Below are 115343 nucleotides of genomic sequence, written 5' to 3' on the forward strand. Positions count from 1 at the left end.
TCTCCAGATTGCCCGGCCTCCTGAATGATCCCCAATCCGTCGCGCAACCACTGCACCGCCGCGCCAGCGACAAAGATGGACCCCTCCAGCGCATAGGTTGGTTTCCCGTCCAACTGATAGGCAATGGTTGTCAGCATCCGATTGTTCGAAACAACCGGTTCTGTGCCTGTGTTCAACAGGGCAAAACACCCGGTCCCATAGGTCGATTTCATCATCCCGGGGCGGAAACATGCCTGCCCGATAGTTGCCGCCTGCTGATCTCCTGCCACCCCCAGGATCGGAACTTCTCCTCCCAGAACCTTTGTGTCAGTTATCCCAAAATCGGCGGCGCAATCCTTGACCTCGGGCAACATCTGCATCGGGATATCCAGCAGATCGCAAATCTCTGCGCTCCACTCTCCGGCCCGGATATCATATAAAAGAGTACGCGCCGCGTTTGTCGCGTCGGTGACATGCGCCGTTCCTGCGGTCAATCGCCAGATCAAGAAACTGTCGATGGTTCCAAACAACAGCTCCCCCCGGGCAGCCCGGGCCCGGCTCTCCGGTATCGAATCCAAAATCCACTTGACCTTGGTCCCTGAAAAATAGGGGTCCAGCAACAGACCGGTCCTGTGCTTGACGTCGGGCTCATGCCCATCCTCGCGCAAAGCTTCGCAGATCGACGCAGTGCGCCGGTCCTGCCAGACGATCGCATTGTGGATTGGCGCACCCGTTACGCGATCCCAGACCACCGTGGTCTCACGTTGATTGGTGATCCCGATTCCAGCCAAATCCGTGGCCGTGATGCCCTGTGCTTCCATAACAGTGCGACAGACCTGGACAGTCGTTGACCAGATCTCTTCCGGATCATGTTCAACCCACCCGGACTGTGGGAAATGCTGGGCAAACTCTACCTGTGCAGAACTCACAGGCTTCATTTCAGCGTCAAACAGAATGGCGCGCGTTGACGTGGTGCCCTGGTCGATCGCCAGAATGTGGGTCATGATCAATCCTCGATAATCCGGTACCTCCCGGAACATTATGCAAGATCAAATCCACCCGCCAGCCAGAAACCACACCCGCACCTGCGGTTCCACCGCAGGTGCCCGGCCCAACGGGAGGAGATGTTCCCGCAGGGAGCGTCGACACCGGGCGGGAGCACTCGGTTCTGGTTCAGCGCTCGGACACTGGGACAGCAATATTGTCGATCAGTCGGATGCCATCCATCCAGGCCGCCGCCAGCAAACGCGCGGGGCGATCCGGATGCTGCAGCTTGTGCAAACTGTTCTGGCACCTCAGGTCCAGATATTCGATATCCTCGAAACCCGATGCCGACAGCGCGTCACGCGCCGCCGATTCCACCTCTGACACTGCCACACCCTCTGCCAGCTTGGTGGCCATGTCCTGCATCACCCGATACAGGGCTGCGGCCTTCTGCAATCCAGACACTGACAATCTGAGATTCCGCGAAGACATGGCCAGCCCGGTCTCTTCACGCACCGTTTCGCACCCTATGACCTCGATCGGAATATCCAGATCACGCGCCATCCGTCGCACCACCATCATCTGCTGATAGTCTTTTTTCCCAAAGAACGCTTTTTGCGCCCCTGTCTGCAGGAACAACTTGGCACAGACCGTCGCGACCCCATCAAAATGTCCCGGACGGAATTCGCCCTCCAGAACATCAGTCAATCCGTCGACCGACACAGTCGTCGCATATCCATCAGGATAAATCTGATCCGGATCCGGGACATAGATCACATCCACCGGGTATCCGGACAATTTCTGTGCGTCTTCATGTTCGGTGCGTGGATAATTGGCCAGATCCTCCGGGCTGTTGAACTGGCGCGGATTGACAAAGATCGTGACGATGACCCGGTCGCAGGCATCACAGGCGGCCTCGACCAGAGACAGGTGCCCCGCATGCAGCGCCCCCATCGTAGGCACGACACCAATTGTTTCGCCCGCACGGGCCCACTCAGCCTGGCGAACACGCAAGTCCGCAAGACGGCGCAAAATGGGAGCAGTCATTTCAAGTCACTCTTTGATAGCAGGGATCTGATCGGCAAACACATGCTCTGCCGCCGGAAACGTGCGGGCGCGCACTTCGGCTGCATAGTCCGCGACGGCGGATTGGGCCTGTTGCCCAAGATCGGCATAGCGTTTGACAAATTTCGGTTTGAACGCAGTGAACAAGCCCAGCATGTCGTCCACGACAAGGATCTGCCCATCGCATCCGGCGCTGGCACCAATGCCGATGGTCGGGATGGCGATGTCACCCGTGATGCGATCGGCCAATCCCTGCGGAACCTTTTCCAGCACCACAGAAAACGCACCAGCCTCCGTCACTGCGTGTGCATCAGCCAGAACCGCATCTGCCTGGGCATCTCGCCCCTGCACCTTGTAGCCGCCCAACGTGTTGATCGACTGAGGCGTCAGCCCAATATGGGCCATCACCGGAATCCCGCGTTTGACCAGAAACCGGATGGTGTCGGCCATGTCCACCCCACCTTCCAGCTTGACCGCTGCTGCGCCGGTTTCGGCCATCAGCCGCGCCGCGTTGCAAAACGCCTGTTCTGGGCTTTGCTCATAGCTGGCGAACGGCATATCGATAACCATCATCGCCTTGCTCAACCCACGTGCCACCGCACGACCGTGCAGGATCATCATTTCCATTGTCACCGACAGCGTCGATGGCAACCCGTGCAGAACCATCCCGACACTATCGCCCACAAGAACAAAGTCGCAATGATCGTCCATGACCTGTGCCATTGGCGTGGTATAGGCGGTCAGGCTGACGATTGGAGTTTTGCCCTTGAGGGCGCGAATATCGTCGGCATTGGGGGCCGATTTGCGGGCCGTTGCGCTCATGATCTTCCCGTTCGCGGTTCAGAATGCTGCGGTGTAGCAATTTACGTAACGCGATTCCAGTGCGCGATTTGTCCCTCCACGCTTGATTGAAATGCCTAAAGAGGGAACACTTGGCCCAAGTGCGTCAAAGCCAAGGGCGCGGACAACCAGACGGGGAGACACAAATATGTCATTCAAATCAATTGTTCTTACGGCCAGTTCGATTCTGGCGCTCACCACGGGGGTCGCTCTGGCCAAAGGCACCGTAACCGTTGGGCTGCAGCTCGAACCCCCGCATCTGGACCCGACATCTGCCGCGGCCGGTGCCATCGACTCGGTCCTGTATTCGAATGTTTTCGAAGGGCTGACCCGGTTCATGGGGGATGGGTCCGTTGTGCCCGGACTGGCAAAAAGCTGGGATATTTCCGATGATGGGACAGAGTATACCTTTCATCTGCAGGACGGCGTGACCTTTCATGACGGCACCGGCATGGACGCCGAGGACGTGAAATTCAGCCTTGATCGTGCCCGCGCCGAAGACAGCACCAATGCACAAAAAGCACTGTTTGCCGGGATCTCGGATGTTTCCGTAGTTGACCCGATGACCGTCAAGGTAACGCTGAGCGAACCCAATGGCAGCTTTCTGTTTAACATGGCCTGGGGTGATGCGGTGATTGTTGCCCCGGAAAGCATTGGCGACATCAAGACAACCCCAATCGGGACCGGTGCCTTCAAATTCTCCGGTTGGGTTCAGGGCGACAAGATTGAGCTGGTGAAAAATGCTGACTATTGGGGCACACCTGCGCATCTGGACAGCGCCACGTTCAAATTCATCTCGGACCCCACCGCCGCCTTTGCGGCGATGATGGCCGAAGACATCGACGCATTCAGCGGATATCCCGCGCCGGAAAACCTGCCTCAGTTTGATGCCGACCCGCGATTCCAGGTGTTGATCGGATCAACCGAAGGCGAAACCATCCTGTCGACCAACAACAAGCAACCTCCGTTTGACAACGTCAAAGTGCGCCAGGCTGTCGCCCATGCCATTGATCGGCAGGCCATCGTGGATGGTGCCATGTTTGGATATGGCACCCCGATTGGAACCCATTTTGCCCCCCACAACCCGGCCTATGTGGATCTGACCGGCCAATCCGCCCACGACCCGGACATGGCCCGTTCGTTGTTGGCCGAAGCCGGATTCCCGGATGGATTTGAGACCACATTGCACCTGCCACCGCCATCCTACGCACGCCGTGGCGGAGAGATCATCGCGGCCCAGTTGGCCGAGGTCGGGATCAAGGCTGAGATCACCAATGTGGAATGGGCGCAGTGGTTGGAAACGGTCTTTCGCGGCAAAAACTTTGGCCTGACCATCGTCAGCCATACCGAGCCGATGGACATCGGCATCTATGCGCGCCCCGAATACTATTTCCAGTATGACAACGCAGCCTTCCAGCAGCTGATGACCGACCTGAACGGCACCACCGATCCGGCCAAGCGAACAGAGATGCTCCAGCAGGCCCAAAAAATCATCGCTGATGATTATGTGAACGGTTACCTGTTCCAGCTGGCTGCATTGGGCGTGGCCAAGGCTGATCTCCAAGGGTTGTGGGTCAATGCCCCGACCCAAGCAACGGATCTGACGGGGGTCAGCTGGGCCAAGTAATCCCCCCCAATTCACCGAAAAGCCGCCCTGAGGGGCGGCTTTTTTTTGCTCCTAAGAGGTTAGCTTCGAAATGCATAGGCCGCCTGTTCAGCGGGTAAAGGATCGCGTCTGGCGATGATATCTGCTGCCTTGGCTGCGATCATTTGCGTTGGCGCATTCAGATTTCCCGAAGTGATCCGCGGCATCACCGAAGCGTCCACCACCCGCAACCCTTCGACTCCGTGGACCTTCAGATCGGGGCCAACAACAGCATCTTCGCCCACGCCCATCCGGCACGTGCCGCTGGGATGAAAATCTGTCTCGCTCGCTTGACGTACCCAGGCCCGGATTTGATCTAGGCTGTGCACCTCTGGTCCTGGTGTGATTTCCGCCCCTCGCAGCCCCTCAAATGCCGGTTGCGAGATCAATTCCCGGGTGCGCAGAACACCCTGCACCATTTCATCCAGGTCCGCAGGTTCGGAGAAGAAGTTAAAGTTCAGCCGCGGTGCTTGCGCAGGATCTGCCGACCGCAATGTCACTGCCCCGCGGCTGCGCGGGCGCAATTGATCCACATGGATGGCAAACCCCTGCATCAGCGTGATTTTTGGCCCGTCATATTCAAAGGCCACTGGTGCAAAATGATATTGAAGATCGGCATAGGCCACCGTGTCATCCGACCGGATCAGCCCGCCTGCCTCCCAGATGTTCGACGCCGCCGCCCCATCCCGCATGAAAACCCAACGCAGCCCGGCGGCGGCCTTGCGCAGTGGGTGGTCAACGACATGCAACGGGAACCGCAACGGACAGGCATATTGCAGAATGATACAGGCATGATCCTGCAGGTTTTGGCCCACACCGGGGCTGTCCACTGCGACCGGGATGCCATGGTCTGTCAGATGACCCGCCGGCCCAATACCCGAAAGCATCAACAATTGTGGCGAATTCAACGCCCCGCCGGACAAGATCACATCCCGCCCTGCCTGCCCCCTCAGCCGCTTGCCGCGGTGGATGTATTCAACGCCTGTCGCTCGACCGTTTTCGATCACCACTCGTTGCACCACAGCCCCAGTGACCAACGTGACATTGCCTCGCTTCAACGCCGGGCGCAGATGTGCAATCGCGGCACTGCACCTGCGGCCATGTCGCCGTGTCGCATCCAATCGGGTGGTGCCCTCGGGTTGATATCCGTTCGGATCATCGGTTTGTCCCTGCCCGGCCTGCGGACCTGCCGCCACGAATGCATCAAACAGCGGATTGTCATAGCCGGCCTGACTAACCCCCAGCGGCCCCGCGTCTCCGCGCCACACGCTGCCGCCTCGGTCCGAACATTCTCCGGCCCGAAAGTAAGGCAGGCAGCGGTCAAATGCCCAATCCGCCATGCCCGGACGGCTGGCCCAGCCATCGTAATCCAGCGGGTGCCCGCGCATATAGACCATCGAATTGATGGACGACGACCCACCCAAAACCTTGCCACGCGGAATGAATACCTGACGACTGTCCAGTTCGGGTTCGGGTTCGCTGTCATAGTTCCAGTTTAGCCCCGGCTTGTGCCACACCGAATAGACCCCAGCAGGCACATGGATCATCAGATCATAATCCATTGGCCCGGCCTCGAGAACCAGGATCCTTTGCGATGTATCCGCTCCCAGTCGGTTGGCCAGAACACAGCCCGCAGAACCGGCACCTACAATGATATAGTCGAATTCCTCATGCATCGGTGCCCTCGCTTGCCCCTGTTGCATACCGGTGGACAGGGGCCTGTCGGGGATGTTTCGACCAAAGTGAAATAATAGCAAACAAATTCAATCGTCAGATGCGAAAATGCCCTTGCGTTCCAGTGCGTCAATTTTCTGGACCCGCCCGGAACACCCGCCTAACGTGGCGGCAATGGTACGGTATACTCTCAAACGTCTTTTATCGCTGCTGATCAGCCTCGCCATTGCCTCGTTGGTGATCTTTGCAGTGGTCGAGGTTGCGCCGGGCGATCCTGCGTCATTTATGTTGGGCATCAATGCACAGCCCGACACGGTCGCTGCCCTGCGGGCTGAACTGGGGCTCGATATGTCTCGGACCGAACGGTATCTTGTCTGGGTCAGCGGGCTGATCCAAGGTGATTTCGGGACATCCTATACCTATCGCACGCCGGTGGCCGAAATGATCGGCGAACGCCTGTGGGTGTCGCTGCCGTTGGCCCTATATGCATTGATGCTTTCGACATTGATTGCGTTTCCGGCCGGGATCTATGCCGCCGCACGCCGGGGCACAGCAGGTGATGTCGCCATGATGGGTGCCACACAGTTGGGGGTCGCCATCCCCAATTTTTGGTTCGCCATGATCCTGGTGCTGATTTTTGCCATCAACCTGCGGTGGTTCGGGGCAGGCGGGTTTGCCGGATGGGACGACGGGATCTGGGTCGGGTTGCATTCTCTGACCCTGCCCGCAATTGCGCTGGCCTTGCCGCAGGCGTCCATTCTGGCCCGGGTCATGCGGTCGGCTCTGCTGGACATTCTGGGCGAGGATTTCATGCGCACTGCGCGGGCCAAGGGGCTCACCCGTCGTCAGGCACTGTGGCGGCACGGGGTACGCAATGCGTTGATCCCGGTGCTGACCATCATCGGGTTGCAGTTTTCATTCCTGATGGCAGGATCGATCATCATTGAACAGGTGTTTTACCTGCCAGGGCTCGGGCGGCTTGTGTTCCAGGCAATTTCGTCACGTGATCTGATTGTGGTCGAAAGCGTCGTCATGCTGTTGGTGTTCGCTGTCATCGTCGTGAATTTTGCTGTGGACCTGGCCTATGCCGCCGTGGACCCCCGCCTGAGGAGCCGGACATGAGCCGAAACCTGGTCCTGGGTGCGATCCTGTCATCCCTGGTGGTACTGGCCGCTGTGTTGTCCTTTGTCTGGACCCCTTTTGAACACACAGCAATGAACATCCCGGCCAAGCTGCAAATTCCAAATGGCACCCATTGGTTTGGCACCGACCACTTTGGCCGCGACATCTTTTCGATGATCATGGTGGGCGCGCGCACGTCGATTGCCGTGGCGTTGGTGGCCGTCGGGATCGGAATGAGCATCGGCATCCCGCTGGGCCTGACCGCAGCTGCGCGCAGGGGATCCTGGCTGGACGAACTGATCATGCGTGCCAATGATCTGGTGTTTGCCTTTCCTTCGTTGGTCATCGCGATCCTGATCACCGCCGTCTTTGGCGCAGGGGCGATCAATGCGATCATCGCGATCGGTATCTTCAACATCCCTGTCTTTGCCCGCATTACGCGCGGTGCAGCGCTGTCTCTGTGGGAACGCGAATTCATCCTTGCCGCCCGTGTCGCAGGCAAGGGGGCTGCTCGTATATCAGCCGAACATATCCTGCCCAATGTGGCCAACCTGCTGATTGTGCAGGGTACCATTCAGTTTTCCCTGGGCATCCTGGCCGAAGCTGGCCTGTCCTATGTTGGCCTCGGCGCGCAACCTCCGACCCCCAGCTGGGGCCGAATGCTGGCAGATGCTCAGACAATGGTCAGCTTTGCACCGCATCTGGCATTGGTGCCGGGGTTGGCAATTATCGTCACGGTTCTGGGGCTTAACCTGATGGGTGATGGGCTGCGCGATTGGTTGGACCCCAAATTGCGGGTGGCGCGCACATGACCCTGCTTTCCGTCGAAAATCTATCGCTTTCGATTGGCGGGCTGCCGATCTTGCGGGATGTTTCTCTGTCCATCGGCCCCGGAGAAATCGTTGCCGTCACTGGCGAAAGCGGATCGGGAAAATCCATGACCGCGTTGGCCACAATGCGATTGCTACCCGAACGCAGCATGACCAATGGCGCAATCCGGCTTGGGGATACGTCCATCCTCGACCAAAGCGAAGCGCAGATGTGCACCCTGCGGGGACAATCCATCGGAATGGTGTTTCAGGAACCCATGACCGCCTTGAACCCGGTAAAGACAATCGGTGATCAGGTGATGGAAACCATCCTGATTCACAAGGCGATGACACCCGTCAAAGCACAAGAGCACGCCCGCGACGTGCTGACCCGCGTTGGCTTGCCCGCCGACCGCTTCCCACTGACACGTTATCCGCACGAACTGTCGGGCGGACAGCGCCAAAGGGTGGTGATCGCCATGGCCATCGCTTTGCGCCCCAAGCTGTTGATCGCAGATGAACCGACGACCGCGCTTGATGTCACCACACAGGCCCAGATTCTCGATCTGTTGAAAGATCTGGTTACCGAATTCGACATGGGGCTGTTGATGATCACCCACGATCTGGCTGTGGTGGCAGACATGGCCGACCGGATCGTGGTCATGCGCCACGGAGAAGTGGTTGAAACCGGACCAACGCGCCAGCTTTTGACCAACATGCAACACCCTTATACGCGGATGCTGTTTGATGCCTCCCGGCATCAGGTTGCGCTTCCCCCGGTTCCACCTCCTGTCCCGCTGCTCGACGTTCAACACGTAATTCGCGACTATCGCCTGCCCCGCACACAGCTGTTTACAGGACCAGGGCATTACCGCGCCGTCGATGAGGTTTCATTCACGTTGAACCGCGGAGAACGGCTGGGGCTTGTCGGGGAATCCGGTTGCGGAAAATCGACTCTGACCCGAGCACTTTTGGGGTTGGAAGACGTACAGGGCGGCCGGATCTTGCTGGACGGAGAACCGGTTTTCACCGGTCACAAACCCAATCTGGCCGTTCGCCGAAAAATGCAAGTGGTGTTCCAGGACCCCTTTGGCAGCTTCAACCCGCGTCATCGTGTTGACCGGCTGATCACAGAGCCCTTTCACCTGCTGAATTCCGCGCCCGCCGGATCCGAGCGTAGCGATCGGATCGCCGAAATGCTGCGCGCTGTTGGCCTGGAGCCTGATGACGCCAACAAGTATATTCATCAATTCTCGGGCGGTCAGCGACAGCGCATCGCAATTGCGCGGGCCTTGATCATCCGCCCTGAGCTGATCCTGTTTGACGAGGCGGTCAGCGCGCTGGATGTCTCGGTTCGTGCCCAGATACTCGACCTGCTTGCAGAGCTCTGCGAGGCCTACAACCTCACCTATTTGTTTATCAGCCATGACCTGAGCGTCGTGCGCACCGTCACCGACCGGGTTCTGGTAATGAAATCTGGCAAGATCGTTGAACAGGGCGAGACCGAAGCCGTTTTTACCGCCGCCCAGCATCCCTACACCCAATCCCTTATTGCCGCGGCTCCGGTGCTTCCGGACCCTGAAACACTGCGCAGGAGCTTAGACAATGTCTAATCCCATCTGGTTCGACCCCTCTCTTTGCTTGGTCAATGGTAAATGGTGCCCCGGCACCTCTGGCCAGACTCTGCCGCTGATCAACCCCTCTGACGGCGTCGAGCTCTGCCAGATAGCCCGGGGCACCGCCGCGGATGTGGATGCGGCAGTCACCGCCGCCAAGGCTGCATTGCAGGGCGATTGGGGACGGATGACTGCGCTGGACCGTGGCCGCATCCTGACCCGATTGGGACAGTTGGTTCTGGATCGGGTCGATGAACTGGCCATGCTCGAAGCTATGGATGTTGGCAAACCACTAACCCAGGCACGCGCCGATGCAATCGCGTTGGCGCGATACTGTGAGTTCTATGGCGGAGCAGCGGACAAGATTATGGGGGAAACCATCCCCTATCTCGATGGCTATACCGTTTATACCCTGCGCGAACCGCACGGGGTGACCGGCCACATTGTACCTTGGAACTATCCGATGCAGATCATCGGTCGGTCCGTCGGCGCTGCTTTGGCCATGGGCAACGCCGCCGTTCTGAAACCGGCCGAAGAGGCATGCCTCACTGCGCTGGCGTTTGCTCATCTGGCTGTTGAGGCCGGATTGCCGGCCGGTGCCTTGAACGTGGTCCCCGGTTTGGGGGGCGAAGCAGGCGCAGCCTTGACCGCGCATCCCGGTGTGCACCACATCTCGTTTACTGGCTCGGTGGCCACCGGTGCCTTGGTCCAGCAGGCTGCAGGTCGCAATGTCGTTCCTGTCACGCTGGAATTGGGCGGCAAGTCGCCGCAACTGGTATTTGACGATGCAGATCTGGATGCCGCCCTTCCATTTCTGGTAAATGCGGGTATTCAGAATGCCGGTCAGACCTGTTCCGCCTCTTCCCGCATTCTGGTTCATCGCAGCGTCTATGAGGAAGTCAAATCTCGCATGGCGCAGGCATATGGTGACCTCACCGTCGGTCCCGCCGCGGATGACCAGCGTTTAGGGCCATTGATTTCGGAACGTCAGAAACAAATCGTCACTGGGTTCTTGGACCAGGGCGCTGATCTACCCATCGCAGCGCAGGGCCATATCATCGACACGGCCCCGCAAACTGGTGCTTATGTCCGGCCCACTTTGTTTGCCGATGTGCCTGCGGATCACACATTGGCCCGCGACGAGATCTTTGGCCCGGTGCAGGTCCTGATCCCCTTTGACACCGAAGAAGAGGCGATTGCCATTGCCAACAGCACCGATTTCGGGCTGGTGGCCAGCATCTGGACCCGGGATGGTGGCCGGCAAATGCGTCTGGCCAAACAACTGCGGTCCGGCCAGGTATTCATCAACAATTATGGTGCAGGTGGCGGGGTCGAACTGCCCTTTGGTGGCGTTGGAAAATCCGGCCATGGACGCGAAAAGGGCTTTGAGGCCCTGTACGGCTTTTCGCAGCTAAAAACCGTGGCTGCCTATCATGGGTAACCCATGACAAACCCGGATCGCACCGGTACAGCCATCCTGTTGTCGCTGTTGGCTTTGGTGCTGTTCGACCTGATGGGTTTGATCATCAAACACCTGTCGGTGAGCTATTCGGCCGCCGAGCTGTCAGCCTGGCGCAACCTGTTTGGGCTGGTGCCCGCCTTTGTCGCGCTCTGGTCCGCCCGCGCCTGGCGGCAAGGTGTACGCAACTGGCATATCGCCCAATGGCCTTTGGCCTGTGCGCGCGGCTTTATCGTCACCTTTGCCCAGTTTCTGTTCTATTTGTCGCTGGGACATATGGCTTTTGCCACGGCGTCGACCATCACTTATGCAAACGCCCTGTTCATGACCGCCCTTGCGGTGCCTCTTTTGGGGGAAAAGGTCGGCTGGGTCCGGTGGTCCGCCGTCTTGCTGGGGTTCGCCGGCGTCATGCTGGTCATGGGACCGGGGCGTGAAACATTTGCGCCGATTGCCCTGGCCCCGCTTGGAGCGGCATTTCTTTATGCGCTTGCCGGCGTGACGGCCCGCCGGATCGACGCCAGCCATTCGACGGCCTTGGTCAATCTCTACTCGGCCGGTGTCGCCCTGGTAACGGCCACCGCGCTGGCCCTGGTCATGGGCGGGTTCTCAGCCATCAACAGCTGGGAAGACTTCGGCTGGATCATGACTATGGGAGGATTGGGGGGCACTGCCGTGCTTTGTCTTGTTGCCTCCTACCGGATGACGGAACAAAGCAACCTCGCCCCATTCAGCTATTTCGGTATTCCCATCGCCTTTGTCATGGGGTGGATCACCTTTGATGAGGCTCCGTTCCAGGATCTCTTTCCTGGTGCCCTCCTTATCGCGGCAGGAGGGTTGATGGTGATCTGGCGTGAACGCCGCCTCAACCGGCACTCTGCCTAAAAACTGGCGTATAATCCGTCACCGCATCAGCGCGGGCTTCAGCCCGCGCTGCCCGGCCCAACTGGACAAGATGGATCTCTGATCCAGCGCGTCCGGGCGGGAGCGCCCCGTCACACAGTTTCCCTGTGGTCATACGACGACTTTGATCGCATCCTGTGCTCCCACGCCAAACACCCGCTTGTAGCGACGCACTTCTTCTGGTGGGCCCATCGCCTTTTCCGGATTATCTGACAGCTTGACCGTCGGATGACCGTTTGCCGAAACCGCTTTGCACACCAAAGAAAAGGGAGCCAATGCCTCTTGGGGCACCAGCCCGCGAAAATCATTGGTCAGCAGGGTTCCCCAGCCAAACGACACATTGACCTGCCCGGAAAACCGAGCATGCAGCTCGGCGATTTGGGCCACATCCAATCCATCAGAAAAAATCACCCGCTTGTCGCGCGGGTCCTCGCCGCGGTCTCGCCACCAATTGATTGCAATTTCGGCACCCTTGGCCGGCTCTCCACTGTCTATCCGAATGCCGGTCCACCCAGCCAACCAATCCGGCGCGTTGTCCAAAAACCCTCTGGTTCCATAGGTATCCGGCAGAATAATTCGCAGGTTGCCTTCGTGCTCGTCATGCCAGTCGCGCAAGACGTCATAGGGAGCCTGTGCCAGGTCGGCATCGTTCCTGGCCAAAGCTGAGTAAACCATTGGCAATTCATGGGCATTTGTCCCGATGGCCTCTACTTCACGTCGCATTGCGATCAGACAATTTGAGGTTCCGGTGAATTTGCCTCCGATCCCCTCCATCATCGCCTGCACACACCAGTCCTGCCACAAGAAGGAATGACGACGACGGGTCCCGAAATCAGCAATAGAGAGACCGTCAATCTCGCGCAATTTTTCAATCTTTTCCCAGACCTTGGTCATGGCTCGTGCGTAAAGCACCTGAAGTTCGAACCGCCCCATGTCATTCAGGACGGCACGCCCGCGCAACTCCATCAACACCGCCAACGCCGGAATTTCCCACAACATGACTTCGGGCCAACTGCCTTCGAATGTCAGTTCGTATTGGTCGCCTCGCCGCTCCAGATGATAGTGCGGCAGCCGCAGATTTTCGAACCATTCCATAAAATCTGGGCGAAACATCTGACGTTTGCCATAGAATGTGTTGCCGCGCAGCCAGGTGCTCTCGCCCCGGCTCAGGCTCAGTGAGCGGATATGATCCAGTTGCTCGCGCAGTTCGCCCTCATCTATCAGATGGGCCAACGGAATATGCGTGGATCGGTTGATCAGGGAAAACGTCACCTGGGTGTCGGACTTATTGCGAAATACCGACTGGCACATCAGCAGCTTATAAAAGTCAGTGTCGATCAACGACCTGACAATCGGATCAATCTTCCATTTGTGATTGTAAACACGCGTTGCGATATCCACCCTGGACCTCTCGGGTTGTGCCAGATCTGAGTAATCACACAAGGGTTCGCAACGGGGGAAGTCAACCCTGCATCCGATGGTTTTCCCGCGGCTGCAATTTCTCCAGAACGGCCAATAATTCTGCCCGAGACAGCGGTTTGGTCAAAAAACCATCCATTCCCGCGGCAAGACAAGCATCTCGATCACTCTCGAATGCGTTCGCGGTCAGGGCGACTATTCTGGGTTGTACGGGGCATTTGGCTCGAATTTCACGCGTAGCATCCAGACCATTCATCACCGGCATGGACATATCCATAAAGATCAAATCCGGCTCCTGTTCCAATGCACGTTCAACCGCTTCGCGCCCGTCATGTGCAAACGACACCTCAACGGGCATGGATTTCAGAAATTTGGCGATGACCAGCCGGTTGACCTTGTTGTCTTCGGCGACCAGAACACGCAACGTGTCCCTAGAAACGTGTTCTGGCTCACCTGATTTGGGATCAATCAACAACATCGGTGCCGCGTTTCTTTCCTGGATCGGAACCTCTGATGGAACGGGATCCAGATGCAGGAAGACAGTGAACAGGGTGCCCTGACCCACTTCTGAGCGCACCAAGATTTCACCGTCCATCGCATTGGCGAGCATTCGGGCTATGGTGAGACCCAATCCTGTGCCTCCGAAACGTCGGGTCGTCGAAGCTTCGGCCTGAGAAAAACGTTCGAAAATCTTGTCCAGCTTGGCCTCGGGAATGCCGATCCCAGTGTCTTCCACCTCAAACCGCAACACTGGATTCTTGCAATTGCGTTCACAGGTGACACGGACAGTCACCTGCCCGGTTTCGGTAAATTTGATGGCATTTCCCACCAGATTGAACAGAATTTGCTGGATGCGGCGGTCATCACCCAACAACCACCGGGGAACAGTCCCATCAATGTCGACGCTCAACCCCACTGACTTTTCTTGTGCCTGCCCTCTCAACAGGCGGATCGTATCGGAAAAACAGGCGTGAACTTCAAAAACGACCGGGCTCAACTCCATACGCCGGGCGTCCAACTTGGACAGATCCAGAATATCATTGATTAAACCCAGCAATGTTCTGGCAGAGGTCTGGATGGTTTGAACAAACAGGTTTTGCTCGTCGTTCAAGGTCGTTTGGGATAGCAGGTCAGACATCCCGAGAACCCCATTCATCGGGGTCCTGATTTCATGGCTCATGGTTGCAAGAAAATCAGATTTTGCGCGCGTCGCGTCCTCGGCCGCTTCGCGGGCGGCCTCCAGCTCCATGGCATGTTGGCGCATTGCTGAAATGTCGCGTTCGATCGCGACAACCATTTCAATTTCCCCATCCGCCCCTATGACCGGGACTTGATTGGTTTCTATCCAGAATTGATGCCCCTGCTTGTGCTGATTGAGGATTTCCCCCCTGAATGTCTCCCCTGCCAGGATCGTCGTCGCGAGGTGCGCGACCACGTCAAGGTCCGTGTCCGGTGCATTCAAAAGCGCACCCGGTGCCGTCCCGACGGCTTCATTGAACGAATACCCCGTGATTTCTGAAAAGGCGTTGTTCACCCAATCTATTAACCCATCCGAGTTAATTATGATCACACTGTCATTGGCATGTTGCGCTACCAAAGCAAGCTTTCGCGCTTCGATCTGCTTTTCTTTCAACTCCCTGTTGGTGCGTTCCAACTTCTGTCGTTGCTGCATCAACTCCAGCGTTGTTGCCTGACTACTCAAAAAATTCGCGTTGACCGCTCTTGTGAACAAATAAACCGTATAGGCCAGAATGAGAGCACCCAGAAAATTGGCAAAAGTCTTGGTCAGATCCTGATCCACCACCAGAAATTCCGCTCCGAATTGGACCAGGATAGCGGCACCATAAATCCCCATTCGAACAATCGCGGCGCCGGAATGAAACGGTAATGCAACCCCACCGTTGACGGCAACTCCGGTCAGCATGGCAATCGCCAAAAGCGGCTCCGAATGCGCACCAAAGCTGTCCCAGGCCAGCGATATGGCCGCCACAATGGTGACGGCCTGAACCCCTGCGCTGAGCATGGTAAACAATTTGAGCCGTGGTAGATCGCCCCCTCGATCCAGCATGCGCAATGCAGAACGCAGGCACAAGTGATCCAGGATATCTCCGGCAATTACCAAAACGGCCGCCATGACCGCCACAGGAAAGGAAATAACAGCCCAAAAGATGCAGGCACCAATCAACGTCGTTATCTGCCGATAACGAAATTTTTGCGTGCGGGAGACAGCATAGCTTCGAAACAAGGCGGCCGACCCAAAAGGCCGGGTGTCAGGACCCGATCCGTTTGCTTGCCCTGCCTGCGCTGTCTGCATTATGAAACCTTTGGGCGAACCTTACCCCCAAAAGTCGTAGGCCCATCCAGTTAACAAAAAGCAACCAGCTGACTCAAATCAGCGTCACCTCGGCCGCGCGCATCGTTTGCAACGCCGCCTCCAGTGACCCGTTCAGATCGATTCCCCGGCATCCCGCCAAATCCACGGACACATCATACCCCAATCGCTTTGCATCCATGGCCGAGAAAAACACACAGAAATCTGTTGCCAGCCCAACCAGTGTCAGACTGTGAATTGCCCGGTCGCGCAGATACCCGTCCAGACCTGTCGCCGTTGTTCGATCATTTTCGAACAGGGCGGAATAGCTATCGATTTCGGGTCGAAACCCTTTGCGAAGAATCAGATCCGCATTGGTGTTCAGGTCCGTGTGAAAGGCTGCACCGCGGGTCCCCTGGATGCAGTGATCCGGCCACAGAACCTGTTCCCCATAGGGCATTGGCATGGTTTCAAACGGAGATGTTCCGGGATGTTGCGAAGCAAATGACGAATGTCCTGCGTGATGCCAATCTTGTGTCAGGATCACGGTCTGCCAGCGGGCAATCATGTCATTTATGACAGGAACCACGGCATCGCCATCCGGCACGGCCAGTGCACCACCCGGGCAAAAATCGTTTTGGACATCGATCACGATCAGCGCGCTTGTCATGGTCTCTCCCAATGTGACCCTTTCTGTGTTTAATCGCTGAGACCAGGCTTGGAAACCGCCTGCAGGCACATTTGGACAGATCCGAGGCCCCTTGAAAATCAGGGGCAGGCGGTCTAATGCCGCGTTATGTTCACCATTGCTGCCCTGTATCACTTTACCCGGTTTGCGGAGCCTGCCGCATTGAAACCAAATCTGTTGGACCTGTGCAACCATCACGGTGTCACGGGATCATTGCTGTTGGCGCATGAAGGGATCAATGGAACCATCGCCGGGACCCGGGCCGGAATCGATGCTGTTCTGGCACACATCCGGTCATTGCCCGGCTGTGCCGGTCTGGAATGGAAAGAGGCAACATCGGACCATCCCCCCTTTGGCAAGATGAAGGTGCGGTTGAAAAAGGAAATCGTCACCATGGGGCAGCCGGATGTCGATCCGCGCGCCACTGTCGGCCATTACGTCACGCCAGAGAATTGGAATGACCTCATCGCTTCGGACGACGTGGTCGTGATTGATACCCGCAACGACTACGAAATAGCTATTGGGACGTTTCAGGGTGCAGTCGATCCCGAAACCAAGAGTTTTGGAGAATTTCCCACCTGGTGGGAGAACAACAAGGACCGGTTTCACAACAAGCGCGTCGCAATGTTTTGCACGGGTGGAATTCGCTGCGAGAAATCGACCAACTTCCTACTGGGACAAGGTGTCGAAGATGTCTACCACCTGAAAGGTGGCATTCTGCGTTACCTCGAAGAGGTCCCTGCCGAGAACAGCACATGGGAAGGGGAGTGTTTTGTGTTCGACAACCGGGTGTCTGTTGGCCATGGGCTGAAAGAAGGTCCGCACGTCCTGTGTCATGGATGCCGTCGCCCGCTGTTGCCACAGGACACCGAGCGCCCCGAATTCGAACAGGGGGTGAGCTGTCATCAATGCATCGAAGAAACCTCGGACCAGGACAAGAATCGGTTCCGCGAACGCCAGAAACAGATGACCCTGGCACGCGAGCGTGGAGAAGGAAAGATGGGTAGCATACCGCTCTGACCGGTCCACACTCGAAACAAAGAAAATTCCAATTTTCTTGGACAAATTCTTGGCAAGAATTTTGCCCATGAGTCGCGGCTGGACCCAGTTTTGGACGTTTTCGACCTGTGGCAGGCGAAACAGTTTCCTAATCTGATCGGACACATACTCTCGCCCGAGGCCGCTTTCATGACGGAAATTCCCTTTCTAGATGCCCGCGCATTGTCCCATCGCTTGCACCAGCGGACGATCACAGCGACTGACGCTCTTCGAGCGCATCAGCGCCAGGTCAACACACGGGAACGCGAGGTTAACGCCTTTGTCACGCTCGATTGGGACGCGGGTTTTGCCCAGGCAGCAGAGCTGGATCGACAGGCGGATGCGGGTGCCCCTTTGGGGGTGCTGCATGGTATACCTATCGCCATCAAGGACGTCTTTGAAACAAAGGGGCTTCGCACAACCTGGGGATCGCACAGTTTTGCGACCTACACCCCCGACTTTGACGCCCTGCATGTTGCCCGCCTACGCGCCGCAGGTGCGGTTATCATCGGCAAAACAAATACCCCGGAGTTTGCCTTTTCCGGGCAAACGTCCAACCTGGTTTCCGGGACCACCCGCAACCCGTTGAACCCGACACGCACTGTGGCAGGCAGCTCAGGCGGGGCAGCGGCGGCGTTGGCGGCGCATATGGTTCCGCTGGCAGATGGCTCTGATCTGGGCGGCAGTCTGCGCACACCCGCTGCCTGGTGCGGTGTGGTCGGTTACAGGCCAACCTCAGGCCTTGTTCCGCACGATCCCAACCCGGTCCCCTTCGACGGGCTGTCCGTCCCTGGCCCAATGGCGCGCAATGTTGCCGATCTGACGCTGATGCTGTCGGTCATGGCTGGCAATGACGCCCGTCAGCCATTGGGGTTCTGGCAGGACGTCCCGCAGGTGTCGGCGCTCGACATGCCTTTCCCCGCTGGGCGGTTGGCCTTTTGTGCCGCCCCGTTCGGCACATCCCCGCACGCATCAATACTTTCTGCGCTCGCCCCGGTTCCAGCCCTATGCGAGTCGCTGGGCTGGCAGGTCGCAGATGCCGCGCCCGATCTGGCCCCGTTGCACGATTTTGCCCATTTGACCCGCGGGCTATCCGCCTTGGGGGTCCGCGCAGCATTGGACCCCGACATGTCGCTGTCCGGGGAAAGTTTTCGCACAGCCTGCGCGTCGGGCGACGGATTGAGCCTGGCGGATTTTGTCGCATATCAGTCCGTGAGGGCCAGAATCTGGACCGAAACTGTTGCATTCTTTGACCGTTACGACTTTGCTCTGTGGCCAACGGCAACAGGACTGCCCTTTTCCGCTGATCTTGGGGATCGTGAAATTACCGAAGATTGGCGCACCGTCACGCTGACTCCGGTGTTGGAGCTGCCGTCGATTTCGATCCCATTCGGGAAATCTTCGGACGGGATGCCTGTTGGGTTGCACATCACCGGCCCCAAGGGGTCTGATGCACGGCTGTTGCGCTTTGCCCATCAGATCGAACAGGCAATCAAATGAAACCACTGCGACGAAACGGAACAGGCGATTCCCTTGTCTGCGTGCTGGAAATACCCAAATCGAATGGAAAATCTGAAGAAATTCGACCATGAAATCATCTGGAACCGGGTCAAAAAACACGATGCCTTCGGCCGCCTTTGACCACCCATCAGATTGAAACAGTTCAAGAAAATCACAGGACACTGGACCAGACGTCACCCTGTTCCCGCTAACACAGAAGATTTGACCAGAGGATCAAATCAAACCGTTGAAAGAAAACGCTCTTTCCACTGGCCCTAAGGCACCAATTCCTCTATTCAATCGCCCACCTTCAAGTTTGCGGGGATCCAGCCGTTGCTCGACCTGACAAATATCCGTGCCACCCTTGCGGATCATTACGACCTCACCCCTTCGCCCGAGCTCGCCGCGTCGATGAGCGAGACTTATGACCGGATGAATCGGGTTGTTCCGCCATCCGACTGGGCGATCTATGCGCCCTATGTCAAAGCGATCAACAGCCTCAAAGCCGAGCGCAACGCAGTGATTTTGGGTCATAACTATATGACGCCCGAAATTTTTCACGGCGTGTCAGATTTCGTCGGTGACAGCCTGCAACTGGCGATCAAGGCCACCGAAGTCGACGCCGATGTGATCGTGCAATGTGGTGTGCATTTCATGGCCGAAACGTCGAAGATCCTGAGCCCTGAAAAAACCGTGCTGATGCCGGATATGGAAGCCGGATGCTCGCTGGCCGAATCCATCACCGCCGAGGGCGTCGATGAGATGCGCCGCCGTTATCCCGGTGCGCCTGTCGTGTCCTATGTCAACACCACGGCCGAGGTCAAAGCCGCCTCTGACATCTGCTGCACCTCTTCGAACGCTGCCCAGATCGTGGCCGCGCAGGAGAGCCACACGGTCATCATGACGCCCGACCAATACCTGGCCCAAAACGTGGCCAAGGATGTTCCACAAAAGAACGTCGTCTGGTGGGAAGGCTCGTGCATCGTACATGAACAATACAGCCCTCAGGATCTGCGCGATTTCCGCGAATGGAACCCCGGCACCCGCCTGATCGCCCACCCTGAATGCCCCCCTGATGTGGTGGCCGAGGCGGATTTCTCGGGTTCGACAAGTGGCATTCTGAAATATGTCACCGAAGAAAAGCCGGAAAAGGCCCTGTTGATCACCGAATGCTCAATGGCGTCGAATATCGCGGATTCTCTGCCCGAGGTCGAATTTGTCGGCCCGTGCAACATGTGCCCTTACATGAAAAAGATCACTCTGGAAAAAGTCCTGTGGGTGCTGCACACCATGGACAACCAAGTCGAAGTCGACCCGACTGTAGCCGCCAAAGCCCGCCTGTCCGTACAACGCATGATCGACCTCAGCCGCCAGCTGGGCATCTGAGGATATCCGAATGCGAGAGATCACCACCGGACGTGTCGTGATCGTCGGCGCCGGGCTGGGTGCATTATATGCAGCGCTGATGCTAGCACCGCATCCGGTGGTTCTGATCTCACCTGACCCACTTGGTGAAGGTGCCAGCTCGGCCTGGGCGCAAGGCGGTGTGGCCGCCGCCATGGATCAGGCAGACAGCCCCGAAGCCCATGCCGCAGACACCCAACGTGCAGGTGCCGGTACGGTGGATCTGGACGTGGCTCATATGGTCACCCAAGCCGCCCGCGAACACATTCTGCAACTGACGACATTGGGCACACCCTTTGACCGTACCAAAAACGGTGGCTACGTGCTCTCGCGCGAAGCAGCGCACAGCTTTGCCCGTGTTGTGCGGGTCAAGGGCGATCAGGCCGGTGCCGAAATCATGGCCGCGCTGATCGCCGAGGTGCGAGCTACGCCGTCGGTTCAGGTGCTCGAAGGGGCAATGGCCGTCCGGTTGTCACAAACGGCTGGCACAGTGGACGGCGTTGTGCTGCAATCTTCGGCCCCCGAAGGATCAGCTCCGTTGATGCTGCGCGGTTCATCCTATCTGTTGGCCGGGGGCGGCTCGGGCGGATTATATGCGCTGACCACCAACCCGCCGCGTATCCGCGGACAGGTGATTGGCATGGCTGCCCGCGCCGGGGCCGACATTGCCGATGCCGAATTTGTGCAGTTCCATCCCACCGCCATCGACGTTGGCGAAGACCCCGCCCCGTTGGCCACCGAAGCGCTGCGCGGCGAAGGGGCCGTTTTGGTGAATGCCCTGGGAGAGCGGTTCATGTTGACCCAACACCCTGATGCCGAACTGGCCCCACGGGATGTGGTGGCCCGGGCGATTTTTGCCCAAACCCAGGCAGGACATCGGCCATCGCTGGATACGCGGGCAGCTTTGGGAGCTGCACTTCTGGAAAACTTTCCGTCTGTCGCCGAAGCCTGTCGTCGAGGCGGGGTGGACCCGGTGGCGGACACGATCCCCGTCGCCGCTGCTGCGCATTATCATATGGGCGGGATTGCAACGGACCAAAACGGGCATTCCGGGTTGAAAAACCTATGGGTATGTGGCGAAGCGTCCTCGACCGGGCTGCATGGAGCAAATCGACTGGCCTCGAATGGTTTGTTGGAGGCGCTGGTCTATGCCCGGATCTGCGCGTTTGACATTGTACAAAACCTGCCACCAGAAAAGTGCAACCCGATTGATTTGCAGTTCCCACCCGGTGGCGACCCGGTTTCCCCCGAGGCCGTAACCGCCCTGCGTCAAACAATGACGACCCATGTTGGTGTTCTACGCGACGCCGCCGGCCTGAAGACCGCGCTGTTCAGGATCGCGCAGCTGGAGGCCGAAAACGACCATTGCGAGAGCTTTCTCAATATGTGCGCAACGGCGACAATGATTGCTGCCTGTGCCTTGCAACGCGAAGAAAGCCGCGGTGCCCATGCCCGCACCGATTTTCCCGATGCCGCGACCGGTCCCGGCCAACGATCGCGCCTGACCCTGTCTGAGGCGCTGCAATTGCGCGCCCAAATCGTGAGTGAATTCAAATGAGCCCCCGGATAAGCAATGCCTCTCTTCCCGATCTGATCCTGGAACCCTTGGTGCGCAACGCGCTGATGGAAGATCTGGGCAGCTATGGGGATATCACCACGCGATCTGTCGTTCCCGGCGACGTGACTTATGTCGCTCGATTGAACGCCCGCGCCGATGCGGTGGTGTCCGGCATGCAGATTGCGCGGATCGCATTTGGTCTGGTTGATCCGACGCTGGACGTAAAGACCCTGATCGGTGACGGGGAAACGGCGCACAAGGGCGAGACCCTGATGACCATCTCAGGATCGGCGGCGTCGATCCTGATGGGAGAGCGGGTTGCCTTGAACTTTGCCGGTCGACTGACCGGAATTGCGACCAAGACTGCCGCCTTTGTAACCGCTGCGGCGGGTACAAAAACCCGCATCACATGCACGCGCAAGACCACGCCCGGGTTGCGGCTTGTCGAGAAACAGGCCGTTCTGCATGGCGGTGGTTTCAACCACCGTTATTCCCTTTCGGATGCGATCCTGATCAAGGACAACCACATTGCTGCCGCTGGCGGCGTGCAGGCGGTGCTGGAAGCCGTCAAAGCCAATGCGTCGCATATGATGAAAGTCGAGATCGAGGTGGATCGGCTGGATCAGTTGGAAGACGTTTTGACCGTGGGCGGGGCGGACGTGGTTTTGCTGGACAACATGAACAATGATACCCTGGCGCGCGCTGTGGATATGGTACAAGGCCGGATCATCACCGAAGCCTCGGGCAATGTGACGCTGGAGCGGATCGCGTCGATTGCAGCGACTGGCGTCGACTATATTTCCTCTGGCGCGTTGACCCATTCGGCACAGACCGTGGACCTAGGTCTGGACTTTTAAGTCGGCGCAGACCGGCTGGTGGTGCTCCCGCCCGTTTTTCGCGCATCTGCGATGCAATCAAAACCGTTGGGCCTGGCAGTGCCTCCAAAAGAGGCGCTGGGTTACCGCTACCGCCTCCCAAAAAATAACTGCCGCCCCGATGGAATCAGGACGGCAGCATTTACGAGGTAAAGCTCATTCAACCCAGATGGGCTGTGTTCGCTGTGTTTCAGATGTCAAATTTGACACCCTGCGCCAAGGGTAATTCTGCTGAATAATTCACCGTATTTGTCTGGCGACGCATATACGATTTCCAAGCATCCGAACCGCTTTCACGTCCGCCTCCGGTTTCCTTCTCGCCGCCAAAGGCACCACCGATTTCTGCACCAGACGGGCCAATGTTGACATTGGCGATACCACAGTCCGAACCAGCCGGAGACAGGAACTCTTCGGCTTCGCGCATGTTCAGGGTGAACACACAGGAGCTGAGACCCTGCGGCACGTCATTTTGCAGATCCAGCGCGTGCGCGAAGTCGTCATACCCCAACACATAAAGGATCGGGGCAAAGGTCTCGGCTTTGACCGTCGCGCTTTGACCCGGCATTTCAACGATCGCCGGTTCCATGTAGACACCATTGGCTGGCACGCCTTTGGTAACGCGATTGCCACCATGAACGGTGCCGCCTTCGACACGGGCCGCGTCCAGCGCCGCCGTCATGGCCGCGCCGGCCTCTGCATCAACCAAGGGACCGACCAGGGTACCCTCTTCCAACGGGTTTCCAACGGGCAGGCCAGCATAGGCCTTTTTCAAGCGTGCAACCAGGTCCTCACGGATGGAATTATGCACGATCAGACGGCGCAGGGTGGTGCAGCGCTGACCGGCGGTGCCGACAGCCGAGAACACGATGGCCCGCACGGCCATTTCCAGATCTGCCGAGGGGCCGACGATCATCGCATTGTTGCCGCCCAATTCCAGAATACATTTGCCAAATCGTTCCGCCACAACCGGTGCCACTGCACGGCCCATCCGGGTCGAACCGGTTGCCGAAATGATCGGGACATCTTCGCTCGCAACCAGCGACTTGCCCAGGTCCGCCCCACCGATCAGAGTTTGCAACAACCCATCCGGCGCATCCCCGAACCGCACCAGAGCACGATCAAAGATCTTTTGGCAGGCCAGGGCGGTCAGGGGTGATTTCTCGGAGGGTTTCCAGATCACCGGATCGCCACAGACCAGCGCCAGCGCCGCATTCCACGACCAGACCGCAACCGGGAAGTTAAAGGCCGAAATCACACCAACCGGACCGGCCGGTTGCCAGGTTTCCATCATCCGATGGCCGGGACGTTCGCTGGCGATGGTCAGGCCATACAGCTGGCGCGACAGACCGACGGCAAAGTCACAGATGTCGATCATCTCCTGCACTTCGCCCAGGCCTTCGGACGTGATCTTGCCGGCCTCCCAGCTAACCAGGGCTCCCAGGTCATCTTTGGCGGCGCGCAACTCTTCGCCCAGCAGGCGGATCAGCTCTCCGCGGCGCGGTGCCGGGACGATGCGCCATGCCTTGAACGCGGCCTTGGAGCGCGCCAGAATTGCATCCATGTCGGACGCAGGCGTTTCGTGGAGATCCGCCAATGCGCGCCCGTCGATGGGCGAATGCACGGTCAGCGTGCCGCCTGTAAGTTCGGCCTCGGTCAGGCCCAGATTTGCAAAAAGGGTGTGTGGTGTTATGACTGTATCTTTCATGTCTCAGGCCGCCTTGTTCAGTTGGGTGATGTCGCCAGCGCGGTACAGCTGGCCAAATTCGGTTTCCAGGAAGGTCGAGAGCTGCACCTGTTCCTGGCGCACAAATCCGGACGCGGGCAGTCCGCCGGTTCGCATCAGGTCAACAACGCCCAAAACTCCGGCTGCCGTGGTCACCTGAATGGCACTCCAGACCTGTCCATTGATGGTTCGGGCAAAGGATTTATTGATCAGGCTTTTTTCGCGCAGCTGGCCGTCGATCTGCCCGCGCGCCGTGCAATAGACCAAAACCACATCCTGATCGGTACGGGGCAGCGCGGTTTCAAAGATCTCTTTCAGCAGATCGCGACGCCGTTCCAGCCCCAGATCAGTGAGCAACAATTTCAGTATGTCGCGATGACCCGGATAGCGGATCGACCGATAGGATACCGCGCGCGCCTTGCCATCCAGGGTTTCAGGCAACGTGCCCAAACCGCCCGAAGTGTTGAAGCATTCGTATTCCACGCCGTCGTGACCGAGGATCTCATAGTCTTCGAGCGGGGCGGTCTTGACCAGCTTGCCGTTCACAATGGCATCGCAGGAATTGCAGTATTCGTTGATCAACCCATCAGTCGACCAGGTCAGATTGTATTTCAGCGCATTGGTCGGATAGAGCGGCAGCGCCCCCACCCGCATGTGCAGGGTGTCCAGCGTATCGAATTCCGCAGCCAGCGCCGCTCCGGCGATACCGACAAATCCAGGTGCCAGACCACATTGCGGCATGAATGCTGTTTCGCTGTCGGCGGCCAGTTCGCGTACCGCATTGGTCGCTGCGACATCTTCGGTCAGGTCAAAGTAATGCGCACCAGCACGCTTGGCAGCCGCAGCAATCGCGGGGGTCAAAAAGAATGGCGCTGCAGAAACAACCGCGTCAAATCCCTTTAGCCCTTCGGCCAGCCCTGCCTCATCCTTGGCGTCGATCTGTTTTGTGGCGATCCCCAATTTGTTGATCGCGCCCAGCGCGGCCAGATCATGGTCCGCCACAGTGACAGAGTAGTTGGACGACGTTTTCAGCAGCGTCGCGATCATCTGACCGATCTTGCCCGCGCCGACTACACAAATGTTCCAATGCATCGCACATCTCCTTTTATTGCAAAAAGGGTGGCGGATGAGATGTTCAGTTTGTAGCGACCAGATTGACGAAACGAGTCCTCATTTCGTCAATTCGACGAAATTTCCGTCAATTCGTCAGATGCGGTCAATCCGTCGGCCAAAAATCACGTTGGTATTGGTGCGAACCACGCCAGGAATCGCCGCGATTTCATCGACCAGAATATCCAGGTCTTCGATCCGCGGGGCTTCGGCACAGATAATCAGGTCAAACTCACCGTTGATAGACAGGCATTGTCGCACCTCGGGATAGGTTTCCAACCGCTTGATGATCCGCCGGGTTTCTTTTTGCTGGACCTCGGCCATAACCACCACCTGCACCTTGTGGCCTTCGGGATGTTCCTGCAGCACCACGGAATACCCAGCGATGACGCCACGGTCCTCCATGCGGCTGATACGTTCATGCACAGTGGTGCGCGCAACGCCCAGCTTGGTGGCGATCTTGGTGGTGGATTCGCGGGCATTGCGTTGCAACTCCGCGATTATTTTTCGGTCGAGCAAGTCCATCATGTCTCTTTGCATAACGTGGTCAGCCAATCGCGCAAGGCCTGCAATGCCGGATAATCCCGACCGGCCCGGGGCCAAACCAGATAATAGCTACCGACGCTGACCCTGGCGGCTCCGGGCATGGCAATCAATCGCCCGTCTTGCAGATCCTTGCCCACCAGATAGTCCGGCATCAACGCCACCCCCAAACCCGATTGCGCCGCCTGCGCCATGGTTGCGAATTGGTCCAGAACCATGGCCGGAGCCCCTGTCGCCACCAGCCCCTGCGCGGAAAACCATTGATCCCAGGCCCAAGGGCGCGACGCCAGTTGCAGCCGCGGCAGATGCGACAGCGACTCCATGTCCGCCACCTCCAAATCCGGCGACATGACCGCCACAACCTGTTCGTCCCACAGTTTCAACGCTTCGGTATCGGGCCAGTCATCCTGTCCAAAGTGAATCGCACCGTGGAAGGTCTCTTGCGTGAAATCAAAGGGGTCGGTTCGGGTCCCCAGGTTCAAGGTAATCCCGGGATGGGTCTGCAAAAATTCGGGCAGACGCGGTGCCAGCCAATGGGCACCAAAAGCGGGCAGTATGGCCAGATTCAGTGCCCCACCCAAGGGATTCGCCTGTAGCGCTATCGTCGCGGCAGCGATTTGATTGACTGCCGCACGCACCTGTTCGGCATAGGCTGCTCCCTGAGGTGTGAGCATCATGCGCTTGCGATCGCGCTGAAACAACGGCACTTGCACCGCATCCTCCAGCTTTTGCACCTGACGGCTGACAGCCCCCTGGGTCAGATCCATTTCGCGCGCAGCACCTGTGACCGACCCCAAACGCGCCACGGTTTCAAATGCGGACAACCAGGACATTGGTGGGGTAAAACGGCGGGCACGGGGCATTTGTCATTCCATTTTGTAATGCATCCATTCCAGAACTTCGATTTCCTTGCCTGTCAAGTAAAGATACGCTGACTCAAACCGTCAGAAAGTATTGCGAAACAGCATGACAAACATCGCCAACTTCCGCCGATCACGCCGGGCCAGCGCCCTGAACCTTAGCGAAATTGCACATGTCTCTGATGCCGCCGAGGCGCTGAGGGCAGCAGGAAAACCGGTTTTGACTTTTGGAACTGGTGAGCCGGATTTCCCAACACCCGTTCACGTGATCGAAGCAGCCCATCAGGCGGCATTGCGTGGGGACACCACGTATACCTCGACCCAAGGCACTCCCGCATTGCGTCAGGCGGTGGCCGATCAGGCAGGGTTTGAAACTGACCCGGCAGAGGTCCTCATTTCGACCGGTGCCAAACAGGTTCTGTCCAACGCGCTCCTCGCCACCGTGGATCCCGGCGATGAGGTGATCGTACCTGCTCCCTATTGGACCAGCTACTCGGACATCATCGACTTTTGTGAGGCAACTTTGGTGTCGGTCCCCTGCCCGGCGTCATCCGGGTTTCTCCTGACACCCGAAGCGCTAGAAATGGCGATCACCGACAAAACTCGGTGGCTGATGTTGAATTCACCGGGAAACCCATCCGGTGTCATGTATTCGGCCGATCAGCTTAGAGCATTGGCCGACGTGCTACGTCGCTATCCGCATGTATGGATTTTGGCGGATGAGATCTACCAGCACATTGCTTATGTGCCCTTCACCAGTTTTCGCAACGCCGCCCCCGATCTGGCCGACCGGACGCTGATCGTCAATGGTGTATCCAAAGCTTACGCCATGACCGGTTGGCGCATCGGCTGGGGCATCGGCCCGGTGCCGCTGATCAAGGCAATGACAGCCATCCAGGGGCAATCGACATCAGGCGCGTGTTCGGTCGCACAGGCGGCCAGCGTCGCGGCTCTGACCGGCCCACAGGACCATTTGGAAACCCGCAGCACCGAATTCCGTGCCCGTCGCGATTTGGTTGTTCAGGGATTGAATGCGATCGACGGGTTGATCTGTCCGGAACCATCCGGGGCTTTTTATGTCTTCCCGTCCTGTAGCGGCGTTTTTGGCCAAGTCACGCCGCAGGGGAAAACCATCGAAACCGACGCGGATTACTGCAGCTATCTTCTGGACGAAGCCTTGGTGGCCTTGGTTCCCGGACGGGCCTTTGGATTGCCTGGGTACTTCCGCCTGTCCTATGCCTACTCCAAAGCGGAGCTGCGCGAAGGTCTGCGCCGGATCGCTGCAGCAACAGCCGAACTCAAGTAAGGAAACCAGACATGGATCGTGCCGACATTGTCGATCAGGCCTTTCGTGACAAACTCACCACGGGTCATCTCCCCTCTGGTGCTGCACCGTCCGGCCCCCTGTCCGACACGGACGCCGTGGCGATTTTCCGGGCCCAGTGCCTGAGCCGAAATCTCGACCGCCGATCACGCAAAATGCAGGCCGCCGGTCAGGGTTATTACACCATCGGGTCCTCGGGGCATGAAGGTATGGCGGCAGTGGCCTCGGCATTGCGGCCCAGTGACATGGCATTTCTGCATTACCGCGATGGAGCCTTTCAGACCATGCGGTCTGCGCAGGTACCTGGCACCACCCCCGCCTGGGATATGTTGCTCAGCTTTTCGACCTCGACCGAGGATCCGATTTCCGGTGGGCGCCACAAGGTGCTTGGCTCCAGATCCCTGAACATACCGCCACAGACCTCGACCATCGCCAGCCACCTGCCCAAGGCCGTCGGGGCGGCCTATTCCGTAGGGCTCGCCAAACGCCAAACTCCGGAACATCGGGTGCTGGAGGATGACAGTATTGTCATGTGTTCCTTTGGCGATGCCTCTTCGAACCACTCGACCGCACAGGGCGCAATCAACACGGCCTGCTGGACGTCATATCAATCGGTGCCGCTGCCTCTGCTCTTTGTCTGCGAAGACAACGGCATCGGCATTTCCACCCGCACCCCGCGCGGATGGGTGGCGGCCAATTATGAAAACAAACCCGGGCTTAAATATTTCCATGCCGATGGATTGGATCTGTATGACACGTATCGCGTGGCAAAGGAGGCCGCAGACTATGTGCGCACACGGCGCAAACCGGCCTTTCTGCACCTGACATTGGTGCGGCTTTACGGTCATGCCGGGTCGGATTTGCAGCAGGCCTATCTGTCCAAGGAGCTGTTCGAAGGCTGGGAAGCAGACGATCCATTGCTGCATTCAGCCCGGCTGTTGATCGAACAGGGGGTGCTGAATGCCGAACAGATTCTGGCAATCTATCAAGAGGCCGAGGATCAATGCACCCGTGTGGCCACAGAAGCGGTCAAACGGCCCCGCCTGAAAACCGCATCTGATGTCATGGCTTCGATCATCCCCCCCATGCGGGACTGCATACCGTCGAACGGCCCATCCGAAGATGCCCGCGCTGTGGCCTTTGGATCTGATTACAAACAGCTGGCCAATCCGCAGCCAATGAACAAGCTGCTGAACTGGGCATTGACCGATCTGATGCTGGAGCATCGTGAGATCGTCATGATGGGCGAAGATGTGGGCCGCAAGGGCGGCGTTTACGGTGTCACCCAAAAGCTGGTTGACCGCTTTGGTCCTGACCGGATGATCGACACGCTGCTGGACGAGCAGTCAATTCTGGGTTTGGCCATCGGCATGGCGCACAACGGGTTCATCCCAATGCCGGAAATCCAATTTCTGGCCTATCTGCATAACGCCGAAGACCAACTGCGCGGTGAGGCGGCAACCCTGTCGTTTTTCTCCAATGGTCAGTTCACCAACCCGATGGTGATGCGCATTGCGGGCCTTGGCTATCAAAAGGGGTTTGGCGGGCATTTCCACAATGACAATTCTCTCGCGGTGCTGCGCGATATTCCAGGCGTGGTAATCGCCTGCCCTTCGCGCGGTGACGACGCCGCGATGATGATGCGCGAATGTGTACGTCTGGCGCGGGAAGAGCAGCGCGTTGTGGTGATGGTGGAGCCCATCGCGCTGTACCCGATGCGCGACCTGATGGGCGAAAAGGACGGCGGATGGCTGTCCACATACCCTGAGCCGGATCGCCGGATCGGGTTGGGTGAAGTCGGGGTAGAAGGTGACGGACCACTGGCAATCCTGACCTATGGGAATGGGCGCTATCTGAGCACACAGGCCGCTGCCGACTTGCGGGCGCAAGGGATCGAAACCCGGATCATTGATCTCCGCTGGTTGGCACCATTGCCTTTGGAGGGGGTTCTGGCCGCTCTGGGTGGTGCTGAAAAGGTGCTGGTGGTTGATGAATGCAGAACCACAGGCAGCCAGTCCGAGGCTCTGATGGCCATGCTGCACGAGCAGACCGATTTGCCCCACGCCCGTATCGCTGCACAAGACAGCTTTATTGCCACGGGTCCCGCCTATGCCGCCACCATGCCCTCGCGCGCCTCGATCACCGAAGCCGCCCGCACCCTGTGGAACGCATCATGAAACAGACCGCTGTCGTCGTAGCCCCAGGACGGGGCACCTATAACCGAACAGAATTGGGGTACTTTGGCCGCCACCACATGGATCAGGCGGCGATGCTGAGCGACTTTGACGCCTATCGCAGCCAGATGGGGCAGAAAACCCTATCCGATCTGGATGGCGCGGCGCGGTTCTCTGGTCCGACGCACACACGGGGCGACAATGCATCAGCGTTGATCTATGCATGTGCGCTGGCAGACTTTCGGGCGATCAACCGCGACCGATTCGACATTTTGGGTGTCACCGGAAATTCCATGGGGTGGTATATCACGCTGGCCTGTGCCGGGGCGCTGGATCCGATGGGCGGTCTTGAGGTGATCAACACAATGGGCACCCTGATGCAGGAACAAATGATCGGCGGGCAGTTGATCTATCCCTTTGTTGACGAAGAGTGGCGTCCCATCCCCGGAGCGCGCGACGCCATCCTGGCCAAAATGGACGACATCAATACCCGTGCCGCGCATAGCCTGGCTATTTCAATCGACCTGGGCGGTATGCTGGTGCTGGCCGGAGACGAAGCCGGATTGCAGGCGTTCGAGACTGAAATGGAGCCCGTTCAAGACCGCTTTCCCATGCGCCTGCCCAATCACGCCGGATTTCACACAAATCTGCAAAAGCCGGTTTCGGCTCTGGGTCAGGCCCGACTGGGGCGGGCTCTCCTGCGACAACCGGATCTGGCACTGATCGACGGGCGCGGCGGCCTATGGCAGCGCGGGGCCAGTGACCTGGCTGAGCTGTACGATTACACATTGGGCCATCAGGTTGTGGAACCCTATGACTTTACCGCCGCGATCCGGACGGCAGCCCGCGAACTGATGCCTGACGTGTTCATTGTTCTGGGACCGGGCACGACCCTGGGCGGGGCAGTAGCGCAAAGCCTGCTGTTATCCGGTTGGCGTGGCATGTCTGGCAAGGCCGAGTTTCAGTCAGAACAGGACAAGACACCGCGATTGATCGCAATGGGACGCGAAGACCAGCGCGCCCAGGCGATTTGATCGTCAACCTTTCAAATCTGTGATTGCAGGCTGGGCGCGTGCTTCGTCTGCAATCCAAGATAGAAACCTGGAAATCTTGTCATTGCCTTCGGTCCCGGACCGATAAGACACCCAATAGCTGAGACGGGATTTGGCAATCTCGGGAAACGGTCGGACCAGTCGACCGTCAGCCAGCGCATCATTCACCAAAGGTGTCCGCCCCATTCCGACCCCCATTCCATCTATCGCAGCCTGAACGCCCATGTTGGACTGACCAAACCGGCGGGTACGTTCCGGGGGAAAGAGATGCATACCACATTCCCGTGCCCAGAACGTCCAGTTGGGGCTGTCAGCGCCATAGCGGTCCACGTCATCATAGAGGATCGTGTGATGGGCCAGATCGGCCACCTGACGAATGGGCCGGGGTCCATTTGCAAGACTGGGCGCACACACCGGGAACAGGGTTTCCTCCATCAGCTTGTGACCGTGAAACCCGGGTGTCTCGCCCAATTCATAACGGATCGCTATGTCGGCGGCACCGGTGGAAAATCCGGAATGCCCGGCGTCGGTCGCAATTGAAATGGTGAGATCCGGATGGGCCAGATCAAAGCGAACCAATCTGGGGAACAACCAGATATAGGCAAACCCGGGCGGGCAATTTATGACAATCGTATTCTTGTTGCGCACCTTACTGCGCAGATCCCCGCAGACATCGGAAATACGCCCCAATCCATCCGAAATCGCCAAAGCCAGCCGTACTCCATCCTCGGTTGGGCGTGATTTACGCGCACCGCGGATCAACAGGTCCTGCCCCAACCACCCCTCAAGACTGCGTACATGTTGGCTAACGGCGCTTTGGCTGACGCCCAATTCGTCGGCTGCGGCGCTGAACCCGGAACAGCGGACAACTGCCTCAAAGGCCCGTAGAGAGGTAAAGGGAAGATTGAGTATCATATAAGCCAAGCTAATGTATTGCATTACAGGTTTCAAATGGTTCCGTGCACCGAAACAGGTGAAACTGACCTACCATTACAGGAGCCGGAATGTCTGATATCACCCCTGAACACGGTGCTCGAAACCTGCTGCAGAACTGTGCGCAGGCGCGCGCCGGCGAACGTCTGTTGATCGCTTATGAGCCACCGGAATATGGCTATTTTGACGCGGATTCGGTCCAAGTCGTAACCAGCGCTGCACGGGATTTGGATCTGGCCGTGGAAGCCGTGGACGTGGGGTTCAATCCTGACAATCCGCATCTATCAGATGCACTGCTGCAGGCCTTTGAACGCGCAGACATCATTCTATTTCTCGCACGGCTGGGCGATCAGCTGCGCTTCTCGGAAATGCCCCAGGGAAAAAAGGTCATCGTCAGCTTTGCCGTGACCAAGGAACTGTTTGGCTCCGGGTTTTCCAATGGACATCATGACGCGTTCATGGCGCTGAAATCTCTGGTCAACCAAACCCTTGCGACATCGCAACATGTTGAATTGTCCTGCCCTGCCGGGACGCAAGTCAGCGGACGCCCCGAGATGAATCTTGCGCCTTCGGGTGATACTTCGATCCTGCGGTTTCCAATGTCCGTGTTTACTCCGGTGCCTGCCCATAGTTTCACAGGTCGCATTGCGATGCCCGGTTTTTTGACCGGCACTGGGTCAAAATACTATGAACCCTATACCGTTGAATTCGACGGTCCGCTTCTTGCTGTGATGCACGAGGGGCGATTGACCGGGTTCGACGGGTTGCCGACGGATGTCGCCAAAGCGGAAGCGCATTATGATTTTGTTGCAAAGATGTTTGGCATCGACCGCAACTTTGTTCACTCTTGGCACGCCGGCATTCATCCCGGATGCGGTTACCCGTGGGACGCGCGGGAGAATTACGAGCGCTGGGGCGGCGCTGCATTCGGAAACCCCCGGATTCTCCATTTTCACACTTGCGGGGCCTATGCACCGGGAGAAATCAGCTGGAATGTGATTGATCCAACGATCAAAGTTGACCGTGTAACACTGTGGGAAAATGGCCATTTTCACGCTGAACGTCTGCCCGGCGGCGCTGAGATTCTGGCACGATTTCCCTGCGCCGCAGCGTTGTTTGCCACACCGGACACGGACATTGGATTGCGGCGGACGGCATAACAGCCCTTGGGGGGCGTATCTGCCTGTGAACGCCGCATCTGATTCAGGGGTACCGTGACGTCGCCCTTGCTCGCATAAACTGCTCGGCTCACCTTGGTTGTATCTGCTGTCACAGGAGACTGCCATGCACCCGACCATAACCCAGATGAAATCCGCAGTCGCGTCCGGAAACCCTGATCAGCTCAAGGCGATCTTGGCACCGGACGTGCGTTTCCTGCCGCCAACCTATTACAAAACCTGGACCGGACGCGATCCTGTGGCAGCGGTTCTGGGGCACGTTGTTCAGGTATTTTCCGACTTTCGATACCGCCGTGTCATGGGCGAGGGTTTGGATTGGGCGTTGGAATTTCAGTGCAAGATCGGCGATCTGGATGCAGTTGGCGTCGATTTGATTACCCTGAACCAAGACGGGTTGATCCAGGACTTCGAAGTGGTCATGAGACCGTACAAATCGGTCGGTGCTCTGCGGGATGCGATGAATGCAAGGGTCATGACGGACGCCCGTTTTCTGAAATTCAAGGACGCGCTGTCCTAAGGTGTTTGCAACCGACCAGATCATTCGGTTGGGCCTGCTGCCCCTGCTGATTGCACAGGGTTTGTATGTCCGCTCGCAGGCGACCGTTTTGCCAGAACCCAAGGGGCCTCGGTCAGGTCGGACCGGAACCGGCCCCGAGTTGACCCTGCTGATCCTAGGGGACAGTTCGGCCGCTGGCGTGGGAACAGATCACCAAAGCACCGCCCTTTGCGGACATCTGGTCGCCAGATTGGCCTCGACCCATTCTGTGCACTGGCGGCTCGAAGCGACAACAGGGCATACGACTCAGGACGCTGTCGCACGCATGCAGGCCCTGCCCGACCTACAGTTCGATATCGCGGTTGCAGCGCTGGGGGTCAACGATGTCACCCGTGGCACCTCCGCGCGCAGGTTTGCCCATTGTCAGGATCGGTTGATTGCCCTGCTGCGGAGCAAGTTTCGCGCACGGCTAATTCTGCTCTCGGGCGTGCCTCCGATGCAGCATTTCCCGGCCTTGCCACAGCCGTTGGCCTGGGTTCTGGGACAGCAGTCCAAACGCCTCGATCAGGCACTGTCGCATACCGTCCAGAATCACGGCGCATATGTGCGACATTTGCCGTTTGACCTGCCCCCTGATCCGGATCTGGCGGCAACAGATGGCTATCATCCGAATGCGACAGCTTATGGGCTATGGGCCGCGCGCCTGCATCGGGAAATCACCGACAGCGCGGCCTTTCCCGGTTCGCGCTGTGATCACCCTGTATGAACAGCGCCCTGTCGCATCTGTTTCACCATGGGAATCGAATAAACCACCAGGGCCAGCCAGATCAGCGGAAAGGCAATGCGACGGGCAGGGTCGATCTCTTCGCCAAAGACAAAAACAGCAATCGCAAAGATCATGGTTGGCGCTATGTATTGCAGGATGCCGATGGTCGTCAGACGCAGTAATTTGGCTCCATTGGCATAAACGATCAACGGCACTGCCGTAACCACCCCACATCCTAACAGCATTGCGGTGTCAAACCCACCTACACCAAAATGCCCGGTACCCGTCGCCATCAGATACCCGACATACCCAAGTCCCGGGATCAGCAGAATCAACGCCTCAAGCAGGAAACCCTGGTTCGGCCCAATGGGCAGGGATTTCTTGAAAAACGCATAAAACCCCCAGCTGAACATCAATGCCAACGCCACCCACGGGAGGGATCCGGCCTGCACAGCCAGAATAAGAACGGCAAGCGCCGCAATAGAGATCGCCAAAAGCTGGTATCGGCTCAATCGTTCGCGCAACAGAACAGAACCCAAAAAGACACTAAACAGCGGATTTATGTAATACCCCAAGGCCGCATCCAAAGTCTGTCCCGTCGAAATCGCCCAAACATAGATTCCCCAATTGATCGAAATCAGCGCCGCAGTCAGACAGGCCATTGCCATGGTTCTGGGTGATTTCAGCGCCGCCTTGAGATCACGCGTCCGGCGCAGGATCAGCAACAAAAGCCCGGCAACGGGCACAGACCAGATCACCCGGTGCGCAACGACTTCGGCTGGAGGGAGATGGTCCAACAGCTTGAGATACAGTGGCAGGAACCCCCACATCACATAGGCCGATACAGCAAAAGCCAAACCCTGTGGTGTATCGCGGTTTTCTAATGGGGTCATGGGGGCACTCCTTGTGCCGCTCTTATGGCAGGTTTCACAGCGCGGGGAACTTCGTTTTCTGTGATCTGTCAAATTTCAAATCGTGATGGATCGGAGGGCTGACACGGACACAGGAAAAGGCCCCGGAGACATCTCTCCGGGGCCTCGATTTACCTGTTTCCGAAATGGTCAGACTTTGGCGCGTTCGGATTTTGGATCGTACATCGGCTTCAACGACGCTTCGGCTTTGACCTTGACGCCGCAGACGTCGATCTCATAGCTCGATGCCAAAACATCGGCTGCCTTTTCGCCTTCGCTGGGGACATAGCCCAGACCGATGGCGGCACCCAGCGTGTGACCATAGTTGCCCGAGCTGAGGTACCCCACATATTCACCATCCCGCAGTATCGGTTCATTGTGGAACAACAGTGGTTCGGCATCGGTCAATTTGAATTGGACCAGACGGCTCTTTGGGCCGGATGCCTTGCGATCGATCACAGCCTGTTTTCCGATAAAATCACAGGCCTTGTCGACCTTGACCGCAAAGCCCAGACCTGCATCAACCACGTGATCCTCACAGGTGATGTCGTGGCCAAAGTGGCGGAACCCCTTTTCGATCCGGCAGCTGTCCATCATGTGCATGCCGCACAGTTTCAGCCCCATATCCTGACCGGCCGCGTGCAGCGTTTCAAAGGCGTGGCCAGCCATGTCCGAAGACATATACAGCTCCCAGCCCAATTCGCCAACATAGGTCACCCGGTGCGCGCGCGCCAACCCCATACCCAGCTCGATCTCTTGCGCGGTGCCAAATGGGTTGGTCGCGTTCGAGAAGTCAGCAGGTGACACTTTTTCCAACAACGCGCGGGCATTGGGTCCCATCACGGCCAGACAGCCTTCGCCAGCGGTCACATCGGTGATCACCACGCGGAAGTCGCCCTGATTGCGCATCATCCAGGTCTGATCCGCCAGACGTGTTGCCGCAGGTGTTACCACCAGATAGGCGGTTTCACTCAGGCGGGTGACGGTCACGTCTGCCTCGATCCCACCGCGGTTGTTCAGGAACTGTGTATAGACGATCTTGCCAATTGGAACTGAATAATCACCACCACCAATGTAATTCAAAAAGGCTTCGGCATCGGGGCCTTCGACTCGCAGTTTGCCGAACGACGACATGTCGTACATGCCGACGTTTTCACGCACCGCGCGGTGTTCGGCGGCCGAGTTTTCGAACCAATTCTGACGCTTCCAGCTGTAGTGGTATTCGCGCTCCTGCCCTTCGTTGGCAAACCAGTTGGCACGTTCCCAACCGGCGATTTCACCCATCACCGCACCGTTTTCCATCAGGTGGTGATGGAACGGGGTGCGGCGCACGCCGCGTGCGGTTGCTTTTTGGCGATAGGGGAAATGGTCGGCGTAAAGCAGGCCCAAGGTCTCTTTGGACCGTTCAAACAGATACTGTTTGTTGCCCTGAAACGGCTGCATGCGGGACACATCCACATCGCCCAGATCAAACGGTTTTTCACCGCTGTCCATCCATTCGGCCAGCGCCATGCCGGCCCCGCCCGCGGACTGGATCCCGATCGAATTGAACCCTGCCGCAACCCAGACATTGTCCATCTCGGGTGCGAGGCCCAGGTGATAGGCATCATCTGGAGTAAAGGATTCAGGTCCGTTAAAGAAAGTGTGAATCCCCGCCTCGGCCAGCATCGGCATCCGGTTACAGGCATTTTCCAGAATCGGTTCAAAGTGATCGAAATCTTCGGGCAGCTGATCAAATTCGAACGTGTCCGGAATGCCGTTCATCGCCCAGGGTTTGGCGTTGGGTTCAAACGCACCCAACAGCATTTTACCCGCATCTTCTTTGTAATACGCACATTCATCCGGCACCCGCAAAACCGGCAATTGTGTCAGCCCTTCGATGGCTTCGGTCACGATATAAAAATGCTCACAGGCGTGAAGCGGTACGTTGGTGCCCGCCATGCGGCCGACCTCGTGGCCCCACATACCGGCGCAGTTCACCACCATATCACATTCAATGTGACCGCTCGCGCTGCCGTCATCGGCAACCCAGTCTACTCCGGTCACAGAACGACCGGATTTCACGATATCAGTGACTTTGACGCGTTCCTTGACGATACCGCCGCGCTGACGGGCCCCTTTGGCCAGGGCCAGCGCGATGTTGGCTGGATCGCCCTGCCCGTCCAGCGGCAGGTACACCGCGCCCTTGACGTCTTCGAGGTTCAGATGCGGATACATTTCACCCACACGTTCGTTCGAAATCTCTTCGACTTCGACGCCAAAGGCACGCGCCATCGCGGCCTGGCGATAAATCTCTTCCTTGCGCTCTTCGGTAAGGGCAACGGTGATTGAGCCACAGCGTTTGAACCCGGTGGCAACGCCTGTTTCTTCCTCGAGCGAGCCATAGAGCTCTTGGCTGTATTTCGCCAGTTTGGTCATGTTGGCGGTGGCGCGCAGCTGGGCAATCAGGCCCGCGGCATGCCAAGTGGTGCCGGAGGTCAGCTGCTTGCGCTCCAGCAAAACAACGTCCTTCCAGCCTTTCTTGGTCAGGTGATACGCCACCGAACAACCAATAACACCACCACCGATGATGACCACGCGGGCCTTGTTGGGAAGATCAACCATGTCGCTACTCCGAAACAACGAATTTCGGGCAATCTGGCACAAACAGGCGACAGGAAATGCATCAAAAACGCCAGCCTTTCGGTGCTATTCTCCACTTGCTCCGGCACGGCGACTTTTTCGTACGGTAAAGGGCGTGACGCCAAAAAAGCTTTTGTAGAGGCCCGAGAAGCCGCTGGGAAAACCGCAAGCCAGACCAATTTCACGAACGCTGAGCGTGGTGTTCAACAACAGATTATTGGCCTTACTTAGACGCATTTCCCGGTAGAACGTATTTGGCGTCGCCCTTAGAAACGTTTTGAATTTCCGTTCCAGGGATCGGGTGGAAATCCCCAACATATCCACAATCTCATTGATCGGCACCGGCTCTTCCATGTTGTCCTGCATAATGCGGATGCAGTGATCCAGATCGCTGTCCCCGGTGATCGTAGGTTTGACACCGGAAAACGGTTGCAGCGATCCGAAATCGCGGATGTTTTCATGCAACATGACATTGGCCGCCGTCATTTGCGTGGCCGATGACGTCAACCGCCCAATCAACGCCAGAACCACATCGATCGTCGCCCCCATACCCGCGCAGGTAATAATGGGTCCGGTTTCGGATGCCAGCGCATGTCCTGCATCGAACATGCCCAACCGTTCCCTAAGAAATATCGAATTCTCCCAATGGGTCGTATGGCCTTCGGCTTCGGGCCCCAGATCACGGATGTACCGACTGGCGGCTTCGGCCAATAAATAGACCTTGGCCCCGCGATATGTATAGGCGCTGATCGTCTGCGTCAGCGAGAGGGCCGGAGTATCAGGGTTCGAGTTGCCAATCACAAAGGCAAAATCGGCCTCGGGTTTCTGGATGAATGGTTCGGTCTCGACCAGCGGGCCACTGTACGATGCAACCCGCCCCCCCTTGGCAGATCGAAAGGTCCATTTGAACGGCGCACGGGCCATGGTTCGGTTGGCGATACGCAGCAAATCGGTGATGGCCGCGACTTCGATAAGGACAAAACCGTCCGACACCACGATGTCAAAATGCCAGACCTTGTGGTCTGCATCGTCTTTTTGCTGTCCTTGATGCATACCCATTGGTGTTTTCCTCAGACGATCTGATGCCCGTCGGCCTGCAATCGCATTGCCAAGTCTGCAATATGGGCGGGACCCACTTCACAGCAGCCGCCAATGATCGTTGCCCCTTGTGAGACCCAGCTCATTGCAATATCGGAATACGCGTCGGGTGTCAGATCCACCCGTGCCTCCAATGCATCAACGGTTGGCGCATCCCCCAGAAAGGCCTCCGAGATCCGGGTAAATCCATTGGCATAGGCACCAAAGGGTTTTCCAAAGCCCTTGATCGTGTCCAACGCCGCGCCGATGGCCTCGGGGCGCGAACAATTCACCAGAATGGCAGCCGGTTGATAGGTTTCGATGATCTCACGCAACGCTCCGACTGGTTCACCCGAACGCAAACAGGTCCCATCATCATCCTTGACCGTTACTGCCAACCACACTGGTTTGATGGTTCCATATGTTCCCAACAGCGCCCCTTGGGCCTGCGCCACAGAACATGCAGTTTCAATCAGGAACAGATCCACCCGGTCCTGCATCAACGCGACCAACTCAGCATATTGCAGCGCCGCCTCGGCCGGTGGTGGACAGATGTCTGGCCGATATGAGGCCCCAAGCGGCCCGAGGGAGGCCGCGATCTGACCTCCTGCGGCCTGATCTCGTGCGGCTTCTGCCTCGGTCAGCGCCGTGTTGATCAGGTCTTCGAATTTGTCCTCGAGATTTCCATGCGGCAGTCGATCCCGATGGACGGCGTATGTATTGGTTGTCGCAACCGTCGCACCGGATGCAAAGTAGTCCCCGTGTACCGCACGCACCAATTCCGGGCGCTCCAGCATAACAGATGTAGACCATAAAGGCGTCGGGCGATTCCCCGCCCGTTTGACCAATTCCTGGCCTATGGAACCGTCGAGCAACGTAATATCTGTCATGCCGATCTCCTGCATTCGGTGGCTGTCTGGGTCTGTTGGCAGGCCCAGAGGGATCACACGGACTCCACCAGTTTGGCAACCGTCTGCCCCGACCCAAACGAGCGGCGCAGACGCATTTTCCTCCAGTCAGTGTATCTGCCCCACGCAGTTCAGGAAAGCAGGCACCTGGAGTACACTCCAATACTCCAGGTTTCCTTTCCGGTTCCGCATGGCTCAGCGACCAGCTGATCAGGCGCGTAGACGCTCGTTTGCGGGATCCCAGAGCGGTTCGTCCTTTTGAACCACCGCGCGACACTTTTCGCCATAGATCTCGACCTCCAGCTCGGTGCCCGGCACCGCCAGTTCGGCGCGCACCATGCCCAGCGCGATCGACGACCCGACGCGATAGCCCCAGCCGCCGCTGGTGGTTTCACCAACGATCTCGTCTCCGCTCCAGATACAGGACATATAGGGCGCATCAGCGCCGCCAGCTTCAACCGTCAGAGTGACAAAGGACTTCTTAACTCCCTGCTGCTTTTCGCTCTGGATTGCGGCTTTGCCCGGGAAATCCTGGGGTTTGTCGAGTTTGACAAAACGCTCCAATCCGCCTTCGAGCAGCGAGTAGTCGGTCGACAGATCGCCCTTCCACGCACGGTAGCCTTTTTCCAGACGCAGAGAGTTCAGGGCATACATACCAAATGGCTTGGCACCGCCAGCCAGAACAGCATCATAAATCGCTGCCTGATCTGCATTGGCGCAATGCACCTCCCACCCCAGTTCACCCGCAAAGGACACCCGCGCCAAAAACGCAGGTTTACCCGCAACTGTCGCCTTTTGATGTGTCAGCCATCCCAGCGTCAGATCCGCATCCGAAATCGACGCGATCAAGTCACGCGATTTCGGGCCGGTCACGATCATGGTGCCAAATTCGGTGGTGTGATCGGTCAACGACACCCCGGCAGGCAGAGCGTTTCTCAGAATCTCGAAATCATGCCATTGTGCGCCACCGGCGGTGATCATGGTGAAATGATCTTCGCCGTGACGAATACAGGACATCTCTGTCAGGATCCGGCCCCGGTCATCCGAGAAATAAACCAGATTCATCCGACCCACTTTGGGCAGACCACCCGTGACCATACCCCGCAGGAATTCTGCAGCACCCTCTCCTTCGAGGTTGAAACGTGAGAACCCTGGCAGGTCGAGCACGCCAACAGTGTCACGCACCGCTTCGCATTCTTCCTTGATGCGCTGCTCCCATGGGCCGGAGCGACCCCAGGTGTGGGTCGCTTCCAGCGACGTGTCATCGCCGTCCTGAGCAAACCAGTTGGCTCGTTCCCAACCGTTATAGGCCCCCATGACACCGCCCAGTTCCTTGACCTTGGCATGGACCGGCGACAGTTTCTTGTCGCGCGCTGCGGGCCATTCGTGGTGCGGGAAATGCATGGCGTATTCGTTGCCATAAACTTCCAGACCCTTCTGATCACAATAATCCTGATCGGTGTAATCGGTGTAACGGCGCGGGTCGATCGCCCACATATCCCATTCGGTGGACCCATCGACGATCCATTCGGCCATGACCTTGCCAGCGCCGCCGCCCTGGGCGATGCCAAAGGTGAACACACAGGCCTCGAATGCGTTCTTGACGCCAGGCATCGGGCCAACCAACGGCAGACCATCCGGCGCATAGGGGATCGGACCGTTGATGACGCTGCTGACACCTGACGTCTGCATCAGCGGCACCCGCTCCATCGCATCAGTCACGATGTCTTCGATCCGGTCCAGATCGTCCTGCCACAGCTGAAAGCTGAAGTCTTCGGGCATCTGGTCGTCCTCGGTCATCCAGTGACCTTTACAGTTCGGCTCGTAGGGGCCGAGGTTATAGCCGTTCTTTTCCTGACGCAGGTAATAGGAGATATCCACGTCGCGGATCAGCGGCAGCTTGCCGCCGTGTTCCTTGGACCAGGCTTCAACCTCGGGGATCTGTTCGGTAAGCAAATACTGGTGCGACATGACCATCATCGGCACGGTACGACCACCATAAGGCAGGAACCATTCACCGACGCGCTGGGCATAATACCCGGCGGCATTGACCACATAGTCACATTCGATATCACCCTTGTCGGTGTGCACGATCCAGGTGTCGTCTTCCTTTTGGGTCACACCGGTTGCCGGGCAGAACCGCACGATTTTTTGCCCCATATCGCGCGCACCCTTGGCCAGCGCCTGGGTCACCTGTGCCGGATCAATGTCGCCGTCCGACGGATCCCACAGAACCCCTTCCAGATCGTGGGTTTCCAGGAACGGGTATTTTTCCTTGGCCTGTTCCGGCGTCCACATCTCCATCTCGATGCCCTGATAGCGGCCCATGGCACAGGCGCGCTCGAACTCCTGCAACCGTTCTTTGGAATGGCCCAGACGGATTGACCCGGTCTGGTGGTAGTTCATCGGGTAATCAACTTCCTCACCCAGGCGCGAATACAGCTCGGTCGAATACCGCTGCATGTTCATGATCGCCCAGGACGTCGAAAACGTTGGTACGTTCCCGGCCGCGTGCCATGTGGACCCAGCAGTCAGTTCGTTTTTTTCCAGCAGGACACAATCGGTCCAACCTTTCTTGCCCAGATGATAGAGCGTTGACGCGCCGATGACGCCGCCACCGATGATGACCACACGGGCCTTTGTTGGAAAATCAGACATGTTTGCTCCCTAAGTCTTCAGTCCTTTTGCGGCACGCCGTCCGCAAGTTCGTAATAGTCGCCCTTGTCGGCGACAAAGATGTGCTTGGTCAGGGTCAGGCCGGTGGGGCCGTCAATTGATCCAAGCGAAAAGCTGATGGTGTCTTCGTCATTGGCCTTCCAGAACAGGAAAGAGCCGCAGCGCGGGCAGACACCGCGTTTGGCCGACTCACTAGAGGCAAACCAGCTGACCGGGCCGGTGATGGTCAGGTCCTTCTCAGGCACATAGGCCGAGGACCAGATCCCACCGGATTGTTTTCGGCATTGGCCGCAATGGCACATCGAAGCACCTTGCGGCTCTGCCGCGGTTTCAAAAGCGATATCGCCACACAGGCAGGATCCCTTGATCATCGCGTTACCTCCAATTGAGGCGTGGAGCTGGCCCCCAACAACACACCATAGATAATGAAACACACGGCCATGGTCCGTCGGACCCAGACATTGAACACGGCACGCAGCGCTGCTTTGCTCAAAACCGCACCCAACAGCGTGAACCCCGTGTAGCTCAGCGCTGTGATGATCAGCGCGGTGGGCATTATCACTGACATCTGGCTCCAAATCGGCACATCCGGCTGCACGAACTGCGAAAAGGCCGCCAGATAGCCTGCAACGCTTTTGGGGTTGATGGTCGCGATGGCCAGCGCATGCGCGTAGACATGGCGGGCTGGCCGTCCTTCGGGCTTGACCGGCGTCCTTGCATTGATCCAACCGCGCACACCCAGAAAAATCAGGAACCCGGCCCCGATCATCTTTGCAATGAAAAATGCCGTTGGAGAGGCCGCGATCAGGGCGGTGACGCCCAGCGCTGACAGGATCAGAAATGCGGTCGCCTGTGTCAGGATTGCCGCCACGCCCAGCAACGCCTTTGCAAACGGCAGGCTCATGCCATTAGAAATGCAATTCACCGCATTCGGCCCCGGCGTGGTCACAAACACCACCCAGAACACCGCGAATATGGTCCAGGCCTCCCAGCTCATCGCTTAATACACCGGCGGCGCGATGACCCAGATCACCACTGCCGGGTCGTCATGCGGGTTCGCCCATTGATAGGGTTCATGCTTGATCCGAAAACTATCGCCGGGACCGACCGAAAAACTGTTGCCTCCAATCATCAGATCCAACTGACCAGAAATCACATAGCCAACTTCCTGTGTCGGGCGGTCCGCCGGTTCCTGCATCCGCGATTTCGGCGCGAATGTGGAATGCACCATCTCAAAGTCATCGGTCAGATCGGGGGACAACAGCTCTTCAATCAACCCTTCTTCACCCGAGCCCATGGGCCGACGCGCCCCGGCCCGCACGATATACCCCTGCTCACTGGCCGGAGCAGCTGCATGCGCAAACAGCATCGACATAGGCACACCCAGACATCCCGCAATCTTGCGCAGGTCGGAAATTGACGGGTCGGACAGATCCCGTTCAACCTGACTGAACCAACCGACGGATCGCTCCAGACGTCCAGCGATCTCGGCCAATGTCATGCCGCGCGCCTTGCGCAGCGCCCGAATATCTGCGCCAAGCGATGCACTGCGGGGAGTCTGATCATTCAAAGCATCTGCCTCGTGAAAATTTCATTCCGTTTTTCACGATGCGCCATTATCGTGAAAAAACCAAGGACTTTTTCACGATACAATGAAATCTGCCGCCACCACCCCCTCGACAGCGGTCTATGTGCTTCTTTCTGGTCAAAAATACCTTGGGGGTGAGCCCGGATCTGTCCGGGCGAGGGGGCAACGCCCCCTGTTCGTTACTGTCGCTCAGGCAACGTTGGCAAAGGTCTGTTTCAGAATCACAGCCAAGGCATCCGCATCTGATTTGGCAAAAGCGCCCGGCTGGTCACTGTCGATGTCCAGAACCCCCAACAGCCGCCCCGCTCCGTTCCAAACTGGCAATACCAATTCCGACCGGGTAGAGCTGGCACAGGCGATATGGCCGGGAAAAGCGTCGACATCCGCAACCAACTGCACTGTGCCTGTGCGCGCAGCGGCCCCGCAGACCCCACGCGCAAAGGGGATTTTCAGGCATCCATGCCCACCCTGATAGGGGCCGATCTTCAGCATGTCGGGTTCAGTGACGCGGTAAAACCCGGTCCAATCGAACCGATCATCGCTGTGATGCAACTCGCATACCACAGTCGCCATCAGCGCAACCTCGTCGGTCTCCCCCTCGCACAAGGACGCGATGATTTTGGTCAAGGAGGTGTAATCTACGGTCATGACTGTTCCCTTGAGGCAGAAATAAGGGGCCGTCTGCCCCCTTGATGATCCTCCGGGGGCAATTCACCCCCGAAGATACTGGTTGCAAGAGGAAGGTCGGATCAGACCCGTTCGATTGCGATCGCTGTGCCTTCACCGCCACCGATACAAATCGCGGCAACACCACGTTTCAGGCCACGTTTTTCCAGCGCATTCAGCAAGGTTACCATGATCCGCGCACCCGAAGCCCCAATTGGATGGCCCAACGCGCAAGCACCACCATTTACGTTGACCTTGTCGCGCGAGATGCCCATTTCATGCATGAAGGCCATTGGGACAACTGCAAAGGCTTCGTTAACTTCCCACAGATCCACATCTTCGACGGACCACCCCAGACGATCCAGCAGCTTTTTCGCCGCCGGGACCGGGGCCGTCGTGAACCAACCCGGTGCCTGAGCGTGGCTTGCGTGCCCCAGAACCCGCGCGCGGACTGTCAGCCCCTGCGCCTCGGCTGCGTCGGCCGATGCCAACACCAGGGCCGCAGCACCATCGGAAATCGAAGACGCATTGGCCGCTGTCACGGTACCGTCCTTACGAAAGGCGGGTTTCAGGGTTGGAATCTTGTCGGGCCGGGCGCTTTGCGGTTGCTCGTCAGTGTCGGTTGTCACATCACCCTTGCGGGTCTTGACGGTAACCGCCGCAATCTCACCTTCAAAAGCGCCGGTTTTCTGGGCGTCCAGCGCGTTGGACAAGGATTTCAGCGCATACTCATCCTGGGCTTCGCGTGTAAACTGGTAATGTTCCGCGCAATCTTCCGCAAAGGTGCCCATCAGGCGGCCTTTGTCATAGGCATCTTCGAGCCCGTCCAGAAACATGTGATCAACCACTTGCCCGTGACCGATCCGTGCACCATTGCGCATCTTGGGCAGGATATAGGGTGCGTTGGTCATGCTTTCCATGCCCCCCGCGATCATCGTATCGGCGTGACCCAAAGCAATCTGGTCAAAGGCCATCATCGCCGCCTTCATCCCTGAACCACACATCTTGTTCAGTGTCGTGGCCGGAACGTCCTCGCCCAGGCCACCGGCAAAACCGGCCTGGCGTGCGGGCGCCTGTCCCAACCCTGCGGGCAACACACAGCCCATCAGAACTTCGTCCACGGTTTCGGTCTTTGCGTTCTCCAGCGCGGCCTTGATTGCGGTGCCGCCCAAATCGGCAGCGGTCACACCATCATACATGCCCTGAAATCCACCCATGGGCGTCCGGGCTGCACCTGCGATGACGACTTCTTTCATTCTCTTCCCTCCAAAGCTTGGCCATTGAATACCGAATGGTAAGAATTGCCGTCTACCCTCATGTCGAAGTTAATATCGCACGGGGAAAGAAAAATGAGCCTTACCAGTACCGTAACGGACAGTGCACGTATTGTCACAGTCAACGCAAATCGCATTGATGCGGCGATTGCCATCCAATTCAAGGAAGATATGCGCTCCGAAACCGAAGGCGGGCCAGATCGGGTCATCCTGGATTTGTCATCGGTGAACTTTATTGATTCCAGCGGTTTGGGCGCGATCGTCGCCGCAATGAAGCAGATGGGCCAGGGGCGAAACCTGGATTTGGCCGGCCTGACCCCCACTGTCGACAAGGTTTTTCGCCTGACTCGAATGGACACGGTGTTTAACCTGTTTCCGTCTCTGGACGACGCCAAGGCGGCCAACACCGAATAACCCCCGAATCCGACATCAGCCGAGCTATGAGTGCAGTAAATATGGCGGAAACTTTCAAACACTCTTTTCGGGCGACCGAATTGGACGCCCGAGACGGAATGGAATTCATCGTTGCCAGGTTACGGCAAACAGGTGCAACCGAGGATTGGACTGGCACTGTTCAGATCGCCTTGGCCGAAGCGGTGAATAACATCGTTGAACATGCGTATGTTGATATGCCTCGGGGCAATATCGAGATCGCATGTGAAATGAAGGAGACCGGGTTAACAATGCGAATAACAGATTCCGGGAGCGCATTTGGCACGGACGAACTGCCACCTGGCAACCCTGTCGATCTTAATGTCGGGTTTGGCGATCTTCCTGAAGGTGGGTTTGGGTGGTTCTTGCTCCGCACGTTGACCCAGTCGATCAGCTATGACCGCAAAGGCGACAACAATATCCTGACACTTGCATTTGATGCCGAAGCGAGCTGATTGGCTCCCCGCAACAATTGCCTCCTTCAGATACGTCTAATCCTGCCCCAAAAGTAACCGGTTCGCCTTTGGCATACCTTGCCCGGGCGGAGTGCCTGTGTTGGGTTAGAATGTATCCTGATGTGCAACGTGACACAAAACTGCCCCAATCCGAGCAAACTGAGGCCCGAAAGCAAGGACATATATGTCTTGTAGCTGCACAAAGCTTCCCTCGGTGCTGCGGTTCATAGCCCCCACCCAGTTCGTGGCACCGAGGATTTCTCCCAACATTCAAACATTTCCATTTTGACATCGCATGATGGTCAAAGTCTCCTGGATATCATCAGGACTCGGCTGTTATGTGAGGAAGCTCCGACAGTCAGCCCAAAACACTGCGGACAGCGGACACACGGCAGTCAAGATTCACACTGGTTGTTGTTGGGACTCGGGCGTTGCAGTCTTTGACAGATGCGCACACGGGCTTGTGTGCCGACACTTCAGGCCCCGGGTCAGACCGTCAGCCGTCTCCAGCCACACCACAGAAGGTCATAAAACTGCTGTTCACCAGATCGCTTGAACGGGCAGGGACACGCAATGCACACCACTAGCCACATGCCCGTGTCGGCCTCGCCTTGGCGACATTCAGTTCAAGTGAAAATGAAGCGGATAGGTTCCGTCCGAAAACGGCCCAAACATGTCAGGGATATCCGGGTGATCCACAGGCTCTCCCGAATAGTCTGCCACCAGATTCTGCTCGGAAACATAAGCCACATAATAGCTTTGGTCATTTTCGGCCAATAGATGATAGAACGGCTGTTCCTTGATTGGACGGCTGTCTTCGGGAATCGCCTGATACCATTCTTCGGTGTTGGAAAATTCCGGATCCACATCGAAAACCACACCACGGAACGGGTGTTTCTTGTGGCGAACCACTTGTCCCAGATGATATTTTGCGCGCGTTCTCAGCATTGTCTTGCAGCCCCTATTCTTCATTAGTACCCGGTAACCATAAGTTTTGTCCAACACTTGCGCGGTTTTTTGAGGAAACAGACTGTGAACCTTGTCTTAACAGTACTTGAAATTGTCGCCCCAGTTTTCCTGTTGGCTGGTATCGGCTTTACTTGGGTAAAGCTGGGATTTGAATACAGATTGCAATTTGTCACCCGTCTGGCGATGACATTGGCGGTTCCTTGCCTGATCTTCGTCGCTTTGATGCAAACCGAAATTGATCGCGCTGCATTGGGGCGGTTCGCATTGGCCGGGCTCGCCGGATACGGCGCCTTGACCGTGGTGTTCATCGTGATCGTCAGAATACTGCGCCTGGAACGGCGAACGTTTCTGTCGCCGCTGATTTTTAGCAACACCGGGAACCTTGGCCTGCCTTTGTGTCTGTTTGCCTTTGGGACCGAAGGGCTGGGATATGCCATCGTCATGCTGGCGCTGTCAGTTGTCTATTCATTTACCTATGGGATCTATCTGGTCGCTGGGCGTGGTTCTGCGCTCAAGATTGTCAAGGAACCGATGGTTTGGGCGACTCTGGCCGGAGCTGTTTTCCTGTGGCAAGGGTGGGAGACACCCAAATTTCTGACCAATACGATGGATCTGATTGGCCAGATGGCGATTCCACTCATGCTTCTCACTTTGGGTGTCGCGGTCGCGCGGCTAACGCCGAGCAAGATCATTCAGGCGTTTTGGCTCTCGGCGATGAAAATTGTCGTTTGCGCCCTAATTGGCTGGGGCGTTGGGTGGATGTTTGATTTAGGACCGACCGCTATGGGGGTTCTGGTACTGGAACTGGCCACACCGGTCGCCGTTACATCCTATCTTCTGGCCGAGAAATATGGAGCGGATGCCGAATCTGTTGCGGGAATGGTCGTGGTATCGACCCTGATGTCTGTGACCTCGTTGCCAGTATTGTTGGGGCTGCTATTGTAACCACCCGCAAATGTGATTTCATCACCCTGCCAAATAGGTTAACATTGCCAAAAAAGGCAGAGGCAGATGAGCAGAATTATTACCGCCATGTTAGCGGTGTTGCTATTGGCGTCTTGTGGCGGTGGGTACAAGTCGCCTCCGCGCAACCTGGACAACGCGTGCAGCATCCTGGCTCAGCGTCCGGAATTTCGCAAGGCGTTCAAGTCGACGCAGCGCAAATGGGGTGTTCCGGTCCATGTACAAATGTCGATCATCTACCACGAAAGCCGCTTTCGTGCCGACGCCCGCACTCCCTTCCGCTATGTGTTGGGAGTGATTCCGATGGGGCGGCAAAGCAGCGCCTATGGGTATTCCCAAGCCATCGATGGCACATGGAAACAGTACAAGAATGAAACGGGACGCCGCAGCGCAAAACGGGACCGGATCAAGGATGCCGCCGATTTCATTGGCTGGTACGCCACCGAAAGCTACAATCGAAACGGCATTCGGTTAACAGATGCGCGCAACCAATATCTGGCCTACCACGAAGGTCACACAGGATACGCCCGAGGATCCTACAAATCAAAAAGCTGGCTGTTGCGGATCTCGTCAAATGTCGAAGCCCGCTCGCGTATGTATCAAAGTCAGCTGGCCAACTGTCGCAAACTGCGGCTCTGATCCATAACAGCTGCACCGGCGAGGGAGAACACCCTCGCCACGCTCAGCGATTTCTTGTACCCGCCCCCGGGGTAAACAAACTCGAACTTAGGCTGACACCGGTGGCCAGGTCCCCCAGGATGACAGTTGTCTGCCCCCCTGCCCCATCATGAATGACCCACTTGCGCAGCTCGACAGGGTTATCGGTGAACATCATTTCGATGCTTCCGTATTCAGGGTTCTTAGGGTCCTGCGCCCGCACCACTGTCACTGTGCCGTCAAATCCATGCCCGACCACCATATTGGCGCGCCCCAGATCAACATGGCGGTCCAGGATCACTGACAAAGGTGTCCGCCTAAGCGGATATGTTTCCGGTGGCTGGTTGGATTTGGGGTCGTGTATCACCACAGCCCCACCCCCGGCGATCACCGTGCCACCATTGGGTGGGTTATATTCAAACCGAGCACGGCCCGGACGATGCAGATATAGCTGCCCGGTTGCCAGGGACCCGTCGTCGCTGATCTGGGTGAACTTGGCTTTGGCCGTGGATAAATCGTTCAGATAGGCCGAAACCTGGTTCAGCGACAATCGTTCTGCCGCCCAGGCAGCAGGCGCTGCGGCGGACAACATCAGGGCAAGTGCAAATTGTTTCATACCTGCCTACATAAGCCCTGATGCGCTGTTGTGAAGATGTCGATCACTGTTGTTCCGGCACCAGAATTTCCCGTTTCCCGACGTGATTTGCTGGAGAAACAAGACCTTCGTCTTCCATCTGCTCGACCAGCCTCGCGGCTTTGTTATACCCAATGGCAAGTTTCCGCTGGATGTAGGAGGTCGAACATTTGCGATCCTTGATGACGATCTGCACAGCGGTGTCGTACAGAGCATCTTCGCCATCGGTATTGCCACCAGTCGACAGGCCCAGAACCGCGTCGATATTGTCGGCTTTGTCTTCGTCTGGTCCTTCGAGAACATTGCTCATGTACTCTGGTGGGCCAAAGGCTTTGAGATGATTGACGATCTCCTCGACCTCTTCGTCCGACACGAACGGGCCGTGACAGCGGGTGATCTTGGCCCCACCAGCCATATAAAGCATGTCGCCCATGCCCAATAGCTGTTCGGCACCCATTTCACCCAGAATGGTACGGCTGTCGATCTTGGACGTGACCTGGAACGAGATCCGGGTCGGGAAGTTCGCCTTGATCGTGCCGGTAATCACATCCACTGAGGGACGCTGTGTCGCCATGATCAGATGGATGCCTGATGCCCGCGCCATCTGTGCCAGACGCTGGATACAGGCTTCGATTTCTTTGCCGGCAACCATCATCAGGTCGGCCATCTCATCGACGATCACGACAATAAAGGGCATCGCCTCGGGTGCAAACTCTTCGGTTTCGAACACTGGTTCGCCGGTTTCGTCATCAAATCCGGTCTGGACAGTTCGGCTGAACATTTCCCCCTTGCTCAACGCCTCGCGAACGCGCCCATTGTAGCCTTCGATATTGCGCACACCCATCTTGGACATCTTGCGATACCGGTCTTCCATCTCGCCGACGGTCCACTTTAGCGCAACAACCGCCTTTTTGGGGTCAGTCACAACCGGAGACAGCAGATGCGGGATGCCGTCATAGACGGACAATTCCAGCATTTTGGGGTCGATCATGATCAAACGGCACTGTTCCGGCGTCAGCTTGTACAGCAACGACAAGATCATGGTGTTGATCGCCACCGACTTGCCGGACCCCGTGGTCCCCGCGATCAGCAGGTGGGGCATCTTGGCCAGATTGGCGACAACGGAATCACCGCCAATATCCTTGCCCAGCGCCAACGGTAGGCTCATGTTGCTATCGCCAAAGTCACGGGATGCCAGGATTTCGCGCAGCACAACCTTTTCGCGGTTCTCATTGGGCAATTCGATCCCAATGACCGAGCGACCCGGAACCGTCGACACACGTGCCGACAATGCCGACATCGATCGCGCAATGTCATCGGCCAAACCGATAACACGAGACGCCTTGAGACCCGGCGCGGGTTCCAGTTCGTACATGGTCACAACTGGACCTGGCCGGACACTGACGATCTCGCCCTTGACGCCGTAATCGTCCAAAACATGTTCCAGCATCCGTGCATTTTCTTCCAACGCTTCATCGCTCAGGTGATGGCGCTGAATGCTGGTCGGGCTGGTCAACAGGCTAAGCGGTGGCAGTTCAAATTCGACATCCTTGTCTTCGAACGCCAATTTGGGCTCGGCTTCGGCCTTGGCCCGGCGCGACGGAGCCGGCTGTTTGCGCGTCGGCTGTTCCACAACGGCCTTGCGCGGTGTAGCGACGGGAATACGCGGTTGAACAGGAGTGGGCTGCTCCAGTGGCAAAGGGTCAACAGCGACCGGGGCTGCGTCAAAACTGTCGACTGCATAAGCTCCCTGATCCATGGTCTCCGGTTCAAAGCTGGCATGGGTTTCTGCTATGACAGGCGTCTCGACCGGTTGCTGTTGTGGCTGAGGTTGCGACCCGGCCGCAAACATCGGCGGCTCAGGCGGCAAATGTGCCTGTTGCACCGTGACCGGAGGTTCGGGTGGCAGGTCAGCCTGACGGGGAGCAGGGTTCAGCAACAATGGATCCGGACCACGTCCGCGGCCCTTGGTCAAGGGGCGGTTCGGATCCGGCTCCGGAGGTAGGTGCTCTTGTTGGCGCGATCGTACAACGCTGGCAATCTTGGCCCGAATCCGGTCGTCTCCGGGCAACATCTCGACATCCGCCACAGCCATAGGTTCAACCAGCTCGGGTTCCGGCATGACTTCGGGGGCCGGATCGGCCCTGCGGATCAAACCGGGCATCCGCTTGAGAAATCCGCCGCGTTCTGCTGGCATCGGTTCTTCTTGCAGGTCAGGCACCTGCGCAGGCTCTTCGAACAGGATCGGATCGGGCTCTGCAAATCCAGTATCCTCGGTCATGGCCTGTTTTCGTGTGACGACACGCTCCGCCCGTTTGGCCCGGTAACTTTGGGCGGCTTGCACGCCCGTTACGGCCCCACGCCCCACCAGGGTCAACAGGCTGCCATAGGCCATGATCACGCCAACAATCAGGAACCGCGCCACCCGTTTCAGTTCGGGACGGGTAAATCCCAACACGTAAGTACCCAGCGCAATCATGCCCAGCGCCATAACCAACGACATCAGTTTGACCGCGAAATGCGACCCAATCGGCAACAGGGTCAACAATGCCCCCATGACCGTATCGCCGAACAACCCACCCAGACCAAAGCTGTGTGTCGCACGCCAGCTGTCACCAGGTAGCAGAGTGGCCGCGTAGATCGAACAAACGACCACAACGATGGGTGCAAAAATCAGGCGCGCAACCGCACGCTCTTCGCCCCAATGTAGAGCAAACCGCGCTCCCCAGACAATCAGGATCAATGCAATTGCCCAACTGCCCCAGCCGACGATCATGAACATCGGCGCGGCAATTGCTGCACCAATTGACCCCATCCAGTTCTGCACTGGCGCATCGGTCGAAACGATCCAGTTGGGATCTTCCGGTGTGTAGGATCCAACCATCGCAGCCGTTGCCAGCCCCAACAGGATCAAACAGATCCCGACCAGTTCCTTGCCGCGTCTTTCGATCGCGGCCTGCATGTTGCTGTCCAACAACGGATCTCGGCTGCGTGTCTGAAATGCCATGCCTACCCTCGGTTTTTATCTTGTTGCGTGGCTTGCCCGGTGGGTTACTCCCGACCAGGGGCCACGTTCGTTATGCGTTATCCGTACAAACAGTCGCGCAAGGTGATCAGCGCTTTGCCTGTGTCTTCTTTCGGGGCAACCAAAGCGACCCGAACATATGTTTCTCCCGGATTTTGCCCGGCGTCGCCCTGGGCCAGATAGGCCCCCGGCAACACCCGCACTCCGGTTTCCCGCCACAGTTTCAACGCAGCCTCTTCGCCGTTATCCACGGGCAGCCACAGGAAAAAGCCAGCCTCTGGGCTCATATATCCCTGTACGCTACCCAGCACGTCATCAGCGATGGTGTATTTTTCCTGATAGAGGCGACGATTTTCAACAACGTGTTCTTCATCCGCCCACACACGGGCGGCGGCGGCCTGTAATGGCCCCGGCAGCGGCGCGCCGGAATAGGACCGTAGCTGTTTGGCATGTTTGATCGTTTCGGGGCCACCCGCAATGAACCCCGATCGCAGCCCGGCCAAATTCGAACGTTTGGACAAGGAGTTGAACAGAATGATCCGCTCGACGTCTGCGCCAATTTCCTGTGCGACGCTCAGCACACCAATGGGGGCGGAATCGCGATAGATCTCGGAATAGCATTCATCCGCAAAGATGCGGAAATCATATTGCTCGGCCAGTTGGATCAGTTCGACCCAGTACTCTCGCGTGGCAACTGCGCCCTGTGGATTCGCCGGAGAACAAATATAGGCGATGGTCGTGCGGTTCAGCACCTCGGCGGGGAGGCTGGCGTAATCCGGCAAGTGTCCAGTGGCGGCCGTGGCGGACACAAAAACCGGTTCAGCCCCAACGGACAAAGCCGCCACCATGTAAACCTGGTAAAATGGATTCGGCGTCAGGATGACCGGCTGTTGCCCGTTTTTTGTTTCCGGGCACAGCGCCATGGCCGCATTATACAACCCTTCGCGGGTGCCATTCAGCGCCATGATCTGGGTGTCGGGGTCCATAGACACGCCATAACGGCGATTGATCCAACCGGAGATCGCACCGCGCAACGCATCTGTACCTTCGTTTTGAGGATACGACCGGAACAGGCCTGCATGCGCAACGATTTCGTCCGTCACCCAGGACGGAAAATCGTGTTTCGGCTCGCCAATCGTCATATGAACCACGTCCCCGCCAGGGGCATGGTGATCCAAAAGCGCGCGCAAACGCGGGAATGCATAAGCCGGTAGGTTCGAAAACCGCTCGGGGAAATCCATCGTGTTACTGCCTCAAGGTCGGGGTCGTTTGTCGCCCCGTTTGCAGCCAGATTACAGATCCCCCCGGTGTGCGTCCAGTAGCGAGATCGCCCCGGATGCGAAATGTGGCTTTCAGGCCAATGCCTTCTCGACAGCGACGCCCACACGCAACAGCGCTTCTTCGGTGTCGGGCGGGCACAGGATCTGCAATCCGCAGCTCGGCGTCCCTGTCGGCAGGCTCAGCCCGCAGACACCCATCAGGTTGCCAATACGTGTATTGCGCAGGGCCAAAAGGTTCTCAGTCACGTAATACGCGTCATCCGTCAGCAACCGTTCCACATTGGGCGGCAGGATCGGTGCTGTTGGAAGTAGAACACCGTCAAACCCGGCCACCGCCCGGTCCCAGGCTCCCCGACAACGTTCCAGTCTGGCCCAGGCGGCGACATAGTCGGCCGCTGTGAACTGGGCACCAGAGCGAAAGCGCTCCAGAATACGATCAAACATCAGATGAGGGGCCGCTTCGACCGCGTCCTTCCACAGGCCATAGGCCTCAGAGGTGAACAGAATTGGCGACAATTCCATTGCCTCTGCCAATTCTGGCACCTCAAGCGGCACAATCTCGGCTCCGGCGTCCTGCAACCGCTGTAGCGCAGCGTCATGCGCCTGTTGCGGGATGTCTCGTACATCGTCTAGCGCCACGGTCTGAAGGCTGGCAAACCGCTTGCCCTGCAGGGATGCCCCGCGCAGATCAGGGCCCTCATGCCCCTCAAGCGCCCCTAGCATCAGCGCTGCATCTTCGACCGAGCGGGCCAGCGGCCCGACAGTGTCGAATTTCAAACACAGCGGCACAACCCCTTCGAGGCTGATCCGCCCGGCAGTGGTCTTTAGGCCCACCAGATCATTCCAGGCCGACGGGATCCGCACCGATCCACCGGTGTCAGATCCGATTCCACAGGCCGCGAGGTTAAAGGCAACCGAGGCCCCTGCCCCTGATGATGATCCTCCCGGAGCAGCTTCGGAATCATTGATACAGGGCGGTGTCTGTTTCACCGGGTTCAGGCCCAGCCCGGAAAAGGCCAATTCGCTCATATGTGTTTTACCCAGACAAACCAGGCCCATCTGGGTTGCCGTCCGCAACACCAGGGCGTCGTGATCAGGCACCCGCCCCTTCAACAGGTCCGAGCCAGATTCAGTGGCCACGCCGGCACTGTCGAACAGGTCTTTCCAACTGATCGGCACCCCGTCCAGCGGCGACAGACGCAGGCCCAGCTTGGCGCGTTCCGACGCGGCGCGGGCCTCGGCCATGGCGCGGTCATGGGTAACAACCGTATAGATCCGGTCCCGCATAGGGTGGGCATCGATGGCATCCAGATAGGTTCGGGTCAGATCAACCGGGTCAATCTCGCCCGCAGCAATCCCACGCCCCAAATCAGCTGCTGTCATGTTCAACCAGTGATCCATTTGTGAACGCTCCCCTATGTTTGGTTTTCGTGACGGTAGCGACCCCAAGGCCCATGGACAATCCCGAAGACACGCGCATATTGCAGGGCATGAAAAACACATCCGACATCCTGATCGTCGGCGGTGGGCTGAACGGCCCGGCGTTGGCCCTGGCCATGGCCCAGACCGGGCATTCTGTGACTGTGATTGATGCGCTCCCCCCCGGCGCGTCGCAAGCCGAGGATTTCGACGGGCGTGGCTATGCGCTGGCGCTGGCCTCACAACGTTTGTTGGCTCAAATCGGCGTGTGGGAGAACGTAGCGGATCACGCCCAACCAATGCTGGAAATCAAGGTTACGGATGGCACCGTGGGTCAGGGGCCATCCCCGTTTTTCATGCATTTTGACCATGCCGAAATCGAAGAGGGCCCGATGGGCTACATGGTCGAGGACCGTTTTTTACGCCGCGCCTTTGGGGCGGCAATGGAGGCCGAGCCACGCATCACTGTAATGCCCGATACTCGGGTGGTGGCTCAGGACGTGGATCCGACCGGTGTCACTGTCACGCTTGCCAATGGAGGCACCCTGCGCGGACGTGTTCTGATTGGGTCCGACGGACGCAAGAGCGGCACCGCCGAACGCGCAGGGATCAAACGGACCGGATGGGAGTACGGACAGACCGCATTGGTTTGCGCCATTGACCACGAGAAACCGCATGGAGGCGTGGCCCATCAGTTCTTTATGCCACCGGGGCCGCTGGCAATTCTGCCCCTACCGGGCAATCGGTGCTCGATCGTGTGGAGCGAACGGACCGAAACTGCCCACGCCATCCATGCGTTGGATGACGCCGGATACCTGGACGCCCTACGCCCTCGGTTTGGGGATTTTCTGGGGGAAATCTCTTTGGCGGGCAAACGATTTACGTATCCGCTGAATTTGACCATCGCCAACAGCTTTATCGGTGATCGGATGGCGCTGGTCGGAGATGCAGCCCATGGGATGCACCCGATCGCCGGGCAGGGCCTGAACGCGGGCCTGCGCGACGTGGCCGCATTGGCCGAAGTCCTGACCGAAGCAACCCGACGGGGTGAAGACTTTGGGTCGTCTCTGGTCTTGGGGCGGTATCAACAGTGGCGCCGGTTTGACACTGCCGCATTGGCAGCGGCAACCGATGCCTTTAATCGGCTATTTTCCAATGATAACCCGTTGCTGAGGCTGGGCCGTGATATTGGCATGGGAATTGTCGGATCACTCCCGGGACTGCGCCGCGGATTCGTGCGTGAAGCCGCGGGGCTGACCGGCGACATGCCGCGCCTGTTGCAGGGCAAACCGATCTAAGGTGGCGCAGCTCAATCCAGGGTACGTGCCTCGTCCACCAACATGATCGGAATGCCGTTGCGGATCGGAAAGGCCAGGTTTGCGGACTTGGAAATCAGCTCCTGCCGATCTGCATCATAAGTCAGCGTGGTCTGCGTCTGCGGGCACACCAACGCCTCCAACATCCGGCGGTCAAACACAATCGTCTGTTCTGTCATTGCAGAATTTCCTCATTTGATCCGCCGCGTAGGGCGAATTCAATCAATGTCACAAGGGTTTCGCGCCGCGTTGCGAGGCAGGGGGCCTCGAGCAGGGCCTGTTTGTCTTCGGGTTCAAAATCCAGCAGCATGGACAACGAATTGATCAACAGTTCATCATCCGCATCCTTGAGCGTATCCCAATCCACGTCCAACTGACGCGCGTTGAAGTATCGGTTCAGCAGGCTCATGAACCCATTTCGACGGAACCTGTCATCATGCTCGGCTCGCCCAAGATCCCGGTCGAAACCGGACCAACCGACCTGGCACCGTCGATAAGGAGCAAAACCGTTGGTTTCCTGTTGGATGCGGAAGCGTGAAATCCCTGTCAGCGTGATCAGGTAACGCCCGTCTTCGGTTTCGGAAAACTGAGTCACCCGCCCGGCGCACCCGATTGAATGCAAGGCGTCTTCGGATGAGGGAGACGGGCAGGGTTGAATCATGCCGATCAGACGATGCGACGTCTTGAACGCATCTTCGAGCATTTGCAGATATCGCGGTTCAAATATATGCAGTGGCAGGCGTGCGCGGGGCAGCAAAAGCGCCCCGGGCAGAGGGAACACGGCCAGCGTGTCCGGCAGGTCAGCAGCTTTGATCATTGAGATGATTGTAGCTCTGAGAAACGTTTAAGCAAATATCAAAGAACTGAGCTTGCGTCGGCCGTTCAAAACCACCGGGTCATTTGGCTTGAGCGCGTCGAAAATGGTGAACAATTGCGCCTTGGCCGCGCCGTCGTTCCATTCACGATCCCGACGAAACAATTCCAACAATTCAGTGACGGCCTCTTCGGTTTCACCAGCGGCAAACAGCGCTTGCGCCAAATCAAACCGGGCCTGATGATCATCAGGATTGGCATCGACTGCGCTGCGCAATTCGGCCACGGGACCCGCATTTTCAGCCTGACGTGCCAATTCGATCTGGGCTCTGACCGCTTCGATTTCAGGCGCGTCGGAAATTTCTGCAGGAGCACCGTTCAAAATGGCTTCGGCCTGATCCAGATCTTCGAGCGCAACATGAGCCCGTGCCAGACCGCCAAAGGCGGCGGCATTGTTCGCATCCTCGCCCAGAATGGCAGCAAAAGTCTGCGCCGCATCTGCCACAGCCCCTTCGGTCAGCATCTGCTCGGCGGCTTCCAATGCGTCACCCAGACCACCATCAGCTTCGCCGCCCCCCTGTTCGACGACGCGGGCAACAAAAGCGTCAATCTCGCTGGGCGCGACAGCGCCCTGAAAGCCATCAATCGGCTGCCCCTGATAGAATGCGTAGACCGTCGGAATGGACTGAACCCGCATCTGTCCGGCAATGCCCTGATTTTCATCGACGTTGACCTTGGCCATGGTGACCGCGCCCTTGGCCTTGGTCACGGCAGCCTCCAGTGCGGGGCCCAATGTCTTGCAAGGGCCACACCAGGGGGCCCAGAAATCGACGATCACTGGCGCATTCATCGACGCTTCGACCACATCCTGCATGAAGGTGGCTTCACTTACATCCTTGATCAGGTCATCGGCCGGGGCCGCGCCCGCACCGCTCAGAATATCCATCATAGCCATTTTCTCCGCTTGGGATTTGGCCCCTATATGAAAGCTATCAACCGGAAAACCAAGGGGGCATTGCGAATTAGAGGCCGGGAAATCCCGCCTACCTGACCCAGGCTTCCAGTTCGGACACCGGCCATGCGCACACGTCTAGAGATCAAAGGTGGCAAAAACCGGCGCATGGTCGCTGGGTTTTTCCCACCCCCGCGCCGCGCGCAAGACACGACTGGAATGCCCCGCGTTGGAAATGTCGCTCGTGGCCCAGACGTGGTCCAATCGACGCCCCTTGTCGGCGGCATCCCAATCCTTGGCCCGATAGGACCACCAGCTGTACAACTCACCTTCGGGAATATCCTGACGGGTGACGTCGACCCAACCGCCAGCGTCCTGAGTTTCAGCCAGATGCTCGACTTCGATCGGAGTGTGCGACACGACTTTGAGCAGCTTTTTGTGGGACCACACGTCATCCTCGCGAGGAGCAATGTTCAGATCCCCCACCAGAATGGATTTTTCCGGTTTTTCCGAACGGAACCAATCGCGCATTTCAGTGAGATAATCGAGCTTTTGACCAAATTTTTCATTCACTTCGCGTTCCGGCACATCACCGCCTGCCGGAACATAGAAATTGTGGATTGTTGTTCCGTTTTCCAATTGCGCAGCAACATGACGTGCATGGCCCAGGCTGGCAAAGTCCTTGTCTCCGACATCCCGGATCGGCAGCTTGGACAGGATCGCCACGCCATTATAACCTTTCTGCCCCCGCACGACCATGTGAGTATACCCCAGATCCGCGAACCCTTGGGTTGGCACCTTGTCTGCGGGGCTTTTGATTTCTTGCAGACACAAGACATCGGGTGCCTCTTCTTGCAGCAATTTCAGGACGATAGGTTCGCGCAGACGAACCGAATTGATATTCCAGGTTGCCAGGGAAAAGGACATGATAACGCTCGCGCAGGGATGAATGACTGGCGCAGGTTATCGGGGGGAGACAGCAGATACCAGAACCGTTTTCCGGCAGCCCCAGGAAAAAAAGACCGGGCACCAGGCCCGGCCAAGTCCAACAGGGAGGTGCATATCATAACCCGGATATGCGCGGGATAGGGTCAGATTAAAGATGCCACTCAGGAACCTCTTTGATCTGTATCAACAGATTTACATCACGCGACCAGACGATACCCGCCTGATTCCGTCACCAAAAGGCGCGCATTCGACGGATCTGGTTCTATCTTCTGGCGCAGGCGATAAATATGGGTTTCTAACGTATGTGTCGTTACCCCGGCATTATACCCCCAAACCTCGTGCAGCAGAACGTCACGGGCAACCACCCCATCGTTCGACCGATAGAGAAATTTGAGAATATTTGTCTCTTTCTCGGTCAACCGAATCTTGCGGTCATCTTCGGTGATCAACAGTTTCATTGCCGGTTTGAACGTATAGGGACCCAGGGCAAATACCGCGTCTTCGGATTGTTCGTGCTGGCGCAACTGCGCACGGATACGGGCCAACAAAACCGGAAACTTGAATGGTTTTGAAACGTAATCATTGGCACCAGCATCCAGACCCAAAATGGTGTCAGCATCGGTGTCGTGTCCCGTAAGCATCAGAATCGGAGACTTCACACCCTGCTTGCGCATCAGGCGGCACAACTCCCGCCCATCGGTATCGGGCAGCCCAACATCCAGGATGATCAGATCGTACAGGGCCTCCTTGGCCCGCTCCATCGCGCCCTGACCGTTTTCGGCTTCGAACACGTCGAACTCCTCGGTCATGACCAACTGCTCGCTCAGCGCCTCGCGCAGGTCTTCGTCATCGTCGACAAGCAGTATTTTCTTGAGTTGAGCCATTGGGGTTCCTCCTGTCCGTTGTCATTCAGATGAGCGTACTTTCATCAAACGACAAGATTTGCTGCAAGGGTCTCACGGCGACGTGTCCTGAATGCGGGAAATGTTTCACATTCCTTCGGAATTGGCTTAGCAATGCGCTGTTCTCATGCAGCAAAACCATGGAAAGACCGATTGATGACATTCCTGCCAACAACTGTCGAGATGCTGGCCCGTGCCCGAGTCGATCTGCGCATGGGAGTGCCGGTGATCCTGACCGATGGCGCGGATGCGGCGCTGGCCATGGCTGTCGAAACGCTGAGACCTGACCGCTGGAACGACTTCAAGGTTCAAGGCGCAATAACATTGGCGCTTACCTCGCGGCGCGCCGAGACACTCAAGGCGCGCGCCTATGATGGAGATGTTGCCAGAATACAGGTGCCTGCATCCGCTGATCTGGTTTGGCTTCAGGCCCTGGCGGACCCGGCCGATGATCTGAACACGCCGATGAAAGGGCCGTTTACATCTGATCGTGGCGGATCAACCAAACTGCATCGCCTGGCGATTGCACTCAGCAAGTCGGCCCGGCTGCTTCCTGCCGCTGTTCTAGTTTCCGTGGAAAGGCCGGCAGAGATGGCCCAGACATTTGGCCTGACCGTTCTGCCACACGCAGCGACCGAGCCTTTGCTGCAGGATACAAGCCCTCTGCATGCCGTCGCGGCAGCGCGTCTGCCCATGGATGCCTCCGAGGCCGGGCGTTTGCATGTGTTCCGTCCCGAAGATGGCAATGAAGAACATTACGCGATCGAAATCGGGCGCCCAGCACGGGACAAGCCTGTTTTGGCTCGGTTGCATTCTGCCTGTTTTACCGGGGATGTTCTGGGATCTCTCAAATGCGACTGTGGCCCCCAGTTGCGCGGCGCACTCGCGCAAATGGGAAGCGAAGGTGCCGGTGTTCTGCTGTATCTCAATCAGGAAGGTCGGGGGATCGGGCTCGCCAACAAGATGCGCGCCTATAGCCTGCAAGATCAGGGGTTTGATACGGTCCAGGCCAATCACCGCTTGGGATTTGAAGACGATGAACGCGACTTTAGGTTGGGGTCCTCAATATTGCGTCAGATGGGATTCGGTCAGGTACGATTGTTGACAAATAACCCCAACAAAATTGCGATGATGGAAAAAACCGGCGTCCAAGTGACCGAACGCGTTCCGCTGCAAGTTGGGGAAAACGCCTATAACCAGCACTATCTGGCCACCAAAGCGGCCAAGTCCGGGCATTTCTTGTGACGCCCCTCGACTTGGTATTGAGCCCTCGCGGGATTCGATATGCCGGACGGTATTTCCCATGTTCGATCGGAAGAAACGGTCTGACGGCCGACAAACGCGAAGGAGATGGGGCCACTCCTGTAGGGGTGCTCCGGATTACGGCCCTGTACTATCGCCCGGATCGCATTGCGAAGCCAGCCGCTTGGGCGCGCCCCATCAGCCCCCGAGATTTGTGGTCAGACGATGTGACCTGCCCCAACTACAACCACCACGTTCACGTTCCACACGCCTCGAGCCACGAGAGCCTGCGACGCTCTGACCCGCTTTACGACCTGATCCTGACAACAGATTGGAACTGGCCAAAGGCAATTCCCGGAAAAGGGTCGGCCATTTTCATTCACCAATGGCGTCGCCCTGGCTTCCCTACAGAAGGCTGCATCGCATTTTCCAGATCAGATCTGCATTGGATCGCACCCAGGATACCGCCCGGCACACGGGTTTTCATTCCAATGCTGCAATGACCACTGCGGTGCCAAGACTTTTACTAAAAGTCTTGGCAAAAGTTTTAAAAACTTTTGCCGGTCAAGATCCACGCTCACCGAATATGGCGGATCCAACACGGATATGAGTTGCACCCAATGAAATTGCCTTTTCAAAGTCGCCACTCATTCCCATGGACAACCCATCCAGACCATTCCGCGTGGCGATCTTGGCCAAAAGCGCAAAATGCAATGACGATTCCTCGTCCACAGGCGGTATGCACATCAAGCCCTTAACCGGCAAGTCCAATGCCCGACATTCGGCAACAAACCCATCTGCCTCATTAGGCAGTACCCCTGCCTTCTGTTCCTCTTCGCCTGTATTGACTTGAATGAACAAGTCAGGACAGGCACCAATTTCCTGTGCCAGACGGGCCAGTGTTTTTGCCAGCTTGGGCCGGTCAACCGAATGGATCGCATTAAACAACTGCATGGCTTGGCGTGCTTTGTTGGTCTGAAGCGGGCCAATCAAATGCAAATCCAGCCCCTGAAAGCGTGCAGAAAAATCTGGCCATTTCCCAGCGGCTTCCTGCACCTTGTTTTCGCCAAAGATACGGTGCCCTTGCTCCAAAACTTGTGCAACCCGCTCATTGGGTTGGACTTTTGAGACAGCAATCAACGTGACAGCACCAACAGGGCGTCCAGAATCCTGTTCAGCCGATGCAACGCGGGATTTGATTTCTTCCAGTGACATCCAGTTCCTCATATCTTTTGGCGAAACAACACGGTTTTTCGACAAAAGAAAAGGGCGAGCTCATATGAGCCCGCCCCAAAATTCACGCTATGCGTTCTTCAACTTAGAAGCTGAAGTACACACCCGCCTGAACGGTGGTGTTGTCCCACGAAGATTCGCGGATACCGGCTTCGAAGGAAGCGCCGCCCCCGAGATCGTACGAGTAGTGGATACCGTAACCGGTACCTTCGCGGTTGTTCGAACCGGCGATTGCGTCACGGTTGTCGTTACGACCAGCAACAACGTCAGCAGCCGAAACTGCGTCTTCGTCGGTCACGTAAACCAGGATGTTCGAAGCAGAACCGATGTCCATGTTGCCGTACAGGCCCCACTTGTCGATGCCGTCGTTGTCTGCGTAGGCCAGACGAACGCCGAACTGACCCAAGTCACCCGAGATGCTGACGAAGGTTTTGTCTTCGAATGCCAGGTCGGAGTCCTGAACAGCGATAGCACCGGTCCAGTCGCCAAAGGTGTATGCCATGTTGGCGGCAACACGCGATGCGCTTGTGGGCAGACCGTTGTCTTCGGAGTACGAGATGTGGCCGCTGAATGCGCCAGCTGCGTACAGAACTTCAACACCGTTGGCGCCAACGCCAGCCGAGCTGTATGCGTCCCAGTTGAACGATTCGCCGTTCACGTTGGTAACGATCGATTCAAAGCCGGCACCGTCGATACCAACACCTGCGGTGCGGGTTTCGAGATACAGACCGGTTGCGTTTTCAACCGCACCGATGATGTTGCCAACCTGCAGGGTGAAACCTTCGTAGGTTGCGAAGAAGCGAGCACCGTTGAATGCTGCGCCGCCGGGAGCGTTGTCACGGCTTTCAGCCTGTGCACGGAAACGAGCACCCAGGGTCACACCGCTGTCGGTTTCGGTCGACATGTCGAACTGCAGACGCAGACGGCTGGTGATGTTGGTTTCCGAACGGCCGTTCAGAGCGCCGGAAGCAATGTTACCAACACGGTCGTTGTTTTCGTTGTAGTCCAGACCAAAACGGCCGTAACCAGAAATGCGGACATCTGCGGCGGCCATACCCGCGGTGGCGATCAGCGCGGTAGTCGCGAAGAGAATCTTTTTCATTTCGTTTCCCTCGGTTTTCTATTCATACGCCCAAACCGGGGAATCCGGTGTGGGTATGGAAAGGGGTTTCGCTCTTTCGCCCCCTTCTTGGCAAGACTTGCGGATGATCCAAGCGCAAAGGACCGACAGATGGTGCAGCTTTGCCACAGTCTTTTGACCTGCCATCCGAATTCCGGTCTCTGGCTGGCATTCCATCCCGGAAGCAACCGGGAAACGAGGTGCCTACATACTCTTTAGAATACACTATCCTCTTGCCCGACCACGCCTGCTTGGATAGGACTTTCACAACAGAAAGGTACCGGTATTCCTGATGAAACTGCAAAAGACCCTGAATATAGCATTGGTTGGCGTTCTTTGTTTGGCCGTAGTTGGCTGCGGGCCTCGCGGCGGGAGAAATGCCAGTCCACAGGCATCAACGGCTTCGGCAACGACATCAGGTGAACCGCTGATTGCGAACAATCGGGAATCGGCACCGACGAATTATGAAGCCTCTTCGATCTGGGATGTCTTTGGTCCCAACAAGTCTGACCAATCCACCCAGGTCAATCGGTACCTGTGGTCCGCATCCCTGGATGTCCTGAGCTTTCTGCCCGTTCAATCCGTCGATCCGTTTACAGGTGTTATCGTGACCGGGTACGGCGTGCCGCCGGGTGGCGGTCGTTCTTATCGCGCAACGGTGCACGTAAAAGACCCCGCACTCGAAGCCCGGTCGCTGAATGTGTCGCTACACACCAAGGGCGGTCCGGCAAGCGCCGCGACCACGCGTGCTGTCGAAGACGCAATCCTATCACGCGCCCGGCAATTGCGGATTGCTGACCGCAACCTCTAGAATCCGCTCGCAAGACCGATTATCACATCGCCGGGCAATCTTGCCCGGCGTTTTCATTGACAAGGACCCGTGTACGATGTCGCGTTACTCTGCCGCAGAAATTGAAGCAAAATGGCAAGAGGCCTGGGACAAGGCCGGGATCTTCCAGGCCACCCGAACAGGTGACAAGCCAAAGTACTATGTGCTGGAGATGTTTCCGTATCCTTCGGGGCGTATCCACATGGGCCATGTGCGCAACTACACCATGGGTGATGTGATCGCCCGGCACAAATTGGCAACCGGGCACAACGTGCTGCATCCAATGGGATGGGATGCCTTTGGAATGCCTGCGGAAAACGCTGCAATGGCAATCGGTGGCCACCCCAAGGAATGGACCTACGGCAACATCGCCGACATGCGCGACCAGATGAAACCGCTGGGCCTTTCGATCGACTGGAGCCGTGAATTCGCCACATGTGATCCGGAATACTATGGTCAGCAACAGGCCCTGTTCCTGGACATGCTCCAAGCCGGGCTGGTGTATCGTAAGAATGCTGTTGTGAACTGGGATCCGGTTGATATGACGGTTCTGGCCAACGAACAGGTCGAAAACGGCCGCGGCTGGCGGTCGGGTGCGCTGGTCGAACGGCGCGAGCTGACGCAGTGGTTTTTCAAGATCTCGGATTTTTCCGAAGAATTGCTATCGGCCCTGGACGGGCTGGACAACTGGCCGGCCAAAGTACGGCTGATGCAAGAGAACTGGATCGGCAAGTCACGTGGTCTGCAGTTCAGCTTTGAGCGCACAGATGATGGCGACCCGATCACCGTCTACACCACCCGGCCCGACACATTGAATGGCGCGTCCTTTGTTGGCATTTCGCCTGACCACCCGATTTCCAAGGAGCTGGAACAGGATAATCCTGAACTGGCTGCATTTCTTGCAGAATGCCGCAAGGGCGGCACCACCGAAGAAGCAATCGAAACCGCCGAGAAGCTGGGCTATGACACCGGCATCCGTGTCAAACACCCGCTGAACCCGGAGTGGGAACTGCCAGTCTGGATCGCGAACTTCATCCTGATGGATTATGGGACCGGTGCGATTTTTGCCTGCCCCGCGCACGACCAGCGCGACCTGGATTTCTGCCGCAAGTATGATCTGCCGGTGATCGACACATTCTTTGCGCTGGACGATAACACGCCGGTTGCCAAGGACGCGTTCGTCCCCGCCAAATCTGAAAAAGTCCGCTGGGTCGATCACTTTGCCGGATTGGACGAGGCCACCGGCGAAGAGGCCATCAACACCACCGTCGATTTTGCCGAACAGCAAGGCTGGGGCGAGGGAGTCACCAAATATCGCCTGCGCGATTGGGGCCTGTCCCGTCAACGCTATTGGGGTTGCCCAATTCCCGTCGTGCACTGTGACGATTGCGGAGTGGTGCCAGAGAAAAAGGAAAACCTGCCGGTTCGCCTGCCCGATGACGTAACGTTCGACAAACCCGGCAACCCGCTGGACCGTCACCCAACCTGGCGCGACTGTGTCTGCCCATCCTGTGGCAAGCCCGCCCAGCGCGAAACCGACACGATGGACACATTTGTTGATTCATCGTGGTATTTCGCCCGCTTCACAGCCCCGCGTGCCGAAACACCGACCGATCTGGCCGAGGCCGAATACTGGATGAATGTCGATCAATACATCGGCGGCATCGAACACGCGATTCTGCACCTGCTCTATTCTCGCTTCTTTGCACGCGCCATGCAGATCACCGGTCACCTGCCTGAAAAAGCCATCGAACCATTCGATGCGCTGTTCACCCAAGGGATGGTCACGCATGAAATCTATCAGACCCCCGGCCCGAATGGCCGCCCGGTTTACCACCTGCCCGAGGATGTGACCGACGGCAAACTGGCAGACGGAACCGAGGTGGAAATCATCCCCTCCGCCAAAATGTCAAAGTCCAAAAAGAACGTGGTCGACCCGGTGTCTATCATCTCGGCCTTTGGTGCGGATACCGCCCGCTGGTTCGTGCTGTCCGATTCGCCGCCCGAGCGGGATGTGGAATGGACCGCTTCGGGGGCAGAGGCCACCCACAAGCATCTCAGCCGCGTCTGGAAACTGTGCGACAAGATCGCCGCAATGGACCCGACTTCAAAGGGGCAAGGCGACGATGACCTGCTGCGCGAAACCCACAAAGCGATTCACGATGTGACTGTGGGGCTCGAATCCTTTGGGTTCAATGCCTCTATCGCGCGGCTCTATGCCTTTACCAACACCCTGGCCAAATCCAAGGCTGGTCACGCCGCGCAGCGGCAGGCCATCATGACCCTGGCCCAGCTGATGTCGCCAATGACTCCGCATTTGTCCGAAGACATCTGGGCCCATCAGGGCGGCGAAGGTCTGATCGCGACAGCGCCCTGGCCGGTTGCGGACGACGCGATGTTGATCGATGACACAGTCACCCTGCCAATCCAGATCAACGGCAAGCGCCGCGCGGAAATCAACGTTCCCGCAGACATGGACAAGGCAGAGGTTGAAAAAATCGCGCTTGCGCACGAAGCTGTGCAGAAGGTGTTGAATGGCGGCACCCCCAAAAAGGTAATCGTCGTTCCGGGCCGCATCGTGAACGTGGTCGCCTGATCTGAAACAGCGCCCGCCTGCCAATTGGCGGGCGCTGATCATCGCCGCCATTGCGGCGCAAAGCGTGTAAAGGGAACGATCATGAACATGGCACGCTTGAACATGACCGGCGTTCTTGCGGCATTGATGCTGTTGACCGCCGCCTGTGGCTTTACCCCGGTGCACGCCCCCGGCGGCGCGGGGCAGGCACTGTATGACAATGTTCTGGTGCAGGCCCCGAACACCAAGGACAGCTATTTCCTTGTGCGCCATCTGGAGGAGCGGATCGGCCGGGGGTCAGGTGGTGAATACCGTCTGGACCTGACATTGGAAACCGAAGAAGAAGGCCAGGCCCTGACTCTGAGCAACGTTATCACACGCTATTCGATTGTCGGGGTAGCAACGTATGCTCTGGTCCGGGTTGCCGATGATGTTGTCGTGACCAAAGGCACTGTTGAAAACTTCACCGGCTACTCTGCCACCGGGTCGACCGTTGATACATTCGCGGGCGAACGAGATGCGCGGGAACGGCTGATGGTGATTCTGGCAGACCAGATCAGCTCCCGGCTTTACGCCACTCAGGGACTTGGCGCGTGAAGCTCTCGCCGCGCGAGGCGGACGGCTACTTTGCCCGCCCCGACCCGGACAAGACCGGTCTGCTGATCTATGGCGGTGACACAATGCGTGTTGCCTTGAAACGTCAACAGGTTCTGGCCGCTCTTCTGGGGGCCAATGCCGACGAAGAAATGCGCCTGACGCGGATGCCGGCAAACGACCTGCGTTCGGATCCCGCGCAGTTGATTGACGCGATCAAGGCCGTGGGCTTTTTCCCCGGTCCCCGTGCCGTGTTTGTCGAAGACGCGACCGAAACCGCAGCCAAGTCGATATTGGCTGCGCTGGAAGACTGGGCTCAGGGCGACGCACAGATCATCGTGACCGCCGGGCAATTAAAGGCCACATCGAAACTGCGCAAGGCGTTTGAAGGGCATCGCAATGCCTTTGCCGTCGGAATCTATGACGACCCGCCGTCGCGGTCCGAAATTGAACGGATCCTGGGCGAGGCCGGGATCCGCAATGTCCCCAATGATGCCATGTCGATGTTGACCGATATTGCGAATGACATCGGCCCCGGCGATTTCACCCGAATGATCGAAAAGCTGGCACTGTACAAATTTCAGGACGACAACCCGCTGACGCTGGATGACATCGACGCTGTAGCCCCCCAATCTACCGAAGCTGCCCTGGATGATGTTCTGAACGTGGTGGCCGAGGCCCGCAGCGGCGAAATCGGCCCACTGATCCGGCGGCTGCAATCCCAAGGAACAGCTGCCGTGACCCTGTGTATCGGGGCCACCCGGCATTTCCGCACGCTTTACACCTGTGCATCGGATCCAGGGGGGCCAGCCCAGGGTATCGGCAGAATGCGTCCGCCGCTGTATGGAAAACGCCGCGACCGGGTGTTGCGCCAGGCCCAGGCCTGGGGTCCGCACAAATTGGAAACGGCATTGACCATCCTGACCGATACCGACCTGCAATTGCGGTCAGCGGGGCAAACGGCCCCGGCTATGGCCTTGATCGAACGGGCATTGATTCGGCTGGCCATGCTGGCCCGCTCGCGCTGAATTCATTTCCTTCCGTCCCGTTCATCTTGACGCCCTGCGCCTGGCAGGCAAGCTGACCCAAACAGACAGGAGACCACAGATGTATACCGTATATGGCAAACCCACGACCCGCACGTTCCGGGTCTTGTGGGCGCTCGAGGAAATGGGTGAACCCTATGACTTGGTTCAAATGGCCCCTCAGAGCCCGGAAATCACCGCCCTGAACCCTTCGGGCAAGGTCCCCGCTTTCAAAGATGGCGAAACGGTCATCACCGATTCCACTGCGATCATCACCTATCTGGCAGACAAACACGGCAAGCTGACCCATCCGGCCGGCACCCTTGAACGTGCCAAACAGGATGCGCTGACCCATATGGTTCTGGACGAAATCGACGCCGTATTGTGGACCGCCGCCCGGCACAGCTTTGTCCTGCCACAGGAGAAGCGCTGTCCCGAAGTGAAATCCAGTCTGAAATGGGAGTTCGAAACCAATCTTGCACGCCTGTCCGCGCAGTTCGACGGCCCATTCCTGCAAGGCGACACGATGACCATCGCAGATATCATCCTGACCCATTGTCTGAACTGGGCCTTTAGCGCCAAATTCCCGGTTGGCGACGAAAAAATCCAAGCCTATGCCAAGCAGATGCGCAGCCGTGACGCATTCCGCAATGTTGCAGCGTTGATGAAATAATAGTTGGCGGTAGGGGCGATTATCGCGAAATCCACTCTGCCGCCGCCCGCCCGGACCAGCGCCCGGTCGCGAAACATGCGGTCAGCAAATAGCCCCCGGTCGGGGCTTCCCAATCCAACATCTCCCCCGCGCAAAACACTCCTGGGAGTTCTCGCAGCATCAACCCATCATCTAGAGCTGCCTGTTTGACGCCGCCCGCAGTTGAAATCGCTTCATCCATCGGACGCAGTCCCTGATGGCAAATCGACAGGGATTTGACGGTTGCAACCCATTGGGATCGGGGTAAGTCCGCGCCTTTGGTCATTTCAAAGAACAGCGCAACTTTGGCAGGCGGCAACCGCAGTCCATTCCTGAGCCAATGCGCCAGCCGCAACTTGGCCGGTTTTTTCGACAATCGGCTCTCCAGCACTTCGACGCTGAGGTCTGGCAACAAGTCGACCATCAGGTCCGCACCCTGACGCAAGGTCGGGGTCAACGAATACAGCCCCCCACCCTCTAATCCATGTCGCGATAGCGTGACTTCGCCCCGCGATGTCAGATCACCCGCTGTCCAACGCATGGATTTCAGCGCCCCACCGAAATGGGGTGTCATATGGGGGCTCCAATTCACACAAAGCGCGGCATTTGCAGGCGCAAAAGGCGCGAGACCAACTCCGCGATCGGCGAGGATCTGTGCCCAGCTTCCATCCGAACCCAACCGGGACCAGCTCGCTCCGCCCAAGGCCAGAACCGTTGCAGTGGCGCTGACCTGTTGTGCTCCGTCAGGTGTGTCAAAACACAGCGCGTCGCCATCCCATCCGGTCCACTGCCAGCGGGTGCGCACATCGACGTTGAGGTTGGTCAATTGTGCCATCCAAGCCCGCACCAAAGGCGAGGCTTTCATCACCTTGGGGAACACCCGCCCTGTCGAGCCGACAAAAGTATCTTGCCCCAGTGCCTGGGCCCAATCCTGTATCGCCTGGGCATCAAACGCAGAGATCACCGGCGACAACCAGCTGGACGCTTCGCGATAAGCGGTCAGAAATTGGCTCAGCGGCTCGTCTTTGGTCAGGTTCAATCCCGACTTCCCGGCCATCAGCAGCTTGCGCGCGACTGACGGCTTGGCTTCGGCGACCAACACCCGATGCCCCGCAGCCGCAATTTCTCCTGCGGCCATCAATCCTGCGGGTCCGGCCCCGATAACCACAGCGTCAAAATGCGCCTGCATGACCTGTCCCCTTGCCCAAATGTCAGAATGCCGCATCATGTGCTGGCCATGACAGAATCCGACCCGATATGCCCGCTATGCCACCGACCAATCCCGCCCGGCGTTTCGCAAAGTGTGCACCATCTGATCCAAAAACTGAAAGGAGGCAAGGGGGGACAAACTGTGTTGTTGCATGATATATGCCACCGCGAGATCCACGCCACGGTCACAGAAACCGAACTGGCACGGCAGTATGCAACGGTTACTGCTCTGCAGGCGCACCCCCGAATGGCCAAATTCATCGCATGGGTTCACAAACGCCCTCCCGACTTCCAATCGCGGGTTCCGGGAAAGCGGCGCGAACGCACCTCCTTCACCCGGCAATCTCCAACCCTTCAAATGCCGACGTCGGTGTAAAGTTGACGCCGGCCACATGCTGGAATTCCAACAAGGTGTAAGGCCGTTTCCACAACCATTCGCGGTTCGCAACCGCCGTCACGTCGGGCACAGGTGGCGTTTCATGGGCATAGGCCAAGAAATGCAGATCAAAGCCATGGTCAGCAACATTTTGAACCGACAGCACTTGCATGTCGGAATATGCGTCACGTTCGGCGGCCATATCGCCGGTGCGCAGGGTGATCTGGCCGATGCGAGCTTGCCCGCCCAACGGCAGCGACGCATTCCCGGCGTCCGGGGGGCGGTTTCCATCAAAATCCCATTGCAGCAGCTCGATCACGAATCCTGCGGGATCGCTCAGATGCGCCATGTAGCCGATATCGAGAAACTGCCGAGGCTGTGACACCTGAACGCCTGCGGCCCGCAACTGTGCATGTGCCATCGCCAGATTCGGTAGGGTAACACCGATTTTCCAGTACCTCTGATCTTGGCTGTGCGAATAGGATGACCCGCCGGGCAAGAAAATCAGATCGGCATCTGCGCCCGGATACCCCAGCCGCCATCCTTGCGTGTCCGCTGTCGCAGTCATTCCCATAACGTCTGTATAAAAGGCAATCAACGGACCCATGTCCGCGACCCTCAGGCGCACACCTGACAACCGTTTCACTGACACATGTCCATGATTCCGCGGGCTATCTCGGGCTTGGCCGCCACACTGTCGGCCACCAGATCGTGGGCGGTTTGCATCAGATCTTCGGGCGGAACGATCCGGTCGATCAGGCCAAAGTCATAGGCCTGCTGTGCGGTGATCTTTTGCCCGCTCATCAGGATCAGCTTGGTCCGGGCCGGGCCGATCAGCGCCGCCATGCGTTTGGGGTCCGAAGGTTGCGGCAGGAACCCCAGTTTCATCACCGGATAAAACACTTTGGCGTTGGGCACCGCGATACGCAGATCACAGGCCAACACCATTCCGTTAGCCCCACCTGCCAATGTCCCGTTCAGCGCCGCAATCTTGAGACAGGGCAACGCGGCGATAGCCGAAGACAAACGTTCCCATACCCCGGATAGTGCCAGACCATTGCGCGCCTCTTCCAGATCGGCACCGGCGCTGAACACTTTTCCCGTACCGGTCAGAATCAGCGCCCGCGCATCACCGGCGCTTTCGGCGATGTCCGCCAAATCGCGCAGCATCTCTTCGGTCAGGGAATTGGCCTTGTCAGGACGGTTGATGGTGACGGTCCACAGCCCGTCCACCTTGGTCAATTCGATCATATCAGCCCAACCTGTTTTCGAATGCCTTCATCCCGCAAGGAAATTTCCTGCCCCAAATAGGAATCAGCGTCAGAGCCGCACATCCACAGCAATGCACGCGCAGGCCAATCGGCAGGAATGTGATCTTCCCAGGCCAATTGGCTGATTGGGTTGATGCCACTGGCTTTGATCTCTTTCTGCATCTGTGTCGCGACAGTGCCCGGTGACAGTCCGATAGCACGAATGCCGTTGGCGCGCTCTTCCTTGTCCAGGCACTGTGTCAGCATCGCTGCGCCCGCCTTGGAGGCGCAATAATGGCTCCAGGCCTCGACCGGACCGTGGGCTGCGCCGGAGCTGATGGTCAGAACAGATCCGCCACGCGCCCGCATCAACGGCACTGCGGCACGCATCCCATAGAAGACGCCTTTGAGGTTGATATCGATCACCTGCCCCCAGTCATCGGGATCTGCAGCAGCCAGATGGGAAATCGGTTCGATCGCACCAGCGTTGTTGATCAACACATCAATGCCGCCAAACCGATCCACACAGGCCTGAACTGCTGCGGCCACTGCCGTATAGTCACTAATGTCACAGGACAGCGCCATCGCGGCGTCGCCAATTTCAGCGGCCAGCGCATCAATCTGGTCCGCGCTGCGGGCCAACAAGGCGACATTGGCACCTGCATCGGCGAAAACCCGCCCGGCTTCGGCCCCAATTCCACGGCTGGCGCCGGTGATCAGGACAGTTTTCCCACCCATGTTCATCACATCTATCTCCCCTTGCGGTTTCACCGACCGTGGTAAAGCGCAAGGGGGAACAGGTCCACCCCTGCCCCCTTGACGCCCGGGCCGCAAGCGCAGACCATATCGCACAAATTCACCACGAAAGGTTCTCATATGTCTGTTTCATTCGCACGCGGGCTGAGTGCGGCATCCATTTTTGCTATTTCAACCTCCACCGGTTGGGCCGATGTCAGCCCTCAGGATGTCTGGTCCGACTGGAAATCCTATTTGACCGGAATGGGCTATGATATTTCTGCCCAAGAGTCACAATCAGGTGGCGTTCTGACGGTCAGCGACCTGTCGCTGGGAATGCAAGTCCCGGACGCAGAGGGCGTCGTCACGATGACCATGCCCCAGCTTGTGTTCACTGATAATGGCGACGGCTCTGTGAATGTCACGCTGCCCGCGGAATTCCCAATGCTCATGTCCATGCGCCCGGACGGCGAAGAATCTGTCGATATCGAGCTGAACTATGCCCATGCCGACGCGGTCATGACCGTATCTGGCGATCCAGACGACATGACCAGCGACTATTCTGCATCCACTGCATCCATTGCGCTGAAATCGCTGAATGTCGATGGTGAAGCGGTCCCCGCCTCGGTCGGGAATTTTGCCATGACCATGAATAACGTGGCCAGCAGCACCCAGACCATCGTAGCCGAGGGGCGCAGTTACGCCCAAAATATGAGCGCGGACAGCCTGACCTACCAACTCGGGTTCAAAGACCCGGACTCTGATGATCAGGCTAGCTTTAACGGCACGTTGAACCAAATAGGGTTTCAAGGAACCGCTGCAGTCCCGGCCGATGCCAATCCAAATGATGTGCGCGCCATGCTGGACGCGGGATTTTCCTTTGATGGCACATTTAGCTACGGACAGGCCACAACTTCGATGAGCGGTGCCGGCGATGGTGAAACCTTTGGGTTTGAAGGTCAGACACAAGACGGTGCCGTCGGCGTCGCCATGAGCGCGACTCACCTGTCGTATGACGTGCAACAAAAAGCCACCAGCATGTCGATCAGCAGCGGAGAGCTCCCGTTTCCCATCATGCTGTCCATGTCCGGGTTCGGGTTCAACATGTCCATGCCGATTGCAAAATCGGACGCTGAACAGGATTTTGCCTTTGGTATCAGCCTGACCGAATTCACAGTGCCTGACATGCTGTGGGGGATGGTCGATCCGGCCGCCATCATGCCGCGGGACCCTGCGACGATTGTGGTCGATCTTTCGGGCAAGGCAAAGATGCTGTTTGATTTGATGGATCCGGAGTCCGCTGCGGAAATGGGCGACCAGCCTCCGGGCGAATTGAACGCGTTGACCGTCAACGATTTGCAGGTTGCCGCTGCTGGCGCCAAAATCGCCGGCACCGGGGACTTCACCTTTGACAACACTGATCTGCAAAGCTTTGATGGAATGCCCGCCCCCAGCGGCGTGGCCAACCTGTCCATCAGCGGTGCGAATGGCCTGATCGATCGTTTGATCCAAATGGGTTTCCTAGCGGAAGAAGACGCGATGGGGGCCCGGATGATGATGGGTATGCTGGCCGTACCGGGGGAGACGCCGGATACGCTGACATCAAAAATCGAAATCAACGATCAGGGTCACATCATTGCAAATGGTCAACGGATCAAATGATCCCAACCTGATGCCAATTCCAAGGGGCTGCGCCAGACGCGGCCCTTTTTGTACGTGCAGGCCTTGCAGCTTGGCGCTGCTCTGGCTAGCTCTGTCTCAGACCTGACACGAAAGAGCCTCATGACCCAATCCTTGCAAGATCTGAGCCACGCCCTGATGGAAGCTGCCCTGAAAGCCGGGGCTGACGCGGCAGACACGCTGGCCGTTCAGGGAAATTCGGTTTCGATCGAAGTCCGCGAAGGAACACTGGAACATGCAGAACGCTCTGAGGGCACGGATCTGGGATTGCGGGTCCTCGTAGGTCAACGCCAGGCCATTGTGTCCGCCTCCGACAGCCGACCGGAAACACTGGCCGCGATGGCCGAACGTGCCGTGGCAATGGCCCGCGAAGCGCCCCAGGATCCGCATATCGGCCTGGCAGAGCCCGACGATTTGGCCCAAGGGTGGGATATCGCCGCCTATGAGTTGGAAGACAGTAGCCCGGAACCCGATCCCGATGCCCTGATGGCGGACGCGCTGGGGGCCGAAGCCGTGGCCAAAGCCGTGCCCGGTGTGACACAGGTTCAATCGGCGGCCGCCGGGTATGGCATGCATGGCGTGCATCTGGCAGCCAGCAACGGATTTTCGGGTGGCTACCGGCGGACCAGCAGATCGCTCTCTTGCGTCGCAATTGCCGGCACCGGGGCGGACATGGAACGGGACTATGACGGCGATTCCCGGATCTTTCAAACGGACCTGCGCAGCGCCCAGGAAATCGGTCAAACCGCCGGCGAACGCGCGGTGGCCAGCCTGAATGCACGCAAGCCACAGACAGGCTGCTATCCCGTCCTGTTTGACGAAAGGATTTCTTCGTCCCTGATCGGACATCTCCTGTCAGCCATCAATGGTGTATCCATCGCTCGCGGATCGTCATGGTTGCTGGATGCCAACGGCAAACAGGTACTACCCGACCGGCTGTCGATCATCGAAGATCCGCACCGGGTACGCATCCCTGGCTCACGACCGTTTGACGCAGAAGGGCTGGCGACCAAACGACGGGCCATTGTTGAAAACGGCATTCTGACGGGGTGGACCATGGATTTGGGAAGCGCCCGTCAGTTGGGGCTGCGCAGCACCGCAAACGCGGCGCGTGGGGCCGGCTCTCCACCGTCACCGGCGAACTGGAACATCGAACTGACCCCAGGGGATCACACCCGCCAAGACCTGCTGCGGGATATGGGCACTGGCCTGCTGATCACTTCGCTGATCGGATCCACCATCAACCCCAACACCGGTGACTATTCACGCGGCGCATCAGGGTTCTGGGTGGAAAACGGCGAAGTCACCCACCCAGTCAACGAATGTACCATTGCTGGCAACCTGCGGGACATGTTGGGCCGCATCATTCCCGGCAATGACGCCCGCCCCTATCTTTCACGCGTGGTTCCATCAATTCTGATCGAGGGTATGACCCTTGCCGGCAGCTGACCTGGACCTTTTGATCGACGCTGCACGCGAAGCTGGTCGGATTGCCACGACATACACTGGCAAAGACGCACGCCGTTGGGACAAACCCGATGGTGCCGGTCCCGTGACCGAAGCAGACCTGGCAGTGAACGCCATGCTCGAAGATCGCTTGCCCGGCGCGCGCCCTGACTATGGCTGGCTGTCGGAAGAAACCGAAGACACAGCTGATCGGTTGAGCCGGGACCGGGTGTTTATCATCGACCCGATTGATGGCACCCGCAGTTTTGCCGATGGGTCTCGCACCTGGGCCCATTCTCTGGCCGTGGCCGAACACGGTGTCGTTTCCGCAGCGGTCATCTATCTACCGCTGCGGGACATGATGTTTACTGCAGCAGCGAACCAAGGTGCCTTTTTGAACGGTGACCCGATCCGGCGCTCTGATTGCCTTCTCCTTGCAGAGGCCGAAATTCTGGCAGCCCGTCCCAACCTACAACCCGAACACTGGCAAAACGGCCATGTCCCCGCTTTTACCCGCAGCTACCGACCTTCTTTGGCGTACCGTTTGGCCACCGTGGCCCAGGGTCGATTTGACGGCATGTTGACCCTGCGCCCCAGTTGGGAGTGGGATATTGCCGCCGGTGATCTGATTTTGCGCGAAGCCGGTGCATGTTGCACAGATCGCTCCGGTGCCCAGTTGCGGTTCAACAACCCTCATCCCATGTTGAACGGTGTTATTGCGTCAAACTTAGTTTTGCACGCCCAGATCCTGGGTGCACTGAGCACGCCGGATTGATTCAATGTCCCAATCTCTGGCACAAAAAGCACGTATTGCACTGACCCGAAATCCCGAACAGGGCGAGGGAAACGGGTCTTCTCACAAGAAGATAAAAGCAATGTCGATCTGGATGCACGCGACATCGGCCGAACGACTGGGCGCTTTGGGAGATATCGCCAGAAGACTCAAAACCACACGCCCCGATCTGCGGGTTCTGGTCACAACCGAATCCGCATTGGCCAGTCTTGCCCTCCCTGAGGGTTGCGATGAACGGGGCGGCCTGCCCACATCCGACACAGCATCCGGAGCCCGTCAATTCCTGGATCGGCACCAGCCTGGCCTGTGCTTGTGGACAGGCGGCGGGTTACGCCCGACATTGATCCGAACAGCCCAAGACCGGGGGACGTGCATGTTATTGGCCGACATTCAGGCTGATGAAGTTCCGACACGCCGCCGCCGATGGCTGACGGATGTCACGCAACGCATGATGGAGTGTTTTTCGTTTGTTTACACCCCGTCCAAAGACGCCCAAGAACGGCTCGTGCGGGTCGGCTATTCCACGGATCTAATCAAACGCACAACCAGCATGCGCAGTTCGGTGACTCCGCCCTATTACCATCCGGACGACCTGAGTGAACTCACTGACTCGCTGGGGGGGCGTCCCGTTTGGTTGGCGGCTTATGCAGAACCCGAAGAATTCGAAACAATTCTGACCGCACATCGGGATGCATTGCGTCGACTGCATCGGTTGCTGTTGGTGATTGTGGTAGATTGCGATCGAAATCGCGATGCGTTGTTTGACGCAGTTGAACACAGCGGATTGCGGTGCACCGACTGGGATCGAGGTGAGATGCCCAGCGACAACACCCAGGTCCTGTTGGCTTGTACCCAAGACGGTCTGGGGCTGTGGTACCGGGTTGCCCCCGTCAGCCTGATTGCGGGCTCTCTGGAACCCGCGTGGCAAGGACACTGCCCCATGGAAGCGCTGGCATTGGGGTCTGCTGTTCTGTTTGGCCCCGGAGTGCGGCGCAACCGGGCGCTGTACAACCGGTTGGCCACGGACAAGGCAGCGATCCAGATCAACAACAGCCAGGACCTGGCGACCAAGATCACCCACTTGTCCGCCCCGGACAAAGCCGCCAGCATGGCCGTGGCGGGATGGGAAGTCGTCACCGAAGGGGCACAGCTGGCGGATCTACTGGTCGATGACATTCAGACTTTTCTGGATCAACAGGAGACACAGTATGCGGGCTCCTGATTTCTGGAACAAACCCCCTGCAGGTTTTGACCTGAAGCGGTTGTTGCTCACCCCTCTGGGGGGTCTCTATGCAATGGCCACAGCCAGACGTCTGGCCAAGGGCAACACATATCGACCCGATGTTCCGGTCATCTGTATCGGAAATTTGAATGCCGGCGGCACTGGCAAAACCCCGACCGTCATCTGGATGGCCGAGACCCTGCGCGATCTGGGCCATGAGCCGCACATTGTTTCGCGTGGATACGGCGGCACACTCGAAGGGCCGGTTCAGGTCGAACCCAGCCGCCACAAGGCCCAGCACGTCGGGGACGAACCGCTGCTACTGGCGGCCTTTGCCGAGGTCTGGGTTTCCAGAGATCGCGCAGCCGGAGCCAGGGCCGCAGTCGAAGCAGGCGCAACAGTTCTGATCCTGGATGACGGGTTTCAAAACCCGTCAGTTGCAAAGGACCTTTCCGTTATTGTGGTCGATGCACGACAGGGGTTTGGCAACGGCAGTTGCCTGCCAGCCGGACCGCTGCGCGAACCTGTGGACGTCGGGTTAAAACGCGCCGACCTGGTTCTGTCACTGGGAGACGATGACGCCCAATACTCATTCAAGGATCAGTGGGCAGCACAGCTTGGTGCCCTGCCTCATTACGTGGGGAAAGTAGAGCCGTTACAAACCGGAATGCCCTGGGAAAGGACACGCGTGCTGGCCTTTGCGGGTATTGGGCACCCCGAAAAATTCTTTACCACCCTGCGCAGTCTAGGGGCCGAGATTTGCCGCTCAGAAGCGCTGGATGACCACCAGAAACTGTCGGCCGCCCTGCTGTCAAGATTGGAGAACGATGCCAAATCTCTGAATGCGCAATTGGTGACGACAGAAAAGGATGCCGTGCGATTGCCGCTGTCGTTTCGGACCAAGGTCGTCACCCTGCCGGTGCGCCTAAAGATTCAGGGGGACGAGGGGCTGCGGGAGCGTTTGAAAATCACCGCACCGCCACCTTGATATGTCGCCGGGCGGGCGTTGACCGCCCACCCGGATCGTTTACTTAGCCCTCCAACTCGGCGTCGAGCAATTTTTTGAAGTCTTCATAAGCCTGGTTTTCAACCTTTTTCCCGTTCATGATGAACGAAGGCGTGGATTCGACTCCATCGGCGGTCGCGTGTTCCTGGTACCATGTCACCAAAGTCTGGGCCTTGTTGGAATCCATCAGGCACGCTTCAAGTTGATCGCTGTCCGTCCCGGCCAAGCGACCGATCTTGCGCAGCCCATCGACGATTTCGGTGGCGCTGCCTGCACGGGCCCATTCGGATTGCCCCTTCATGATCAGATCGGTGATGCCAAAGAATTTCTCCGGCCCTGAGCACCGCGCCACCATTGAGGCCCACAATCCGTAGCGATCAAAATAGACCTCGCGAAAGATGAATTTGACCTTGCCGGTGTCTATGTAGTCCGCCTTGATCTGTTTATAGGGGCCAGCGTGGAAATTGGCGCAATGCGGACAGGTAAAAGAGGCATATTCAATCAACGTAATCGGCGCGTCTTCGGCACCCTGTACCATTTCGACAATCGTGGACGTGTCGATATCAGCGGCCTCCTGGGCATTGGCTGCCCCGACCAACAGGTTCTCAGGTATGGTAGGGGCGGATGCCTGCCACCCCATCACGGCATAACCACCGGCAACAAGAGCAACCAGTGCAAAGACACCGGACATTAGACGGGTCATTTTTCACCCTTTCCTTGGTTTTTCTGTTTTGTCATCACGTTACGCCCCAATCGTTCCAGGGCCTCGCGCAACATGTCGTTTTCGATTGGTTTGGTTGTTTCTTCCGCCTTTTTGACAACATCAGCTGACGGTGCCCGGGCTGTGGGTTTTGCGCCATGCGAGAACTGGGCCTGACCTTCAGCAAATCCAGTTGGAGCAGTCTGTGTCAACCGTATCCGGCTGATCGCGTTATAGCCGTAGACGGCGTTGACCTTGGCGCGCAACTGTTCTTTTTGCATGTCCAGCATCGGTGCCTGGGCACCGGTGGTCAACACTGTCAAAGTTGCACCAAATCCACCACGGCCGTAACCGATATTGACGGGACGCGCGATCGCAGCAATATTTTCGCCAACAATTTCCGGCCAATGGGTCAGCAACCTAGAGACCGCAAACCCCCGGCTTTCCCCTGCACGACGAATTTGATCGCTCAGAAGCGACGCTGTGCGTTTAAAACCGCGGGTTGTTGATCGTCTGGGTGGCATGGTGATGGTTTTGCTCGATTGTGCCGCCTATTGTAAAGAGCGCTGAGACATGTACCAGCAAAACCGGAAATGAAAGTGTAAAGAATGCGTGACCTAGACTGGACTCCGGACGAACTGAGCCAGGACATTCTGAATTGGTATGACCGCAATGCCCGTTCAATGCCTTGGCGGATTGGCCCCAAAGAGCGGACCACCGGAACCGCCCCGGACCCCTACCGGGTCTGGATGTCCGAAATCATGCTTCAACAAACAACTGTGGCAGCCGTGGTCAGCTACTTTGAACGGTTCACACGACGCTGGCCGACGGTATCCGCTCTGGCCGCAGCCCAGGACACGGACGTTATGGGCGAATGGGCAGGGCTTGGGTATTACGCACGGGCGCGCAATCTATTGAAATGCGCCCGAGTCATCGTGACGGAATACGATGGTGTTTTTCCTGATACGTATGACGAGCTTCTAACACTTCCCGGGGTAGGCCCCTATACAGCAGCAGCCGTCGCATCGATTGCGTTTGATCGGCCTGAAACTGTACTGGACGGAAATGTCGAACGGGTGATGTCGCGATTGCACGACATTCATACACCTTTGCCGGGCGTCAAACCTGAACTCAAACGCCTGGCCGGGGATCTGACACCGAATGCGCGCCCCGGGGATTATGCACAGGCTGTGATGGATCTGGGCGCGACCATCTGCACACCAAAATCGCCCGCCTGTGGTCTTTGTCCTTGGCGACTTCCATGCAAAGCGCGCAAAACCGGCACTGCTCCTGAACTTCCTCGCAAAACACCCAAAAAGCCCAAGCCGACGCGGTACGGCATAGTTTATATTGCCCAATCCAAATCCGGCGACTGGTTGCTGGAACGGCGCCCCGATTCGGGATTGTTGGGCGGGATGCTCGGCTGGCCGGGATCTGATTGGACCGACGCACCAAACCCTGCGCCACCCTTTGCCGCCCAATGGCGCGAATTGAAGGCCGAAGTGCGCCATACGTTCACGCATTTCCACCTGATACTGGCGGTGCAATATGCCGAATTTCCCGCAGATTTCAGTCCTGGTAGCCCGTATGAGGTTATTAGTTTGCGTGATTTTCGTGTTTCAGATCTTCCGACGGTTATGCGCAAGGCATACGATTTGTATCGACTTCCTTGATCACTTGGATTTTGACTGAGAAACTAAAATCCTGAACCTCCGCCAATGAAATGGCCCGCCCCTGTATTTGGGAACCCGGTGATCAAAGCGGGGTGTCAAACGACACGAACCAGAAGAGATTGTCACGACATTTTGGCAAGTTGAGATGCCATCTGGCCAAGACATACCGCGCGTTCATGCTATCGGCCAGATACCCAGCCAGGCAGCGGAGCCCACCCATGCTTTGGGCTAACGCCACCTGGGCCGACAGCCATCAACCCGATGGCAACCAGGCAGGTCATACACGAACATCCAGACATATCGACTTGCGAGCTATTTAGTTTGTCTGGTGTTTTTTGTTGGGTGTGTGTTTTGGATCGAATTGAGAGATTTTGTGAGTATTTATTAGGTTTGGCGGTGACCTACTCTCCCACGACTTAAGTCGCAGTACCATTGGCGCTTCGGTGCTTAACTTCCGGGTTCGGGATGGGACCGGGTGTTTCACTCGTGCTATGACCACCAAACCGAATAAATACTCACTGTCCGCTCTGGGACAGTGAGAGTGACAGACAGCGTTTTCCAAAGGAAAGCGCGTTGTCACCCATTCATTGTCAGAGCGGATAGAGATCAATCAACATTGTGCTGTCCAAGCCAAGATTTTTTGGGGCTGTATGCTTTTGTTTGGTTCCAGTTTTGTTGGCCTATTGCGCGGAGCGCTACATGAGGCCAGCAGTCTTACTTTTACTGGATCAAATCAAGCCTATCGGACCATTAGTACCAGTCAACTGAACATGTTACCATGCTTACATCTCTGGCCTATCGACGAGGTGGTCTACCTCGGTCCTCAGGGATACCTTGTTTTGAGGGGGGCTTCCCGCTTAGATGCCTTCAGCGGTTATCCTGTCCGAACATAGCTACCCAGCACTGCCGTTGGCACGACAACTGGTCCACCAGTGGTTCGTTCACCCCGGTCCTCTCGTACTAGGGGCAACTCCTCTCAAGTATCCTACACCCACGGCAGATAGGGACCGAACTGTCTCACGACGTTCTAAACCCAGCTCACGTACCTCTTTAAACGGCGAACAGCCGTACCCTTGGGACCTGCTCCAGCCCCAGGATGAGATGAGCCGACATCGAGGTGCCAAACACTGCCGTCGATATGGACTCTTGGGCAGTATCAGCCTGTTATCCCCGGCGTACCTTTTATCCGTTGAGCGATGGCCCTTCCACTCGGGACCACCGGATCACTATGGCCGTCTTTCGACTCTGCTCGACTTGTCAGTCTCGCAGTCAGGCTGGCTTCTGCCATTGCACTCAACGAGCGATTTCCGACCGCTCTGAGCCAACCTTCGCGCGCCTCCGTTACGCTTTAGGAGGCGACCGCCCCAGTCAAACTACCCGCCACACAGGGTCCCGGATCCGGATAACGGACCGCGGTTAGACATCAAGCAGAGCAAGGGTGGTATCTCAAGGGAGGCTCCACAGAGACTTGCGTCTCTGCTTCAAAGCCCACCACCTATCCTGCACATGCTCGGCCTAATGCCAATGTGAAGCTGTAGTAAAGGTGCACGGGGTCTTTCCGTCTAACCGCGGGAAGCCTGCATCTTGACAGGCAATTCAATTTCGCTGAGTCTATGTTGGAGACAGCGGGGAAGTCGTTACGCCATTCGTGCAGGTCGGAACTTACCCGACAAGGAATTTCGCTACCTTAGGACCGTTATAGTTACGGCCGCCGTTTACCTGGGCTTCAATTCAGAGCTCTCACCCCTCCTTTTAACCTTCAGGCACCGGGCAGGCGTCAGACCCTATACGTCGTCTTGCGACTTCGCAGAGCCCTGTGTTTTTAATAAACAGTCGCCACCCCCTGGTTTGTGCCCCCAGCCCCTAGTTGCCTAGGAACCGGGCCTCCTTCTCGCGAACTTACGGAGGTATTTTGCCGAGTTCCTTCAACATAGTTCTCTCAAGCGCCTTGGTATTCTCTACCAGTCCACCTGTGTCGGTTTAGGGTACGATCTTATAGGAGGGCTATTTCCAGGAACCTCTCAGCAGCCCATTCAATCCGATAAGGATGAACTACCTTCGAGATCCGTCACCACTCCATGGCCCAGGAATATTAACCTGGTTCCCATCGACTACGCCTTTCGGCCTCGCCTTAGGGGTCGGCTTACCCTGCTCAGATTAGCTTTAAGCAGGAACCCTTGGACTTTCGGCGAGAGTGTCTCTCACACTCTTTGTCGCTACTCATGTCATCATTCTCACTAGTGATCTCTCCACGGGATCGCTCACGCGCCCGCTTCATCGAAAGCCTCTCTCCTCCAATACTCCCGAAGGAGTTAAGGAGGAATGAGACTATGTCACACTACGCTCTGCTACCATGCACAATGTGCATCCTAGACTTCGGCTCATGGCTTGAGCCCCGTTACATCTTCGCCGCAGGACAACTTGATTAGACCAGTGAGCTGTTACGCTATCTTTAAAGGATGGCTGCTTCTAAGCCAACCTCCTGGTTGTTTTGGTCGTCCCACCTGCTTTCCCACTTAGCCATGAATTAGGGGCCTTAGTCGTAGGTCAGGGTTGTTTCCCTCTCCACTACGGACGTTAGCATCCGCAGTGTGTCTGCCATCTAGTACTCCCCGGTATTCGGAGTTTGGTTAGGATCAGTAAGCCTGTGGGGCCCCATTACCCATCCAGTGCTCTACCCCCGGGGGTATTCGGATGACGCTCTACCTAAATAGATTTCGCAGAGAACCAGCTATCTCCGAGTTTGATTGGCCTTTCACCCCTAGGCACAATTCATCCCGATCTTTTTCAACAGATGTGGGTTCGGTCCTCCAGTGCATGTTACTGCACCTTCAACCTGATCATGCCTAGATCACTCGGTTTCGGGTCTGATCCATCTAACTCATGCGCCCTATTAAGACTCGCTTTCGCTGCGCCTACACCTAACGGCTTAAGCTTGCTAGATAGACCAAGTCGATGACCCATTATACAAAAGGTACGCTGTCAGGCCGCAAGGGCCCTCCAACTGATTGTAGGCGTTCGGTTTCAGGTACTGTTTCACTCCCCTCGTCGGGGTGCTTTTCACCTTTCCCTCACGGTACTGGTTCACTATCGGTCAGTAAGGAGTACTTAGCCTTCGAAGGTGGTCCTCCGATCTTCAGACAGAATTTCACGTGTTCCGCCCTACTTAATACGTCCATCAAAGCTTCCTATACGGGGCTATCACCCGCTATGGCCATGCTTCCCAACATGTTCTAGTCACTCATCTGGCTCGGCTGGTCCCCGTTCGCTCGCCGCTACTAGGGGAGTATCAATTGATTTCCTTTCCTCCGGGTACTTAGATGTTTCAGTTCCCCGGGTTTGCTCTTATAAACCTATGTATTCAGTCTATAAGTACCTGTTTAAGAACATTATAAACTACCGAAGTAATTATAATGAACTTTCAGGTGGGTTGCCCCATTCAGAGATCCATGGATCAAAGCTTATTCTCAGCTCCTCATGGCTTATCGCAGAGTATCACGTCTTTCATCGCCTCTTACTGCCAAGGCATTCACCAAACGCCCTTCTCGCGCTTGATTTGATCCAGAAAGAGAAAGACTGATCTTTCGCGGCACCCCAGCTGGTAACTAAAGGGGCCTTAACTTTCTGAACCAAAAGCATACTTTCCCGCTCTTCACCCCGAACCCACACTTCCGATGTCGGTCGGACCCGTGTGGAGGGTGAAGAACATTTGGTTCAAATCCGTGCAGAATTTGAACCGGGTTAGTGTACTTGACTTGGACAACTCTGTTCGTTTCAGACGGGATACGCACAAAGGAGACGAGGAAACATCTCCAATCACGCCTTCTGGACCTTCTTGCGAAGAACCAGAACCGTACTGAGATCATCCACGTACTTGTGGCGATCAAACAGTGTTGATTGATTTTCTCTCTAAACGATGTCAATGCAACCGAAGTTGCGTGCGTCCGATTGGACGATCAAACACTCAATACTAAGTGCTTGATGATCTAATCGGGAAAGTAATGGTGGAGCCTAGGAGGATCGAACTCCTGACCTCCTGAATGCAAATCAGGCGCTCTCCCAGCTGAGCTAAGGCCCCACGTTATGCAGTCGCTATCGTGACCTTTTGCTCCGCAAAAGACACTGTCGCGACAACGACATTTCTGCCAATGGCAAAAAATGTCTTGGTGGGTCGAGGAGGACTTGAACCTCCGACCTCACGCTTATCAGGCGTGCGCTCTAACCACCTGAGCTACCGACCCAGACAGGCCGGCAGGCCTGGTGTGTGCTGAAGAGATATGAGGACGGCCTGGTCCGTGATGTGGTCAGTTTTGATTACTGACCGTTGCTAAGTGTTCCACGAACAAAAACAAGTTCTTGCTGACTAGGAACATCCTTAGAAAGGAGGTGATCCAGCCGCAGGTTCCCCTACGGCTACCTTGTTACGACTTCACCCCAGTCGCTGAGCTCACCGTGGTCCGCTGCCCCCTCGAAAGGTTGGCGCACGGCCTTCGGGTAAACCCAACTCCCATGGTGTGACGGGCGGTGTGTACAAGGCCCGGGAACGTATTCACCGCGTCATGCTGTTACGCGATTACTAGCGATTCCGACTTCATGGGGTCGAGTTGCAGACCCCAATCCGAACTGAGACAGTTTTTTGGGATTAACCCATTGTCACTGCCATTGTAGCACGTGTGTAGCCCAACCCGTAAGGGCCATGAGGACTTGACGTCATCCACACCTTCCTCCCGCTTATCACGGGCAGTTTCTTTAGAGTGCCCAGCCGAACTGCTGGCAACTAAAGATGTGGGTTGCGCTCGTTGCCGGACTTAACCGAACATCTCACGACACGAGCTGACGACAGCCATGCAGCACCTGTCACTAGGTCACCGAAGTGAAAGCCAAATCTCTCTGGCGGTCCTAGGATGTCAAGGGTTGGTAAGGTTCTGCGCGTTGCTTCGAATTAAACCACATGCTCCACCGCTTGTGCGGGCCCCCGTCAATTCCTTTGAGTTTTAATCTTGCGACCGTACTCCCCAGGCGGAATGCTTAATCCGTTAGGTGTGTCACCGAATAGCATGCTACCCGACGACTGGCATTCATCGTTTACGGTGTGGACTACCAGGGTATCTAATCCTGTTTGCTCCCCACACTTTCGTACCTCAGCGTCAGTATCGAGCCAGTGAGCCGCCTTCGCCACTGGTGTTCCTCCGAATATCTACGAATTTCACCTCTACACTCGGAATTCCACTCACCTCTCTCGAACTCAAGACCAGGAGTTTAAGAGGCAGTTCCAGGGTTGAGCCCTGGGATTTCACCCCTTACTTTCTGATCCGCCTACGTACGCTTTACGCCCAGTAATTCCGAACAACGCTAACCCCCTCCGTATTACCGCGGCTGCTGGCACGGAGTTAGCCGGGGTTTCTTTACCAGATACTGTCATTATCATCTCTGGCGAAAGTGCTTTACGACCCTAAGGCCTTCATCACACACGCGGCATGGCTGGATCAGGCTTGCGCCCATTGTCCAAGATTCCCCACTGCTGCCTCCCGTAGGAGTCTGGGCCGTGTCTCAGTCCCAGTGTTGCTGATCATCCTCTAAAACCAGCTATAGATCGTAGACTTGGTAGGCCATTACCCCACCAACTATCTAATCTAACGCGGGCTGATCCAAATCCGATAAATCTTTCCCCCGAAGGGCGTATAAGGTATTACTCACCGTTTCCAGTGGCTATTCCTTAGATCTGGGTACATTCCCACGCGTTACTAACCCGTCCGCCGCTCGCCCCGAAGGGTGCGCTCGACTTGCATGTGTTAGGCCTGCCGCCAGCGTTCGTTCTGAGCCAGGATCAAACTCTCAAGTTGAAATGATCTTGCGATCATGTCCTTGACGTTCGAACCTCTGCACATCCACATAATGGCCTTACTGAAACCATCATGCGTCTTTTCTGTTTGTCTGTGCTTCAGCTACCAAAGTAACCGAAAGCCGTCCAAACAGTGAAGCTGACACTCCATCATCGGCCGAAGCCTAAGAGCGCGATATGCGAGGCTGATCCATCGAAATGAACCAAACCGCCCACATATCTCTTCAGATATTAGCAATGTCAAATAACGTTGGACCACCAAGCCTAAACCCGACAACCCGAGAGACAAAATCAACCGACTGCGCTAAACTTCCTAGCGCGGCCCGCTCAACTTATCCCCAATTCTTTCCGCCTCACTTCGCTCAAGTTCCGAACCTTCCGTCCGTCCCCGCCGCTCCGTCTGGCGTCCCGTTGTGCGCCTCAGCGCCGCCGGTGAGGGGGGTTCTACGGTTAACCCACCATACCCGCAACCCCTAATTTACAAAAAATACAACTTTCTCAAAAAATCACAAATATATAAACAATAACAATGTCTTAGAGGGGGCAGCCAATGAGCGAAGACATGGAACGTCACCTCAAGACTGTACCGTCGGCGGACCCCATCCTCTACATATTGCGTTACCAACAGAGTTACCCACAAAATTGCCCACAACGCGGTGGAATCAACATGCCGAATCCCCGGTGAATCGTTGGTTTTTTCGCGAAGGTGGGCTCCAAACCAATCTCGGCACCAATGCCCGAGTCGCTTCAGGCCAGTATCCTGCGGCTGGGCAGCTTTATGCGAAGACACAACAACGCAACCGCCACACCAAGGTAGATCAGAGGTTCAATCTGAAACCCTTTGACCAGCATGACAAAATGCAGCGCACCAAGAAGGACCGCCAAATAGGTCAACCGATGCAATTGACGCCAGCGTGGTCCAAGTTTGCGCACAGACGCATTGTTCGACGTTATCGCCAACGGCAACAGAACCACAAACCCGATCATCCCAATCGTAATATAGGGTCGCTTCACGATGTCCGCCCAGATCTGATCGGGAAGCTGAACATCCAACACCAGCCAGACAAGAAGATGACAGGACACATACAGGAACGCCAACAGGCCAAATGCACGGCGAAACCGGATCAGTGATATCCCTGTAAATCGGCGCAGCGGTGATATGGCCAACCCGATCAACAGAAGCTGCAGGGCCAGCTCGCCGTATTCATGTTCCAATGCCTTGATCGGGTCCACGCCCAGACCACCGGTCAGCCCCTGATAGAACAGCCATGGCACAGGCAGAGCACCGACCAAGTAGATTCCCCAGGTCGGTACTTTGCGCAATAGGGCATTGAGACCGTCGACCATCAATAGAACCTTGTCAGATCCATGCCGTCATAAAGAGCGGCGACCTCCTCTTCGTAGCCATTGAACATCAAAGTAGGTTTGCGACGTGCGAACAACCCGCCCCCCAAAGGACGTTCCGACGCCTGGGACCAGCGTGGATGATCCACATTGGGGTTCACGTTGCTATAGAACCCATATTCGCCAGGATTAGCCATGTTCCAGCTTGCCGGTGGTTCCTTGTCGGTCAGTGTAAGACGCACGATCGACTTGATCGACTTGAAGCCGTACTTCCAAGGCACCACCAACCGCAGCGGGGCGCCGTTCTGGTTCGGCAATGGCTTACCAAAGATCCCGGTGGCCATCAGGGTCAACGGGTGCATAGCCTCATCCAGACGCAATCCCTCTCTATATGGCCAGTCCAGAACCCGGTATTGGGTGCCCGGCATTTCCGAGGGGCGGTACAGGGTTTCAAAGGCGACGTATTTGGCCCCATCCTTGACACCGGCCATGTTCAACAGATCGGCCAGTTCAAAGCCGTTCCAAGGAACAACCATCGACCATGCCTCAACACAGCGGAACCGATAGATCCGCTCTTCGATGGTCATCTCGGACAAGATTTCGTTGAAGTCGTATTCGCCAGGGCGATCGACCATCCCGTCGATAGTGACACTCCAGGGCGAGGTGGTCAGACTGTGGGCATTGGCAGACGGATCGCCTTTGCCGGTGCCGAACTCATAATAGTTGCAATAGGTCGTCACGTCTTCCCAGCTGTTAGGCTCCAATCCTTCGCCAGCCTGCGCTGCGCCGCCGGTCATCGCGGCCAATCCCGCCCCGGCCATTCCGGCCATTATCTGGCGGCGGTTCAGGAATGCCGCCTGTGGGGTAACATCAGCCGATGTCAGATCATTGGTCCAGCGGTAAGCCATTCAGCGTGTCTCCTCGATTAAATCATTATACATGACTTAGTGAATGGGGTCGAAACAGCCAAAACATATCCTCTCACGATTCAGCGACGGGACTGTAACTTGGCTGGATTTCATTCATCGGAACCGACCGCCCATTGTCCTGCATGATCCGCATATGACGGCGGCGCATCAGACGGGGTTCAGACACGCCAACGGAATTCGCAATGGTTTCAACCTCGTGGATGATCTCGGTCGCATAGCGGGCCACGCGACGGTATTTCTGTTCTGCCACCAATCCCTTTTGGAACCTCGGGTCATGGGTGGTGATCCCTGTGGGGCAGGTATTCTTGTTGCATTTGAGCGCTTGGATACAGCCCAGCGCGAACATAAAGCCCCGCGCCGAAGTTACAAAATCCGCACCAGTCGCCAGCGCCCAGGCCACATCCGACGGGTTCACCAGCTTGCCCGAAGTAATCAACCGAATCCGATCCTTAAGCCCACATTCATCACGCAAGTTCGCCACCAACGGTAAGGCTTCGCGCACAGACATACCCACCAGATCAATCAACGGCATCGGTGCAGCACCAGTACCGCCCTCGCCCCCGTCAATGGTGATAAAGTCCGGCGCGCATTCTTCGCTACGTCGGCTGATGGTTTCAAACAGGTCGCGCATCACCTCTTCGGATCCCACAACAGTTTTGATCCCAACGGGCTTACCAGTGACACCGCGGATATGGCGGACCATGTCCAGCAGGTCGTTAAAACAATTCATCTCGCGGTGGCGGTTTGGGGATAGGCTGTCGTGGTCTTTGGAAATGCCTCGGATCGCCGCGATTTCATCCGTGATCTTTTCGGCAGGCAGGATACCTCCCTTGCCCGGTTTGGCCCCCTGGGACAGCTTTAGCTCAAACATACGCACGGTGTCATGGGCGGCGATTTCGCGCAGCTTGTCATCGCTCAGATTGCCCTCGCTGTCGCGTACCCCATATTTGGCGGTTCCAATCTGAAATACGACGTCACAACCCCCTTCCAGATGAAACGGGCTCAGCCCCCCTTCCCCGGTGTTCAGCCAGACACCGGCCTCTTTGGCACCTCGGCTCAACGCCTGAACCGCGGGCTTTGAAATCGCGCCATAGCTCATCCCCGAGATGTTAAAGAACGACGGCGCGTCAAAGGGGGTTCGGGCCGTGGGCCCAATCACAAGAGGTTCGGATTTGGCGTATTGGTCATCCAGTGGCGGAAACGGAGCGTTGACGAAAATTGGTGTGCCCGGAATGTTCAGATTGCGCGTAGACCCAAAAGCCACCGTATTGCTTTTCCCGGAGGATGCCCGACCAACCCATTCCCGCTGCGCCCGGTTGAATGGCAGCTCTTCCCGGTCCATGGCAAAGAAGTATTGCCGGAAAAATTCGCCCAACTCGCTGAACAGATGGCGAAACCGGCCAATTACCGGATAATTGCGCCGGATTGCATCGCTGGTTTGAAACCGGTCGACCACAAACATGACGACGGCCAAGACCGCCACCAGCCCGATGATAGAAACAAAACTTATCGCAAAGAATTCTATAGCCTTCATTGCAAAACCCATGCAAAAACTCCGATATGTTGACGTATCGCAAGGCAGTACTGCGCGACTCTCACGAACAGTGAAAGGGAAGGGCGCAGCTGGCAAGCCACGCCGGATCACATTGGGAGAAGATAGATGAAACAATTCGTTTTTGCAGCAATCTTGGGTGTTTGCGCCCAGACGTCTACAGCACAGGACATGGTGACCTATACGACAGATCAGGATTTTGATGACGTCGCCTTTGGGATCGAGAGCGCAATTACCGATGCAGGTCTGGTTGTGGACCACGTCAGCCACGTAGGTGCCATGCTGGAACGCACACGGGCGGATGTTGGTTCAGATATGGTTTTGTTTGAAAAGGCCGACGTCTATTCTTTTTGTTCTGCCACCATATCCCGTCAGGTGATGGAGGCAGATCCGATGAACATCGTCTTTTGCCCGTATGACATCTTTCTCGCCCAGCAACCTGGGTCCGATCAGGTCGTCGTGGGCTATCGCCAGTTCCCTGAAGGGGCAATGCAGACAGTACAGAAGCTGCTCGATGACATCGTTCAGGAAGCCATTGGCGAATAACAACCGCTGTTATTTTCTGTTTTGGACAAAAAAGCCCGCCATTGCCGGCGGGCTTTTTCATCTAACTGCGGCTCAATCGGATCAATGCACAACCGCATCGTCGGGACGCGGACGGTCCGAAGTGCCCAGCCGGTCCCCGATGATCAACCCATCGCTTCCAGCAGATACCGGCAGCGTGTCACCATCTTTGACATCACCGGCCAACAGCAGCTCCGCCAGCGGGTTCTGCAAGGCGCGTTGGATCACCCTCTTCAATGGGCGGGCACCAAACACCGGATCATACCCTTCATCCGCCAACCAGGTCTTTGCGGTTTCATCCAACTCCAGCTGGATCTTGCGTCCGGCAAGCCGCTTTTTCAAACGGGCCAGCTGAATATCCACAATACCGTCCATATCTTTACGTGCCAGACGGTCAAAGATGATCGTCTCGTCCAGTCGGTTCAGAAATTCGGGACGGAAGTGCGCCCGCACCGCATCCATCACATCTCGACGCGCGTCGGACGCATCCGCTCCTTCAGGCAATTGGCTCAGAGCCTGCGCTCCCAGGTTCGACGTCAACACGATCAGCGTCTGTTTGAAATCGACCGTGCGCCCCTGACCATCGGTCAGCACCCCATCGTCCAAAACCTGCAACAGCACGTTGAACACATCCGGGTGGGCTTTTTCAACTTCGTCAAACAGGACGACCTGATAGGGGCGACGCCGAACGGCTTCGGTCAGCGCTCCGCCTTCGTCATACCCGACATAACCGGGAGGGGCCCCGATCAGACGCGCGACGCTATGTTTCTCCATGTATTCGGACATGTCGATGCGCACCATCGCGTTGTCGTCATCAAACAGGAAATTCGCGACGGCCTTGGTCAATTCGGTCTTGCCCACGCCGGTCGGCCCCAGGAACAGAAAGGAGCCCAGCGGACGACCTTCGTCGTTCAGTCCGGCCCGGGCGCGGCGCACGGCATTGGACACCGCAGTCACCGCCGAATTCTGACCGATCACGCGTGCGTGCAGGTCATCTTCCATGCGCAGCAATTTTTCCCGTTCGCCTTCGAGCATCTTGGACGTCGGGATGCCGGTCCAGCGTTCCACCACGGCAGCAATCTGTTCCGGGCGCACCGCCTCTTCGACCATCAGCCCACTGTCTTCCCGGTTTTCGGCCTCGGACAGCTTTTTCTCCAGATCGGGGATCACGCCATAGGACAGCTCTCCGGCCTTGGCCAGATTGCCCTCGCGCTTGGCGATTTCCAGGTCGGCACGTGCCTTGTCCAGCAGCTCCTTGAGATCGCGTGCCCCTGCCAGCTTGTCCCGTTCCGCCTGCCACTGGGCCGTCATCTCGGCGGATTTTTCCTGCAGATCGGCCAAATCCTTCTGCAAGGTTTCCAACCGATCCTTGGAGGCCACGTCATCTTCGAGTTGCAAGGCTTGCTCTTCGATCTGCAATTGCAGGATCTGACGGTCCAGCTGGTCCAGCTCTTCGGGCTTGCTGTCTACTTCCATACGCAGACGGCTGGCCGCTTCGTCCACCAGGTCAATCGCCTTGTCCGGCAAAAACCGGTCGGTGATATACCGGTGCGACAGAGTCGAAGCCGCCACCAACGCGGAATCGCTGATCCGCACACCGTGGTGAAGTTCGTATTTCTCCTTGATCCCGCGCAGGATGCTAATTGTGTCCTCAACTGTGGGTTCGGTCACCACAACCGGCTGGAACCGACGGGCCAAAGCCGCATCCTTTTCCACGTACTTGCGATATTCATCCAGCGTGGTCGCACCGATACAATGCAACTCCCCACGGGCCAACGCCGGTTTGATCAGATTCGCAGCATCCATTGCACCATCGGATTTTCCCGCGCCAACCAGCGTGTGCATTTCATCAATGAACAGGATGATTTCACCGGCGGCTTCGGTCACTTCGGTCAGAACCGCCTTCAGGCGCTCTTCGAATTCGCCCCGGTATTTGGCCCCGGCAATCAGCGCGCCCATGTCCAGCGACAACAGTTTCTTGTCGCGCAGGGATTCAGGCACATCGCCGTTGACGATGCGCAGCGCCATACCTTCGGCAATCGCAGTCTTACCCACACCGGGTTCACCGATCAGAACCGGATTGTTCTTGGTCCGGCGGCTCAGCACTTGCATGGCGCGGCGGATTTCCTCGTCCCGGCCAATGATTGGATCGATCTTGCCTTCGGCTGCGGCCTCGGTCAGGTCCCGCGCGTATTTCTTGAGCGCATCATAGCCTTCTTCGGCACTGGCGCTGTCAGCGGTGCGCCCTTTGCGGATGTCGTTGATGGCTTCATTCAGCTTTTGCGCACTCACGCCACCGGCGTCCAATGCGTCCTTGGCCTTGGATTTGACCATGCACAGAGCCATCAGAACCCGTTCGACAGGCACAAAGCTGTCGCCAGCCTTTTTCGCCAGTTTTCCGGCCTCGTCCAGTACTTTGGCGGTCTGGCCATCCATATAGATCTGGCTTGCATCACCACTGACTTTGGGCTGTTTGCCCATGGCGACATCCAGGTGTTCAACCACCCGTGACGGCGTGCCGCCCGCGCGTGAAATCAGGTTGCTCGCCAACCCCTGATCATCATCCATCAGTGCCTTGAGAATATGTTCGGGAACCAGACGCTGGTGTCCCTCGCGCAGCGCGATCGTCTGGGCTGCCTGCACGAAACCACGTGCCCGCTCAGTGAACTTGTTCAAGTCCATCTCGTCTCTCCTTTTACAAGCGCCCGATGTAGGTACTGACGCCCGCTATGCGGCACGCCCCGGTTCGGGCCTCGCATTCAATCTGGGGAATGAGTGGCGATGCTTCAAGACCCGTTTTACAGGAAATTGCTTGCTTTTTTCTGATGCGTATCCTCTCACGGCCAGCACGAAATCAGCACGGCCGGGCCACAGTTCCACCGCATTTGAACAGCACCTTATTCCTGAGGCAAAATGGGAAAAACACTGTGCTGGTAACCGATATCGAAATTTCACACTATTCTTATGACCCGCTGTCGGCGCGCCATCAGGCCAACGTCGCCATGACGCTCAAGAACCAGGTGATCAGCCTGTTCTGCAAATTGGACATGCCCGAAGACGAACCGGACCGAACCCGGGCGACCGCCTTTGTACGCGATGCCATCCGGCAGTTGAAACGCATGCCTGAATTCCGCTCTGGGGCATCACAGCTGCAATTCTCTGACAATCTGACATATCGTTCGGCATGACCAAAGGGCGCGACCGCGCCACGCCCCGGCGTGGCGCCCGGCCCAAGGCTGTATCTCGCCCCCTCAGGGGCGCGATCAGGCGCGGGAGCCCTCCGAATCAAGCCCCCTTTCCCCGGACCACTTTGCGGTTTAAACAGCCCCAACGCTGCGCAACCTCCGGAGACCCGCCATGTCCGCCCCCTCAACCGATGACCGCCTGATTGTCGCCCTCGACGTTCCCGACGCCCTGTCGGGATTGAAACTCGCCGAGCAGTTGGGGGATTGCGTATCCTTCTACAAAATCGGGCTGGGTATGTTGACCGGCGGCGGATTGGCCCTGGCCAACGAACTCAAGCAGGAGAAGGGCAAGCGCATCTTTCTGGACATGAAGCTGTTCGACATCGGCGCAACCGTAGAGAATGCGGTCCGCGGACTGGCCCAGTTCGACCTGGACTTTCTGACCGTCCACGGTGACCCGCATGTGGTTCGCGCCGCCAAAGAAGGTGCCGCGGACAAGGATCTGAAAATCCTGGCAGTGACCATTCTGACTTCTCTGGATCGCGCCGATCTGGACGCCGGCCTGATCAAGCCAGGAGACGTGCAGGAATTGGTGCTGGAGCGGGCAGCGCGAGCCTTCGAAGCCGGTGCAGATGGCATTATTGCATCACCACAGGAAGCGGCCTTGATCCGTGCCTTGCCCGCATCCAAGGGTCGTCTGATCGTGACCCCTGGTGTCCGACCTGCCGGTGCCGATCTGGGAGATCAGAAACGCGTTGCAACCCCAGCCAGTGCGATTGCTGATGGTGCAGATCACATTGTGGTCGGTCGCCCGATCTGGAAATCCCCAACCCCCCGAGACGCGGCAATGGCGATTCTCGATGAATTGAAGACAGTCTGACCCGCTCGCTTATTTTGCCACCCAAAATCCCGGCATCGCTGCGCCGGGATGACAGGCGTCCGGCTTAGCGTGCTGTTTGGGCCCGACCCTGCCCAAAGACCAAAACGTCAGATTACTTTGCATCCTGGCCCCTGAGCACAGCAGCTCCGGGTCGCGCCCAAATCTTTGAATTCAACTGGCTGTGTCTTCACAGCCATCATCAACCTGCCTGCAACCCCTTAATTACGCATGATTTTGCCTGAAGCGTTGGCGGTTGAGACGGTCAACTGCACGGCATTTTGCCTGTGCCTGCAAAAGCACATTCGGAACTTCCGTACCAGAAATGAGGCATAACCAGCTTTGAGAATACACATTTTTAGGCGAGATTAAGATCAACACTCCCCAACGAACCATCTCTTCCTGAGGTTCGTCACCTCCCCCCGCCTCAGCAGCGGGGGGTATTTATTGAAACTTCATTTGATCCTTTGATCGGCCGCAAAAGAGCCCAATGATCATCGCGCTTGGTCCTCCCTCAGAGAGTTTCCAGGTAGCTGCGCAGCCGGTCAGCAAAATGGGGCACTGCCAATGGGTGCGCACAATATTGCCCCGGAGCCATTAACGCCCATCCCTGACCTTCTGATCCAAAACGCACGTCGTTCACCAACCGAGCGGGCTGATGCGACACAAAAAACCAGGTCAAGTCGCCTTCGGGCGAGATATAGGACGTTGCCCAAACCAGATCTTGCTCACGCAGCTCCAACCCAACTTCTTCCTGCGTTTCACGCAAGGCGCATTGCTCAGGGCTTTCGCCCATCTCTCGTCCGCCACCGGGCAAATCCCAATGATTGGGATAAGGGATATCCGCGTGATCATCCCGACGAATGACCAACAATTCCTTCCCCAGAAACAGGGCCAGTTTGGCACCAGTAAATTCCATCTTCGCTCCAAAATGTCGTCAGAATGGCCTGGGTCTGTCTGTACCCATAAAACGCACTAAACCCTGCGCATCGTAACGTGTAGACTGTGTAACAAATAGTCTGTCGAACCGGGAATACCAACCGCCATGCCCGCCTTTTGTCGCGACTGCCTGACCATTCAGCCCCCTGCCCGCCGGTGCAGTCAGTGCACCAGCCCGCGGGTCAAGGTGCATGACGAGCTGTTTTCCCTGACGGTCGCGCATATGGATTGTGACGCCTTTTACGCAAGCGTTGAAAAACGTGACAATCCCGAACTCGCCCACAAGCCGGTCATCATCGGCGGTGGAAAACGGGGGGTTGTCTCCACAGCCTGCTACGTTGCCCGCATTCGTGGCGTCAAATCCGCCATGCCCATGTTTCAGGCGATGAAGCTGTGCCCCGATGCCGTGGTGATCAAACCCCGGATGGAAGTCTACGCGCAGGTCAGCAAGCAAATTCGCGCCCTGATGGAAGAGCTGACCCCGGTTATCGAGCCATTGTCTTTGGACGAAGCTTTCATGGATCTTTCCGGAACACAGCGACTGCATGGTGCACCGCCGGCCGTGATGCTGGGGCGTTTGGTCAAACGCATGAAAGACGAATTGGGCGTAACCGGATCTATCGGGTTGAGCCACAACAAGTTCCTGGCCAAAGTCGCATCAGATCTGGACAAACCCCGTGGGTTTTCGGTGATCGGAGAGGCCGAAACATCGGCGTTTCTACAGGACAAACCCATTCGATTGATTTGGGGCATCGGCCCTGCTGCACAGGAGTCTCTGGACAAGGCCGGAATTCGCACCTTTTCCGACCTGCTGCGCTGGGACCGTCGCGATCTGGGTGCCCGCTTTGGCAGTATGGGCGATCGTCTGTGGCATCTGGCGCGGGGCGAAGATCGACGCAGGGTTTCTGCCCACACTCCGATGAAATCCATTTCCAATGAAACCACCTTTTTCGAGGACACAGCCGATTTACTGACACTGGACGGGCACTTGTGGCGCATGGCAGAAAAAGTCGCGGATCGCGCCAAGGCCAAATCTCTGGCGGGCCGTGTCGTGACCCTGAAACTTAAGCGTGCCAATCATGCTCTTCTGACCCGCCGGCAATCACTGCGTGACGCCACCCAAATGGCTGACATTGTGTACCGCGTCGCACGGGGATTGATGGATCAGGTCGGCAATCAAGGACCGTATCGGCTCTTGGGTTGCGGGTTGTCGGATCTGGTGCCCGAAGAGCAGGCCGATCTTTCCGGAGACCTGTTGGATCCGGACGCCCAACGGCGCGCAAGAGCAGAACGGGCCACAGATGCGATCCGGGCGCGATTTGGAGCCGATGCGATTCTCAAGGGGCGCGCATTGCGATGACCCGTTATTCAGCGGCGCATGGCAACTGAGACTGACCAATGGCTGCGATATCACGGATCACATCGTTTAAAACCCCACGCAGCATGTCGAAATTTGCATTAGGCCGGATCTGGCGCTCATCCATATAAATTGAGCGATCAATTTCGATCTGAATCGCATGCTGTTCCCGGGAAGGGCGTCCATACGCCTGCGTGATATAGGCCCCCGCGAACGGCGAGTTGCGCACCACGTTCAAACCCGTTGCGACAAATGCGGCTTCGATCTTGTCCACGACTTCGGAGGAGGCAGAGGCCCCAAACCGATCCCCCAATACGATCTCTGGTCGTCGCCCCTTGACGGACAGATTCTCAATCGCTTCGTGCGGCATCGAATGGCAATCCACCAGGATCGCCTGTCCGAACTGGTCGTGTGCCCGGGCCAGAAGGAACTGCAATGCCTGATGGTACGGATGCCAACAATCACGCAGACGGGATTCGGCCTCGGCAAGAGGGATCTTGCCCCGATAGATCGAGCGACCATTGGAAACGACTCGGGGAATCACCCCCAGACCCGAAGCGACTCGGGGGTTATGCCCCTGCTTGCGAATCCCGGCGATCAGAGCCGGGTCCAGTTCGTCCGGCGACCGATTCAGGTCGACAAAAGCACGTGGAACCTGCGCACAGATCAGCGGCGCACCAAACCCAGGGGCTGCGGCGAACAGTTGATCCACGAACGCATCTTCCGAGGATCGCAACGCCCGCCTCGTCAAAACCGTCTTGTTTTTAAGGGCCTCAGGATAGACTGCACCACTGTGTGGCGATGCGAACACAACAGCCGATAGGATCTGCTGGGGCTCAATCAGGTCAAATACGGCGTTCGTCATCGTGTCTCCTTGTCTTTTCATCATAGACCGGAAATATCTTGTGCCAAAAGCCCTTGAACACAGCGTAACAACCTTTTATAGACCCCTCACCGGCGCGGACTTCCGCGCCCCTTTACATTAAGGGGCAGGATGAAACGCAGGTATTCATGGGCGATTAGCTCAGTGGTAGAGCACTTCGTTGACATCGAAGGGGTCACAAGTTCGAACCTTGTATCGCCCACCATGAATTCACTGTTCCGGCCATCCGGAACACCCGCAAACCTAGGCGCTGGCCCGCGCCGCATGAACAGGAGATCGGCTATGAAAGTCAAGAACTCGCTCCGCTCGCTGAAGAACCGGCATCGTGATTGCCGGATCGTGCGTCGTAAAGGCCGCGTGTATGTGATCAACAAAACACAGCCGCGGTTCAAAGCTCGCCAGGGCTGAGATCAACCGCATATGGTTTTGAAAACCGCGCCCTTGGGTGCGGTTTTTTTGTGCCTTCTTCAGATTTCAACGCTCTTGATCCGACTTGGGGCTGTTCCTGTTCAATGGCCCGCGTAAAGGCCAGGAACCAGGCATTCCGCGCTGTTCTTGATATCTTCGGAGGGCGTTCCCGGAGACAAGGGCGCGCCATAGTGGACCTCGAACTCTCCTCCCAATTTCTCCAACATCTCGGACGAATAGCGCAAGGATCCAACCATCGCGCCAAAGTTGTCATCCCCGCCGCTGAGAAACTGGGCCATTGACCGCAACCGGTAATAATATCGCGAATTCCTGGCATCAACAGCCGCCGGAACAATCGGGGCTTGGCAATGTTCGGATATGCGCGACGTCCCACTGCGCCAATCCGGTTCGATCAGGCGTCCGCTTTTTGCGTTCGGGACCCGGCCGGATCCAAAGATCAACAACGCCCCGCCCTCATCCAGATGGTGCAACATGGCCGCGTGGGTTTTGCGGGTCGAAGTTGCATTGTTCTGCTTGTCGATACTGACCGGGACAATGTAATCCGCTCCCAGAAACATCTCAGTTTCCGCGTTCGCAACCACTTTGAGATCAGGCCGCCGGTGAAACAGCGCCCCGGCATGAGCGACAAAATCGAACATGCCCGTTGGGTGCGTCGATGCGATGATCGTCGGACCTGATGTTGGAACATGCTCCAGCCCGAGAGGCGTAATCCGTGTGCCGCCCCTGCAATTCAGGATGTGGTGAACCAACCCTGGCCCTGTCAATCCGTCCACTTCGCCCAACAGATCTTCGCTTTCCCGCAAGGAAAAGAAGGGCTTGCCGACAAAGGTCCGGCTGACGGCATCCATAACGTGCAACGACAGACGCACGGCCGCCAGTTGGAACCGGGATGTTTCCGCCAAATGGAGACGCGCTCGCAGCGCGCCATCCAACGGGCGGCTTTGCTCGCTGTCTGTCACATTCGATCTCACGATCAGGGATATCTGATAGGTGTTTTATCACGCCAGACCACCAGTCCAAGGGTCCGGGATTCCCTACCCTCCAAATCGAGGTGGCAGGAAAGACGATTTTTTGCCTCTCGCCCACAAATCGTGCAACGTGGTCGAACTGGGGGAGAGGAATCCATGACCACCGTAAACAACCGTAAACCAAACGTCATCCTGATCCTTGCCGATGATATGGGGTTTGCGGATCTGGGCTGTACCGGATCAGAGATCCGAACCCCGAATATTGATGCTCTGGCCAGGGACGGGGCCATGTTAAGCGCAATGTACAACTGCGCCCGGTGCTGCCCTACCCGGGCATCGCTTTTGACTGGGCTATATCCCCACAACGCTGGGGTTGGGCACATGGGCGCCAATTTGGGAACCCCTGCCTATCAGGGCTTTCTGCGAAATGACTCTGCGACCATCGCGGAACATCTGCGCGCCGACGGATATCGCACCCTAATGTCAGGAAAATGGCATGTGGCTGGCGACTTCGAGTCCCGCGACTATGACAGCTGGCGACCGGGTGATCTGGAACATCCGACGCCGCGCCAACGCGGGTTCGACCGCTTCTTTGGCATCATGGATGGGGCGACACATTTCTTTTCCCCTCACTACATGATGGAAGACGACAGCAGGGTCGAAGTCCTGCCAGATAATTTCTATTTCACCGACGCCATCACCGAGAAGGCCATCGGCATGATCGAAGACGCGGTGACCGACGAGCAACCGTTCTTTCTGTATCTCGCACACACCGCACCGCACTGGCCGCTCCACGCCCACCCCGAAGACATTGCCCGTTATGAGGGGACCTATAGCAAAGGCTGGGACTCTATTCGCACGGCCCGTCACGAAACGATGAACGCGACAGGCGTGTTTCAAACAACCTGGGACATCTCCCCGCGCGACACCGATGTGCACCCTTGGGATCACGAGGAAAACCCAGATTGGGAAGCCAGCAAGATGGCCACCTATGCGGCAATGATCGACCGGATGGACCAATCCATCGGCACCCTTGTCGCCACATTGAAGCGACTAGGTCAGTTCGAAGACACCCTGATCCTGTTTCTCAGCGACAATGGCGGCTGCGCCGAATTCATGGCCGAGGATGGCTGGGCACAGTTCTATCCCGACACCACCCACGACGGTCGCAAGATCACTATGGGCAATGTCCCAGGCCTGCGTCCGGGCGATGCTCAGACCTTTCAGAGCTATGACAAACCCTGGGCCAATGTCTCGAACGCTCCGTTTCGTCTGTTCAAACATTACGTTCATGAGGGGGGGATTTCGACTCCGTTGGTGGCCCACTGGCCAAATGGGTTCCAACCACGAAGCACGGCCCATGCCGCCTGTCATGTCGTGGATATCCAGCCCACCATTCTCGACGCGACGGGCGCGACCTATCTAAAGGAATTGGGAGGTCATGAAATCCAACCCTTACAGGGCGAGAGTCTGATCGATCTGTTACGTGACAAGGAATGGGAGCGCAGCCAACCCATATTCTTCGAACACGAAGGCAACGCGGCGATCCGGCTGGGACAGTTCAAATTGGTGCGTCTGCACGATCAGGATTGGGAACTGTACAACATCGAGCACGACCGAACCGAGTTGAACAATATCATCAAAGGCGAAGCTGTTCGCGCGCAGATGATGGTCCGTCAATATATGGATTGGGCCGATAAATCCGGGGTAATGGATTGGAGCATAGCCCTGCCCAGGCTGCTCACAGCCTGGGGAATGGATAACGCCGAAGGATAGGTCGGTGCCAATTGGCTTGATCACCCTTCGGAATACCCAGCCCCAGCAAACCCGTGATCTGGTCGTCGATATCCGAGGAAAATGTACATTTTGCGTATCTCTCAGCTTCTGCATAGGTTCTGTTTTGAGGTCCGTTTGCTGGGAAGGAATCTGAGGACAGGTGTTAGGCTGTGAGGGCCATGGCTTTCCCAGAGATGTTGCGGTCGCCATTCCCGTCGGATTTCGGGCAAAAACCGCCCTGACACTTCCTGAGTAAAATAATCAGAAATCTATTGCATTTCGGTGAAAATTCGATAATTGACTAATTCAGTCGGGTTAAGCCCACGAGAATGATTGACTAGGGACATGTCATGCTAAAATCTTCCTCTTGTCTTGCTGCTGTACTGGTAGCATCCGTTGCAACCTCGGCCACTGCCGACGGTGAACTGAACTTGTACTCTTCGCGCCATTACGACACCGATGAACGCCTGTATTCGGATTTCGAGCAGGCAACCGGTATCACCATCAACAGGATCGAAGGCAAAGCCGACGAACTGATCGCGCGAATGCAGGCGGAAGGAGCCAACTCTCCGGCGGATGTTCTTTTGACCGTGGACACATCGCGCCTGGCCCGGGCCAAGAACGCCGGTATCCTGCAAGCCATCGAAAACCCTCTGCTGGAAGAGCGCATTCCTGCCAACTTGCAGGACGAAGACAATCAGTGGTTTGGGTATTCGCAACGCGCACGCATCATTTTCTTCGACAAGACAGACGTGAAAAACCCACCCGCCAGCTACCTGGATCTGGCCAAACCAGACTACAAAGGTTTGGTTTGCATCCGGTCCTCGACCAATACCTATAACCAGACACTTCTGGCTGCGATCATCACCAATCATGGCGCTGAAGCGGCCAAAACCTGGGCTGCAGGCGTCGTCGACAACATGGCGCGCGCGCCACAGGGCGGGGACACGGACCAGCTGCGTGGCATTATTTCGGGTGAATGTGAGATCTCGGTTTCGAACTCCTATTACTTCGCCCGCGCTCTGCGCAAATCCGTAAAAGGTCTGTCTGACGAAATCGACCAAATCGGCATCGTATTCCCCGCACAAGACGCGGAAGGGGCCCATATGAACCTGTCCGGTGCAGGTGTCGCGGCTCATGCCCCAAACAGGGAGAACGCCGTCAAATTCCTGGAATATCTGGCCGGAGATCAGGCACAGGTCTATTTCTCGAACGGTAATGACGAATACCCGGCGGTTTCCGGCGTTGCTCTGGCCGAAAATGTTGCAGCATTGGGTGAGTTCAAGGCCGATGACATCAATCTGTCCGCTGTCGCCAAAAACATCCCCGAAGCCCAGAAGATCTTCAACGAAGTGGGTTGGAAGTAATCCACTCGCATGGTTCCATCTTCAAAAGGCGCGGCTCAGACCGCGCCTTTTTTGTTGAACCATGTCCAAATCTTCTAGCACCTTGCATCCTCCTGCCCTAACCGGGTAGCGAGAGGTCAACTCGGCCAAAATAGGATGCCCAACTCATGATGCGAATGCCTGTCACTGTGATCAGCGGATACTTGGGTGCAGGAAAAACCACGCTCATCAACCAGCTTCTGTCCGAGGATCACGGCATGAACCTGACAGTGGTGGTGAATGACTTTGGTGCAATCAACATAGACGCTGACCTGATCGCGCGGGCCGATGGAGACCAGATCGCCCTGACCAACGGATGTGTGTGCTGCACCATGGGAAATGACTTGACCCTGGCGCTGAAAGAGGCGCTCAATCGGTCGCCGCGCCCGGATCATCTCCTTATCGAGGCAAGCGGCATTGCAGACCCTGCCGCAATTGCCAACACCGCGAGCGACGATCCTGATCTGGGCTATGCCGGCATTGTCACTCTTGTCGACGCCGACAATATCTTCACCCTCCTTGAAGATCCGCTGATCGCCCCTCAGGTCACGCAACAGATCAAAGCGGCGGACTTGGTTCTCATTTCCAAATCTGATGAAATTGATGCTCGGCTGAGCGAAACCCTAACCGGCCTGGGGGCACGTCACCCGGTTTTGCCAGTTCACGGTGCTTTGTCAGATCTGTTGCTCGACGTCATTCCCCTGCCAAAAGGACACAAGGTCGTTCACCATCCCGGATATACAACCTGGCAGCACACCAGCGACCTTGTCCTGGATCGCCGTGCTCTGGGTGACAAACTGGCCGACAGACCCGAAGGGTTGTACCGTTTGAAAGGATTTGTGCAGACAACCGGTGGCGGTTACGAGCTGCACATCGTAGGCCGCAACGTCGATGCCCGACGCGTGCATACTGATAAAACGGTTCTGGTGGCATTGGGACCGACTGGTCGGATCTCATCCGAAGAAATCGAAGCTTGGTGGTCTGCGTGACCCAGACTTTTATCAAAAAGTCTGGCCAAAAGTTTTAGAAAAACTTTTGGCTCTTCACCCCTTTCGCCCGACTTGGCGGCAGATCAAAATCACCGGCAGCAACCCGACGAGCATAATCACCAGCGACGGCACCGCAGCGCCTTCGAGACGTTCATCAGAGGCCAATCGATAAGCCTGCACTGCCAGAGTGTCATAGTTGAAGGGACGCATGATCAGAGTAGCAGGCAATTCTTTCATCACATCGACAAAGACAATCAACAACGCTGTAAGCAAGCTGGGCGTCAAAATCGGCAGATGGACGCGTCGCAACATTCCCAAAGGCGTTTGCCCAAGTGATCGCGCAGCGGCGTCAATATTGGCCTGCACCGTGCTTAGCCCGCCCTCATAAGCTCCCAGAGCCGCCGCCAGAAATCGAACCATATAGGCCGCAACCAACAACCAAATGGACCCTGTAATCAACAGGCCTGTTCGGATGTCGAATGTCGCTCGCATCCAGGCGTCCAAGGCGTTGTCAAAGGCCGCAAACGGCACCATCAGACCCACCGCGATCACGCCACCAGGAACCGCATATCCCAAACGCGCCGAATAGGCGGCGGCCGAAGCCAACCGGCCAGGGCGCAATCTGAGATAAAATCCGATACAAACTGCAGCGCAAACCGTGATCATCGCCGCAGCCCCGGCAAGCGTCACGGAGTTTCTCAGGAATCCAATGTAGCGACGGCTGAACAGATCTTGTTCAGACTCGAGCCCCATGTTGATCAGGATAACAACTGGGAGCAAAAACCCCAAAACCACCGGAACCGAACATAAAACCCAGGCAAGAACCGCGCGTGCCCCTTTCAGTTGGGCCGGAGGCATCTTGGCATGGTGCTTGCCCGCTTGGTGGTATCGTGCCTTGCCTCTGGAAATCCGTTCAATGACCGCAAGGGTCAGTGCAAAGCTCAGCAAACACAATGCCAATTGTGCCGCCCCCGCCCTGTCGGCCATGGAAAACCAGCTCGTATAGATCCCCGTGGCAAAGGTCTGCACACCAAAATAGGCCACGGTCCCAAAGTCAGCAATGGTCTCCATAATGGCAAGCAACACGCCACTGGCAATCGCCGGGCGGGCCATAGGCAGGCTCACACGCCAAAACGCTTGCCACGAGGTTTTTCCCAACGCCCGCGCAGCCAGGAATGCACCCGAGCTTTGCTGTAGAAAGGCCGCCCGTGCCAACAGGTAAACATATGGATACAAAACCAGCACCAACATCAGCGCAGCACCGGGCAAAGACCGAATTTCGGGGAACCAATAATCTCTTGGCCCCCATCCTGTCACGTCCCGCAATGTGCTTTGCACGACCCCAGGGTGGTCGAGAATAAACGTATAGGCATAGGCCAAAACATACGCCGGGAAAGCAAGGGGCAGGATCAGGGCAATTTCAAACAGCCGCACACCGGGGAACCTGGTCATGGTCACCAGCCAAGCGGAACCAACGCCCAAACAGAACGTCCCGATTGCAACCAGAACCACCAGGGTCAATGTCGTTGCGGCATAGCCTGGCAGGACTGTCTCCAGAAGATGTGTAATCGTCCCTGTTCCGCCGGTCAGTGCTGCCAGAGCTACTGCGATCATGGGCAACAGACAGGATATCGCAACGGCCCAGGACAAACCGGCAAACAGCCCTGTCCCACCCTTCTTGCCACGTCGGCTGCCCCCGGGGGCATAGTGCTGTAACTCTGTCACGGCTGATCGGGCCTGCTCACGAATGTTTCTTTGATGCGGCTTAGCCCTGCCTTATTCGATGATTTCTGTCGGAAATTCCAGACTAAAACACTCATCCACAGGTGATTACGCTCGTCACGAGTGATCCGTGCGCCCTGCATCGGGCCATCAGGCCCGATGCAGGGCAAGGCCCAACGCTTTTTGCAGCATCTTGTGATGCAGGGAAAAGGGACGGGAGCGCATCGACTGAAGAAACCCCGGACGCGGGAGGAGCATCCGGGGTTGATGAGCCAGGTACAGGAAAATCAGTCGTAGCTGCGCTGATCTTCAATCACCAGCCCGTCTTTGGGCAGGGTGCCAGGCGCGACCACCTCGATTGCCCCCTTGAGCTTGAGAACTTCGATCACCGATTTGGCATAGGACGCATCATTGCCACTGCTGGCTTCGATCCTGACCGTCATGGTGTCCATTTCCCCATCCCGTGATGCCACCACGCGCGCCTTGAGAATTTCATCGTGTTTCTCAACCAATGCCGCCACCTGTTCCGGGCGCACAAACATGCCTTTGATCTTGGTCGTCTGGTCGGCACGTCCCATCCAACCTTTGATCCGCAGATTGGTCCGACCACAGGGGGATTGCCCTGGCAAAACGGCACTCAAGTCACCGGTTGCAAACCGGATCAGCGGATAGTCAGGGTTCAGCGTCGTAACAACAACCTCACCTACTTCACCCGCTGACACAGGTGTTCCGGTTCCGGGTGTCACGATTTCAACGATGACATTCTCATCGACAATCATGCCTTCCATCGCCGCACTTTCATAAGCAATGTTGCCCAGATCAGCGGTGGCATAGGATTGCAAACAGGTGATGCCCCGATCCGCATACTCCTGGCGCAGAGATGGGAACAAGGCACCTCCACCCACGGCCGCCTTGGTGAACTTCAGTTTGACCCCCATGGAATCAGCCTTGTCCAGAATCACCTTTAGATAATCGGGTGTCCCGGCATAGGCGGTCGCGCCGACATCATGGGCCGCTGTGACCTGTAGTTCGGTTTGACCAGTGCCCGCAGGCAACACCGCTGCACCAACAGCGCGCGCGCCATTTTCAAAGATCATGCCAGCCGGTGTCAGGTGATACCCAAAACAGTTCTGAACCACGTCCCCCTGACCAATGCCTGCGGCATGCAGGAATCGGCCCATTCGCCACCAATCCTGATCGGCACCACCGGGTTCGTAAATCGGACCGGGAGATTGAAAGACATGTGCGAACCCGGTCGCAGGCTTGACAGTGAACCCACCAAACGGAGGGTTCGCGGCCTGCGCCCGGCTGAGTTCGGATTTGCGCAACACCGGGAGGTCGGCCAAAGCAGTGACCGACGTAATGGTTAGGGGATCAACATTATCCAGAACCCCATCATACCCGGACGTCGTTTTGGCACGTGCAATCTGCTCGGGCAGTGCGCGCGCCAGATCCGCGGCGCGCTCGTCCGGGGAACGGGTTTCGAGTGTATCGAAAAAGGTCATACTCAATACCCTCCTTAGCTCAGCCACCGCTTGCGGCGACGATACGACCGGACATCGCGAAAGCTTTTGCGGCCATCATCGGACATACCAAGATAAAATTCCTTGACGTCCGGGTTCTCACGCAATTCAGCGGCAGGGCCATCCATCACAACCCGACCGGATTCCAGAATGTATCCATAGTGCGCATAGCGCAGCGCCACATTGGTATTCTGTTCGGCCAACAGAAAGGTCACGCCTTCCTTTTCGTTGATGGATTTCACGATCTCAAAGATCTGTTCGACCAATTGCGGAGCCAATCCCATAGAAGGTTCGTCCAGCAGAATGGTTTCTGGGCGGCTCATCAACGCCCGGCCCATGGCCACCATTTGCTGTTCCCCGCCCGAGGTATACCCCGCCTGCGACCGGCGGCGTTCCTTGAGACGCGGGAAATAAGAGTACACCATTTCCAGATCTCTCTGGATGTTGGCACCACCATCTGAACGGGTATACGCCCCGGTCAGCAGATTTTCTTCGACAGTCAAATGTTCAAAACAGTGACGGCCTTCCATCACTTGAATTACGCCTTGCTTCACCAATTCGGCAGGGTCCGATTCATGCACATCCACGCCGCGGTATTTCACCGATCCCTTGGTCACCTCGCCACGTTCAGAGTGCAGCAGGTTCGAGATTGCCTTGAGCGTGGTGGTCTTGCCAGCACCATTGCCCCCAAGCAGCGCGGTAATGCCACCTTTGGGAACATTCAGGCTGACGCCTTTGAGCACGAGGATCACATGGTTGTAGATCACTTCGATATTGTTGACTTCAAGCAGAGTTTCGGTCTGCACGTCATTGTTGTTCGCTGCATCCAGCATCAGAGCTTGTCCTCATGCCTGTTCCGGATCTTGGCCGGAACCTGGTTGGGGTGGCGCGGCGAACAGACCCGCCGCGCCGATTTCGTCAAATTCTCCGGGTTAGCCCCGGAGAAGGCCGCACTTATTTGCAGTTGGGTGCAATTTTGTTTTCAGCGGCATAGGCTTCTGAATCTTCGGTGATCAGCGCACCGATGACCTCGGCGTCAGTTGCCGCAAAGTCAGACACCTGCGACCAAGTCTGGCTACCGGCATCCCACTCAGCAACGCCAACCAGGCCTGATCCACCGTGGTTTTTGCACGATACCTGGAAGCTGGGACCAAAGTTCGGCATTCCCAGACCAGCCATACGCTCTTCGGTGATATTCAGGCTTTCCATTGCATCGCGAACCATACCAGCGGTCACGTCACCTGTGCCATTGGCGGCTTGTGCGTCCTTGATGGCTTCGGCTGCCAACATCGCAGCATAAAGACCACGGTTGTACAGAACACGGCCAACATTGTCGCCGGCGCCCGATGCATTTCCTTTGTCGACAACATGCGCACGGATGTCATCAAAGACCGGGAAGTCGCTGCCCACAGCGTGGAAAGTGACGGCCTTGTAGCCATCGGCTGCATCACCGGCGGGCAGCACGTCATGTTCTGCACCAGACCACCAGACACCAATGAAGTTTTCCATTGGGAAGCGAATGTTCGCGGCTTCCTGTACGGCCACCTGGTTCATCACACCCCAACCCCACATCGTGACGTAGTCTGGGCGTTCGCGACGGATCTGCAACCACTGGGACTTCTGCTCTTGGCCAGGGTGGTCAACGGCCAGAGTTACCAGTTCAAAGCCATGCTTCTTGGACAGTTCTTCCAGGGTCCGGATCGGTTCTTTGCCGAATGACGAATTGTGATACACCAGAGCGATTTTTTTGCCCTTGATGTCGCCACCGTTGATTTCCAGAAGATAGTTTACAACACCCGATGCACCATCCCAATAGTTGGCGGGGTAGTTGAAGACATGGCTAAACACATCGCCATTGGCGGCTGACGTCCGGCCATAACCCATGGTGTGAATCGGAATGTCGTCAACGGTGGCTTTGGGGATGATCTGATAGGTGATACCGGTCGACAGCGGTTGATAAATCAACGCGCCTTCACCCTTGGTGGATTCGTAGCACTCCACGCCTTTTTCGGTGTTGTACCCGGTCTCACACTCAATGAGTTTAACCGGAACGCCTCCGATACCACCATCGCGCTCATTCAAGAGCTTGAAGTAATCTTCGTACCCATCAGCAAACGGGATACCGCCAGCCGCATAGGGGCCCGTCCGATAGCTTAGTGACGGGATAACCAGATCCGCCAGCGCGGGGCCAGCGGCCATAACGACGCTCAGCGCCAGAGTTGTCAGTGTCTTTTTCATCGGTATCATTCCTCCCTTGGTATTATCCGATAGTGTATTTGGCGGAGCCCAATCAGAAAGCCCCACCTATTTCAGGCCTGCCCCAGTCAGTGCGGGAAGGGCCAGAGTCTCAGTTTTTCTTTGGCGACGCGCCACAGCTGGGCCAATCCATGCGGTTCCACGATCAGAAAAAACACGATCAACGCGCCCACGATCACCAGTTGAAAATGCGCAACGATATCCGTGGGCCATCCCATCACGTCCACGCCGACAACCTTCAAAACCACCGGCAGCAAAACCAGGAATGCCGCGCCGGCAAATGATCCAAAGATCGACCCCAGGCCACCAATGATGACCATGAACAGCACCAGGAACGACTTGGTGATGCCAAACGCTTCGCCAACTTCGACCGCGCCCAGATAGATGGCAAAGAACAACGCCCCGGAAATGCCAATGAAAAAGCCCGATACGGCAAAGGCAGTCAGCTTGGCTTTCAGTGGGTTTACCCCAATGATTTCAGCCGCGATATCCATGTCCCGGATCGCCATCCAGGATCGGCCGATCGTCCCGCGTGTCAGGTTCCGGGCGATCAGGGCACAAAAGGTCAGGAACACCAGGCAAAAGACATAGGTCGCTGTTGCCGATGCATTGGGACCCGTGATGATGATGCCGAACACTTCGCGTTCCGGTGCACTGATCTGACCCGACGCCGAGTAGTTGTAGAACCACGGCACCCGGTTGAACAACCAGACCAGAAAAAATTGTGCGGCCAATGTTGCCACCGCCAGATAAAACCCCTTGATCCGCAGACTGGGCAGACCAAAGGCCACACAGACAATGGCTGTGATGCCCCCCGAAATCAGCACATGTACCAACATCGAGACCTCGGGAAATCCGGTCATCAATTTGTAGCAGGCATAAGCGCCTACCGCCATGAAACCGCCCGTCCCCAAGCTGACCTGACCGCAATAGCCAACCAGAATGTTCAGCCCGATGGCCGCGATCGCATAGATCAGGAACGGCAACAGGATCGCATTGGCCCAATAATCATTGATGATGAACGGCACGACCAGAAAGGCAAACGCCATAACTGCATAATAACGAAACCGGTCGAATTTGATCGGGAACGTCTGGCTGTCCTCTGGGTAGGAGACTTTGAAATCTCCAGCTTCACGATAGAACATGACTTAGATGCTCCCTGTTGCGTGCGCACGGTTACGAGCCGTGGCATCAAGTTGATTTGACTTCCTTGCGTATCCGGCCTGCTCGGTAAACCGAACCAGCCGCAGATACGCGAGTACTCCTGAAACCAGACCACCGGCAGCCAGCAGAGCAGCGGTGATCAGTTGGGTCTGTGTCAGCCCCTGGGCCGAAATCGCCAGATATCCAAAAGCCCAGAACCCAGACCAGGAGACGACATTGATGATGGCAATCAGCTTGGGCATCGCTGCACTCCCTCGTCTAGCTTTCTCTCGCGAAGGGTCCGGGCGGGCGGGTGTCGTGGCGCACGGCGACACGCAGTCGCCCGAAACGACCCCGACGCCCTTGCCTCATCAGACCCTCTCAATGATCTTCTCACCAAACAGGCCTTGCGGGCGGAACACCAGGAACAGCAGCGCCAACACATAGGCAAACCAGTTTTCTGTCGCGCCTCCAACCATCGGCCCAATGGCGAATTCGAACAGTTTTTCGCCAACTCCAATGATCAGACCACCGACGATGGCACCAGGGATCGACGTGAACCCACCCAGCATCAGAACCGGCAATGCTTTCAATGCGATCAACGACAACGAAAACTGCACACCCGACTTGGTGCCCCACATGATGCCTGCGACCAGCGCCACGAACCCGGCAACCGACCAGACCAGGACCCAGATAAAGTTCAACGAGATGCCAACAGACAAAGCCGCCTGATGATCGTCCGCCACGGCCCGCATCGCACGACCCTGTTTGGTGAACTGTGCGAACACGACCAGACCGGTCACCAGCAAGGCCGCGATGATCGTCGCAACTATATCCAGATTGTCGATAAAGAACCCGTAACCCAGGATATTGAACGTAACTTCGTCGATCCACAGATTGATCCCCTGCGGCAGACCCACGTCCAGCTTCTTGATCTCTGAGCCCCACATCAGATCCGACACTCCCTCCAGGAAGTAGGCCAGACCAATGGTCGCCATGAATAGGATGATCGGCTCCTGCCCAACCAAATGACGCATCACCAGTTGCTGCACCAGCCAGGCAAAGACCACCATCACGCCAACCGTCAGGACGATCGCGAGGAATCCAGGCACATGCCAGCCAAAATGGTGCACCTCAGTTCCCAGAACCGCGTTGATCATGTGGGAGAACGGAATCTGTCCATTCATGATCCCCACCAACGTCATTGCGGCGAACAACGCCATGACCCCCTGGGCATAGTTGAATATCCCGGAGGCCTTGTAGATCAGCACAAACCCCAGCGCCACGAGCGCATAAAGAACCCCGGCCATGAGGCCGTTGAGCGTGACCTCCATCGCAAATACGAGTTGTTCAGGCATCCCGCTCTCCTCCTGCAAACGTCGGTCCCGACATTTGCGCAAATTTCTCGAATTTATGTGTCAGCGCATCAATCATGAGCCACCCCCAGATAGGCGTCGATCACGTCCTGATTGTTGCGCACTTCGTCCGGGGTCCCGTCACCGATCTTCTTGCCGTAATCCATCACGACAACCCGATCCGACAGGTCCATTACGACCCCCATGTCGTGTTCGATCAATGCAATGGTAGTGCCGAACTCGTCATTCACATCCAGGATAAAACGACTCATGTCCTCTTTTTCCTCGACGTTCATGCCCGCCATGGGTTCATCCAGCAGCAACAGCTTGGGCTCCGCAGCCAATGCGCGGGCCAGCTCGACGCGTTTCTTCAGACCATACGGCAAACGCGCCACCGGGGTTTTCCGGATGTGCTGGATCTCCAGAAAGTCGATGACCTTCTCCACCACTTCCCGGTTCGCAGTCTCTTCGGCCTCGGCCTTTCCCTTCCAGATTGCCTGAGCAAACATCCCAGTTTTCATATAGTTCAACCGGCCTGTCATCACGTTGTCCAGAACGCTCATCCCTTCAAACAAGGCGATGTTCTGAAAAGTCCGGGCGATCCCTTGACGCGCAACTTCATAAGGGCGCATTTGCGGGCGTTTTTTGCCACGGAACAGAACCTCACCTTCCTGAGGCACATAGAACCCGGATATCACATTCAGCATCGACGACTTGCCGGCACCATTCGGGCCAATGATCGCGCGAATTTCGCCTTCGCGGATGTCAAAGCTGATATCCTTGATGGCAACCACACCACCAAAACGCAGCGTGATGTTCTTCATTTCCATCACCACGCTGCCGATCTGGCGGCCGTCTTCGGTGACATATCCTTCAGATGCATCCAGCATCGAATTCTCCCTTGTTAGATCGGTGTGCCCCATCGTGCCTCTCGGGACGGTGGGCGGGGCGACGCCTTGTAAAGGCGAGCGTCGTCCGACCGTTCTCTACTCTGCCGCCATTTTTCCAGTGATTGGCATGATCGCTGCATCCCGAATATCCAGAGTCGCGCTGATCGATCCTTTGCGACCGTCTTCATAGGTCACTTCGGTCGTGGTCGAGATCTCGGCAGCACCGCCATACATGGCATCAATGATATCCTTGAACTTGTCCGCGACGATGATACGGCGCACTTTGCGGGTGCGGGTCATTTCACCGTCATCAGCATCCAGTTCCTTGTGCAGAACAACAAACCGATGCACCTGACAGCCCGACAACATCGGGTCCTCGGCAACCGATTTATTCACCGCCTCCACATGTTCCTGAATGGTTTCCAAAACCCGCGGATGTCCCGCCAGTTCCTGATACGACGCATAAGCGATATTGTTGCGTTCCGCCCAGTTGCCGACTGCTGT

100 protein-coding genes, 3 tRNA genes and 3 rRNA genes (2 of these 106 cut by a window edge) are annotated in these 115343 nt (G+C 57.1%); 45 read left to right on the top strand and 61 right to left on the bottom strand.

Annotated elements, in window-relative coordinates:
• From glpK to panB, 3 genes are all read right to left on the bottom strand, one after another.
• Positions 1–983, bottom strand: partial view of a glycerol kinase GlpK gene (glpK, locus tag QEZ52_RS19645; RefSeq protein ID WP_406646375.1) — the 5' portion only. The gene continues 502 nt to the left of window position 1, outside the view; 983 of the gene's 1485 nt are visible here — the first part of the coding sequence; it begins with the start codon at positions 981–983; the stop codon falls past the left edge of the window.
• A gap of 169 nt (positions 984–1152) precedes the next feature.
• Entirely contained in the window at positions 1153–2010 is an 858-nt protein-coding gene (gene panC, locus QEZ52_RS19650) for a pantoate--beta-alanine ligase (RefSeq protein ID WP_406646377.1), read from the bottom strand.
• Between the two features lie 6 nt (positions 2011–2016).
• A complete protein-coding gene (gene panB, locus QEZ52_RS19655) occupies positions 2017–2850 on the bottom strand; it encodes a 3-methyl-2-oxobutanoate hydroxymethyltransferase (RefSeq protein ID WP_406646380.1) in 834 nt (277 codons plus the stop codon).
• A 166-nt stretch (positions 2851–3016) separates the two neighbouring features.
• On the opposite strand from panB, the gene QEZ52_RS19660 reads away from it, so the two are divergent.
• Complete coding sequence (locus QEZ52_RS19660; RefSeq protein WP_406646382.1) at positions 3017–4495, top strand: ABC transporter substrate-binding protein; 1479 nt, start codon at positions 3017–3019, stop codon at positions 4493–4495.
• A gap of 59 nt (positions 4496–4554) precedes the next feature.
• Here the strand turns inward: QEZ52_RS19660 and QEZ52_RS19665 are convergent, their stop codons facing one another.
• On the bottom strand, positions 4555–6189 hold the full coding sequence (locus QEZ52_RS19665) for a choline dehydrogenase (protein ID WP_406646384.1): 1635 nt from the start codon (positions 6187–6189) through the stop codon (positions 4555–4557).
• A 172-nt stretch (positions 6190–6361) separates the two neighbouring features.
• Between QEZ52_RS19665 and QEZ52_RS19670 the strand changes: the two genes are divergently transcribed.
• The 5 genes from QEZ52_RS19670 to QEZ52_RS19690 are packed head-to-tail and all read left to right on the top strand — an operon-like array spanning position 6362 to position 12075.
• On the top strand, positions 6362–7309 hold the full coding sequence (locus tag QEZ52_RS19670; protein ID WP_406646387.1) for an ABC transporter permease: 948 nt from the start codon (positions 6362–6364) through the stop codon (positions 7307–7309).
• A complete protein-coding gene (locus QEZ52_RS19675; protein WP_406646390.1) occupies positions 7306–8121 on the top strand; it encodes an ABC transporter permease in 816 nt (271 codons plus the stop codon). The genes QEZ52_RS19670 and QEZ52_RS19675 overlap by 4 nt, the downstream gene beginning before the upstream one ends.
• Entirely contained in the window at positions 8118–9731 is a 1614-nt protein-coding gene (locus QEZ52_RS19680; protein WP_406646392.1) for an ABC transporter ATP-binding protein, read from the top strand. Before QEZ52_RS19675 ends, QEZ52_RS19680 begins: the two co-directional genes overlap by 4 nt.
• Complete coding sequence (locus tag QEZ52_RS19685) at positions 9724–11175, top strand: aldehyde dehydrogenase family protein (RefSeq protein ID WP_406646394.1); 1452 nt, start codon at positions 9724–9726, stop codon at positions 11173–11175. The genes QEZ52_RS19680 and QEZ52_RS19685 overlap by 8 nt, the downstream gene beginning before the upstream one ends.
• A gap of 3 nt (positions 11176–11178) precedes the next feature.
• Positions 11179–12075, top strand: a complete 897-nt coding sequence (locus QEZ52_RS19690; RefSeq protein ID WP_406646397.1) for a DMT family transporter — start codon at positions 11179–11181, stop codon at positions 12073–12075.
• Between the two features lie 129 nt (positions 12076–12204).
• Here the strand turns inward: QEZ52_RS19690 and pncB are convergent, their stop codons facing one another.
• From pncB to pncA, 3 genes are all read right to left on the bottom strand, one after another.
• On the bottom strand, positions 12205–13494 hold the full coding sequence (gene pncB / locus QEZ52_RS19695; protein WP_406646398.1) for a nicotinate phosphoribosyltransferase: 1290 nt from the start codon (positions 13492–13494) through the stop codon (positions 12205–12207).
• 61 nt (positions 13495–13555) lie between these two features.
• Positions 13556–15646: an ATP-binding protein gene (locus QEZ52_RS19700; protein ID WP_406646401.1), complete on the bottom strand. Its 2091-nt coding sequence runs from the start codon at positions 15644–15646 to the stop codon at positions 13556–13558.
• 253 nt (positions 15647–15899) lie between these two features.
• Positions 15900–16493 (bottom strand): bifunctional nicotinamidase/pyrazinamidase, encoded by a 594-nt coding sequence (gene pncA / locus QEZ52_RS19705; RefSeq protein WP_406646403.1) that lies wholly within the window; start codon positions 16491–16493, stop codon positions 15900–15902.
• A gap of 126 nt (positions 16494–16619) precedes the next feature.
• On the opposite strand from pncA, the gene QEZ52_RS19710 reads away from it, so the two are divergent.
• The 5 genes from QEZ52_RS19710 to nadC all read left to right on the top strand — a co-directional run bounded on the left by QEZ52_RS19710 (position 16620) and on the right by nadC (position 22868).
• On the top strand, positions 16620–17531 hold the full coding sequence (locus QEZ52_RS19710) for a rhodanese-related sulfurtransferase (RefSeq protein ID WP_406646405.1): 912 nt from the start codon (positions 16620–16622) through the stop codon (positions 17529–17531).
• A gap of 168 nt (positions 17532–17699) precedes the next feature.
• On the top strand, positions 17700–19049 hold the full coding sequence (locus tag QEZ52_RS19715; protein ID WP_406646407.1) for an amidase: 1350 nt from the start codon (positions 17700–17702) through the stop codon (positions 19047–19049).
• Between the two features lie 333 nt (positions 19050–19382).
• Positions 19383–20435 (top strand): quinolinate synthase, encoded by a 1053-nt coding sequence (gene nadA, locus QEZ52_RS19720; RefSeq protein ID WP_406646409.1) that lies wholly within the window; start codon positions 19383–19385, stop codon positions 20433–20435.
• A 10-nt stretch (positions 20436–20445) separates the two neighbouring features.
• Positions 20446–22011, top strand: coding sequence for an L-aspartate oxidase (locus QEZ52_RS19725; protein ID WP_406646411.1), 1566 nt, complete (start codon positions 20446–20448; stop codon positions 22009–22011).
• Positions 22008–22868 (top strand): carboxylating nicotinate-nucleotide diphosphorylase, encoded by an 861-nt coding sequence (nadC, locus tag QEZ52_RS19730; protein ID WP_406646413.1) that lies wholly within the window; start codon positions 22008–22010, stop codon positions 22866–22868. The genes QEZ52_RS19725 and nadC overlap by 4 nt, the downstream gene beginning before the upstream one ends.
• A gap of 208 nt (positions 22869–23076) precedes the next feature.
• Here nadC and QEZ52_RS19735 read toward each other — a convergent pair whose 3' ends face one another.
• The 4 genes from QEZ52_RS19735 to QEZ52_RS19750 form a co-directional block, all read right to left on the bottom strand.
• The gene (locus QEZ52_RS19735) at positions 23077–24591 is read right to left on the bottom strand and encodes an aldehyde dehydrogenase family protein (RefSeq protein WP_406646415.1); all 1515 of its coding nucleotides are present in this window, start codon (positions 24589–24591) and stop codon (positions 23077–23079) included.
• Between the two features lie 3 nt (positions 24592–24594).
• A complete protein-coding gene (locus tag QEZ52_RS19740; RefSeq protein ID WP_406646417.1) occupies positions 24595–25701 on the bottom strand; it encodes a saccharopine dehydrogenase family protein in 1107 nt (368 codons plus the stop codon).
• Positions 25702–25815: 114 nt separating this feature from the next.
• Positions 25816–26247, bottom strand: a complete 432-nt coding sequence (locus QEZ52_RS19745; protein ID WP_406646420.1) for an Lrp/AsnC family transcriptional regulator — start codon at positions 26245–26247, stop codon at positions 25816–25818.
• Complete coding sequence (locus QEZ52_RS19750) at positions 26244–27125, bottom strand: LysR family transcriptional regulator (RefSeq protein WP_406646422.1); 882 nt, start codon at positions 27123–27125, stop codon at positions 26244–26246. The genes QEZ52_RS19745 and QEZ52_RS19750 overlap by 4 nt, the downstream gene beginning before the upstream one ends.
• A 103-nt stretch (positions 27126–27228) precedes the next feature.
• Between QEZ52_RS19750 and QEZ52_RS19755 the strand changes: the two genes are divergently transcribed.
• From QEZ52_RS19755 to QEZ52_RS19765, 3 genes are read left to right on the top strand one after another with little or no spacing between them, the layout of a single operon-like run.
• Positions 27229–28428, top strand: coding sequence for a pyridoxal phosphate-dependent aminotransferase (locus QEZ52_RS19755; RefSeq protein WP_406646424.1), 1200 nt, complete (start codon positions 27229–27231; stop codon positions 28426–28428).
• Positions 28429–28439: 11 nt separating this feature from the next.
• Positions 28440–30623: a dehydrogenase E1 component subunit alpha/beta gene (locus tag QEZ52_RS19760; protein WP_406646426.1), complete on the top strand. Its 2184-nt coding sequence runs from the start codon at positions 28440–28442 to the stop codon at positions 30621–30623.
• On the top strand, positions 30620–31654 hold the full coding sequence (locus QEZ52_RS19765; RefSeq protein ID WP_406646427.1) for an ACP S-malonyltransferase: 1035 nt from the start codon (positions 30620–30622) through the stop codon (positions 31652–31654). The genes QEZ52_RS19760 and QEZ52_RS19765 overlap by 4 nt, the downstream gene beginning before the upstream one ends.
• A 3-nt stretch (positions 31655–31657) precedes the next feature.
• On the opposite strand, the gene QEZ52_RS19770 is transcribed toward QEZ52_RS19765, so the two are convergent.
• Positions 31658–32611 (bottom strand): LysR substrate-binding domain-containing protein, encoded by a 954-nt coding sequence (locus QEZ52_RS19770; RefSeq protein ID WP_406646429.1) that lies wholly within the window; start codon positions 32609–32611, stop codon positions 31658–31660.
• A 65-nt stretch (positions 32612–32676) separates the two neighbouring features.
• Between QEZ52_RS19770 and QEZ52_RS19775 the strand changes: the two genes are divergently transcribed.
• The 3 genes from QEZ52_RS19775 (at position 32677) to QEZ52_RS19785 (ending at position 35045) form a co-directional block, all read left to right on the top strand.
• Entirely contained in the window at positions 32677–33765 is a 1089-nt protein-coding gene (locus QEZ52_RS19775) for a hypothetical protein (RefSeq protein ID WP_406646431.1), read from the top strand.
• A 124-nt stretch (positions 33766–33889) separates the two neighbouring features.
• Positions 33890–34300, top strand: coding sequence for a nuclear transport factor 2 family protein (locus QEZ52_RS19780; protein WP_406646433.1), 411 nt, complete (start codon positions 33890–33892; stop codon positions 34298–34300).
• Between the two features lies 1 nt (position 34301).
• Positions 34302–35045 (top strand): SGNH/GDSL hydrolase family protein, encoded by a 744-nt coding sequence (locus QEZ52_RS19785; RefSeq protein ID WP_406646435.1) that lies wholly within the window; start codon positions 34302–34304, stop codon positions 35043–35045.
• Here the strand turns inward: QEZ52_RS19785 and rarD are convergent.
• The 10 genes from rarD to QEZ52_RS19835 all read right to left on the bottom strand — a co-directional run bounded on the left by rarD (position 35033) and on the right by QEZ52_RS19835 (position 46749).
• On the bottom strand, positions 35033–35938 hold the full coding sequence (rarD, locus tag QEZ52_RS19790) for an EamA family transporter RarD (RefSeq protein WP_406646437.1): 906 nt from the start codon (positions 35936–35938) through the stop codon (positions 35033–35035). The genes QEZ52_RS19785 and rarD overlap by 13 nt on opposite strands.
• A gap of 168 nt (positions 35939–36106) precedes the next feature.
• Positions 36107–38560 (bottom strand): FAD-dependent oxidoreductase, encoded by a 2454-nt coding sequence (locus QEZ52_RS19795; protein ID WP_406646439.1) that lies wholly within the window; start codon positions 38558–38560, stop codon positions 36107–36109.
• An 84-nt stretch (positions 38561–38644) separates the two neighbouring features.
• Positions 38645–39637: a GlxA family transcriptional regulator gene (locus QEZ52_RS19800; protein ID WP_406646442.1), complete on the bottom strand. Its 993-nt coding sequence runs from the start codon at positions 39635–39637 to the stop codon at positions 38645–38647.
• Positions 39638–39648: 11 nt separating this feature from the next.
• Entirely contained in the window at positions 39649–40545 is an 897-nt protein-coding gene (locus QEZ52_RS19805; protein WP_406646444.1) for a homocysteine S-methyltransferase family protein, read from the bottom strand.
• A gap of 228 nt (positions 40546–40773) precedes the next feature.
• Positions 40774–43221 (bottom strand): FAD-dependent oxidoreductase, encoded by a 2448-nt coding sequence (locus QEZ52_RS19810; protein WP_406646446.1) that lies wholly within the window; start codon positions 43219–43221, stop codon positions 40774–40776.
• A 17-nt stretch (positions 43222–43238) separates the two neighbouring features.
• Entirely contained in the window at positions 43239–43610 is a 372-nt protein-coding gene (locus QEZ52_RS19815; protein WP_406646447.1) for a GFA family protein, read from the bottom strand.
• Positions 43607–44236, bottom strand: a complete 630-nt coding sequence (locus tag QEZ52_RS19820; RefSeq protein ID WP_406646449.1) for a LysE family translocator — start codon at positions 44234–44236, stop codon at positions 43607–43609. The genes QEZ52_RS19815 and QEZ52_RS19820 overlap by 4 nt, the downstream gene beginning before the upstream one ends.
• 3 nt (positions 44237–44239) lie before the next feature.
• Positions 44240–44809, bottom strand: coding sequence for a helix-turn-helix domain-containing protein (locus QEZ52_RS19825; protein ID WP_406646452.1), 570 nt, complete (start codon positions 44807–44809; stop codon positions 44240–44242).
• Between the two features lie 207 nt (positions 44810–45016).
• The gene (locus QEZ52_RS19830) at positions 45017–45475 is read right to left on the bottom strand and encodes a GAF domain-containing protein (protein ID WP_406646455.1); all 459 of its coding nucleotides are present in this window, start codon (positions 45473–45475) and stop codon (positions 45017–45019) included.
• A 101-nt stretch (positions 45476–45576) separates the two neighbouring features.
• Positions 45577–46749 carry a thiolase family protein gene (locus QEZ52_RS19835; protein WP_406646457.1) on the bottom strand — a complete coding sequence of 391 codons (1173 nt, stop codon included), beginning with the start codon at positions 46747–46749 and terminating at the stop codon, positions 45577–45579.
• A gap of 93 nt (positions 46750–46842) precedes the next feature.
• Between QEZ52_RS19835 and QEZ52_RS19840 the strand changes: the two genes are divergently transcribed.
• A complete protein-coding gene (locus QEZ52_RS19840; protein ID WP_406646459.1) occupies positions 46843–47181 on the top strand; it encodes an STAS domain-containing protein in 339 nt (112 codons plus the stop codon).
• 41 nt (positions 47182–47222) lie between these two features.
• A complete protein-coding gene (locus QEZ52_RS19845) occupies positions 47223–47654 on the top strand; it encodes an ATP-binding protein (RefSeq protein WP_406646461.1) in 432 nt (143 codons plus the stop codon).
• A gap of 621 nt (positions 47655–48275) precedes the next feature.
• Here the strand turns inward: QEZ52_RS19845 and hspQ are convergent.
• A complete protein-coding gene (hspQ, locus tag QEZ52_RS19850) occupies positions 48276–48602 on the bottom strand; it encodes a heat shock protein HspQ (RefSeq protein WP_406646463.1) in 327 nt (108 codons plus the stop codon).
• 84 nt (positions 48603–48686) lie between these two features.
• Here hspQ and QEZ52_RS19855 point away from each other — a divergent pair, with 84 nt between their 5' ends.
• Together QEZ52_RS19855 and QEZ52_RS19860 are read left to right on the top strand one after the other, a co-directional pair.
• On the top strand, positions 48687–49568 hold the full coding sequence (locus tag QEZ52_RS19855; RefSeq protein WP_406646465.1) for an AEC family transporter: 882 nt from the start codon (positions 48687–48689) through the stop codon (positions 49566–49568).
• A 66-nt stretch (positions 49569–49634) separates the two neighbouring features.
• The gene (locus QEZ52_RS19860; RefSeq protein WP_406646467.1) at positions 49635–50225 is read left to right on the top strand and encodes a lytic transglycosylase; all 591 of its coding nucleotides are present in this window, start codon (positions 49635–49637) and stop codon (positions 50223–50225) included.
• A gap of 43 nt (positions 50226–50268) precedes the next feature.
• Here QEZ52_RS19860 and QEZ52_RS19865 read toward each other — a convergent pair whose 3' ends face one another.
• The 4 genes from QEZ52_RS19865 to QEZ52_RS19880 all read right to left on the bottom strand — a co-directional run bounded on the left by QEZ52_RS19865 (position 50269) and on the right by QEZ52_RS19880 (position 56583).
• Positions 50269–50859 carry a LolA family protein gene (locus tag QEZ52_RS19865; RefSeq protein ID WP_406646469.1) on the bottom strand — a complete coding sequence of 197 codons (591 nt, stop codon included), beginning with the start codon at positions 50857–50859 and terminating at the stop codon, positions 50269–50271.
• 43 nt (positions 50860–50902) lie between these two features.
• Positions 50903–53884 carry a DNA translocase FtsK 4TM domain-containing protein gene (locus QEZ52_RS19870; protein ID WP_406646471.1) on the bottom strand — a complete coding sequence of 994 codons (2982 nt, stop codon included), beginning with the start codon at positions 53882–53884 and terminating at the stop codon, positions 50903–50905.
• Positions 53885–53961: 77 nt separating this feature from the next.
• Positions 53962–55143, bottom strand: coding sequence for an aminotransferase class I/II-fold pyridoxal phosphate-dependent enzyme (locus QEZ52_RS19875; protein WP_406646473.1), 1182 nt, complete (start codon positions 55141–55143; stop codon positions 53962–53964).
• 111 nt (positions 55144–55254) lie between these two features.
• A complete protein-coding gene (locus QEZ52_RS19880; protein WP_406646475.1) occupies positions 55255–56583 on the bottom strand; it encodes an amidase in 1329 nt (442 codons plus the stop codon).
• Between the two features lie 89 nt (positions 56584–56672).
• On the opposite strand from QEZ52_RS19880, the gene QEZ52_RS19885 reads away from it, so the two are divergent.
• On the top strand, positions 56673–57899 hold the full coding sequence (locus QEZ52_RS19885; protein ID WP_406646478.1) for an FAD-dependent monooxygenase: 1227 nt from the start codon (positions 56673–56675) through the stop codon (positions 57897–57899).
• Between the two features lie 11 nt (positions 57900–57910).
• Here QEZ52_RS19885 and QEZ52_RS19890 read toward each other — a convergent pair whose 3' ends face one another.
• From QEZ52_RS19890 to QEZ52_RS19910, 5 genes are all read right to left on the bottom strand, one after another.
• Positions 57911–58096: a Trm112 family protein gene (locus QEZ52_RS19890; protein ID WP_406646480.1), complete on the bottom strand. Its 186-nt coding sequence runs from the start codon at positions 58094–58096 to the stop codon at positions 57911–57913.
• A complete protein-coding gene (locus QEZ52_RS19895; RefSeq protein ID WP_406646482.1) occupies positions 58093–58734 on the bottom strand; it encodes an LON peptidase substrate-binding domain-containing protein in 642 nt (213 codons plus the stop codon). The genes QEZ52_RS19890 and QEZ52_RS19895 overlap by 4 nt, the downstream gene beginning before the upstream one ends.
• Positions 58735–58761: 27 nt before the next feature.
• Entirely contained in the window at positions 58762–59679 is a 918-nt protein-coding gene (locus QEZ52_RS19900; RefSeq protein WP_406646484.1) for a tetratricopeptide repeat protein, read from the bottom strand.
• Positions 59680–59820: 141 nt separating this feature from the next.
• Entirely contained in the window at positions 59821–60609 is a 789-nt protein-coding gene (locus QEZ52_RS19905) for an exodeoxyribonuclease III (protein ID WP_406646486.1), read from the bottom strand.
• A gap of 218 nt (positions 60610–60827) precedes the next feature.
• Positions 60828–61514, bottom strand: a complete 687-nt coding sequence (locus tag QEZ52_RS19910) for a response regulator transcription factor (protein WP_406646488.1) — start codon at positions 61512–61514, stop codon at positions 60828–60830.
• A gap of 174 nt (positions 61515–61688) precedes the next feature.
• Between QEZ52_RS19910 and ribA the strand changes: the two genes are divergently transcribed.
• The gene (ribA, locus tag QEZ52_RS19915; protein ID WP_406646490.1) at positions 61689–62777 is read left to right on the top strand and encodes a GTP cyclohydrolase II; all 1089 of its coding nucleotides are present in this window, start codon (positions 61689–61691) and stop codon (positions 62775–62777) included.
• Positions 62774–63277 carry a L,D-transpeptidase gene (locus tag QEZ52_RS19920; protein ID WP_406646492.1) on the top strand — a complete coding sequence of 168 codons (504 nt, stop codon included), beginning with the start codon at positions 62774–62776 and terminating at the stop codon, positions 63275–63277. The genes ribA and QEZ52_RS19920 overlap by 4 nt, the downstream gene beginning before the upstream one ends.
• Positions 63278–63338: 61 nt before the next feature.
• Here QEZ52_RS19920 and QEZ52_RS19925 read toward each other — a convergent pair whose 3' ends face one another.
• Together QEZ52_RS19925 and QEZ52_RS19930 are read right to left on the bottom strand one after the other, a co-directional pair.
• Positions 63339–63989 carry a YggS family pyridoxal phosphate-dependent enzyme gene (locus tag QEZ52_RS19925; RefSeq protein WP_406646494.1) on the bottom strand — a complete coding sequence of 217 codons (651 nt, stop codon included), beginning with the start codon at positions 63987–63989 and terminating at the stop codon, positions 63339–63341.
• A gap of 103 nt (positions 63990–64092) precedes the next feature.
• Positions 64093–65109: a porin gene (locus QEZ52_RS19930; RefSeq protein ID WP_406646497.1), complete on the bottom strand. Its 1017-nt coding sequence runs from the start codon at positions 65107–65109 to the stop codon at positions 64093–64095.
• A 310-nt stretch (positions 65110–65419) separates the two neighbouring features.
• Between QEZ52_RS19930 and QEZ52_RS19935 the strand changes: the two genes are divergently transcribed.
• The 5 genes from QEZ52_RS19935 (at position 65420) to QEZ52_RS19955 (ending at position 70823) form a co-directional block, all read left to right on the top strand.
• Positions 65420–65938: a DUF3576 domain-containing protein gene (locus QEZ52_RS19935; protein ID WP_406646499.1), complete on the top strand. Its 519-nt coding sequence runs from the start codon at positions 65420–65422 to the stop codon at positions 65936–65938.
• Positions 65939–66014: 76 nt separating this feature from the next.
• Positions 66015–68552, top strand: a complete 2538-nt coding sequence (gene leuS, locus QEZ52_RS19940) for a leucine--tRNA ligase (protein WP_406646501.1) — start codon at positions 66015–66017, stop codon at positions 68550–68552.
• A gap of 81 nt (positions 68553–68633) precedes the next feature.
• Complete coding sequence (gene lptE / locus QEZ52_RS19945; RefSeq protein ID WP_406646504.1) at positions 68634–69128, top strand: LPS assembly lipoprotein LptE; 495 nt, start codon at positions 68634–68636, stop codon at positions 69126–69128.
• Positions 69125–70153: a DNA polymerase III subunit delta gene (gene holA, locus QEZ52_RS19950; RefSeq protein WP_406646506.1), complete on the top strand. Its 1029-nt coding sequence runs from the start codon at positions 69125–69127 to the stop codon at positions 70151–70153. Before lptE ends, holA begins: the two co-directional genes overlap by 4 nt.
• Before the next feature lie 79 nt (positions 70154–70232).
• A complete protein-coding gene (locus QEZ52_RS19955) occupies positions 70233–70823 on the top strand; it encodes a glutathione S-transferase family protein (RefSeq protein WP_406646508.1) in 591 nt (196 codons plus the stop codon).
• A 19-nt stretch (positions 70824–70842) separates the two neighbouring features.
• On the opposite strand, the gene QEZ52_RS19960 is transcribed toward QEZ52_RS19955, so the two are convergent.
• The gene (locus tag QEZ52_RS19960; protein WP_406646510.1) at positions 70843–72030 is read right to left on the bottom strand and encodes a TIGR03862 family flavoprotein; all 1188 of its coding nucleotides are present in this window, start codon (positions 72028–72030) and stop codon (positions 70843–70845) included.
• 48 nt (positions 72031–72078) lie between these two features.
• Between QEZ52_RS19960 and QEZ52_RS19965 the strand changes: the two genes are divergently transcribed.
• A complete protein-coding gene (locus tag QEZ52_RS19965; protein ID WP_406646512.1) occupies positions 72079–72426 on the top strand; it encodes an HNH endonuclease in 348 nt (115 codons plus the stop codon).
• Here the strand turns inward: QEZ52_RS19965 and QEZ52_RS19970 are convergent.
• Genes QEZ52_RS19970 through QEZ52_RS19980 form a run of 3 tightly spaced genes read right to left on the bottom strand, consistent with a single transcriptional unit; the run spans position 72383 to position 74420 of the window.
• Complete coding sequence (locus QEZ52_RS19970) at positions 72383–73072, bottom strand: VOC family protein (protein ID WP_406646514.1); 690 nt, start codon at positions 73070–73072, stop codon at positions 72383–72385. The two genes, QEZ52_RS19965 and QEZ52_RS19970, sit on opposite strands and share 44 nt — an antisense overlap.
• On the bottom strand, positions 73069–73677 hold the full coding sequence (locus tag QEZ52_RS19975) for an enoyl-CoA hydratase/isomerase family protein (RefSeq protein WP_406646516.1): 609 nt from the start codon (positions 73675–73677) through the stop codon (positions 73069–73071). The genes QEZ52_RS19970 and QEZ52_RS19975 overlap by 4 nt, the downstream gene beginning before the upstream one ends.
• The gene (locus QEZ52_RS19980; protein WP_406646519.1) at positions 73674–74420 is read right to left on the bottom strand and encodes an SDR family oxidoreductase; all 747 of its coding nucleotides are present in this window, start codon (positions 74418–74420) and stop codon (positions 73674–73676) included. Before QEZ52_RS19980 ends, QEZ52_RS19975 begins: the two co-directional genes overlap by 4 nt.
• A gap of 132 nt (positions 74421–74552) precedes the next feature.
• Between QEZ52_RS19980 and QEZ52_RS19985 the strand changes: the two genes are divergently transcribed.
• The 5 genes from QEZ52_RS19985 to lpxK all read left to right on the top strand — a co-directional run bounded on the left by QEZ52_RS19985 (position 74553) and on the right by lpxK (position 80540).
• On the top strand, positions 74553–76073 hold the full coding sequence (locus tag QEZ52_RS19985) for a DUF2125 domain-containing protein (RefSeq protein WP_406646521.1): 1521 nt from the start codon (positions 74553–74555) through the stop codon (positions 76071–76073).
• Positions 76074–76193: 120 nt separating this feature from the next.
• The gene (locus tag QEZ52_RS19990) at positions 76194–77540 is read left to right on the top strand and encodes a TldD/PmbA family protein (protein WP_406646524.1); all 1347 of its coding nucleotides are present in this window, start codon (positions 76194–76196) and stop codon (positions 77538–77540) included.
• Positions 77527–78312 (top strand): inositol monophosphatase family protein, encoded by a 786-nt coding sequence (locus QEZ52_RS19995; RefSeq protein ID WP_406646526.1) that lies wholly within the window; start codon positions 77527–77529, stop codon positions 78310–78312. Before QEZ52_RS19990 ends, QEZ52_RS19995 begins: the two co-directional genes overlap by 14 nt.
• A 4-nt stretch (positions 78313–78316) precedes the next feature.
• Positions 78317–79552: a 3-deoxy-D-manno-octulosonic acid transferase gene (locus QEZ52_RS20000; RefSeq protein ID WP_406646528.1), complete on the top strand. Its 1236-nt coding sequence runs from the start codon at positions 78317–78319 to the stop codon at positions 79550–79552.
• Complete coding sequence (gene lpxK, locus QEZ52_RS20005) at positions 79539–80540, top strand: tetraacyldisaccharide 4'-kinase (RefSeq protein ID WP_406646529.1); 1002 nt, start codon at positions 79539–79541, stop codon at positions 80538–80540. The genes QEZ52_RS20000 and lpxK overlap by 14 nt, the downstream gene beginning before the upstream one ends.
• A 43-nt stretch (positions 80541–80583) precedes the next feature.
• Here the strand turns inward: lpxK and QEZ52_RS20010 are convergent, their stop codons facing one another.
• Positions 80584–81261 (bottom strand): DsbA family protein, encoded by a 678-nt coding sequence (locus QEZ52_RS20010; RefSeq protein ID WP_406646531.1) that lies wholly within the window; start codon positions 81259–81261, stop codon positions 80584–80586.
• On the bottom strand, positions 81258–81782 hold the full coding sequence (locus QEZ52_RS20015; protein ID WP_406646533.1) for a DUF721 domain-containing protein: 525 nt from the start codon (positions 81780–81782) through the stop codon (positions 81258–81260). Before QEZ52_RS20015 ends, QEZ52_RS20010 begins: the two co-directional genes overlap by 4 nt.
• 84 nt (positions 81783–81866) lie before the next feature.
• Between QEZ52_RS20015 and mutY the strand changes: the two genes are divergently transcribed.
• Positions 81867–82931, top strand: a complete 1065-nt coding sequence (gene mutY, locus QEZ52_RS20020) for an A/G-specific adenine glycosylase (protein ID WP_406646535.1) — start codon at positions 81867–81869, stop codon at positions 82929–82931.
• 388 nt (positions 82932–83319) lie between these two features.
• On the opposite strand, the gene rrf is transcribed toward mutY, so the two are convergent.
• The 8 genes from rrf to QEZ52_RS20060 all read right to left on the bottom strand — a co-directional run bounded on the left by rrf (position 83320) and on the right by QEZ52_RS20060 (position 92592).
• Positions 83320–83434: ribosomal RNA gene (gene rrf, locus QEZ52_RS20025) — 5S ribosomal RNA — on the bottom strand.
• A 226-nt stretch (positions 83435–83660) separates the two neighbouring features.
• Positions 83661–86488, bottom strand: a 23S ribosomal RNA gene (locus QEZ52_RS20030).
• 445 nt (positions 86489–86933) lie between these two features.
• Positions 86934–87009, bottom strand: a tRNA-Ala gene (locus tag QEZ52_RS20035).
• A gap of 86 nt (positions 87010–87095) precedes the next feature.
• Positions 87096–87172 (bottom strand) — tRNA-Ile (locus tag QEZ52_RS20040).
• A gap of 138 nt (positions 87173–87310) precedes the next feature.
• Positions 87311–88774, bottom strand: a 16S ribosomal RNA gene (locus QEZ52_RS20045).
• Together the 16S, 23S and 5S rRNA genes with 2 tRNA genes alongside form the textbook arrangement of a ribosomal RNA operon.
• A 746-nt stretch (positions 88775–89520) precedes the next feature.
• Positions 89521–90120: a protein-methionine-sulfoxide reductase heme-binding subunit MsrQ gene (msrQ, locus tag QEZ52_RS20050; protein WP_406646538.1), complete on the bottom strand. Its 600-nt coding sequence runs from the start codon at positions 90118–90120 to the stop codon at positions 89521–89523.
• Positions 90120–91025 carry a protein-methionine-sulfoxide reductase catalytic subunit MsrP gene (msrP, locus tag QEZ52_RS20055; RefSeq protein WP_406646541.1) on the bottom strand — a complete coding sequence of 302 codons (906 nt, stop codon included), beginning with the start codon at positions 91023–91025 and terminating at the stop codon, positions 90120–90122. Before msrP ends, msrQ begins: the two co-directional genes overlap by 1 nt.
• 73 nt (positions 91026–91098) lie before the next feature.
• Positions 91099–92592: an FMN-binding glutamate synthase family protein gene (locus QEZ52_RS20060; protein WP_406646543.1), complete on the bottom strand. Its 1494-nt coding sequence runs from the start codon at positions 92590–92592 to the stop codon at positions 91099–91101.
• Between the two features lie 114 nt (positions 92593–92706).
• Between QEZ52_RS20060 and QEZ52_RS20065 the strand changes: the two genes are divergently transcribed.
• Complete coding sequence (locus QEZ52_RS20065) at positions 92707–93144, top strand: DUF302 domain-containing protein (RefSeq protein WP_406646545.1); 438 nt, start codon at positions 92707–92709, stop codon at positions 93142–93144.
• 81 nt (positions 93145–93225) lie between these two features.
• On the opposite strand, the gene clpB is transcribed toward QEZ52_RS20065, so the two are convergent.
• Entirely contained in the window at positions 93226–95844 is a 2619-nt protein-coding gene (gene clpB, locus QEZ52_RS20070) for an ATP-dependent chaperone ClpB (protein ID WP_406646547.1), read from the bottom strand.
• 245 nt (positions 95845–96089) lie between these two features.
• On the opposite strand from clpB, the gene QEZ52_RS20075 reads away from it, so the two are divergent.
• Both QEZ52_RS20075 and pyrF read left to right on the top strand, forming a co-directional pair.
• Positions 96090–96350, top strand: a complete 261-nt coding sequence (locus QEZ52_RS20075) for a hypothetical protein (RefSeq protein WP_406646549.1) — start codon at positions 96090–96092, stop codon at positions 96348–96350.
• Positions 96351–96519: 169 nt separating this feature from the next.
• Entirely contained in the window at positions 96520–97227 is a 708-nt protein-coding gene (gene pyrF, locus QEZ52_RS20080; protein WP_406646551.1) for an orotidine-5'-phosphate decarboxylase, read from the top strand.
• A 511-nt stretch (positions 97228–97738) separates the two neighbouring features.
• On the opposite strand, the gene QEZ52_RS20085 is transcribed toward pyrF, so the two are convergent.
• Complete coding sequence (locus QEZ52_RS20085) at positions 97739–98143, bottom strand: NUDIX hydrolase (protein ID WP_406646553.1); 405 nt, start codon at positions 98141–98143, stop codon at positions 97739–97741.
• Positions 98144–98269: 126 nt separating this feature from the next.
• Between QEZ52_RS20085 and QEZ52_RS20090 the strand changes: the two genes are divergently transcribed.
• The gene (locus tag QEZ52_RS20090; protein WP_406646555.1) at positions 98270–99523 is read left to right on the top strand and encodes a DNA polymerase IV; all 1254 of its coding nucleotides are present in this window, start codon (positions 98270–98272) and stop codon (positions 99521–99523) included.
• A 4-nt stretch (positions 99524–99527) separates the two neighbouring features.
• Here the strand turns inward: QEZ52_RS20090 and QEZ52_RS20095 are convergent, their stop codons facing one another.
• Positions 99528–100385, bottom strand: a complete 858-nt coding sequence (locus QEZ52_RS20095; RefSeq protein WP_406646557.1) for an N-formylglutamate amidohydrolase — start codon at positions 100383–100385, stop codon at positions 99528–99530.
• Positions 100386–100533: 148 nt separating this feature from the next.
• Here QEZ52_RS20095 and QEZ52_RS20100 point away from each other — a divergent pair.
• A tRNA-Val gene (locus tag QEZ52_RS20100) sits at positions 100534–100608 on the top strand.
• 77 nt (positions 100609–100685) lie between these two features.
• The gene (ykgO, locus tag QEZ52_RS20105; RefSeq protein WP_008205324.1) at positions 100686–100811 is read left to right on the top strand and encodes a type B 50S ribosomal protein L36; all 126 of its coding nucleotides are present in this window, start codon (positions 100686–100688) and stop codon (positions 100809–100811) included.
• Positions 100812–100912: 101 nt separating this feature from the next.
• Here ykgO and QEZ52_RS20110 read toward each other — a convergent pair whose 3' ends face one another.
• Positions 100913–101791 carry a 1-acyl-sn-glycerol-3-phosphate acyltransferase gene (locus QEZ52_RS20110; protein WP_406646560.1) on the bottom strand — a complete coding sequence of 293 codons (879 nt, stop codon included), beginning with the start codon at positions 101789–101791 and terminating at the stop codon, positions 100913–100915.
• A 165-nt stretch (positions 101792–101956) separates the two neighbouring features.
• On the opposite strand from QEZ52_RS20110, the gene QEZ52_RS20115 reads away from it, so the two are divergent.
• The 3 genes from QEZ52_RS20115 to QEZ52_RS20125 all read left to right on the top strand — a co-directional run bounded on the left by QEZ52_RS20115 (position 101957) and on the right by QEZ52_RS20125 (position 105950).
• The gene (locus tag QEZ52_RS20115; RefSeq protein WP_406646562.1) at positions 101957–103576 is read left to right on the top strand and encodes an arylsulfatase; all 1620 of its coding nucleotides are present in this window, start codon (positions 101957–101959) and stop codon (positions 103574–103576) included.
• A 350-nt stretch (positions 103577–103926) separates the two neighbouring features.
• Positions 103927–104943: an extracellular solute-binding protein gene (locus tag QEZ52_RS20120; RefSeq protein WP_406646564.1), complete on the top strand. Its 1017-nt coding sequence runs from the start codon at positions 103927–103929 to the stop codon at positions 104941–104943.
• 146 nt (positions 104944–105089) lie between these two features.
• Entirely contained in the window at positions 105090–105950 is an 861-nt protein-coding gene (locus QEZ52_RS20125) for a GTP-binding protein (protein ID WP_406646566.1), read from the top strand.
• A 54-nt stretch (positions 105951–106004) separates the two neighbouring features.
• Here the strand turns inward: QEZ52_RS20125 and QEZ52_RS20130 are convergent, their stop codons facing one another.
• The 9 genes from QEZ52_RS20130 to QEZ52_RS20170 form a co-directional block, all read right to left on the bottom strand.
• Positions 106005–107564 (bottom strand): ABC transporter permease, encoded by a 1560-nt coding sequence (locus QEZ52_RS20130; protein ID WP_406650586.1) that lies wholly within the window; start codon positions 107562–107564, stop codon positions 106005–106007.
• Positions 107565–107959: 395 nt separating this feature from the next.
• Positions 107960–109177 (bottom strand): phenylacetate--CoA ligase family protein, encoded by a 1218-nt coding sequence (locus QEZ52_RS20135; RefSeq protein ID WP_406646568.1) that lies wholly within the window; start codon positions 109175–109177, stop codon positions 107960–107962.
• Between the two features lie 14 nt (positions 109178–109191).
• Positions 109192–110028 carry an ABC transporter ATP-binding protein gene (locus QEZ52_RS20140; protein ID WP_406646570.1) on the bottom strand — a complete coding sequence of 279 codons (837 nt, stop codon included), beginning with the start codon at positions 110026–110028 and terminating at the stop codon, positions 109192–109194.
• Between the two features lie 121 nt (positions 110029–110149).
• Positions 110150–111433: an ABC transporter substrate-binding protein gene (locus QEZ52_RS20145; protein WP_406646573.1), complete on the bottom strand. Its 1284-nt coding sequence runs from the start codon at positions 111431–111433 to the stop codon at positions 110150–110152.
• An 86-nt stretch (positions 111434–111519) separates the two neighbouring features.
• Positions 111520–112596 (bottom strand): branched-chain amino acid ABC transporter permease, encoded by a 1077-nt coding sequence (locus QEZ52_RS20150; protein ID WP_406646575.1) that lies wholly within the window; start codon positions 112594–112596, stop codon positions 111520–111522.
• 3 nt (positions 112597–112599) lie between these two features.
• Positions 112600–112857 (bottom strand): hypothetical protein, encoded by a 258-nt coding sequence (locus QEZ52_RS20155; RefSeq protein ID WP_406646576.1) that lies wholly within the window; start codon positions 112855–112857, stop codon positions 112600–112602.
• A 108-nt stretch (positions 112858–112965) separates the two neighbouring features.
• Positions 112966–113952 (bottom strand): branched-chain amino acid ABC transporter permease, encoded by a 987-nt coding sequence (locus tag QEZ52_RS20160; RefSeq protein WP_406646578.1) that lies wholly within the window; start codon positions 113950–113952, stop codon positions 112966–112968.
• A gap of 68 nt (positions 113953–114020) precedes the next feature.
• Positions 114021–114839, bottom strand: a complete 819-nt coding sequence (locus QEZ52_RS20165) for an ABC transporter ATP-binding protein (RefSeq protein ID WP_406646581.1) — start codon at positions 114837–114839, stop codon at positions 114021–114023.
• Positions 114840–114935: 96 nt separating this feature from the next.
• A protein-coding gene (locus QEZ52_RS20170; RefSeq protein ID WP_406646583.1) for an AMP-binding protein crosses the window boundary here: on the bottom strand, positions 114936–115343 show its final stretch. It continues 1563 nt past the right edge of the window; 408 of the gene's 1971 nt are visible here — the last part of the coding sequence; the start codon falls outside the window, past its right edge — the gene reads right to left on this strand; the stop codon is at positions 114936–114938.

Origin of the sequence: Aliisedimentitalea scapharcae (assembly GCF_045277565.1) — a bacterium.
GTDB lineage: Bacteria > Pseudomonadota > Alphaproteobacteria > Rhodobacterales > Rhodobacteraceae > Aliisedimentitalea > Aliisedimentitalea scapharcae.

Excerpts from the sequence above, each read along its gene's own strand:
- QEZ52_RS20160 (WP_406646578.1), bottom strand. The coding sequence starts at position 113,952 with ATGCCTGAACAACTCGTATTTGCGATGGAGGTCACGCTCAACGGCCTC.
- QEZ52_RS19880 (WP_406646475.1), bottom strand. The coding sequence starts at position 56,583 with ATGGATCACTGGTTGAACATGACAGCAGCTGATTTGGGGCGTGGGATT.
- QEZ52_RS20125 (WP_406646566.1), top strand. The coding sequence starts at position 105,090 with ATGATGCGAATGCCTGTCACTGTGATCAGCGGATACTTGGGTGCAGGA.
- hspQ (WP_406646463.1), bottom strand. The coding sequence starts at position 48,602 with ATGCTGAGAACGCGCGCAAAATATCATCTGGGACAAGTGGTTCGCCAC.
- QEZ52_RS20085 (WP_406646553.1), bottom strand. The coding sequence starts at position 98,143 with ATGGAATTTACTGGTGCCAAACTGGCCCTGTTTCTGGGGAAGGAATTG.
- QEZ52_RS19960 (WP_406646510.1), bottom strand. The coding sequence starts at position 72,030 with ATGCAGGCGCATTTTGACGCTGTGGTTATCGGGGCCGGACCCGCAGGA.
- QEZ52_RS19870 (WP_406646471.1), bottom strand. The coding sequence starts at position 53,884 with ATGGCATTTCAGACACGCAGCCGAGATCCGTTGTTGGACAGCAACATG.
- QEZ52_RS20115 (WP_406646562.1), top strand. The coding sequence starts at position 101,957 with ATGACCACCGTAAACAACCGTAAACCAAACGTCATCCTGATCCTTGCC.
- QEZ52_RS19905 (WP_406646486.1), bottom strand. The coding sequence starts at position 60,609 with ATGTCCTTTTCCCTGGCAACCTGGAATATCAATTCGGTTCGTCTGCGC.
- QEZ52_RS19765 (WP_406646427.1), top strand. The coding sequence starts at position 30,620 with ATGAAACAGACCGCTGTCGTCGTAGCCCCAGGACGGGGCACCTATAAC.
- QEZ52_RS19760 (WP_406646426.1), top strand. The coding sequence starts at position 28,440 with ATGGATCGTGCCGACATTGTCGATCAGGCCTTTCGTGACAAACTCACC.
- pncA (WP_406646403.1), bottom strand. The coding sequence starts at position 16,493 with ATGACAAGCGCGCTGATCGTGATCGATGTCCAAAACGATTTTTGCCCG.
- QEZ52_RS19710 (WP_406646405.1), top strand. The coding sequence starts at position 16,620 with ATGTTCACCATTGCTGCCCTGTATCACTTTACCCGGTTTGCGGAGCCT.
- QEZ52_RS19930 (WP_406646497.1), bottom strand. The coding sequence starts at position 65,109 with ATGAAAAAGATTCTCTTCGCGACTACCGCGCTGATCGCCACCGCGGGT.
- QEZ52_RS19975 (WP_406646516.1), bottom strand. The coding sequence starts at position 73,677 with ATGATCGAATTGACCAAGGTGGACGGGCTGTGGACCGTCACCATCAAC.
- QEZ52_RS19740 (WP_406646417.1), bottom strand. The coding sequence starts at position 25,701 with ATGCATTGGAACATTTGTGTAGTCGGCGCGGGCAAGATCGGTCAGATG.
- QEZ52_RS19755 (WP_406646424.1), top strand. The coding sequence starts at position 27,229 with ATGACAAACATCGCCAACTTCCGCCGATCACGCCGGGCCAGCGCCCTG.
- QEZ52_RS19810 (WP_406646446.1), bottom strand. The coding sequence starts at position 43,221 with ATGTCTGATTTTCCAACAAAGGCCCGTGTGGTCATCATCGGTGGCGGC.
- QEZ52_RS19985 (WP_406646521.1), top strand. The coding sequence starts at position 74,553 with ATGTCTGTTTCATTCGCACGCGGGCTGAGTGCGGCATCCATTTTTGCT.
- QEZ52_RS19925 (WP_406646494.1), bottom strand. The coding sequence starts at position 63,989 with ATGTCACTGGAAGAAATCAAATCCCGCGTTGCATCGGCTGAACAGGAT.
- QEZ52_RS19885 (WP_406646478.1), top strand. The coding sequence starts at position 56,673 with ATGAAAAACACATCCGACATCCTGATCGTCGGCGGTGGGCTGAACGGC.
- QEZ52_RS20145 (WP_406646573.1), bottom strand. The coding sequence starts at position 111,433 with ATGAAAAAGACACTGACAACTCTGGCGCTGAGCGTCGTTATGGCCGCT.
- ykgO (WP_008205324.1), top strand. The coding sequence starts at position 100,686 with ATGAAAGTCAAGAACTCGCTCCGCTCGCTGAAGAACCGGCATCGTGAT.
- QEZ52_RS19910 (WP_406646488.1), bottom strand. The coding sequence starts at position 61,514 with ATGGCTCAACTCAAGAAAATACTGCTTGTCGACGATGACGAAGACCTG.
- QEZ52_RS20065 (WP_406646545.1), top strand. The coding sequence starts at position 92,707 with ATGAAACAATTCGTTTTTGCAGCAATCTTGGGTGTTTGCGCCCAGACG.
- QEZ52_RS20120 (WP_406646564.1), top strand. The coding sequence starts at position 103,927 with ATGCTAAAATCTTCCTCTTGTCTTGCTGCTGTACTGGTAGCATCCGTT.
- rarD (WP_406646437.1), bottom strand. The coding sequence starts at position 35,938 with ATGACCCCATTAGAAAACCGCGATACACCACAGGGTTTGGCTTTTGCT.
- QEZ52_RS20090 (WP_406646555.1), top strand. The coding sequence starts at position 98,270 with ATGCCCGCCTTTTGTCGCGACTGCCTGACCATTCAGCCCCCTGCCCGC.
- lptE (WP_406646504.1), top strand. The coding sequence starts at position 68,634 with ATGAACATGGCACGCTTGAACATGACCGGCGTTCTTGCGGCATTGATG.
- QEZ52_RS19665 (WP_406646384.1), bottom strand. The coding sequence starts at position 6,189 with ATGCATGAGGAATTCGACTATATCATTGTAGGTGCCGGTTCTGCGGGC.
- QEZ52_RS19745 (WP_406646420.1), bottom strand. The coding sequence starts at position 26,247 with ATGATGGACTTGCTCGACCGAAAAATAATCGCGGAGTTGCAACGCAAT.
- QEZ52_RS19845 (WP_406646461.1), top strand. The coding sequence starts at position 47,223 with ATGGCGGAAACTTTCAAACACTCTTTTCGGGCGACCGAATTGGACGCC.
- QEZ52_RS19900 (WP_406646484.1), bottom strand. The coding sequence starts at position 59,679 with ATGATGGATATTCTGAGCGGTGCGGGCGCGGCCCCGGCCGATGACCTG.
- QEZ52_RS19770 (WP_406646429.1), bottom strand. The coding sequence starts at position 32,611 with ATGCAATACATTAGCTTGGCTTATATGATACTCAATCTTCCCTTTACC.
- QEZ52_RS19670 (WP_406646387.1), top strand. The coding sequence starts at position 6,362 with ATGGTACGGTATACTCTCAAACGTCTTTTATCGCTGCTGATCAGCCTC.
- QEZ52_RS19840 (WP_406646459.1), top strand. The coding sequence starts at position 46,843 with ATGAGCCTTACCAGTACCGTAACGGACAGTGCACGTATTGTCACAGTC.
- QEZ52_RS19890 (WP_406646480.1), bottom strand. The coding sequence starts at position 58,096 with ATGACAGAACAGACGATTGTGTTTGACCGCCGGATGTTGGAGGCGTTG.
- QEZ52_RS19895 (WP_406646482.1), bottom strand. The coding sequence starts at position 58,734 with ATGATCAAAGCTGCTGACCTGCCGGACACGCTGGCCGTGTTCCCTCTG.
- QEZ52_RS20155 (WP_406646576.1), bottom strand. The coding sequence starts at position 112,857 with ATGCCCAAGCTGATTGCCATCATCAATGTCGTCTCCTGGTCTGGGTTC.
- QEZ52_RS19750 (WP_406646422.1), bottom strand. The coding sequence starts at position 27,125 with ATGCCCCGTGCCCGCCGTTTTACCCCACCAATGTCCTGGTTGTCCGCA.
- QEZ52_RS19680 (WP_406646392.1), top strand. The coding sequence starts at position 8,118 with ATGACCCTGCTTTCCGTCGAAAATCTATCGCTTTCGATTGGCGGGCTG.
- QEZ52_RS20095 (WP_406646557.1), bottom strand. The coding sequence starts at position 100,385 with ATGACGAACGCCGTATTTGACCTGATTGAGCCCCAGCAGATCCTATCG.
- leuS (WP_406646501.1), top strand. The coding sequence starts at position 66,015 with ATGTCGCGTTACTCTGCCGCAGAAATTGAAGCAAAATGGCAAGAGGCC.
- QEZ52_RS19685 (WP_406646394.1), top strand. The coding sequence starts at position 9,724 with ATGTCTAATCCCATCTGGTTCGACCCCTCTCTTTGCTTGGTCAATGGT.
- panC (WP_406646377.1), bottom strand. The coding sequence starts at position 2,010 with ATGACTGCTCCCATTTTGCGCCGTCTTGCGGACTTGCGTGTTCGCCAG.
- QEZ52_RS20010 (WP_406646531.1), bottom strand. The coding sequence starts at position 81,261 with ATGACCCGTCTAATGTCCGGTGTCTTTGCACTGGTTGCTCTTGTTGCC.
- QEZ52_RS19735 (WP_406646415.1), bottom strand. The coding sequence starts at position 24,591 with ATGAAAGATACAGTCATAACACCACACACCCTTTTTGCAAATCTGGGC.
- QEZ52_RS19775 (WP_406646431.1), top strand. The coding sequence starts at position 32,677 with ATGTCTGATATCACCCCTGAACACGGTGCTCGAAACCTGCTGCAGAAC.
- QEZ52_RS20060 (WP_406646543.1), bottom strand. The coding sequence starts at position 92,592 with ATGGGTTTTGCAATGAAGGCTATAGAATTCTTTGCGATAAGTTTTGTT.
- QEZ52_RS19875 (WP_406646473.1), bottom strand. The coding sequence starts at position 55,143 with ATGGATTTCCCCGAGCGGTTTTCGAACCTACCGGCTTATGCATTCCCG.
- QEZ52_RS20000 (WP_406646528.1), top strand. The coding sequence starts at position 78,317 with ATGTCCCAATCTCTGGCACAAAAAGCACGTATTGCACTGACCCGAAAT.
- QEZ52_RS20165 (WP_406646581.1), bottom strand. The coding sequence starts at position 114,839 with ATGCTGGATGCATCTGAAGGATATGTCACCGAAGACGGCCGCCAGATC.
- ribA (WP_406646490.1), top strand. The coding sequence starts at position 61,689 with ATGACATTCCTGCCAACAACTGTCGAGATGCTGGCCCGTGCCCGAGTC.
- QEZ52_RS19780 (WP_406646433.1), top strand. The coding sequence starts at position 33,890 with ATGCACCCGACCATAACCCAGATGAAATCCGCAGTCGCGTCCGGAAAC.
- QEZ52_RS20130 (WP_406650586.1), bottom strand. The coding sequence starts at position 107,564 with ATGATCGCAGTAGCTCTGGCAGCACTGACCGGCGGAACAGGGACGATT.
- msrQ (WP_406646538.1), bottom strand. The coding sequence starts at position 90,120 with ATGGTCGACGGTCTCAATGCCCTATTGCGCAAAGTACCGACCTGGGGA.
- QEZ52_RS19805 (WP_406646444.1), bottom strand. The coding sequence starts at position 40,545 with ATGACAGATATTACGTTGCTCGACGGTTCCATAGGCCAGGAATTGGTC.
- QEZ52_RS20150 (WP_406646575.1), bottom strand. The coding sequence starts at position 112,596 with ATGTTCTATCGTGAAGCTGGAGATTTCAAAGTCTCCTACCCAGAGGAC.
- QEZ52_RS19860 (WP_406646467.1), top strand. The coding sequence starts at position 49,635 with ATGAGCAGAATTATTACCGCCATGTTAGCGGTGTTGCTATTGGCGTCT.
- QEZ52_RS19935 (WP_406646499.1), top strand. The coding sequence starts at position 65,420 with ATGAAACTGCAAAAGACCCTGAATATAGCATTGGTTGGCGTTCTTTGT.
- QEZ52_RS19820 (WP_406646449.1), bottom strand. The coding sequence starts at position 44,236 with ATGAGCTGGGAGGCCTGGACCATATTCGCGGTGTTCTGGGTGGTGTTT.
- QEZ52_RS19715 (WP_406646407.1), top strand. The coding sequence starts at position 17,700 with ATGACGGAAATTCCCTTTCTAGATGCCCGCGCATTGTCCCATCGCTTG.
- QEZ52_RS19725 (WP_406646411.1), top strand. The coding sequence starts at position 20,446 with ATGCGAGAGATCACCACCGGACGTGTCGTGATCGTCGGCGCCGGGCTG.
- clpB (WP_406646547.1), bottom strand. The coding sequence starts at position 95,844 with ATGGACTTGAACAAGTTCACTGAGCGGGCACGTGGTTTCGTGCAGGCA.
- nadC (WP_406646413.1), top strand. The coding sequence starts at position 22,008 with ATGAGCCCCCGGATAAGCAATGCCTCTCTTCCCGATCTGATCCTGGAA.
- pyrF (WP_406646551.1), top strand. The coding sequence starts at position 96,520 with ATGTCCGCCCCCTCAACCGATGACCGCCTGATTGTCGCCCTCGACGTT.
- panB (WP_406646380.1), bottom strand. The coding sequence starts at position 2,850 with ATGAGCGCAACGGCCCGCAAATCGGCCCCCAATGCCGACGATATTCGC.
- QEZ52_RS19795 (WP_406646439.1), bottom strand. The coding sequence starts at position 38,560 with ATGGTTGATCTTCCCAACAAGGCCCGCGTGGTCATCATCGGTGGTGGT.
- QEZ52_RS19835 (WP_406646457.1), bottom strand. The coding sequence starts at position 46,749 with ATGAAAGAAGTCGTCATCGCAGGTGCAGCCCGGACGCCCATGGGTGGA.
- QEZ52_RS19815 (WP_406646447.1), bottom strand. The coding sequence starts at position 43,610 with ATGATCAAGGGATCCTGCCTGTGTGGCGATATCGCTTTTGAAACCGCG.
- QEZ52_RS19675 (WP_406646390.1), top strand. The coding sequence starts at position 7,306 with ATGAGCCGAAACCTGGTCCTGGGTGCGATCCTGTCATCCCTGGTGGTA.
- lpxK (WP_406646529.1), top strand. The coding sequence starts at position 79,539 with ATGCGGGCTCCTGATTTCTGGAACAAACCCCCTGCAGGTTTTGACCTG.
- QEZ52_RS19800 (WP_406646442.1), bottom strand. The coding sequence starts at position 39,637 with ATGGGTATGCATCAAGGACAGCAAAAAGACGATGCAGACCACAAGGTC.
- QEZ52_RS19700 (WP_406646401.1), bottom strand. The coding sequence starts at position 15,646 with ATGGCGGCCGTTTTGGTAATTGCCGGAGATATCCTGGATCACTTGTGC.
- QEZ52_RS19830 (WP_406646455.1), bottom strand. The coding sequence starts at position 45,475 with ATGACCGTAGATTACACCTCCTTGACCAAAATCATCGCGTCCTTGTGC.
- QEZ52_RS19660 (WP_406646382.1), top strand. The coding sequence starts at position 3,017 with ATGTCATTCAAATCAATTGTTCTTACGGCCAGTTCGATTCTGGCGCTC.
- QEZ52_RS19865 (WP_406646469.1), bottom strand. The coding sequence starts at position 50,859 with ATGAAACAATTTGCACTTGCCCTGATGTTGTCCGCCGCAGCGCCTGCT.
- QEZ52_RS20140 (WP_406646570.1), bottom strand. The coding sequence starts at position 110,028 with ATGCTGGATGCAGCGAACAACAATGACGTGCAGACCGAAACTCTGCTT.
- QEZ52_RS20015 (WP_406646533.1), bottom strand. The coding sequence starts at position 81,782 with ATGCCACCCAGACGATCAACAACCCGCGGTTTTAAACGCACAGCGTCG.
- QEZ52_RS19955 (WP_406646508.1), top strand. The coding sequence starts at position 70,233 with ATGTATACCGTATATGGCAAACCCACGACCCGCACGTTCCGGGTCTTG.
- QEZ52_RS19990 (WP_406646524.1), top strand. The coding sequence starts at position 76,194 with ATGACCCAATCCTTGCAAGATCTGAGCCACGCCCTGATGGAAGCTGCC.
- QEZ52_RS19980 (WP_406646519.1), bottom strand. The coding sequence starts at position 74,420 with ATGAACATGGGTGGGAAAACTGTCCTGATCACCGGCGCCAGCCGTGGA.
- QEZ52_RS19965 (WP_406646512.1), top strand. The coding sequence starts at position 72,079 with ATGACAGAATCCGACCCGATATGCCCGCTATGCCACCGACCAATCCCG.
- msrP (WP_406646541.1), bottom strand. The coding sequence starts at position 91,025 with ATGGCTTACCGCTGGACCAATGATCTGACATCGGCTGATGTTACCCCA.
- mutY (WP_406646535.1), top strand. The coding sequence starts at position 81,867 with ATGCGTGACCTAGACTGGACTCCGGACGAACTGAGCCAGGACATTCTG.
- QEZ52_RS20135 (WP_406646568.1), bottom strand. The coding sequence starts at position 109,177 with ATGACCTTTTTCGATACACTCGAAACCCGTTCCCCGGACGAGCGCGCC.
- QEZ52_RS19690 (WP_406646397.1), top strand. The coding sequence starts at position 11,179 with ATGACAAACCCGGATCGCACCGGTACAGCCATCCTGTTGTCGCTGTTG.